The organism is Hydrogenophaga flava NBRC 102514 (genome assembly GCF_001571145.1).
In the GTDB taxonomy this organism is placed as follows: Bacteria; Pseudomonadota; Gammaproteobacteria; order Burkholderiales; family Burkholderiaceae_C; genus Hydrogenophaga; species Hydrogenophaga flava.
Genome location: NZ_BCTF01000009.1, coordinates 55,044 through 160,340, shown reverse-complemented (window position 1 = coordinate 160,340; position 105,297 = coordinate 55,044). Strand labels below are relative to the sequence as shown.

The following is a 105,297-nucleotide window of genomic DNA, read 5'->3' as shown; positions in this document are numbered from 1 at the left end:
CCCGGCAAGGGCTTTCACTTCTACACGGCCAGCGAGGTGGAGAAGAACAGCATCCTCGCCAACCTCGCGGCGACCTACAGCTTTGAAGGCATTGGCTACTACGTGCTGGACACCGACTGGCGGGCCGAAAAACTACCCAACAGCGGGGTGACCGATACACAGTGCCTTCAGTCCGGCAGCAACACACTGGTCGCTTGTTCCAACATTGCCGCCACCAGTCTGAATCCTCAGCAGGACGGGCACCGCTCCGGGATCAACCCCATGCGGTTTTTGCTGCTGACCGGGTTCACCAGCGACCAGTGCATGGCCGACGAAATCACCGGTCTGATCTGGGAGGGGAAAACCGGTTCAGGCACCCGCGCAGGCACCAACACCTACACCCGCCTGGGCAACAACGCCGCCACCGACGCCAGTGGCTATGTGGCAGCGGTCAACGCACTGGCGCTGTGCGGCTTCAGCGACTGGCGCCTGCCCACGGCGCTGGAGCTGCAGACCATGGTCCGCTATGGCGACACGTCGCCCCCAATGGCATTGAGCAAGGGGCCGTCGGGTACGCAGGCGGGCAAGTACTGGTCGTCCGACACTTCGTCGACGTCGATCGGGTTCACCACGTCCTTTGACGACGGCATGGTCGTCACCGACTCCACCAGCAATGCCAATTTCGTCCGGCTGGTGCGCGGCAGCATGCTCAATGGTCCGCGCTTCAGCTTCAGCAGCGTGGCCTATGCCGGCGATGCCGCCAACAACCTGGTCAACGACGCGCTCACCGGACTGCAGTGGCGCCGCTGCCTGGAAGGCATGGCCTGGAACGGCAGCACCTGCACCGGCACGGCCAGCACATTCACGCAGGAGCAGGCCCTGACCCATGCGCGGGATCTGAGTGGCTGGCGCCTGCCCAACATCAAGGAGCTGGGAAGCCTGGTGGACCGCACGCGGACCGCCTCACTAAGGATCGATTCCGCTGCGTTCCCGGCGTTGGGTGAGCCGGCCGCCTGGTCGTCGACGCCCCTGGTGGCGAACACGGCGGGCGCCTGGGCGGTTGGGTTCACCACCGGTGCGGTGGGCTACACCAACCGCACCGATATCACAGGGGTGCGCCTGGTCCGGATCAATCCCTGATTCGGTGCGGGCTGTGGCCGGGCGTCAGGCGTTGGACACGCCCGAAGCCACGTGCCCGGCGGGCACATGCAGGGCGGCCGACTCGATGTGGCCGGTCTGGTCGTCGAAGAAAAAGTCGGGTTCGAACTCGCGCAGAAACTCGCCCTTGGGCAGACCGCCCAGGAACATGGCCTCGTCGACCTGGATGTCCCATTCCATCAGCGTGCGGATCGCGCGCTCGTGCGCGGGCGCCGAGCGCGCGGTGACCAGCGCGGTGCGGATGTGCATGGCGCTTGTGCCCTCGGTCTGCAGGCGGTGCAGGGCTTCGAGCAGGGGCTTGAAAGGGCCGCCCTGCAGCGGTTGCCCGGCCTTGGCCTGTTCGTGCTGCTGGAACGCGTTCAGGCCCTGGGCCTGGTAGACCCGTTCGGCCTCGTCGGAGAACAGCACCGCGTCGCCGTCGAACGCGATGCGCACCTCGTGCGGATGGGCGTCGCTGGCGTGCACCGACTGCGGATAGACCTGGGCGGCGGGCACGCCGGCACCCAGCGCGGCGCGCACGTCGGCCAGGTGCGTGGAGAGGAACAGGTTGGCGCGCAGCGGCCTCAGGTAGCGCCAGGGCGGCTGGCCGCGTGTGAAGCTGCCGCGCTGGATCGGCAGGCCGTAGTGCTGGGCCGAGCGGAACACCCGCATGCCCGAGACCGGGTCGTTGCGCGAGAGGATCACCACCTCGACCCGCTGGGCCTGGGGGTCGTTGAAGGCCAGCAGCTTCTTCACCAGCGAGAAGGCCACGCCGGGCTGGGCGGGCTGCTCCAGCCGGTCCAGCTGCAGCTTCATGTAGGCCCGGTCGTCGCCGGTTTCGAAGACGCGGTTCTCCTCTTCAAAGTCGAACAGGGCGCGCGAGGAAATGGCGACGACGAGCTGTCCGTCCAGGGTGACCGGCATGTTTACTTGACGAGTTGGTTGAGCTGGATGATGGGCATCAGCACCGCCAGCACGATCAGCATCACGACCACGCCCATGGCCACGATGAGCAGCGGCTCCAGGATGGTCGCCAGGTGCATGGCGCGGCGCTGCACCTCGGCGCCGAGCTGAACCGCGGCGCGCTGCAGCATCACCGGCAGCTGGCCGGTCTGCTCGCCCAGCCGCGCGAACATGGCCACCAGCGGCGGAAAGCGCTTCTTGCTGGCCAGCGCCGACGCCAGCGGTGCACCTTCTCGAACCAGCACCAGCGCGTCCAGCGCGTCGGCGCGCATCGAGCGGTTGGACAGGGTTTCGGCCGCGGTCTGCAGTGCCCGCAGGATCGGCACGCCCGCCGCCGCCAGCATGGCCAGCGTGGCGGCGAAGCGGGCCGCGTTGTAGCCGCGCGCCAGGCGCCCCACCAGAGGCAGGCGCAGCCAGGCCGCGTCCATGCGCAGCCGCAGCGCGTCGTTGCGGCGGGCCAGGGCCAGGCCCACGCCGGCCAGCACCAGCAGGCCGAGCATGAGCCAGCCGTAGCTGCGCACGAAGTCGCTGATGGCCAGCATCACCACGGTCAGGAAGGGCAGGGCGCGCTTGCTGCCCGCGAACACACCCGCCACCTGCGGCACCACGTAGCTGACCAGGAACACCACGATCACGATCGCCACCACGGTGACGATGGCCGGGTAGGGCGAGGCGCCGATCAGCTTGTTCTTGAGGGCCTCGCGGGTTTCGAGGTCGTCGGCCAGACTCTCCAGCACCGTGCCCAGTTGCCCGCTCTGCTCGCCGGCCGCGATGACGCCGGTGTAGATGGGCGAGAACTCGCGCGGGTGCTGACCCAGCGCGGTGGCGAAGGCCGCACCGGCATTGACCTCTGCGCGCAGACTGGCGACTAGGCGGCGCTGTTCGTCTTTTTCGGCTTCCTCGGCCAGTGCCGAAAGCGCGCGTTCCAGCGGCAGGCCCGAGGACACCAGTCCGGCGAGCTGCCGCGTCCAGACCGCCAGCGTGGTGGCGTTGAAGACACGGCCGCCCCAGAGCGTCATGTTCAGCCCGCTGCCACGGCCGCCGCTGTTGGACGACACCGCCGGCTCGACCGCCAGCGGCACCAGGCCGCGGCCCCGCAGCATGCTGCGCGCCGCCTTGGCGGTGTCGGCGTCGATCAGGCCTTTTTGCGTCGCGCCCTGCGCGTTCAGCGCTTCGAAGGAGTAGGCGGGCATGAGAACGCTCAGTCTCTCGTCACGCTGAGAACTTCGGCTTCCGAGGTGATGCCTTCGTCGATCAGCCGCTGACCGTCTGCGCGCATGGTGCGCAGGCCCGCGGCTTCGGCGGCCACAAAAATCTTGCTTTCGGCGGCGCGGTTGTGGATGAGCGAGCGGATCTTGTCGCCCGTCACCAGCAGCTCGTAGATGCCCGTGCGGCCCTTGTAGCCGGACTGGTTGCAGTGCGCGCAACCCACCGGGTGCCAGCGGCCGTTGGCGTCCTGGCGCTTGCACTTCGGGCAGAGCTTGCGCACCAGGCGCTGCGCCAGCACGCCCAGCAGCGAGCTGCTCAGCAGGAAGGGCTCGACGCCCATGTCGATCAGGCGCGTGACGGCACTGACCGAATCGTTGGTGTGCAGCGTGGCCAGCACCAGGTGGCCGGTGAGCGAGGCCTGGATGGCGATCTGCGCGGTCTCGAAGTCGCGGATCTCGCCGATCATGACCACGTCCGGGTCCTGGCGCAGGATGGCGCGCAGGGCGCGGGCGAAGTCGAGGTCGATCTTGGCGTTGACCTGGGTCTGGCCGATGCCGGGCAGCTCGTACTCGATCGGGTCCTCGACCGTCATGATGTTCTGCTGCGTCGCGTCCAGCCGCTGCAGCGAGGCGTACAGCGTGGTGGTCTTGCCCGAGCCGGTCGGCCCGGTCACGAGGATGATGCCGTGCGGCTGGTGGATCAGCTTCTCGAAGCGTTCCAGCACATCGCCCTGCATGCCGACCGCCTCCAGGTTGAGGCGGCTCTCGCTCTTGTCCAGCAGGCGCAGCACCGCGCGTTCGCCGTGGGCGCTGGGCAGGGTGGAGACGCGCACGTCGACCGCGCGCGTGCCGATGCGCAGCGAGATGCGGCCGTCCTGCGGCAGGCGCTTCTCGGAGATGTCGAGCTCGGCCATGATCTTCAGGCGCGAAATGAGTGCCGCGTGCAGCGCGCGGTTGGGCTGAACCACCTCGCGCAGCGTGCCGTCGACGCGGAAGCGCACGCTCGAATGGCGCTCGAAGGGTTCGATATGGATGTCGCTGGCGCCGTCGCGCGCGGCCTGGGTCAGCAGCGCGTTGAGCATGCGGATGATGGGCGCGTCGTCGGCGGTCTCCAGCAAGTCCTCAATGGCCGGCAGCTCCTGCATCATGCGGCTGAGGTCGGCGTCGCTCTGCACCTCGCTGACCACCGCCGCGGCGCTGGACTCACCCTGCGCATAGGCGGCGCTGATGCGCTGGGTCAGCAGTTCACCGGGCTCCCACTGCAGCTCCTCCACGTCGTGGCAGCGGAGGATTTCCGACAGCGCCGAGAGCCGGCGCGTCTGCGCCTCTTCGTCTGCGGCGGCGCTGGAGCTGCCCCGCAGGGTCAGCCGCCCGTCCTCCTCCTCCAGCAGCCAGAGGTTTTCGCGCGCGAATGCGTAGGGCAGCGGGTGTTTCATCGGGGCTCTGTCAGTTCGACGGCGCGGCCGGCGGCGCAGGCGTGGCTGCAGGGGCGGCCGCAGGCGTGCTCTCAGGGGCGCGCTGCGGCGGCATGACCGGGCCGACGTTCACGGGAACTGTGGCGCTGCTGGTGGGCTGCGCGTCCTTCTGCGTCGACCGCATCAGCTCATAGCGGTCGAGCGAGAAGCTGTTGGTGGATCGCGCGTCGCGCAACACCACCGGCCGCAGGAACACCATCAGGTTGGTCTTCTTGCGGTTGCGGCTCTCGCTCTTGAAAAGGTTGCCCAGCAGCGGGATGTCGCCCAGACCGGGCACCTTCTCCTGGTTGCCGGAGTACTCGTCCTGCAGCAGGCCGCCCAGCACCACGATGCCGCCGTCGTCGACCAGCACGGTCGACTCGATGGTGCGCTTGTTGGTGATGAGGCCGGTGGTCGAGTTGACCGACGACGCCTGCACGCTGCTGACCTCCTGGGAGATGGTCATCTTGATGGTGCCGTTCTCGCTGATCTGCGGCTTGACGCGCAGTGTCAGACCCACGTCCTTGCGCTCGATGGTCTGGAACGGATTGACCGAGCCGTTGTTGCCGTTGCCGGCGCCGGTGTTGGTGAACTGCCCGGTCACGAAGGGCACGTTCTGGCCGATCACGATCTTGGCTTCCTCGTTGTCCAGCGTCAGCAGGTTGGGTGTGGACAGGATGTTGCCGTCGCCGTTCTGCTGCAGGAAGCGCGCCAGGAAACCCAGCAGGTAGATGCCGTTGCGGCGCGAGGCCATGCCGAAGTTCAGGCCGGTTCCAGGTGCCTGGATGTTGGCCGTGTCGGCCTGGGCGATGGGCAGCAGGTTGGTCAGGATGTTGTTGCCGCCGGTGCCGAAGTTGGTGCCCAGCAGCCCCACGGTGTTCTCGCCGAGGTTGCCCAGGGGGCCTTGCCACTGGATGCCGAACTCGGCCGCCTTGTCGGCGTTGACCTCGGCGATCAGGCTTTCCACATAGACCTGGGCACGGCGCGAATCCAGCTGGTCGATCACCGCGCGCAGCTGGCGGTACTGCGGCTCGGGCGCCGTGATGATCAGTGCGTTGGTCGCCGGGTCGGCCTGGATCTGGCCGCCGGTGGACGGGCCGGCGCTGGCCGTCACCGGCGTGGTGGCGGGGTTGGCGGCGGTGCTGGGCGTCTGGGACATGCCGCCGGTGCTGCTTCGCACCGTCGTGACGCCGGCCGATCCGGCCGCTCCGCCGCTGCCTTCGCCGGCCATGGCCGCCCGCAGCGTGGCTGCGAGGTTGACCGCATCGGCGTTCTTCAGATAGACCACGTGGATGTTGCCGGCCGCATCGATGCTGCTCGGGCGGTCCAGCTGGGCCACCAGGGATCTGGCCAGGGCCAGGCGCGCGGGGTTGGCGGCCCGCAACACGAGGCTGTTGCTGCGGGGCTCGGCGATCAGGGTGGTCTTGTACGAGGTGTCGCCCGCCTGTCCGGCGGCGGCCACCCCCGTGCTGCCCGGCTCGATCAGCTTGAGCACCATGGGGGCCAGGTCGGCGGCCAGGGCGTGCTGCAGCGGAATCACTTCCACATCGGTGGCGCCGGAGACGTCCAGCGACGCGATGATGCGCCCGATGCGCTGCAGGTTGTCGGCGTAGTCGGTGATGACCAGCGAGTTGTTGCCCGGGTTGACGTTGATGGTGTTGTTGGGCCCGATCAGCGGGCGCAGCACGGGCACCAGGTTGTTGGCCGATTCGTGGTTGAGCCGGAAGATCTGGGTGACGATCTGGTTGCTGGCGGGCAGCTGGCTGACCGGGCCGGCACTGACGGTGTTGCTCTGGAGCTTGGCGTCGGCCTCGGGCACGATCTTGTACAGGCCGCCTGTTTCAATCAGCGAGAAACCTTGCAGGCGCAGCGCGGCGGCAAACTGGTTGAGCGCCACGATGGGGGCCACCGGCCTGTCGGTCGACAGGTTGACGGTGCCCTTGACCCGCGGGTCCACCACGACATTGCGTCCGGTGATGGTGGCCATGGTGCGGGCCACGGCTTCAATTTCGGCGCCGACGAAGTTGAGCACGACCGGCTCGGCAGCGTTCTTGGACTGGGCCCATGCGGTGGGGGCGCCCAGGGTGCCGGTCAGCACGGCGAGTGCCAGTGCCAGCACGGCAGGGGAGTGGGTCGATTTCATCTGTTGATCCTATCGCGAAGTCTCGCTCTGGCTGTTAACCAAACGTCAACAGGGTACGGGCGCCATCGCGGCGGCCAATGATGCTCAGCAGGTTGGCGAGCGCCGACTCCTGGCCGGGTGCGGCCGATGCCACGCCCCGGAAACGCAGGCGCCCGCCCGACCACTGACCATCGCCATCGAGCAGCAAGCCGCCTTTGAGCGTGGCCAGCTTGAGTGCCGCGTTGTCGCCGTCCCCTGCCGAGCGGAACTCGACGCGGTAGCTGCCCAGAGGGCGCAGGGTGGACACGCGCGTGGCGAGGTCGTGGGCCTCCACCACCAGCTGTCCGTCCAGGCGGGGGCGCCCGCCATTCAGGTTCAGTGAGAAACCGGGCGACTGCACCAGCAGTTGCCCGTCCATGCGCAAGGTGTTCCACGGCGTGCCCAGGCCCACCAGCATGGCGGCTGGCCAGCGGCTGCTGAAGGCGTCGACACGCGCCTGCGCTCCACCGAAGCCAGGGCGCAAGGCGATGGACAGCGGTTGTTCGGTGCAGCAGGGCGAGGACAGGCTCATGCGCAGCACCGGGCCCTGGGACCAGCCGGGACGCAGCTTCCAGCGAAGTCCCTGTGGCAGCGCCGTCTGGCCGCGACTGCCCTCGCCGCCGCTCAGAAGCACATCGCCACGTCCGCTCCAAACCGTGCCCCCGGTGTTGAGCAATTGCACCTTGCCGCTGGTGTAGTGCGAGAGCAGGGCGCCCACCCACAAGGCGGGCGCAAACGCGATCAGTGCGAGCAGCGTGCCGAAGATGGCCCCCAGCCAGGCCCAGCGTGCGGGTTTGCGGTGTTCCGTCATTGGCCCCCCAGTCCCGGACCGGCCAGCACCACCTGTCCTGTCCATGAGGGGTTGTTGCCGCTGCGCTGGAGCTGCACCTGCACCGGCACCACGCGGGCGTTCACACGCACCTGTTGCAGCCACTGCGCCAGGGTCGCGGCCGGAATCTCCCGCAGGGTGACGGTGACGCGGTTGCCCTGCTGCGCGAGCTGAGCGCCGGCGCCCAGTCCGCTGGTGGCCTGTTCCAGCGCCTGCCTGGCCACTTCGGGTGCGGGCACGGGGGCGGCGTTCTGGGTGCGGATGATTTCTGCACTGGCCGCCAGCTCCTGCATGCGCCCCAAGGCCTTGTCCAGCTCGTTGTGCTGTGTGCGTGCCTGCCGCAGGGTGGACACGGCCGGTGCCAGCGCCACCCACCACAGGAGCGCCAGCCCCACCACCCAGGCCGCAAGGCGCAGCGCCTTCTGCTGGCGGGCGGGCATGCCTTCCAGAGAGGCACCGAGGCGCTGGCCCACCCGGGCGAAGGCCGAAGAAACGGGGATAGATCGTTTGGCAGACATCAGGGGGCCTTTGCCTGAACATTCAACATGCCCGAGTCCGAGCTGACCTGCCAGCCCCGCGAGGCCATAGCCTGTTGCAGTGCCATCAGACGGTCTTCGGGCAGACCTCCGATGCCCAGTCTTGCTTCACCGCTCAGGAAGTCGATGCTGCTCAGAGACGCGCTTGGTTCGGTCGTCGCAATGAATGCGAGCATGCCTTCGAGATCCTGTGCCGACAGGGTGCCGCTGGCCTGCTGCAGCCGGGTGAGTTCGCGCTGCATCTGCACCGGAGCGTCCAGCACGAGACCGACTTCGGGGAAGGTGCTCTGCAAGGTCTGCCGGATGGCCTGTTGCTTGGCCTGAAGGGCCGAACGTTCTTTCCAGGCCATCGCGTTCACGCCGCCAAGGACGGTCAGCACAAGCGCCACCAGGGCCCAGCGCGCCGGCTTCCATGGTGCGGCGCTGGCAAAGTGGCGCCATCCCTGCCGCATGCGCTGCGTGCGCCGCGCTCCGCTGGACAGCCGGAGATCGAACTGGGCGAGGTTCCAGTCGGACTGCGCGCAGCGCAGCAGCCAGTCGGCTGTCGGCATGAGCTCGAAGCGCTGGTTGCACACCTGTTCGGCCAGTCCGGTGATCGACGGGTCCGCGAACCAGCTCGTGGTGGCCGGGTCGGACGCTGCGGTCAGGGTGTACTCGGGGCCTCGGCCGGTGGAAGATCCGAGGCTGCCGAAGCTGGAGTCACCGAACGTGCTGGCCGGCCCAAAGCTGCTGTCGGGGCCAAACCTGCTGTCGGTGCCGAACCGGCTGCTGGTGCCGTAGGTGCTCGAACCATTCTCGCGCAGGGGAATGCTGCGCACCCCCAGCGGGCTGGCGGTGGACAGCCAGACGCGGTTGCCTTCGTCGTGCGCCCAGTGCACGGTTTCACCGTATTCCGAACCGCCTGCCGACGTGGGCCAGAGGGCCGGCACGATGCGGGTGGCGGGCCTTCCTGCAGCTTCGAGGGCCTGCAGCCAGGCCTGGAGCCATGCCTTGTTGCAGGCCGCCACCCAGAGCGTCTGCCCTGGACGGCCGCCCGGTTCGAGGGCCATGTGAAGCTCCGCCGGATCGTTGAGCAGCCGGTCCTCCAGCATCCCGTCCAGGGCGGCCCTCGCACGGGCACTCGCCACCTTGGGCAGGGCGACCCGGTGCCAGGACACGAGGCGGGGCGGCAGCACCAGCACGACATCGTCGTCGGCGGGCAGCAGCGACAGCGCGCAGCCCCCGTGGTCCGACACGACCCGTCCGTTGGAAGAAAGCGCCCAGTCCAGCACCGAAGTCGATGTGGGCATGGCGGCGCTGAAGTTGGTCGGAGTGAGGATCAGCACGTGATAGAGAGGCTGCAATGCCCCGTGGGTACTGGGCGGAGGGCTATTTTAGGGACGAGCCGGGGCCAGCGGATGAAGCCGGCGCTCATGATGGCGCCACCCGTTCGCGCCAGTGCACCCGGGTTCTCAAGCCATCACGCTGGACCAGCGAGCGTTCTTCGATCACGGTGTCGTCCAGTCGAAGACGGATGTACACCTCAAAAAACCGGCTGCGCACATCATGGCGCTGGCTGCCGACCGATTGCTGGCTGGCGCCCGGGATGCGCTGGATGGCATCCTCCAGTTTGGTGAAAGGCGCGGTGTCCCGGGCAGCCACCACCTGCTGGGCCAGCGCCAGGTCCAGGCCTGGCACGCTGGCGCTGAGCACCTCGGGCGTGACCGTGTTCAGGTTGAGCAGGGTGCGTTCGGGCAGAACCGTCACATGGGGCCGCAGGGCCTGCAGGGTGGTCGGGCTCAGGCCCAGCCAGGCCAGCTGGGCAAAGCGCTGGGGCGTCAGCGGCGAGGTGGACGGTTCCGGGTCGTTGAGGGCCCGCTCGGTGGTTTTGAGCAGGTTGGCCGACGCCGCTGCCAGTTCGGGCTTGGGCAGGTTCAGCAGGGTGAACAGCCGCTCGAACATGGCAAGGTCGGTGGTCGACAGCTCCACCTTTGATTGCGAACCCGTCTGGCTGACCCTGACGAGGTTGCCGAAGTTCAGCCGGGACTGGGCGTCCTTGATTTCGCCGGACAGAAACGCGGGCAGCAGATCGTCCGCGCTGTTGTTCTTGTCGGCGGCCAGGAAGGAGGACAGCCGGGCTTCTTCCAGGGGCGTCGCCCAGGGTTCGCCCAGGTGGTCGGCGGCGCCGCTGGTGCGGTTGCTGCGACCGTCTTCGCGCAGGATGAGCCGCGCCCAGTCCAGGGCGCCCACCAGGATCCAGCCGGCCTGAAGACGTTGTCGTTCGGCGGCCTCGACTTCGGAGGAGCGCCATTGCTGCCAGAGTGCTGCCGAGGCCAGCGTCGCCACCAGTGTGACCGTCAGCATGGCCAGCAGCAGGGCGGCCCCGCGTTCCCTGGATGAAGCGTGCATCTTCTTCATCAGCGTGCGGCCAGTAGGGATGGGCGCACCCAGTCGCTGGTCAGCTTCCCGGAGAGGCCCCGTCCCGCCGACAGGGTCAGCACCAGACGAACGCCGTTGGGGATCGCGTCGTCGCTTCCCAGGGTGATGCCGGCGTTCTCGTTGCCGACAGACGACTGCGGGTTCCCCCAGGTTTCCCCGCGGTGATAGAAAAGTTGCCACTGGTCGATCGCGGCCAGCGCGACCTGGGTGTCGCGACCGTCGATTTCACCGGGCGATTCAATCCATGCTGCGGCCCTGGCCCAGGCATCGGCGAGCTCGTCCCGGCGTTTGATCGGGCCGGACTGCCAGCGCATCCACTGGGCACCCGCGTTGCCGGACTGCATGCGAGTCCAGGCGACTACGCGAATGCCGTCGCTGCGCAGCGCGCTTTCCGCGGCGTCCCGCCGGGTCAGGCGCAACATCCGGCCATCGAACGCCAGCGGGCTGAGCTCCTTGGTGTCCACCAGCGCGTCCAGGTCGGCGGCCCACTGTCCCAGCGCCGCCTGCAACCGCAGCAGCTCGTCGGCCCGTTCCTGGGTCAGGGTCTGCGTCCGGTGCATGGCATCGATGGAACGCCAGCTCAGCATGGCCAGCATGGACATCACCGCCAGCGCCACCAGCAGTTCGACCAGGGTGAAGCCCCGTTCGCGTGGTCGTGGAGTCGGGTCACCCGTGCGCATCAGTACCGTCCCATCACGGTCGACAGGCTCAGCAGCCGGACTTCGTTGCCATCAACCGCGCCCTCCACGATCGCATCGACGCGCTGGAAGTTCGGGTTGGGGGTGGGCTGCACGGATAGCCTCACTTTGAGTGTGCGGCCTGCCTGCTGGCACTCGGCGGTGCTTTCACCGGTGCCCGGCAACTGCCGCAGCAGGCGCAGCCGGATGAGCTCGTTTTCGGCGCACAGCTGCGCCAGCCACTGGTCGCTCTGGCGCGCGGCCGCCCGTGTGAGCGCGGAGGTCGCCTGGGAGCCGGCGGCCAGCGCCACAGCAACCACGGCCAGGGCCACCAGGATCTCGATCAGCGTGAAGCCGCGGCTGTGCCGGTTCATGGCGTGGATGGATCAGCGATCACGGCAAAGGGTGCGAGGCCGTCTGTGCCCAGCACCAGGCGCTGCTCGCCTCGGGCCAGTTCGATGCGCTGGGCGGCGATCAGCGGTTCCGGCCCGAGCAGCAGCTCCGAGGTGCCTGGCGGCTGGACCACGCGCACCCGTGTTTCCGGGTGGAGCCAGCTGCGGGGTCTGGTCAGTGAGTCCGCCGACTTGGAACGCGATGTGATGCCCTGGAACTCGAAACCCTCTCCATTGGGTTTCCAGCGCACCGGCGCGCCGCTGGCTCGCGACTGCGCTCGCGCCGACTCGAGCAGTGCGGCCAGCCGGAGAGACTCGTTCTCAAGCGCCGTGGAATCGCTGTCCCGCAAGGAAAGACTCACACCGGCGGTGGCCAGCGCAATGATGGACACCACCACCAGCAGCTCCAGCAGTGTGAAGCCGCGTGTGCGGGTGTTCACTGCCAGCTGCCGATGTCGGCGTCCTTGCCCTCTCCGCCAGGTTGACCATCGGCGCCCAGCGACAGCACGTCCACCTCGCCGTGCACACCGGGGTTCACGTACTGGTAGGGCTGGTTCCAGGGGTCGGCCGGCAGCTTGTCGAGGTAGGGACGCCAGTTGGGTGGTACCGGCGCAGCAGTGGGCCGGGCCACCAGTGCGGTCAGGCCTTGCGCACCGGAGGGGAAGCGCTGGTTGTCCAGCTTGTACAGCTTGAGCGCCTGCATCAGGTTGTTGACGTCCGTCCTGGCCGCGGTCACGCGTGCATCGTCGGCGCGGTTCAGGACGTTGGGCACGATGAGGGCCGCCAGCACACCGATGATGACCAGCACCACCATCAGCTCGATCAGCGTGAAGCCTCGCTGGCGCCGACCGTGCGCAGGAGAAGAACCAGAGGTGGAGATCGAAGTGACAGAGGCGAATTTCAAGACAGGCTCCCGGAAGCACGTGGCGCGGTGCGCCAGAGAAGGTGGATGATAATGTGTTCATGCTCAAGACACCTTCCCTTGCAAGCCTCACGGCCGGCCTGCTCTGGCTGGTGGTGGCGCTGCTTTCGGGTTACTGGATGTTGCAGCTGTGGGGCCGTGAACCACTGGTGCCTGTAGGTGCCCTTGGCTCACCGCCGATCCAGTCGGATGCAACGGGTGTTGCCCGCGTGCTCGGAGCCGTGCCCGAGGCGCAGGCGGCCGCTCCGGTGGCGCCTCCCCTGTCGTCCCGTTTCAAGCTTCTGGGACTGGCCAGTCAGCCAGGCCAGAGCGGTGCCGCGCTGATCGCCATCGATGGACAGCCGCCCCGCCCCGTGGTGGTCGGTGGCGTGGTCGACGGTGAATTGCGCCTTCTTTCGGTCGGGCCCAAAGTGGCCCGCTTGGGCACGACTGCCGAAGACCCGGCTGCACTGGAGCTCAATCTTCCGGAGCCCGTGGAGTCCCGGTGAGCCCGGCACCATCTGCCCCCAGCCCGTCCGCCTCGCTGCTGGACCAGCTGGCGGCGGAACTGGGCCGCTTTCCCCCTTTCGACGAAATGGATGCGGGCCATGTCCGGGCCTTTGTGGAGGCGACGCGGCAGGCGTACTTCGCTCCTGGCGAGGCGCTGGTCCGGCCAGAGGATGGACCCGCCAGCGAACTGTTTTTCATCCGTCGCGGCGCGGTGGTGGGCAAGCGGGGGCTTTCCGATGTCGCTGGCGGGGCGTTCGAATACGAGGCCGGTGACCTGTTCCCGATCAGCGCGGTGCTCGCACAGCGCGCCACCAGCACCGCCTATCTGGCGACCGAAGACACCTTTGTGCTGCGCCTGCCGGCCGAGCGGATGCAGGCGCTGGCGCAGCTCAGTCCGGTGTTCGGGGACTTCCTGAACCGGCGTGTGCTGCGGTTTCTGGAGCTTTCGCGCTCGGCGCTGCAGGCGGCCTACGCATCGAGGGTCCTGGCCGAGCAGTCGATGGAAACGCCGCTGGAGCGGCTGTGCCGCCACGCGCCGGTCAGCTGTGCGCCCGGCACGCCGTTGCGCCAGGCGCTGGAGGACATGCACCGCTTGCGCATCGGGTCGATGCTGGTGGTGGACGAAGGGCAGCGCCCCGTCGGCATCCTCACCCGCTACGACGTGCTCGACCGCGTCGCCCTGGCCGGCGTGTCGCTGGATGTGCCGATGTCGGCGGTCATGGTGGGGCCGGTGCACATGCTGGAGTCCGACCGCAGCGCCCAGGAGGCGGCGCTGCTGATGTCTGCCAAAGGCATTCGCCACGTGCCCGTGACGCAGCAGGGGCGGCTGGTGGGCATCGTGTCCGAGCGCGACCTTTATGCCCTTCAGCGCATGAGCCTCAACCAGGTGAGCGAGCGCATCCGCCATGCGACGGGCATTCCCGCCCTGCAGGCCGCCGCTCATGACATCCGCGAGTTTGCGCGGCACCTGCTGGGCCAGGGTGTGCAGGCGCTGCAGCTGACTCAGCTGATCAGCCACCTCAACGACCTGCTGACGGCGCGGCTGGTGGCACTGAAGGCCGCCGAACACGGTCTTGACCTGCAGCGTTTTTGCTGGATCGCCCTGGGTTCCGAGGGGCGGGGTGAGCAGACCATTGCCACCGACCAGGACAATGCGCTGATCCTTGCCGACGACGTGAATCCCTGCGAGCGGGACGCCCTGCTGCACATGGCACAGGACATCAACCAGTCCCTGGACGCCTGTGGCTACCCGCTGTGCAGGGGCAACATCATGGCGGGCAACCCCGATTGCTGCCTGACGCTGTCCCAGTGGCAGCAGCGTTTCGTGCAGTGGATCGAGCAGGGCTCACCCAAGGACCTGCTCAACGCCAGCATCTACTTCGACTTTCGCGCCCTGACCGGGCAGGCCGGTCTGGCCACCAGTCTGCGCGGTGTCGTGACCCAGCGGGCGTCGGCCAATCCGCGGTTTGTCCGCCAGCTGGCGGTCAATGGCCTGGTGCAGGCCCCGCCGCTGAACTGGCGCGGCCAGATCGACACCACGCCGGTGGATGGTCTCGACACGCTGGACCTCAAGCTGCAGGGCACGGCCATCCTGATCGATGTGGCCCGGCTGTATGCGCTGGCCCATGGCATCGCGGCCACCTCGACCCGGGAGCGGTTCGAAAACGCGGGTCCGAAGCTTGGCGTCCCGTCCCACGAACACCAGGCCTGGGTGGCCGGGTTCGAGTTTCTGCAGATGCTCCGTCTGCGTGCCCAGCTCGATGGCACCTCGGTGGGCGACAACCCCAACCGCATCGCGGTGGGTGCACTCAACGACATCGATCGCCGCATCCTGCGGGAGACGCTGCGGGTGGTGCGCAGCCTTCAGCAGCGCGTGCAGCTCGACTACCAGCGATGAGTGCAACCCTGCTGGCGTCGGTGCGGTCGTGGTGGGGACTCCAGGAGACGGGGCTTTCTTCCGACGCCGACCGCTGGGTGGTCGTCGACGTGGAAACCAGTGGACTGGACGCAAAGAATGACCGGCTCCTGGCCATTGCGGCCATCGGTCTCAGGGTGGGGTCTGGGCCGGCATCGCGACCGGAGATCGTGCTGGGTGACAGCTTCGAGGTGGTGCTGCGTCAAGTGGCGGTGTCCGATCGCGACAACATCCTCCTGCATGGCATCGGTGAGCAGCGCCAGCGCGACGGCGTGGATCCTGCGACGGCGCTGCAGTCCTTTGTCGACTTCATCGGCCAAGCGCCGCTGCTGGCCTTTCACAGTGCCTTCGACGAAACACTGATCGACCGGCATTGCCGGCGGCATCTTGGACACCGGCTGCTCAACCCGTGGCTGGACCTGGCCGATCTCTGTGCCGTGACCTACGAAGAGGTGCGGGCCCGGTCGCTGGACGACTGGATGGCTCATTTCGGTATCCGGTGCCCTGCCCGGCACCAGGCGTCTGCCGACACGCTGGCCACGGCCGAGCTGTTGCTTCGGTTGTGGCCTCGCATCGCGCCGGAGGGAGGTCGCTGGCGCGATCTCGTACGGCTGGCCGGACGCCGGCGCTGGCTGGCTGAGCGCTGAGTGCGGGCCTTGGCCGCGGGTCAGCGCTGTAGCAGTTGCTGTGCCGCTTGCAGCAGCGGCCAGGCCAGCAGGGCTCCGACGCCTTCTGCGCTGCGAAGCTCCATGTCCAGCAGCGGACTGGCCTGGAGGTGGATCAGCAGGAGTCGGTGCCCAGGCTCGGCCGCGCGGTGGGCGTACACCAGATAGTCGGCCACTGCCGGGACCATGGCGCGGGCCACCAGCGCAGCAGTTCCGGCCACGAAGCCATCAACCAGCACCACCCGGCGCTCACTGGCCGCCTGGATCATCGCGCCGCACAGCATGGCAATCTCGAAGCCACCCATGGCGGCCAGAGCCGCCTGCGCCGAGGTGGCGCGGCGGTGCCTGCTGGCGGCAACGAACAGCCTTTCCAGCTTGCGCTGCCCGAACACCTCGTCTGTTTCCTGGTCCTTGCCGCAGGCATCAGACAGCGGAACCCCGCAGAGGCGGGACAACAGCAACGCCGCCGAGGACTCACCCGCAACGCCGATGCTGCCCAGCGCCACGACATTGCCAGGCAGGTGCCGCACCACGTCCATACCCGCCTGTATGGCGGAGTGCGCCTGTGCCGGCGACATGGCTGGCGCCATTGCAGCGTTGCGTGTGCCGTAGCCGATCTTGCGCAGAAGAAGAGTGGCGGCAGGCTCGGTGCCCTCGGGCAGCTGAAGGTGGTGGGCGACACCGGCATCCACCAAGGTCACATCGAAGCCATGGTGCCTGGCCAGCGCGCAGACAGGACTCTTGCCCGCGAGCAGCTCGCAGGCACTTTGGTAGCTCAGGTCCTGCGGCGATCTGGACACACCCTCGTCCGCGAGGCCGTGGTCGGAAGCAAACACCACCAGCTGGGGAGACGCGAACCGAAGCTCCTCCAGCCCGTGCCCTGAGAGGTGCTGGATACGGGCCAGCTGCATGGCCAGTCCCTCAAGACGCCCTAGAGATGGCTCCTGCCCATGGTTGCCCCTCAGGCGGTTCTGCACCATCAGGTCGAGTTGGGTGTTTGCCGTCGGCGACACCTCGGGCCATGGCGGCAATGCCCGGTCGTCCCTGTCCGTTGACAGGTCGGGAATGGGCCCGGGCCGTTGGTTCATGGGCTTGCTCAGCTTTTGAGGAACAGTCGATACACCGGATTGTGGGTTTCTTCCACGCAGGGGTAGCCCAGGGTCCCCAGAAACTTCGCAAACGCCTTGTCGTCCTTGGGCGGCACCTGCAGCCCGACCAGGATCCGGCCATAGTCGGCACCCTGGTTGCGATAGTGGAACAGACTGATGTTCCAGCCAGGACGCATCAGGCTCAGGAACTTCAGCAGCGCGCCGGGTCGCTCTGGAAACACAAAGCGCAGCAGGCGTTCATCCTGGGCCAGGGGCGAGTGGCCGCCCACCATGTGCCGGATGTGTTCCTTGGCCAGGTCGTCGTGTGTGAGGTCCAGCGACTCGAACCCCTGCTTGCGGAAGTTGCTGGCGATCTTGGTCGACTCGCCAGGCCCCTGCGTGGTGAGACCAACAAACACATGGGCCACTTTCGCATCACCAATGCGGTAGTTGAACTCGGTGATGTTGCGCGGACCTCCGGGCAGTGAGTCGAACGACTCCAGGAAACGCTTGAAGCTGCCCCGCTCCTCGGGAATGGTGACCGCGAACAGCGCCTCGCGCTCTTCGCCGACTTCCGCCCGTTCGGCGACAAAACGCAGGCGGTCGAAGTTCATGTTGGCACCGCACAGGATGGCGGCGTAGGTCTCGCCCTTGGTCTTGTGCTTGGCCACGTACTGCTTCATGGCCGCCACGGCCATGGCGCCCGACGGCTCGACGATGCTGCGGGTGTCCACGAAGACATCCTTGATGGCCGCGCAGACCGCGTCGGTGTCCACCACCACGAACTCGTCGACCAGACCGCTGGCGATGCGGAAGGTCTCTTCCCCCACCAGCTTGACCGCGGTGCCGTCAGCGAAGAGACCAACGTCTCCGAGGGTGACCCGCTCTCCCGCCTGAACGGACTTCAGCATGGCGTCCGAGTCGACCGTCTGAACGCCGACCACCTTGATCTCGGGGCGTACGGCCTTGATGTAGTTGGCCACGCCGGAGATCAGGCCTCCCCCGCCAATGGCGACGAACACCGCGTCCAGATGGTCTGACCCAAGGCTTTGCAGCTGGCGCAGGATCTCCATGGCGATCGTGCCCTGTCCCGCGATCACGTCCGGGTCGTCAAACGGATGGACAAAAGTCAGTCCTTCCTTCTTTTGAAGGTGAACTGCATGTTCATAGGCATCGGAATAGCTGTCTCCGTGGAGCACCACCTCGCCACCAAAGGAGCGCACAGCATCCACCTTCACCTGGGGCGTGGTGGTGGGCATGACGATCACGGCCCGCGTGCCCAGCTTGTGGGCGCCCAGTGCGACGCCTTGTGCGTGGTTGCCGGCCGAAGCGCAGATCACCCCCTTGCGAAGTTGCTCGGGGGTCAGGTGCGCCATCTTGTTGTAGGCACCTCTGAGCTTGAAACTGAATACTGGCTGCTGGTCCTCGCGCTTGAGGAGCACCTTGTTGTGGAGGCGGCGGCTGAGGTTGCGGGCCGGTTCCAGTGCAGACTCCACGGCGACGTCGTAGACGCGCGCATTCAGGATTCTGGTGAGGTAGTCCGACGGACTGAGCGGGGCACTGGTGTGAGGCGCCGGTGCCGCGGCCCTCTTCTTGTTGGATCGTGTGGTCATTGTTTGTCCTGTCCAACGATGATAGCGAGCCGAAGTCGCGAAAAAAAACCCGGACTGGTGGAACCAGTCCGGGTTTGAATCCACCCGTAGAGGGCAGAGGAGACAACCTTCAATACAATGCCGCCATTGTATCGAGAAATGCTGCGGCGCAACACGGCATGATGCGTTTTTGCTACCTTTTAGGGAGCTGACTCTCGATCTGTCAGATTTTTCACAACCGACACAGCTATGGAATGCACCGTGACCTGGACCGGCGCCGCCGGTACCCGCTCCCACATGGGATTTGTTGCTGAAACGGGCAGTGGCCATCTTTTGGCCATGGACGGTGCCCCGGATGCGGCCAAACCTGAAAACGGGGGCGCGAATCTGGCACCCAGGCCCATGGAGACCGTGCTGGCCGGGACGGGTGGATGCACGGCCTACGATGTGGTCCTGATTCTCAAGCGCGGCCGCCATGACGTGCGGGGCTGCAGTGTGAAGCTCACGTCCGAGCGCGCGCTGACCGATCCGAAGGTGTTCACTCGGATCCACATGCATTTCACTGTGACAGGTCGGGCAATTCCCTCGGCAGCCGTGGAGCGGGCCATCGCGATGAGCCACGAAAAGTACTGCTCTGCCAGCATCATGCTGGGCAAGACGGCAGAGATCAGCACCAGCTTCGATTTGCTGGAGGCCTGAGCGGCCCCTCCTTTTCGGCTCAGATCCGGTGGGCCACGGTGGTCATCACCTTCGCTGCCGTTTTCATGAGCAGTTTGACCGGCAAAGGAAGTTCCGCGGCGCCCGCATGCTGTGCTTCCCGGGCATGCCTAGCTTCATCGGCCTTCATCTGAGCCACGATAGCCCGTGAGGCGAGGTCCGAGGTGGGCAGCCGGTCCATATGAGAGGCCAAGTGCTCCTCGACCTGGCGCTCGGTTTCCACCACAAACCCCAGGCTGACGCCAGGCCCCATCCGTCCGGCGAGCAGGCCGATTCCGAACGCCCCTGCATACCACAGCGGGTTGAGGAGGGACGGGTGGGTGCCCAGTTCGTCCAGGCGCTCCCGTGTCCAGGCAAGATGGTCGGTCTCTTCCCGTCCGGCCGCTTCCAGTTGTTGCGCCAGCCGTTCTCGTTGTGGATGGGTGCTGTTGCGCGCAGCCATGGCCTGAGCGGTGTAGAGCGCTTGTGCGCAGACCTCGCCGACGTGGTTCACGCGCATCAGCGCACCAGATATCGCCTTGTCCTTCGCACTCAGATGAGTGTTCTGGGTTTCAGCCACTGTGTTGCAAGGCCGAGTCGCGCGCGGCTGTGCAAAGAGGGTTCGCAAGGCCGAGTCGGCAGCAACCAGAAGAGAGTCCATGGGTTTTCGGTCATGAAAGTTGGCAAATGGATTGTCGCTCGATGATCTGCATAAAGATGATTACTAATGTTCTAGGTAGTCGCCCGAATAAGGGCTTTTCCTTGTTGTCCATGAACGACAAACACGGCCGAAAGCTTTGCGCCCCCAAAGTCCTTCTGGTGCAATGAAGACACTTCCAGTAACGGAGGTTGGCTCGGGGGCTCAGACCACCGGCCCATTCATCAACCTTGGAGATACCCTCAATGAAAAAGACCCTGATTGCTCTGGCCGCTGTGGCTGCCACTGGTGTTGCGTTCGCCCAGTCCTCCGTGACGATCTACGGCAAGGTCAACGTGAGCCTGGAGAAGTCGAGCATCGGCACCAAGAACGACAAAGCAGCGCTGGATGACATCCACGGCAGCCGCCTGGGTTTCCGCGGTGAAGAGGATCTCGGCGGTGGTTTGAAGGCCAAGTTCCAGATCGAGCACCGTTTCCGCCCCGACACCGGCGCTGATGCAACTTTCGTGGCCGGTTCCACCAACCCGACGACCGGTGTGGTCACTCCGTCGAGTTCTACGATGTGGAACGGTATGTCCACCGTGGGTCTGGCAGGTGGTTTCGGTGAAATCCGTCTGGGTCGCTACTACAGCGCTCTCTTCCTGGGTGCCAACAACAAGCCTGATCCTTTCGGCGGCGACGGTGCTGGTGCCCTGCGTGGTGTCGGTATGCAGACCACCACGCTGCCTGGCTTCATCCGTACGGCCAACGTGATTCACTACAGCGGCAGCTTCAGCGGTGTGAACGTTGCTGTCTCTACAGGCCTGAAGGAAGGTGCCGCCAAGGCACAAAACAGCATCGCCATCGGCTACGCGAATGGTCCTCTGGACGTTGGTTTCGGTACCGAGAAGGGTGTTCCTGGCACGCTGACCAACGCCTACGCAACCTACGACCTGGGTGTGGCGAAGCTTGCCTTCGGCCTTGGCAATACCAAGAGCGCCGCTGGTGTGAAGACCGAAGGTGTGCTGCTGGGTGCCACCATTCCCGCAGGTCCTGGTCGTGTGCAAGTTGGTCTGGCCACCGCCAAGAACAAGACCACTGGCGTGAAGACCAACCAGAAGCTGGGCCTGGGCTACATCTACCCGCTGAGCAAGCGCACCGCTCTGGAGACCACCTACGGTCGTGACAGCAAGGCTGTCAGCTCGGTCACCGGCAAGAAGCAGTCTGGCTTCGACGTGTCCCTGCACCACAACTTCTGATCATTCGCCGGCGGATGCCGGTTGATGTAAGAAATTCAGGCCTGTCTTGGGAACAAGACAGGCCTTTTTGATTCCTATGCCTGACCTCCGGTATCTGTGACTTCGGCATGTCGCCAAAATCCCACAGCTTGCTATCTTTTTACGGGTTTTCCCTCGAAGTGCGAGATGGCTCGCGCTACCATGAAGAGTCAGTTTCTCAACCGGGCTGCAAAGCCCAGCATTAAAGGATGTTGATATGAAGAAATCTCTGATTGCTCTTGCCGTTCTGGGTTCGGTGGCCGGCGTGGCCCAAGCCCAATCCTCCGTCAGCGTCTACGGCGTTGCCGACGCTGTGCTGCACAAGGACAAGGGCGTGTCCGCTGCTCTGACCTCGGGTGGTGTGAGCGGTAGCCGTCTGGGCTTCAAGGGCACGGAAGACCTGGGTGGTGGCCTGAAGGCCAACTTCCTGCTGGAGCACGGTTTCAAGATTGACACCGGCAAGCAAGGCGAAGAAGGCTCTTCGTTCAACCGCCAAGCCTATGTTGGCCTGTCCGGTGGCTTCGGTGAGTTCAAGCTGGGTCGCATCTGGACCGCCTATGACGACATCTCTGGCGCCACCAACCCGGTGTTCGACTCTGTTCTGTCGCCGAACAACTCGGTCTGGGCCAGCACCGGCTACGCAGCCAACCCGTCCAACGGCATCTACTACGCTTCGCCTGCTATGGGCGGTGTCAGCGGTGCTTTCAGCACCAACCTGAAGGAAGGTTCGGGCAACCAGTCCAACGCTTTCCACGTCAAGTACGAAGGTGGCCCGGTCTACGCTGGCGTCGCTTACCAAGTGGACAAGACCGCCACTGGCGACACCAAGTTCACCCGCCTGAACGGTTCGTATGATCTGGGCGCCGCCAAGCTGCTGGCTGGCTACGGCAACGTGAAGGCCGGTAGCGTCAAGACCACCGACCTGTCCTTCGGTGCCGACGTGCCGCTGGGTGCCAACCTGGTGCTGTCCGCTGGTTATGCCTCCTCCAAGACCGACGGTGCTGAGCGCCTGTCCGGCCTGGGTCTGGGCGTTGCTTACTCGCTGTCCAAGCGCACCACCGTTTACGGCGGTTTCCTGGACACGAAGAACACCGGTCCCGACACCCGCTACGGCTTTGGCCTGAAGCACACCTTCTGATGACAGCGGCTTCGGCCGCTTGAGTCTGAAAGTAAAAAGCCACTTGGCACTGCCAAGTGGCTTTTTTATTGCTGGTTGTTTACTGTTTGGTGGCTGGAGCGGCACCTGTCTTGACGGCCTTGTCGGTGGATGGTGACTTGGTGGTTGCAACGGGTTTGAAGGCCTCACCGTTGACCGTGAGACCTTCTGCAGACAGCTTGGCTGCCCGCTTCTCGCCAATGCCGGGCATGCGTTCAATCAGGTCTGCCCAGTCCTTGAACTTACCGTTCTGGCGGACTTCAAGGATCTTGGTCGAGGTGCCCGGGCCGATGCCTTTGATGCTGTCCAGATCGGCCGGATTGGCGGTGTTGACATCCACGGCCGCAAATGACGTGGCTGCGAACGCCGCGATGAACAGGGACAACAGTTTCTTGTACATAAATTCCTCCTGAAAAGTGAAAGTGACAGCGTTTGACGTGGGTGCGTTGGCATACCCACGGCAAAAAATATATCGAATGACCTAGTTTTTGACTTCCCCAGAGCGGGGTACGCGCGGCCCAGAGGCGATAGACTGGAGTGCAGTTACCTTTTGTCGCAGAAACAATGTTCGTGGGGTATGAATGCGCGGCGCAACGAAAAACCGGTTGATCAGGGCGTTGCCGGTCGTGGCGGCGACCTTGCTGCTTGTGGCCTGTGCGACGCACGCCCCTCAGTTTGAAGAACGAGGGGCAGCCCTGCCCGAATCACCGGGTCGTGATGTGGGCTTGCATCAGCAGGCGGAGTGGCGGACGGCTGTCGATGAGTTGCTGAAAACACCGCCTGGTGGAGATGCCTGGCAACCCTTTCTTTTGCCAGGGAAGCGTTTCGCCGCTTTCGAGTTGGCCAAGCAACCAGCGGGTGCGGCGCTGTCGGTGATCGCCGATGGCTCGGTCAGCATCCTGCGCAAGCGGTTCGACAAAGCCCTTCCAGATGTCGACCGGATTGCGTTCTCGTGGAAGGTCGATGGTCTTCCCGGCGATGCGCGTCTGGGGGAGGCGGGTAAGGACGATGCGCCTGTCCGGATTCTGCTGTCGTTCGACGGCGACCGCAGCAAGTGGACGGGGCGCAACCACCGCATGTCCGAAATGAGTCGTCTGCTTACGGGGGAAGAGTTGCCCTATGCCACGCTGATGTACGTCTGGGCGAACCACGATGCCCCGGAGACGGTCATCGTCAACGCACGAACCGACCGCATCCGCAAGGTGGTGGTGGAGAGCGGCGCGAAGCAGGTGGGCCACTGGCGGGACTACCAAAGAAACATCCGCGCAGATTTTGTCCGGGCCTTTGGGGAGGAGCCTGGACCTTTGCGGGCAGTCGCCATCATGACCGACACCGACAATACCCAGTCCAGCTTGCGTGCCTGGTATGGCCGCATGACCCTCACCGCTCGCTGAGTCTTGTGGCATCCTGCTCGAGCGCCCCATAGGGTTAGCACGCTTGGGTGGCTGGAACAGTTGTTGCAAAGTCTTCGTGCGTTCTGCGGCTGCCCTTTGTGGGTGCGGCCAATGTCCCAGCCAAGCGTCTCAGATCGTCATTCATGCTTGCATTTGTTTTACGACGCATGGCCCAGGCGGTGCTCGTCATGGTCAGCGTGGCGTTCATCGCCTTCATGCTGTTCCAGTATGTGGGTGATCCGGTGGTGTTTCTGCTGGGCCAGGACGCCACGCCGGAGCAGATCAGAAACCTCCGCGCCGATCTTGGGCTGGACCAGCCCGTGGTGGTGCAGTTCTGGCACTTCCTGGTCAATGCGGTGCAGGGCGAGTTCGGCATCAGCCTGCGCCAGGGGGCCAAGGTCTCGCGTCTGATCGCCGAGCGCCTGCCCGCTACCGTGGAACTGGCGCTGGTGGCTGCCTTGCTCTCGCTGTTGCTGGGCATTCCGATGGGTGTGTATGCAGCCCTCAAGCGCGGCACCTTTGTAAGCCAGCTCTTCATGACCGTCTCGCTGCTCGGGGTGTCCCTGCCGACATTCCTGATCGGCATCCTGCTGATCCTGGTGTTTGCTGTGAACCTGGGCTGGTTCCCGAGCTTCGGTCGCGGTGACGTGGTGCAGCTGGGGTGGTGGAGCAGCGGGCTGCTCACCGCCAAGGGATGGCACCACATCGTCCTGCCGGCGCTGACCCTGGCGATTTTCCAGCTCACGCTGATCATGCGGCTGGTCCGGGCGGAGATGCTGGAGGTGCTGCGCACCGACTACATCAAGTTCGCCCGCGCCCGTGGGCTGACCAACCGGGCGGTGCACTTCGGCCATGCGCTGAAGAACACTCTGGTGCCCGTGATGACCATCACTGGTCTGCAGCTTGGCGGCCTGATCGCCTTTGCCATCATCACCGAGACGGTGTTCCAGTGGCCGGGCATGGGGCTGTTGTTCATCCAGGCCGTGACCTTCGCCGACGTCCCGGTGATGGCGGCCTATCTCTGTCTGATCGCATTGATCTTTGTCGTGATCAACCTGGTGGTCGACCTGCTCTATTTCGCTGTCGATCCCCGTTTGCGCATTGAAAGGGCCGGAGCCCACTGATGATGCCCCACACCTCCCGCATCCGTGCCCATGGCCGCGCGTTCGCCCACATCGCGGCCATGCACCCTGAACTGACGGCGCTGCGCCGCGAGCTGCACGCCCACCCGGAACTCGGTTTCGAGGAGCACTACACCGCCCGGCGGGTGGTCGAGTCCCTCAAGGTCTGCGGTGTGGACGAGATCCACACACAGATCGGCAAGACCGGCGTGGTGGCGCTGATCCACGGGCGCCGCCGGGACAGCGGGCGGATGATCGGCCTGCGCGCCGACATGGACGCGCTGCCAATGACCGAGCTCAACGACTTCGCCTGGAAGTCGACGCGGCTGGGCCTGATGCACGGCTGCGGACACGACGGGCACACCGCCATGCTGATCGGCGCAGCGCGCTACCTGGCCGAGACCCGGCGCTTCGACGGCACGGCCGTTCTGATTTTCCAGCCGGGTGAGGAAGGCTTTGCCGGCGCCAAAGCGATGATCGAAGACGGCCTGTTCGAGCGCTTTCCGGTGCAGTCGGTCTACGCCATGCACAACTGGCCGCAGATGCGGCCCGGCACGGTGGGCGTGAATCCGGGGCCGATGATGGCCGCGGCCGACCGCATCACCATCGAGGTCACCGGCAAGGGTGGCCACGGTGCGCACCCCTACCTCACGGTGGACCCGGTGCTGGTGTCGGCCCACATCATCACGGCCGTGCAGAGCATCGTCTCGCGCAATGTGCGGGCCATCGACAACGCGGTCATCAGCCTGTGCTCGATGCAGGCAGGCGATCCAGGGGCCTTCAGCGTGGTGCCCGGCAAGGCGACGATGGTGGGGACTGTGCGCACCTTCAGTCCCGAGATCCAGTCGCTGGTCGAGCGGCGGCTGAACGAGGTGTGTTCCGGGGTGGCGCTGGGCCTGGGGGCTTCGGCGCATGTCCGCTACGAGCGCATCTACCCCGCCACCATCAACACGCCCGACGAGGCCCGGTTCGCCACCCGCGTGGCGCGCGAACTGGTGGGCGACGAGCATGTGGACGCGGAGATGGATCCGAGCATGGGGGCCGAAGATTTTTCCTTCATGCTGCAGGTCAAGCCCGGCGCCTACCTGCGGCTGGGGCAGGGCGGGGAAGGCAGCTGCTTCCTGCACAACAGCCGCTACGATTTCAACGACGAGGTGCTGCCGCTGGGCGCGGCCCTGCACGCCAGCCTGATCGAACAGGGCATGCCCCTGTCCGAAGAAACCCCCTGAGCTTTCATCCAACCGACCAGGAGAAACCATGAACTTCAAGCATTCGCTGATCGCCTCCATCGCGCTGGCCGCCATCGCGGGCACGGCGGTGGCGCAGACGGTGCGCATCGGCAACCAGGGCGACGCCTTGTCGATGGACCCGCACTCGCTCAACGAATCCCTGCAGCTGAGCGTCACGGGCAACGTCTACGAAGGGCTCGTGGGCCGGGACAAGGACCTCAAGCTCGTGCCGGCACTGGCCACCAGCTGGAAGCAGACCTCGCCGACGGTGTGGCGCTTCGAACTGCGCAAGGGAGTGAAGTTCCACGACGGCAAGCCGTTCACGGCCGATGACGTGCTGTTCTCCTTTGCCCGAGCGGCGGGCGAAGGGTCCGACATGAAGAGCTACACCAACGACTTCAAGGCCGTCCGCAAGGTGGGTGAGTCCACGATCGAGATCGAGACGACAACGCCGTTCCCCATCCTGCCCGACCTGCTGGCGCTGGTCTACATCATGAGCAAGCCATGGGCAGAGGAGAACCAGGCCACCCGGCCAGTGGACCGCCGCAAGGGCATCGAGAACGCGGCCTCCTTCCGCTCCAACGGCACCGGCCCGTACCGCCTGCGCGAGCGCCAGCCCAACGTGAAGACCAGCTTTGTTCGCAACGGCAGCTACTGGGGCAAGATCGAAGGCAACGTGGTGAACGTGGAGTACACGCCGATCGGCAACGACGCCACCCGCGTGGCCGCCCTGCTGTCCGGCCAGGTGGATGTGATCGAACCGGTGCCGCTGCAGGACGTGGCGCGCATCAACGCCAGCGGCAAATCCAAGGTGCTGCAGGGGCCGGAGCTGCGCACCATCTTCCTGGGCATGGACCAGAAGCGCGACGAGCTGCTGTACTCCAGCGTGAAGGGCAAGAACCCGTTCAAGGACAAGCGCGTGCGCCAGGCCTTCTACCAGGCCATCGACATCAACACCATCCAGCGCGTGGTGATGCGGGGCGCCTCCAAGCCCACGGCGCTGATGGTCGGCCCCGGCATCAACGGCTTTGATGCTGCGATGAACACCCGCCTGCCCTACGACCCCGAGGCCGCCAAGAAGCTGCTGGCCGACGCCGGCTACCCCAGCGGTTTCGAGGTGGCGATGAACTGTCCCAACGACCGCTATGTGAACGACGGCGACATCTGCCAGGCTGTGGCCGCGAACCTCGCGAAGATCGGCGTGAAGGTCAACCTGCAGGCCGAGACCAAGGGCACCTATTTCCCCAAGATCCTCAAGCGCGACACCAGCTTCTACCTGCTGGGCTGGACGCCGGGCACCTACGACTCGCACAACGCGCTGAACGCGCTGATGCGCTGCGTCGACGACAAGGGCAGTGGCCAGTTCAACCTCGGCGCCTACTGCAACCCGAAGGTCGACGAGCTGACCAACAAGATCCAGTCGGAGACCGACAAGCCCAAGCGCGACGCGATGATCAAGGAGGCGTTCAAGCTGCATGCCGACGATGTCGGGCATCTGCCGCTGCACCAGCAGGCCCTGGCCTGGGGCGTGGCCAGCAACGTGCAGCTGGTCCAGCTGGCGGACAACTTCATGCCGTTCCGCTTCATCTCGGTGAAGTGATCGGCTGAGCCTTGATCGCCGCCATTCGACGCTGGCTAGACGGCGACGTCGGCCACAGCTTCCGCTCGTCGCCCACCGCCATGGTGGCGGCGCTGATCGCCTTCGTCTGCGTGTTCTGCTCGGTGTTCGCCCCCTGGGTGGCGCCGCACAACCCCTTCGACCTGGCGACGCTGGAGCTGAGCAATGCGCGCCTGCCGCCGGCCTGGATGGAGGGCGGCAACCCCGCCTTCCTGCTGGGCACGGAGGACCAGGGGCGCGACATCCTGTCGGCGCTGATGTACGGCGCCCGCATCTCGCTGGCGGTGGGCCTGACCTCGGTCGTGCTGTCGGTGCTGATCGGGGTGCTGCTGGGCCTGCTCGCCGGTTTCCTCGACGGTTGGGTGGACGCCTTCCTCATGCGCCTGTGCGACGTGATGCTCTCGTTCCCGCCGATCCTGGTGGCCCTGCTCATCGCGGGCGTGGGCCGGGCGCTGTTTCCCAACTCGCAGGACGAGCTCGCGTTCGGCGTGCTGGTGCTGGCCATCACGTTGACGGGCTGGGTGCAGTACGCACGCACGGTGCGCGGTTCCACCCTGGTCGAGCGCAACAAGGAGTATGTGCAGGCCGCGCGGGTCACGGGCGTGCCGCCGCTGCGCATCATGCGCCGGCACGTGCTGCCCAACGTGATGGGGCCGGTGCTGGTGCTGGCCACCATCCAGGTGGCGACCGCCATCATCATCGAAGCCACGCTGTCCTTCCTCGGCGTCGGCGCGCCGATCACTGCGCCCTCGCTGGGCACGCTGATCCGGGTCGGCAACGACTACCTGTTCTCCGGCGAGTGGTGGATCACGGTATTCCCCGGCGCCATGCTGGTGCTGATCGCGCTCTCGGTGAACCTGCTGGGCGACTGGCTGCGCGACGCCCTCAACCCCAAACTTCGATGAGCCTGCTGCAAGTCAAGAACCTGGTCGTCGAGTTCCCGCACCGCCGCGGCACGCTGCGCGCGCTGGACGATGTGTCCTTCGACATCGCGCCCGGAGAGATCCTGGGCGTGGTGGGCGAGTCGGGCGCGGGCAAGTCGCTCACGGGCGCGTCCATCATCGGCCTGCTGGAGCCGCCGGGGCGCATCGCGGGCGGCGAGGTGTTGCTTGAGGGGCGCCGCATCGACAACCTGCCGTTTGCCGAGTTGCGCAAGGTGCGCGGGCGGCGGATCGGCGCGATCTTCCAGGACCCACTGACCTCGCTGAACCCGCTGTACACGGTGGGTCGCCAGCTGACCGAAACCATTCGCACCCACTTGCCGGTGAGCCAGGCCGAGGCGCGCGAGCGGGCGATCCAGCTGCTGCGCGACACCGGCATCCCGGCCGCCGAGCAGCGCATCGACCACCACCCGCACCAGTTTTCCGGTGGCATGCGCCAGCGGGTGGTGATCGCGCTCGCGCTGGCGGCCGAGCCCAAGCTGATCGTGGCCGACGAGCCGACGACCGCATTGGACGTGTCGATCCAGGCGCAGATCATCACCTTGCTCAAGACCATCTGCCGCGAGCGCGGCGCGGCGGTGATGCTGATCACGCACGACATGGGCGTGATCGCCGAGACCTGCGACCGTGTGGCCGTGATGTACGCCGGCCGCGTGGTCGAGATCGGGCCGGTGCACGACGTGATCCACCGGCCGTCGCACCCCTACACCGCAGGCCTGATGGCCTGCATTCCCGACATGACCCAGGACCGCGAGCGCCTGCACCAGATCGACGGCGCCATGCCGCGGCTCAATGCCATTCCGGCGGGCTGCGCCTTCCATCCGCGCTGCGACCGCGCGTTCGACCGCTGCCATGCGCAGCGGCCCGACCTGATGGCGGCCGGGACGACGCGGGCGGCGTGCTGGTTGCATGCCGATGCCACAGGAGGCTCGTCGTGAGCGATGCCACCGCTGCGCAGCCGCTGGTGCGCGCCACCGACCTGGCCAAGACTTTCGACGTCTCGGCGCCCTGGCTCAACCGCGTGCTGGAGCGGCGCCCGCGCCAGCTGCTGCGCGCGGTGGACGGGGTGAGCTTTGACATTCAGCGCGGCCAGACGCTGGCGCTGGTGGGCGAATCAGGCTGCGGCAAGAGCACCGTGGCCCGCCTGCTGGTGGGCCTGTACGCGCCGACGCGCGGCGGCTTCCAGTTCGACGGGCAGGACGCGCACGCCGCGTTCAGGACGCCGCAGGGGCGGCAGCTGCGGCGCCGCATCCAGATGATCTTCCAGGACCCGTACGCCAGCCTGAACCCGCGCTGGCGGGTGCAGGACATCGTGGCCGAGCCGCTGGTCGAGCATGGCCTGCTCTCGGGGGCCGGCGAGCTGCGCGAGCGGGTGGGCGAGCTGCTGCAGTCGGTGGGGCTGTCACCGCTGGACGCGTCCAGGTTCCCCCACCAGTTCTCGGGCGGGCAGCGCCAGCGCATTTCCATCGCGCGCGCCCTGGCCACACACCCGGAGTTCCTGGTCTGCGACGAGCCGACTTCGGCGCTGGACGTGAGCGTGCAGGCGCAGGTGCTCAACATCATGAAGGACCTGCAGCGCCGGCAGGGCCTGACCTACCTGTTCATCAGCCACAACCTGGCGGTGGTGCGGCATGTGAGCGACCAGGTGGGGGTGATGTACCTCGGGCGCTTGGTGGAACTGGCCGACAAGCACACGCTGTTCGACAGCCCGCGGCACCCGTACACGCGCATGCTGCTGGACGCGATTCCGAAGATCCACGACACCGGCCGGGCGCGCACGCCGGTGCAGGGCGAGGTGCCGAACCCGCTGGACCCGCCGGCCGGGTGTGCGTTCAATCCGCGCTGTCCGCATGCGAACGAACGCTGCCGGGTTGAGAGGCCGGTGTTGCATGCCATTGGCGGTGTGCGGGTGGCCTGCCACGCGGTTGAAGAGGGGCGGATCTGATCGGAGGCGGGTGGGCGTTGGCGCGGACGACGGGCGTTCCCCTCCGCGAATGTCCCCCGGCCCGCTGCGCGGGCCTCCTCCTTTATTTCGCTGCGGGGAGCACCCGCCGTCCTCCTGTGCTTCCTGCCCGCACGGTCATGCGTACCTTTTGCTCCGGAGGTTGTTCTTCATTTCCTTCAGCAGCGGCTGCAGTTTGTTGCCGCCGATGCGCAGGGCCAGGCAGGTCGCCACCACGTCGATCACCATCAGGTGCATCAGGCGCGAGGTCATGGGGCTGTAGCGGTCGTAGCCTTCGGGGTGGTCGGCGGCCAGGTGGATGTGGCCGGCTGTGGCCAGGGGCGACCCGCTGGCGGTGACGGTGATGACGGTTGCGCCGTGCTTGCGCGCGATGTCGGCGGCGTCCATCAGGTCGCGCGTGCGGCCCGAGTTGGAGACGGTCACCAGGCAGTCGCCCGGACCCAGCAGCGAGGCGCTCATCACCTGCATGTGGCCGTCGCTGTAGGCGATGGCGTTGATGCCCAGGCGGAAGAACTTGTGCTGCGCGTCCTGCGCCACGATGCCCGAGTTGCCGGCGCCGTAGAACTCGATGCGGCCCTTGTTCTTGTAGGTGGTCAGCAGCGCGTCGACGGCCTTCTCTATGGAGTGCGTCGAGGCGTCGTTGCGGTACTTGAGGAAGGCCGCCACCGTGTTGTCGATCACCTTGACCAGCACGTCGCTGACCTTGTCGTCCACGTCCACGCTGCGGTGGATGAAGGGCACGCCTTCGCTGACGGTGCCGGCCAGCTTGAGCTTGAAGTCGGACAGGCCGTCGTAGCCCATGCTGCGGCAGAAGCGCACCACGGTCGGTTTGCTCACGTGCGCGCGGTCGGCCAGTTCGGAGACCGGCAGGCTGGCGAAGCTGCGCGGGTCGAGCAGCACGAGTTTGCCCACGCGTTGTTCCGCGGGCGCCAGTGAGGGCATGGAGGCTCTGATTCGGTCAAGCATGCGAAAATGGTAACCCAGTTACATCTTTCTGTGAAACCTCGACAACCCTGAGAGAGACCGATGAACCAGCTCGATGCCCTCAAGCAGCTCACCACCGTGGTCGCCGACACCGGCGATTTCAACCAGATCGCCGCCTATTCACCGCGCGACGCGACGACCAACCCGTCGCTGATCCTCAAGGCGGTGCAGAAACCCGAATACGCGCACCTGCTGCAGGACGCGGTGTCGAAATACGGCAGCCAGGGGAGCGATGAGGTGATGAACCGCCTGCTGGTGGCGTTTGGCATCGAGATCCTCAAGCACGTGCCCGGCCGGGTGTCCACCGAAGTGGATGCCCGCCTGAGCTTCGACACCGAGGCCACCGTGACGCGCGCGCGCCGCATCATCGACCTCTACCAGGGCGAGGGTGTGCATGTGGACCGCATCCTTATCAAGATCGCCTCGACCTGGGAGGGCATCCAGGCGGCGGCACGGCTGGAGCGCGACGGCATCCACACCAACCTGACGCTGCTGTTCTCGTTCTGTCAGGCCGTGGCCTGCGGCCAGGCCAAGGTGCAGCTGATCTCGCCCTTCGTCGGCCGCATCTACGACTGGTACAAGAAGCAGGCCGGCGCGAAGTGGGACGAGGCCGCTATGGCCGGCGCCAACGACCCGGGCGTGCAGTCGGTGCGCGCGATCTATAACTTCTACAAGAAGCACGGCATCGCCACCGAGGTGATGGGCGCGAGCTTCCGCAACGTGGGCCAGATCACTGCACTCGCCGGTTGCGACCTGCTCACCATCAGCCCCGACCTGCTGGCGCAGCTGCAGGCCAGCGAGGCCCCGCTGGCCAGGGCCCTGGACGCCGGCGCGGCCCATGCCATGGACATCCCGTTCGTGCAGTACGACGAGGCCGCCTTCCGCTTCGCGCTGAACGAGGACGCGATGGCCACCGAGAAGCTGTCCGAAGGCATCCGCGCCTTCGTGGCCGACACGATCAAGCTCGAAGCGATGATGCGCTGAGGGGCGGGGCCGCCGATCCACACCGGGCTCGGCCCGCTTCCCCATGGACTCCCTGCTCACCGCCGCCGCCCGCGCGCTGGCCGCGGGTGATGCACTGTCGGCACTCAAACGCGTGGCCTTGCGCCACGATGCGCCGGCCCTGGCCTTGCGCGGCATTGCGATGGCGCAGCTGGGCGACTACCCGCGTTCGCGCGAGCTGTTGCGGTTGGCCGTGCGGGGCTTCGGCGCGCGCGAGGCGCTGTCGCGGGCGCGCTGTGTCGTGGCCGAGGCCGAGGTGGCGCTGGCGATGCGCGAGCTGGCCGCGACGCCGCGCATGCTGCATGCGCTGGAGCAGGCGGCGGCCACGCTGTCAGCGCGCGGAGATGAGACCAACGCCTCGCAGGCGCAACTGGTGGCGGTGCGAGGCTGCCTGTTGATGGGGCGGCTGGACGAGGCCGCGGCCTGGCTGGCGCGGGTGGACGTGCCGAGCCTGCCGCCGTTGCTGGCGGCGGTGGCGGGCCTGGCCGGCGCGGAGTTGTCGTTGCGCTCACTGCGCACGGGCCCGGCGCGCGAGGCGCTGTTGCGCGCGCAGCGGGCGGCGCAGCGCGCGCAGGTGCCCGCGCTGCAGGCCGAGGTGGACGAAGCGCTGGCAGCGCTGGACCAGCCCGCAGCGCGGCGCCTGGGTGCGCAGGGCGAGGCGTTGCTGCGCCTGTCCGATGTGGAGACCCTGCTGGCGTCGCCCTCGCTGGTGATCGACGCCTGCCGCCGCGGCCTGAGCCTGGACGGGCGCTGGGTGCCGCTGGCCAGCCGGCCGGTGCTGTTCACGCTGGCGCAGGCCTTGGCCGAAGCCTGGCCCGCCGACGTGCCCCGCGAGGCATTGATTGCCCGTGCCTTTCGCACGCGCCGACCCGACGACACGCACCGTGCGCGCCTGCGGGTGGAGATCGGCCGCCTGCGGGCCTTGGCCGCAGGCATGGCGACCATCGATGCCACCGCGCGCGGCTTTCAGCTGCGGCCCGCGCACGGGCGGCCCGTGGTGGTGTTGGCCCCGCCCATCGACGGTGCACAGGCCTCGCTGCTGGCCCTGCTGGCCGATGGCGCGGCCTGGTCCACCTCGGCGCTGGCGCTGGCGCTGGGTGCGAGCCAGCGCACCGTGCAGCGCGCGCTGGCCGAGCTGCTGGTCGGGCAGCGCGTGCGCTGTGTGGGGCAGGGGCGGGCGCGGCGCTGGCTGGTGCCACCGATTGCTGCTTCCGCAGGATTCACGACGATCTTGTTACTCCCCACTGCGCTGCCGCTTCACTAGAGTGCTCCTCATGGCGCCGCTCCTGGCGCCTTCAACCAAGGAGCATCGATGAGCCGCAATCCTCCCCTCCTGGCCGCCGAGATCGTGCGTGAGTACGGTCCGTTCGACGGCTCTCCCACCGTTCACGGCGTCACACACGATGGTCAGCGCGTGTGGGCCGCCATCGGCCCGCGCATGGTGGCGTTCGATCCTGCAAGTGGCGAGACCGTGCAGCGCATCGAACAGGCCTGCGACGCAGGCACTGCGTTCGATGGCCAGCACCTCTACCAGATCGCCGAAGCGCGCATCGACAAGATCGACCCCGCCACCGGCCAGGTGCTGGCCTCCATCCCAGCGCCAGGTGGAGGCATGGACTCGGGCCTGACCTGGGCCGAGGGCAGCCTGTGGGTGGGCCAGTACCGGGACCGCAAGATCTTCCAGATCGACCCCGGCACCGGCCAAGTGCTGCGCACCATCGAGTCGAACCGCTTCGTCACCGGGGTCACCTGGGTGGACGGCGAGCTCTGGCACGGCACCTGGGAGGCCGAAGAGAGCGAGCTGCGCCGCATCGATCCGGTCGACGGCACGGTGCTGCAGCGCCTGCAGATGCCGGCGGGTACCGGGGTCAGCGGGCTCGAATCCGACGGCGGCGACCTCTTCTATTGCGGCGGCGGTGGCAGCGGCAAGGTGCGCGCGGTGCGCCGTCCCACGACCCGCCAGACCGCCTGATGCAGGGGCCCAGACAGACCGCGCCGGTCAGGGCCTGGCTGCCGCATCGGCATGGAGTCGGGCAAACCGCCACCGCAGGCGCTGGGTCATCGACCCGCCCGGCCCGAGCTGGCGCAGCCCGGGCTGGCCCGACAGGTGCACCGCGTCGATCGGGTGGCTGACCGGTTCCACGCAGAAGCTCGGCCCGGCCTCGGGCCGGAACAGCAGCAGGCAGCCATCGCTCGTCGGCGTGGTGTCTTCCACGGTCAGGGCCCAGCCGCTTTCCGGCCATTCGATGCGCGCCGTGCCGTCCCAGCCGGTGAAGGCGTTGTCGATCAGCGGCCCGTGGGCCTCGATGCCAGCGCTCAGGTCCCAGTCCGGTGGCACGGCCGTGTGGGCGCGGGGCAGGCGGTCGGGGTGGCTGAGCCAGACGCCGCTGACCCGGGCCTGCACCCGGGTGCCCGGTGTGCGCAGCAACCAGGGGTGCTGCCCGAGGCCGTAGGGCAGGGGCGCAACGCCCCGGTGGGTCACCGACAGGGTTTGTTCGATGCCGTCGGGCAGCAGCTGGTAGCGCTGCGTGGCGATGTAGTCGTAGGGGCTGCCCATGAAGTGGCGCGAGGACAGCCGCAGTTCGATCTGTCGCTCGTCGTGGGCGACCACATCCCAGGCCTGCAGCCAGCCCTCACCGTGGATGGGGCAGGCCTCACCGGCGCGGTTGGGCGCCAGCGGGTGGAACACGCCGTCCTGCTCGAAGCCGCCGCCGCTGATGCGGTTGGACCAGGGCACCAGGGGCAGCGAGGCCACGCTGAACGGATCGGGGTCGCCGAACCAGGGGCGCCAGAGGTGGAAGGGCACCTCGGGCTGGCGCGGCGCCGCGCCGGCCTGCGGGTGCAGCAGCCAGGCGGCGACACTGCCACCAAAGCCCGGCACCAGGCCCAGGCGCTGGCGCCCGTCGTCTAGCCAGTGCACGGTGTGGTCGCCGCAGCGGCTGGTGGGCACGGTCGATGTGCTGGCCGTCATCGCGCCCCCATCGACAGGCCGATGACGCGCTCGGCAACGCAGCGGCCCTGGACCTTGCCGCCTTCGATGCCGCTGCGGAAATGGATGCCGGCGTACATGCGGGAGATGGCCGCTTCGTCGGCCGCGGCCCGGAAGCTGGCGAAGCTGCGCGGGCCCCAGCCGCGGTCGTTGTGGGTGTTGTCGGTGAAGCGGGTGCTGGCGCCGAACTCGCGTTCGAGCACGCCGGCCGCGGCCGAGGACAGCACCGAGTGGCCGGACGGGTACTCGGGAAACGGCGGCGTGTGCATCAGCGTCGGGACCCACTGGCTGTCGATGGTCAGCTGCACCGCCGTCACCGGCCGCAACAGGTTGACCGTGTACTTGGTTTTCCAGGTGGCGATGAAGGCGTCGGCCATGGCCAGGTGCAGGCGCGCGTACACCTGGGCCGCGCGCGCCAGGCTGGCCTTGCCGGTCTTGAGCTGGTCGGTGGCGATGAAGGACCAGTGACCCGCAGGCGTGGGCGTTTTCAGCGGGTCGTCGGCCCAGTAGAGCGAGACCTGCCGCTGCTCCTGCGTGGCGGCCTGGCTGATGCGGTGGACCTCGGCGGTCTCGCGCTGGAAGACCGAGCCGGCCTCTTCGGAATAGGCGGGCGGTGGCGGCGCCGGGCAGGCGTCGGCGGCGGGCAGCGCGAACGGGCGCACCGTGCCCCACCAGGGCAGCAGCGCCGGGGCGTAGGCCGGCGGCGTGGGCGACCACTGGCCGGCGCCGCTGGGCGGCACGTAGTTGGCCTGGTGGCGGCGCAGCGGCCCCCAGGCCTCGTGGCCGCCGTCGGTGCGGGCCCAGGTCATCAGGGCCATCGCCATCAGCTTGCCGAAGGTCTCGGACCGCGTGCGCACCTCGGCGTTCACCCGCTGCGGGTCGAAGTCGCGCGCCAGCTTCTGCGGCAGGCTGCGTTCGAGCAGGTCGATGCGGTTTTTGTTCTCGGCGCTGGCGTGCGGAAACATCATGCGCGTCATGCTGGCCATCGCCGTGTGGGCCACGGTCGGCCAGTGCAGCGGCTCATCGGGCTGCGCCCAGGGCAGCGACTGCAGCTCGTTGAGCTGGCCGGCCAGGCTGCGCTGGCCCGGCAGGCCGGGCGCCACCGACTCGTACAGCGCCAGGCTGAGGTAGGCCAGCGCGCGCGAGGCCACCGGCGGGCTCATGCCCGGGGTCTGCTGGGTCAGCAGCAGGGCCAGGCCGAACCACTCGGTGGCGACCTCGGCGCTGTAGGCGTCGGCGGAGGGCATCGCCGCGGCGGAAGCTGCGGTGGGCGACTGGGCCCGGGCGGCAGGAACCGAGGCGCACAGCGCGGCCAGGCACAGCAGTCCGCGCGACAGGGGACGGCGGATCATGGCGCTCTCCATAGGTTCAGACCCGCAGGGGTGACGGTGTAGAAGCGGTCGGCCTCCACCGGCTGCCAGGCGCTCCAGCCGCCCTGCGGCCATTGCACCCGCAGCTGGGCGCGCTCGGCGCCGCCCAGGCCGAAGTGCATCCAGCCCAGGTGGCCGCTGGCGTGGCCGCCGCCCACGGTCAGCTCCTGCCGCTGCACCGGGGCGTTCTCGTCCGCGCCTTGCCGCACCTCCACCCAGGCGCCGATGGCGTCGCGGTTGCCGCCCTCCTGCTGCAGCCGCAGCTGCAGCCAGTGCGCGGGTGGCGTCGCGCTCGGTGGCAACTGGCGCCAGAGCTGCGCCCGGTCGCCGCGGTTGACCACCACCACGTCCAGCAGACCGTCGGCGTTGAGGTCGGCCACCATGCCGCCGCGGCCGCGCAGCACGCTGGCCAGCCCGGCGGTGTGGCCGGCCTCGACGAACTGGCCGTCGGCGCTCTGCAGCAGCAGGTTGTTCGGGTCCAGCGCCGCGAAGTCGGGCATGGACGAGACGTTGCCCTTGGCCACGAACAGGTCGGCACGGCCGTCGTTGTTGAGGTCGGCGAACTGCGCGTGCCAGGCGGTGGAGGGGCGCACGTCGCCGCCCACGTAGGGCCGGTGCGCGGTGGCGCCGCGCTTGAACGCGATGTCCATGTAGCGCGGCTGGGCCGCGCCGGCTTCCAGCGTCTGCAGCTTGTTGTCGGACATGCTGGTGAGGTAGAGCTCGGGGTAGCCGTCGCCGGTGATGTCCTGGCTGGCGATGCCCATGCCCCAGATCTGCAGGGGCTTCCAGCCGTCGGCCGGGCCCAAGCGCACCGGTTCGGCCCCGGGGGCGACGCGCCAGAGCTGTTCCTCGCCGCCCTTGTAGTACTCGCGGTCGTTGCTCACGCGCAGCGCGGCGCTGCCCGAGCGGTTCCAGTCGGAGAACAGCATCGACAGCGCGCAGTGGCCCGGTGTGAGCGGCTGCACGGGACCGAAGCCGCCGCCACCTGCCTTGGGCCGGATGAACAGCGTCGGCGTGCAGCTGCCCCAGGGAAAGTCGGGCTTGGCGCGGTCGACGTAGGTGCCGATGGCCAGCGTGGGCCAGGTCTGCCCGGCCTCCCAGGTGGCCGAGAAGGCGGTGTGCCAGCCGTTGCCGGTGTGCAGGTTCCAGGCCTCGTTGGCGCGCTCGAAGCGGCACTGGCCCTGGCCCCGGTACACCTGCACCTCCCCCACGCGCAGCACCACCAGGTCCGTCTGGCGGTCGCCGTCGATGTCCAGCGGGTAGGCGCCAATGGCATTGGTGGTCTCCAAGCCCGAGCGGAATTCCTGCAGCTTCAGCGCCCCGCCGCGCGCGCTGCGGTTGCGGTAGAGCCGGGCCTTGCCGACGCCGGCCGTCACGTAGAGCTCGGGCAGTCCGTCGTCGTCGCAGTCGAAGGTGGCGACGCCGCCGCCCACCATGTACTCGTCCTCGCCCTCGAAGCGGCTGAACAGGCCGGCGCTTTCGGTCTCTTCGACGAAGCGTGGCACCGCCGGGCTGGCGGCCTGCGCCCGCAGGGCGCCGGGCAACACCAGGAACAGGACCGCACAGAGGGCGGACAGCAGCGGGGAGAGGGGGGACACGGACAACCTTTTCGGGAGGAACCGGCACCGATCTTATTAAGTTCAATCATCAAACTATGTCGGGTTTGTCCCAATAGGAGCCGGCACCCGGGGCGGCGAATAATTAGTTTGTCGTTCGTACTAAATGGCTGCCGGTGAGGGGGCCAGCGCACGATGTGTCCAACCAATCCGTTCAATAACCGCGGCCCGCAAGCAGGCCGTTCACTGGAGACAAGGATGAAACTGAAGACAACGTTGACCGCTTTGGCGCTCGGTCTGGCCAGCGCCGGCGCGTTCGCCCAGGTGGTGGGGGTGAGCTGGTCCAACTTCCAGGAAGAGCGCTGGAAAACCGACGAGAAGGCGATCAAGGACCAGCTGGCCAAGCTGGGCGCCAGCTACATCAGCGCCGACGCCGGCGGTTCGCCCGAGAAGCAGCTCTCCGACGTGGATTCGCTGATCGCCAAGGGCGCCAAGGTGCTGATCGTGCTGGCGATGGACAAGGACGCCATCCTGCCCGCGGTCAACAAGGCCAACCAGCAGAAGATTCCGGTGGTGGCCTACGACCGCCTGATCGAAGCGCCCGGTGTCTTCTACATCACCTTCGACAACGTCGAGGTCGGCCGCATGCAGGCCCGCGCCGTGCTCGAAGCCCAGCCCAAGGGCAACTACGTGATGATCAAGGGCTCGCCCACCGACCCGAACGCCAACTTCCTGCGCGGTGGTCAGCAGGAGGTGCTGGACGCAGCGATCAAGAAGGGCGACATCAAGATCGTGGGCGAGGAATACACCGACGGCTGGAAGCCGGAAGTGGCGCAGAAGAACATGGAGCAGATCATCACCAAGACCGGCGGCAAGATCGATGCCGTGGTGGCCTCCAACGACGGCACGGCCGGCGGTGTGGTCGCAGCGCTGACCGCCAAGGGCATCAAGGGCATTCCGGTCTCGGGCCAGGACGGCGACCACGCCGCCCTCAACCGCGTGGCCCAGGGCTCGCAGACGGTGTCGGTGTGGAAGGACGCGCGCGACCTCGGCCGCGACGCTGCCACCGCCGCCGTCTCCCTGGCCAAGGGCCAGAAGGTCGCGGGTGCCGCGGCCTGGGCCGGTGGCGAGAAGAAGGTGTCGCTGCAGGCGCAGTTCCTCAAGCCGGTGCCGATCACGGCCAAGAACCTGGACCTGGTGGTCAAGGCCGGCTGGATCAAGAAGGAAGACCTGTGCAAGGGCGTGGACGCTGCCAAGGGCCCGGCCGCCTGCAAATGACCGGGCATCTGAATCTGAGTTCGTTTTTCTCCTGATGGATGGAGGCCCTCGGACCGCGGGCTGGGTTCAGCCCGCGGTCCTTTTTTTCGGCGGAGTGCGTCTGTGAGTCCTGTTCCCAATGTCCTCAGGCAACTGGCCATCGACTGGCGGCTGGTGCTGATGGGGGCGGTCCTGGTGGCCACCGCCATTGTGTTCAACATCCTCTCGGGCGGCCTGTTCCTCTCGCCCGAGAACCTCTACAACATCGCCCAGCAGACGGCGGTCGTCGGCATCGTCGCCACGGTCGTGGTGCTGGTGATCGTGGCGCGCCACATTGATCTGTCGGTGGGTTCGGTGATGGGTTTTGTCGGCGTGCTGATCGCGACGCTGATGTACACCGCCGGCTGGCACTGGGTCGAGGCCTCGCTCGCCGGGCTGGCGGTGGCGATTGCCGTCTCGCTCTACCAGGGCGCGCTGACCGCCATGCTCGGCGTGCCGTCCTTCGTGGTCACGCTGGGCGGGCTGATGTCCTTCCGCGGCGCGGCCTTCCTGGTGGCCGACGGCAAGACGCAGCCGGTCAACGACGCCTTCTTCCAGCGCCTGGGCGGCGGCTTCGACGGCGCCATCGGCGTGCAGGCCAGCTGGGTGCTGGCGGCCGTGCTGGTGGCGGCGCTGGTGCTGCAGACGGTGATGCGCCGCCGCGCCAAGGCGGCCTACGACGTGCCCAACCCGCCGCTGTGGCTGGACGCCCTGGTGGCCGCCGTGCCGGCGCTGATCGTGGTGGGCTTCGTCGCCACCATGAACGCCTACCAGATCCCGACCAAGGACGCGCCGCAGGGCGTGCCGATCCCCGTGCTGATCTGGGGCAGCGTGGCGCTGGTGCTGTCCTTCATCGTGCACCGCACCCGCTTCGGGCGTTATGTGTTCGCCATGGGCGGCAACCCCGAGGCCGCGGCGCTGGTGGGCATTCCGGTTCGCCGCGTCACGCTGATGCTGTTCGCCCTGATGGGCGTGCTGATCACCATCGCCGCCATGGTCTCCATCGCGCGGCTGAACGCCGGCACCAGCTCGCTGGGCACCGGCATGGAGCTGTACGTGATCGCCGCCGCGGTCATCGGCGGCACCGCGCTGGCCGGTGGCAGCGGCTCCATCCTCGGCTCGGTGCTGGGCGCGCTGATCATGCAGAGCATCGACAGCGGCCTGCTGCTGCTGGACATCTCCATCGGCCTGCGCTACGTGATCATCGGTCAGGTGCTGATCGCCGCGGTGGTTTTTGATGTCGTCTACCGACGCCTGACGGGAGACGTGTCATGAGCGCACCGCTGGTCGAAATGCGCCAGATCGGCAAGTCGTTTGGCGGCGTGCGGGCGGTCGATGATGTGTCGATCAATCTGTATCCCGGCGAGGTTGTGGCCCTGCTGGGCCACAACGGCGCCGGCAAGTCGACGCTGATGAAGATGCTGGCCGGAGCCTACCCGATCGACAGCGGCGAAGTGCTGATCAACGGCGAGCGGGCCCACATCCGCACCCCGGTCGATGCGCAGCGCTGCGGCATCGAATCCATTTACCAGACGCTGGCCCTGGCCGACAACCTGGACGCGGTGGCCAACCTGTTCCTGGGCCGCGAACTGCTCACGCGCTGGAACACGCTGGACGATCACCGCATGGACGCCGAGGCACGCAAGGTCTTCCACCGCCTGAACAAGAACTTCAGGAACGTGCGCACGCCGGTGCGTCGCCTGTCCGGCGGGCAACGCCAAGTGGTGGCGATCTCGCGCGCCATCTACTTCAACGCACGCATCCTGATCATGGACGAGCCGACCGCCGCGCTTGGCCCGGAAGAGACGGCGATGGTCGGCAACCTGGTGCGCCAGCTCAAGGCCGAAGGCGTGGGCATCTTTCTCATCACGCACGACATGCCCGACGTGTTCGGCCTGAGCGACCGGCTGGCCGTGATGAAGAACGGGCGCATGGTGGGCACCTACCAGACGTCCGACGTCACCGAGGACGAGGTCCTGGGCATGATCATCGCGGGCAAACAACCTGAAGGCAAGGCGCAGACCCACAGCCTCTGAGGCCTGCGTGTTCCCGCACACCGCATGAAAACCACCGGCGACCAGCAACTTGTCAAACGCATCAACCGCAGCGTGCTGCTGCGGCTGCTGCGGCGGCGCAGCGGGCTCTCCCGCGCGCAGCTCGCGCAGGAGAGCGGCCTGACCAAATCCACCGTCAGCCTGCTGGTGCGCGAACTGATCGACGAAGGCTGGGTCACCGAGACCGGCCTGGCCACCGCGCAGGGCCTGGGCCGGCCGTCGACGCCACTGCAGCTGGACGGCAGCCGCCGCGCCATGGTCGGCGTGGAAATCGCGGTCGAGACGCTGCGTGTGGTGGGCGTGTCGCTCACCGGCGAGGTGCTGTGGTCGGCCGAAGAGCCGCTGACGAACCGCGAACCGGCGGCCGTGTGCCACCAGGTGGCGCAGCTGGTGGTGCGCGCGCACGCCGCGCTGGCAGAGCGGCCGGTGCTGGTTTCGGGCGTGGGCATCGGCCTGCCGGGCGCCTTCGACGAGGCCAGCGGCACCGTGCGCTTCGCGCCCAACCTGGGCTGGCGCAACGTGTCCTTCCTGCCGCTGATCACGCGCGCCCTGGCCGAAGCGGGCTGCCCGCCGGTGGCGGTGCATGTGCAGAACGAGGCCGACACCGCGGCGCTCAGCGAATACGAGTTCAGCGACGGCGACGCCATGGACTCGCTGATCTTCGTCACCTGCGGCGTCGGCGTCGGCGCCGGCATCGTGCTCAATGACCGCCTGTTCACCGGCCTGCAGGGCATGGCCGGCGAAATCGGCCACAGCATCCTGCAGATCGATGGCCCCGCCTGTTCCTGCGGCCGCCGGGGCTGCGCCGAGACCTTCTTCGGCGCGAGGGCCCTGGGCCAGCTGCCCGACCCGGCGCGCGGTGGCGTGTACCTGGGCGTGGTGCTGCAGAACCTCTGGACCACCTTCAACCCCGGCGCCCTGGTGGTGGGCGGCTCGTCGTGCGCCCAGTACCCGGACATCGTGCGCACGGCGCGCGACACGCTCGACGCCTATGCCACCAGCGCGGGCGTGGCGCCGCCGCCGGTGCGGCCGGCGCGCTACGGACTGCTGGCATCCGCCGTGGGCGCCGCCGCCCTGGTGCTGCACCACGAGCTGCGGCCCATGCACGCGCCCGCCGCCACCCACCTGCCGGACGCCGACCCGGCGCCCGAACCCGCCGCACAACCCCTCGTCCACTGACACACGACCCCATGTACATCGGCATCGACATCGGCACCTCCGAGGTGAAGGCCCTGCTGCTGGGCCCCGACCAGCGCGTCATCGGCTCGGCCGGTGCTGCGCTCAGCGTCTCGCGCCCGCATCCTGGCCACAGCGAACAGGACCCCGCCGACTGGTGGACCGCCACCCAGGCCGCGCTGGCCGCGCTGCGCGCCGCCCACCCCACCGAATACGCTGCGACCGAGGCCATTGGCCTGTCGGGCCAGATGCACGGCGCAGTGCTGCTGGACGCGCAGGACCGCGTGCTGCGCCCGGCCATCCTCTGGAACGACACGCGCTGCGCGGCCGAATGCGCCGAGATGATGGCCGAGCTGCCCGCACTCAGCGACCTGGGCGGCAGCCTGGCCATGCCCGGCTTCACCGCGCCCAAGCTGCGCTGGGTGGCGCGCCACGAACCCGAGGTGTTCCGCCAGGTCGCCAAGGTGCTGCTGCCCAAGGACCATGTGCGCCTGATGCTGACCGGCGAACACGTGAGCGACCTCTCGGACGCCAGCGGCACGCTCTGGCTGGACGTGCGCCGCCGCGACTGGTCCGACGAGCTGCTGGCCCTCACTGGCCTGACGCGCGCCCACATGCCGCGCGTGGTCGAGGGCAGCGAGGCCAGCGGCCGGCTCAAGGCCGATGTGGCGCAGGCGCTGGGCCTGCGGCCGGGCACGGTGGTGGCCGGCGGCGCGGGCGACAACGCGGCCAGTGCCGTGGGCATGGGCGCGGTCGAGGCCGGCCAGGGCTTTCTCTCGCTGGGCACCAGCGGCGTGCTGTTCGTGGTGACGCCCGACTACCAGCCCAACGCGGCCAGTGCCACCCACGCCTTCTGCCACGCGGTGCCAGGCCGCTGGCACCAGATGAGCGTGATGCTCTCGGCCGCGAGCGCGCTGCTGTGGGTCTCCGACCTGCTGGGCGCCGCCAGCGCGGGCGAGGTGGCCACGCGCGCCGCGTCCCTGAGCGCCAGCGATCGCGCCGCATCCCCGCTGTTCCTGCCCTACCTGAGCGGTGAGCGCACACCGCACAACGATGCCAAGGTGCGCGGCAGCTTCCACGGCCTGGACTTCGACACCAACGCCGCGCGCCTGGGCTACGCGGTGATGGAAGGCGTGAGCTTCGGCCTGCTCGACGGCCTGGCCGCGCTGCATGCCGCCGGCAGCACCGTCTCGCGCCTGTCGCTGGTGGGCGGCGGTGCGCGCAGCGGCTTCTGGGCCCAGATGCTGGCCAGCGCGCTGGACGTCGAGATCGTCACCCACGGCGGCTCGGCCGTCGGCGGTGCGCTGGGGGCCGCCCGCCTGGGCGCGCTCAGCGTGGGCGTGCCGATGTCTGAGGTCTGCCTGCCGCCACCGGTCGACACCGTCTACCGGCCCGACCCCGCCGAGCGCGCGCTGCTGGCGCCGCGCCACGAGCTTTTCCGCAGCCTGTACCGCAGGCCCTGACCCCTTCCAACGAACGACTTCACCCGAGACCGAGACACCCATGAGCACCTACTTCTCCGACATTCCCGCCATCGCCTACGAAGGCCCGCAATCGACCAACCCGCTGGCCTTCAAGTGGTACGACAAGGACCGCCTGGTGCTGGGCAAGCGCATGGAAGACCACCTGCGTTTCGCCGTCTGCTACTGGCACAGCTTCTGCTGGAACGGCTTCGACCCCTTCGGCTACGACGGCACCTTCGAGCGACCCTGGCAGCGCGTGGCCGACCCGATGGCGGCAGCGCGCATGAAGGCCGACGCCGCGTTCGATTTCTTCTCGCGCCTGGGCGCGCCGTATTACTGCTTCCACGACCGCGACGTGGCGCCCGAGGGCAGCACGCCGCGCGAGAGCGTGAACCACCTGCACGAAATGGTCGAGGTGCTGCAGGCCAAGCAGGCGCAGACCGGCATGAAACTGCTCTGGGGCACGGCCAACCTGTTCAGCCACCGCCGCTTCATGTCGGGCGCGTCCACCAACCCCGACCCCGAGATCTTCGCGCTGGCCGCGCTGCAGGTGAAGGAGGCGATGGACGCCACGCTGAAACTCGGCGGCGAGAACTACGTGCTCTGGGGCGGCCGCGAAGGCTACGAAACCCTGCTCAACACGCGCGTCGGCCAGGAGCTGGACCAGATGGGCCGCTTCCTGAACATGGTGGTGGACTACAAGCACAAGATCGGTTTCAAGGGCACGATCCTGATCGAACCCAAGCCGCGCGAGCCGTCCAAGCACCAGTACGACTTCGACACCGCCACGGTCTACGGCTTCCTGCAGCGCCACGGGCTGGAGAAGGAGATCAAGGTCAACATCGAGGCCAACCACGCCACGCTCTCGGGCCACAGCTTCGAGCACGAGATCGCCACCGCCATCGATCTCGGCATCTTCGGCTCCATCGACATGAACCGCGGCGACATGCAGTGCGGCTGGGACACCGACCAGTTCCCCAACAACATCCCCGAGACCGCGCTGGCGCTCTACCTGATCCTGCAGGCCGGCGGCTTCACCACCGGTGGCCTGAACTTCGACGCCAAGGTGCGGCGCCAGTCGATCGACGCCGAGGACATGTTCCACGGCCACATCGGCGGCATGGACGTGTCGGCGCGCGCGCTGCTGATCGCCGAGCAGATGATCACCGACGGCCAGCTCGCCCGCCACGTCGAGGCCCGCTACGCCGGCTGGAACACCCCCTTCGGCCAGGACCTGATGGCGGGCCGCTTCGGGCTGGACCAGGTGGCCGCACGCGCGCTGGAGCGCAACCAGGACACGCGGCCGGTCTCCGGGCGGCAGGAGCTGCTGGAGAACCTGCTCAACCGCTATCTCTGATCACCGGCTGTCCGGATGTGGTTCACGACTTTTGTCTGCCGGAGTTCCCATTGATTTCACGTCGCCAGTGTCTTCTGTCCGCCCTGGCCGCCGGCTGTGCCGGCTCCCGCCCGCTGCTGGCCCAGACCAAGATCGATGTGGGCCTGGCCATGCCCACCCTGGCGCTGCAGCGGTGGGTCATCGACGGGCTCGCGCTGGCGCGTTCGTTCAATGGCATGCGCCTGGTTTCCGACCTGCAGTTCGCGAACAACGACGTGCAGACCCAGATCGCTCAGATCGACGGCATGCTGGGCAAGGGCGTGAGGGCGCTGATCGTGACGCCCATCGACGGGCCTGCCCTGGCACCCGTGCTGAAGAAGGCGGCGGACCAGAAAGTGGCGGTGATTTCCTACGACCGCCTGATCCGCAACTCGCCGCACGTCGACTACTACGCGACCTTCGACAACTTCGGCGTGGGCGTACTGCAAGGGACGGAAATCGTCCGGCGGCTCAAGCTGGGCGAGACCGCCGGCCCTTTCTACATCGAGTTGTTCGGCGGATCCCCCGACGACAACAACGCCTTCTTCTTCTACAACGGCGCGATGTCGGTCCTCAAGCCCTATCTGGACAGCGGGCAGCTGATCGTCGGGTCGGGGCAGACGGGGATGGACGTGGTCTCCACCCAGGCCTGGAACGGCGTGACAGCGCGATTCCGGTTCGAGAAGATCCTGGAGAAGACCTACGTCAAGCAAAGGCTGCACGCGGTGCTGGCCCCCAACGACGGCATCGCGATTGAGCTGCTGCAGGCGCTGAAGCTCAAGGGCTATGGCACGGAAGGCAAACCCTGGCCGGTGGTCAGCGGCCAGGACGCCGACGTGCAATCGGTGCGCTCGATCATCCGCAACGAACAGTCGTTCACGGTGTTCAAGGACACCCGCCAGCTGGCGCTGGCTGCGGCCTCCATGGCGGAGGCGCTGCTCACCAGCAAGAAGCCCCAGGTCAACGACGAAAAGACCTACGACAACGGCGTCAAGACCATGCGATCCCTTCTGTTGAAGCCGGTCGTGGTGGACGTCGCCAACTGGCGCGAAGCCCTCGTGACTTCCGGTTACTACAAGGACTACCTGTTCCGCTGAGCGGCCGGATCATCTGTGATGCAAGCGCAAACCGTTACCGTGAGGACCGTATGAAACCAGTGGTGTGGGGCGTGCTGAGCACGGCGAAGATCGGCACCGAGAAGGTGATTCCCGAGATGCTCGCCAGCCCGCTGGTCGAGCTGCGCGCGATCGCTTCGCGCAGCCTGCCGTCCGCACAGGCGGCGGCGCAGACGCTGGGCATTCCGCAGGCCTGCGGCAGCTATGAGGAGCTGCTGGCCGACCCGGCCATCGAGGCCATCTACAACCCGCTGCCCAACCACCTGCACGTGCCGCTGACCTTGCAGGCGGCCGCGGCCGGCAAACACGTGCTGTGCGAGAAGCCGTTCGCGCTCAGCGCCGACGAGGCGCTGACGGTGCAGGCCGCCGCCACCCGCGTGCACATCGAAGAAGCCTTCATGGTGCGCCACCACCCGCAGTGGCTGCGTGCCCGCGAGCTGGTGCGCGAAGGGCGCATCGGCACGCCGCGCGCGGTGCAGGTGTTCTTCTCCTACTTCAACGACGACGGCGCCAACATCCGCAACCAGGCGGCCATCGGTGGCGGCGCGCTGTACGACATCGGCTGCTACGCGGTGCTGGCCGGGCGCTACCTGTTCGAGGCCGAGCCGCTGCGCGCGGTGTCGCTGGTCGACCGCGACCCGGTAATGGGCGTCGACCGGCTGACCAGCGCGCTGCTGGACTTCGGCGCCGGGCGGCAGGTCAGCTTCACCGTGTCGACCCAGAGCGTGCCGTTCCAGCGGGTGCAGGTGGTGGGCACGCGCGGTCGCATCGAACTCTTCATTCCGTTCAATGCCGCGCGCGGCGGCCAGATGCGGCTCGCGCTCGACGAAGGCGGTGCGCTGGACGGCAGCGGTGTGACGGTCGAGACCCTGCCCGCGGCCGAGCAGTACCGGCTGGAGGTGGAGGCGTTTTCACGCCGCGTGCGCGCCGGCACACCGCCCGACGCGTCCGGTCTCGGCGAGGCGCTCGCCCAGGCCCGGGTGATCGACGCGCTGTGGCAGTCCGAGCGCAGCGGGCGCTGGGAGCCGGTGGTCCACGACTGAGCCCGCGGTCCCGGGTGCCGCCCTGGGGCGCGTGCTAGCCTGCGGCCCATGTCCGACCTGCTCTCCCACCCGTCCTTCGTCCGCTTCTGGTGTGCCCGTGTGGCGGCGGTCGCCGGGACCCAGATGCTGATGCTGACCATCGGCTGGCACATGTACGAGCTGACCGCCAGCGCCTGGGACCTCGGGCTGGTGGGGCTGTTCCAGTTCGCGCCCGCGCTGGCCATGACGCTGCCCGCCGGTCACGCCGCCGACCGCCACCACCGCGCCCGCATCGTGGCGCTGTGCCTGTCCGCACAGGCCGTGGTGGCGCTGCTGCTGGTGGCCGGCACGCTGGCGCACGCGGTCTCGCGCGAAGGGCTGCTGGCGCTCTCGGCCCTGCTCGGGGCCATCCGCCCGTTCCAGATGTCGGCCCAGCAGGCGCTGCTGCCATCCCTGGTGCCGGCCGCGCTGCTGGCCCGCGCCACGGCGGTCACCTCCACCGGCACGCAGGCGGCCGTCATCGGCGGGCCGGCCCTGGGCGGGCTGATCTTCGCGGTGAACCTGAACGCGGTCTACGTCGTCTGCACCGCGCTGTTCTTGGGCGCCGCGCTGGCCTGCCTGTGGGTGCGCTACGAGCGCCAGCCGGTGGCGCGCGAGCCGGTCAGTGCGCAGACCCTGCTGGCCGGGGTGCGCTATGTGTGGGGCCACCCGGTGCTGCTCGGGGCGGTGTCGCTGGACCTGTTCGCGGTGCTGCTGGGCGGGGCGACCGCGCTGCTGCCGATCTTCGCCAAGGAGATCCTGCACGTCGGCCCCGAAGGCCTGGGCCTGCTGCGTTCGGCACCGGCGGTGGGCGCGCTGGCGGCCGGGCTGGTGCTCTCGCGCTATGCGCTGGAGCGCCGCGTCGGCCGCAAGCTGCTGGTGTCGGTGGCCGTGTTCGGCCTGTGCATGGTGGTGTTCGGGCTGTCCACCTCGTTCTGGCTGTCGCTGCTGGCGCTGGCGGTGTCCGGCGCGGCCGACATGGTCAGCGTGGTGGTGCGCCAGACCCTGGTGCAGCTGGAAACGCCGGACCAGATGCGGGGCCGCGTGGCGGCGGTCAACACGCTCTTCATCGGCGCCAGCAACCAGCTCGGCGAGTTCGAGTCGGGTGTGACGGCCGCCGCCTTCGGGCCGGTGGGCTCGGTGGTGCTGGGCGGGCTGGGCACCATCGGCATCAGCCTGGCCTGGTGGCGCCTGTTCCGCCCGCTGGCGCTGCGCGATGCGCTGGCCGGTCCGCAGCGGGTGTCCTGAGCGCTGCCGACCCCACGGCGGGGGCCCAACAAAAAAAGCCCCGCAAGTCGCCTTGCGGGGCTTTTTGTCTGGCAGGGGGCCGAAGCCCCCGGGCCGGGTCAGGGCATTACATGCCCATGCCCATGCCGCCCATGTCGCCCATGCCGCCGCCGGGCATGGCGGGAGCGTCGTCCTTGGGGGACTCGGCGACCATGCACTCGGTCGTCAGCATCAGGGACGCCACGGAAGCGGCGTTCTGCAGGGCGGTGCGGGTCACCTTGGTCGGGTCCAGAATACCCATTTCGATCATGTCGCCGTAGGTGTCGTTGGCGGCGTTGAAGCCGTAGTTGCCCTTGCCTTCCAGCACCTTGTTGATCACGACCGAAGGCTCGCCACCGGCGTTGGCCACGATTTCGCGCAGGGGGGCTTCGATGGCCTTGAGGACCAGCTTGATGCCGGCGTCCTGGTCGGCGTTGTCACCCTTGATGGCGCCAGCGGATTGCTTGGCGCGCAGCAGGGCCACGCCACCACCGGCGACGATGCCTTCTTCCACAGCAGCGCGGGTGGCGTGCAGGGCGTCTTCCACGCGGGCCTTCTTTTCCTTCATCTCGACTTCGGTGGCGGCACCGACCTTGATGACGGCCACACCGCCGGCCAGCTTGGCCACGCGCTCTTGCAGCTTCTCGCGGTCGTAGTCGCTGGTGGCTTCTTCGATCTGCACGCGCACTTGCTTGACGCGGGCTTCGATGTCAGCGGCAGCGCCGGCACCGTCGATGATGGTGGTGTTTTCCTTGCCCACTTCGATGCGCTTGGCCTGGCCCAGGTCGGCCAGGGTCACCTTTTCCAGGGTCAGGCCGACTTCTTCGGCGATGACCTTGCCGCCCGTCAGGATGGCGATGTCTTCCAGCATGGCCTTGCGGCGGTCGCCGAAGCCAGGGGCCTTGACAGCGACAACCTTCAGGATGCCGCGGATGGTGTTGACCACCAGGGTCGCCAGGGCTTCGCCTTCGACGTCTTCGGCAATGATCAGCAGCGGACGGCCGGCCTTGGCCACGGCTTCCAGCGTGGGCAGCAGGTCACGGATGTTGCTGATCTTCTTGTCGAACAGCAGGACAAACGGGTTGTCCAGCAGAGCGGCCTGCTTCTCGGGGTTGTTGATGAAGTAGGGCGACAGGTAGCCGCGATCGAACTGCATGCCTTCCACGACATCCAGCTCGTTCTGCAGGGACTTGCCGTCTTCCACGGTGATCACGCCTTCCTTGCCGACCTTGTCCATCGCGTTGGCGATGATCTCGCCGATGGAGGTGTCGCTGTTGGCGGAAATGGAGCCGACCTGGGCGATTTCCTTGCTGGTGGTGGTGGGCTTGGAGGCCTTCTTCAGCTCGGCGATCAGGGACTCGACGGCACGGTCGATGCCGCGCTTCAGGTCCATGGGGTTCATGCCGGCGGCCACGTACTTCATGCCTTCGCGCACGATGGCCTGGGCCAGCACGGTGGCGGTGGTGGTGCCGTCACCGGCGTTGTCCGAGGTCTTGGAAGCGACTTCCTTGACCATCTGGGCGCCCATGTTCTGCAGCTTGTCCTTGAGTTCGATTTCCTTGGCCACGGACACACCGTCCTTGGTCACGGTGGGGGCGCCGAAGGAGCGCTCGAGCACCACGTTGCGACCCTTGGGGCCCAGGGTGGTCTTGACCGCGTTGGCCAGGACGTTCACGCCCTCAACCATGCGGGCGCGGGCTTCGCCGCCGAAAATGACGTCTTTTGCTGCCATGTTGATTTCTCCGATTCAGTAAATGGGGATGGATGAGGGGCGAATTACTTCTCGACGACCGCGAACAGGTCGTCTTCCTTCATGACCAGCAGTTCGTTGCCGTCGACCTTGACGGTCTGGCCGCTGTACTTGCCGAACAGAACGCGGTCGCCGACCTTGACGTTCATGGCGGACAGTTCGCCCTTGTCGTTTTTCTTGCCGGGACCGACGGCCAGGACTTCGCCCTGGTCGGGCTTCTCGGCGGCGGCGTCGGGGATGACGATGCCGGAGGCGGTCTTGGTTTCGCTGTCAATGCGCTTGACGATCACGCGATCGGCGAGAGGACGAAGGTTCATTGCATCTCCTGAAATGGATCAAATGTTGGGGGGTCAGATGGGCGGGGCCACTGGCCATGGGGCTGGGCCCCGCGGATCGACTGGGAATCGGGTGTTAGCACTCAACTCCAGCGAGTGCTAATGATAAGGGCCGGCCCTGCCCATTTCAAGTGCATCCCTGGAAATTCCAGGCCATCGGGCGAACTGCCATGTTGGCAGTCATTGGCAGGATGGCAGTGCTTCAAGGGGGCTTGGCCGATGGCAAGTGCCTGAATTCAAAGGCCTTTTTGTCTGGCACGGTTCTTGGACAGTGGCTGGTATCGGCAGACTTCCCACCACCCTCACCATGTCCACCACGACCGCAGCCACCGCCGCATCAACGGCCAGTCCCGAGCCGGACGCCGTTGAAATCTCTCTGTACGAGTCGCGCAAGAAGATCCAGACGCGTTCGGTCAGTGGCACCTTCACCCGCCTGCGCTGGGCCGCGGTCTGGTTCACCCAGATCCTGTTCTACGCGCTGCCCTGGTTCCAGTGGAACGGGCGCCAGGCGGTGCTGTTCGACCTGCTCTCGCGCCGCTTCTACCTGGGCGGCCTGGTGCTGTACCCGCAGGACTTCATCTACCTGACCGGCCTGCTGGTGATGTCGGCGCTGTCGCTGTTCCTGTTCACCGCGGTGGCCGGGCGCCTGTGGTGCGGCTACGCCTGCCCGCAGACGGTCTACACCGAGATCTTCATGTGGATCGAGAAGAAGATCGAAGGCGACCGCGCGGCCCGCATCCGGCTGGACGGCGCGCCCCTGTCCGGCGCCAAGGTCGCCCTCCGAGGCGCCAAGCACCTGGCCTGGGTGCTGTTCGCGCTGTGGACCGGTTTCACCTTCGTCGGTTACTTCACGCCGATCCGCGCCCAGACCGCCGAGGTGCTGGCGGGCACCATGGGCGCCTGGCAGACCTTCTGGATCTTCTTCTACGGCTTCGCCACCTACGGCAACGCCGGCTTCATGCGCGAGCAGGTCTGCAAGTACATGTGCCCGTATGCCCGCTTCCAGAGCGCGATGTTCGACAAGGACACGTTGATCGTGACCTACGACGCCGCCCGCGGTGAACCGCGTGGCTCGCGTGGCAAGAAGGTCGATCCGAAGGAAAAGGGCCTGGGTTCGTGTGTGGACTGCACGCTGTGTGTGCAGGTCTGCCCCACCGGCATCGACATCCGCAAGGGCCTGCAGTACGAGTGCATCGGCTGTGGCGCCTGCGCCGACGTGTGCGACGAGGTGATGGACAAGTTCGGCTACGCGCGCGGCCTGGTCAAGTACTCGACGCAGAACGCCATGACCGGCGGCTGGGACAAGGCACAGACCATCCGCCGCGCGCTGCGCCCGCGTGTGCTGGTGTATTCGGCCATCCTGGGGACAATTGCGGTGGCGGTGGGCGTGAGCCTGTTCCTGCGGGTGCCGATGAAGGTGGACGTGATCCGCGACCGCGGCGCGCTCGCCCGCATGGTCGACCAGGGGCGGATCGAGAACGTCTACCGCCTGCAGATCATGAACGCCACCGAAGACCGGCAGCTGATCCGGCTGGCGGTGGAGGGCATGGAGGGCATCACATTGGCCTCGGAGCCCGTGGTGGATGTGCTGCCGACCGAGGTGCGCACACTGGCCGTGCGGGTGCAGGTGCCTCCGGGTGCCGACAGCGGCTCGCATCCCATCGTGTTTCGCCTGCAATCAAGCACCCACCAGGCGATCCGGCTGGACGAGAAGACCACCTTCCTCGTGCCACGCTGACGCCTTCGCGCGCGATTTGCGCGCGGAGGAAACCCGCGCGGGTATCGCGCCGTGCTTGCGGTCACAATGCCCGCCCAAGGGAGTTGACCAAGCACTGAAAGCCGTTGGCTGTGGCCCCTTCTTTTGCCCTCACTTCCTCCACCCCATCTGTTTTTGACCGCGCGGTATTCCAGGCGGCGGCTGCCGGCACGGCGCTGCTGCTGATCTGGACCGCCTGGCACTACCCCGGCCTCACCCTGGCTCTGGTGGGCTCGTGTGCGGTGATGTTCTGGGTCTGCGCCTGGTCGGCCACCCGGCTGCTGGGTTACCGGCGGACGCGCGCCCTGATGCTGCTGGCCCTGGGCCTGGGCTGGTTCGCCGAGCAGATGGGTTCCTCGCGCGGCTGGTTCTTCGGCCGCTACACCTACACCGAGGTGCTCGGCCCGCGCCTGGGGGATGTGCCGCTGGCGATTCCGCTCATGTGGTTCGCGCTGGCGCTGATCGGCTACGTGATGGCCTCGCTGATGCTCTGGCGCCAGCCGGTCCACGCGAATCCCGGTTTCCGCAGCGGCCTGCTGACGGCCTGGCTGGCGGCGATGGTGATCACCTCCTTCGACCTGGGCGCCGACCCGTACTTCGTGTTCGTGCTCAAGGCTTGGATCATGCAGAAGACCGACGGCGGCTGGTTCGGCGAGACCCTGCAGGGTTTTGCCGGCTGGATGACCGTGTCGCTGATCATCGTCGGCAGCTTCCAGGCGCTGGCCGCGCCGCGCCGCTCGCCACCGCCCGAGGATGGCCTGCCGCTGGCGGTGCTGGTGCCCATCCTCATCTACGCCAGCGGGCTGGTGTTCCAGGTGCTGCTGGGCCACCCCATCGAGGTGCGGGCCATCGCTTTCTTTGCGATGGGCCTGCCGGTGGTGGTGGCCTGGGCCGCCTGGCGCCAGTGGTCCCACCCGCACCAGCGCGCCGCCCATGCGAGTCCGTTGGCCGGGCTCGATGTGGCCTCTATGTCGATGCAGGCCGACCCGACAGCGGACGACACCATCACCGCCCTGATCGGCCGGCGCACGGGCGACAGCGCGGTCACGGGGGAGGGGGCGACCCGCCTGGCGCAGGCCAACCAGCTGATGTCGGCCTGGACCCACAACGCGGCGCTGGCGCCGGGCTGGACGGCGGGCAGCAAGGCCGATCCCGAGGTGACCGCCGCGCTGGAGGCTTATGTGGCCCAGGCCAGGGCGCTGCCCGACTGGGCCGACGCGGGCAAGATCGCGCGGGCCGAGGCCCTCTTCATGGAGCACGGCCCGCTGTCCTGCACCCTGCTGTTCTGCTCCAGCCTGCCCGAGTGCTATGTGATGCCGCAGCTGGCCGAGGTGCTGCACATCGCCGGCCAGCTGGAACAGCACACCGAGCACCGCATCCGCCAGACCGCCGCCATGGTGTTCCCGGTGATGATGAAGGGCGGCCTGACCGACCCCGAAGGCTCGGGCGTGGCCCAGGTGCTCAAGGTGCGGCTGATCCACGCCACGATCCGCCACCTGATCCTGCGCGGCGACCCGCAGAAGGTGCGCGGGCGCGTGCTGCCGCAGGTGCTGGCGGATGCCGACCGCCGCATGCACAGCGCGCTCGCCGCGCATGGTTGGGACGTCGACGCCCAGGGCCTGCCCTGCAACCAGATCGAACTGGCCTACACCCTGCTGACCTTCAGCTACTCCTTCCTCAAGGGCATGCGCACCCTCGGGCTGGGCCTGCCGCGCGAGGACGAGGAGGCCTACCTGCACGCCTGGAACGTGATGGGCCATGTGCTGGGCGTGCGCCGGGAGCTGATGGCCTGGACCATGGACGAGGCGGCGGCGCTGTTCGACGTGCTGCAGGCGCAGGCTCCGCTGCTGCAAGGCCAGGCCGATCCCCGGCCGCCGCTGGGCCGGGCGCTGGTGGCGGCCATGGCGCAATCGATCCGCGTGCCGGTGCTGCGTGGCCTGCCGGTGCCGCTGACGCGCTGGCTGATCGGCCCCGACACGGCGGCCCGCATCGGCATCGACGAGCATGTCTCCTGGGCCACGCGGCTGGTGTTCCAGGTCGGGCGCCTGCTGGTGGGCGTGACCGATGGCGTCGTCGGCCTGGTGGTGCCCGGGTTCTCGCTGTCCCGGCTGTTCACCCGCGCCGTCGGCTACCACCTGCTCACCCGCTTCCTGATGAACCAGACCCGGCCCCTGGCGCTGCCAGACCGGGTGCTCAACCCCATGGGCGAGCTGATTGCTGGCTGGAGCGACGACCCGTTGGCACCGGACTGGGTGAACCGTCTTGAAGACCGGCTGACCACCACCGGTGACTGGCACCGGCGGCCGATCCGCGGCGTTCACGCGACAGATGGCGCCACGACCGGATGAGTGGTGTGATCTTTGTTACATCTGCGCGGCGCAGCCGCTACGATCCGGCCATGCCGTCTTGCGCCATCGCCCGCCTCCGCATCTGTGCCCCTGCCTGCTGGCACATGGTGTTGCTGGGCCTGCTGGTGCTGGCCGCGCTGCTGCCCCTCGCGGCCCGGGCCGATGAGGTGCCGGGCGAGGGCGACATCACCCTGTCCACGCGGTTCTGGATCGACACCTTGGGCAGCGCCACGGTGGACCAGGTCGCTGCCGAACCCCCGGGCACCTGGGAGTCGATGGACCACTACCGCTCGTTCGAGCTCGGTTCGTCGGCGCTGTGGGTGCGCATCGAGCCCGGCCATCTGGACCCCGAGCGGCGCTGGTACCTGCTGCTGACCGCCGCCGCCTTCACCAACGACGCCCGCCTCTACACCCGCGGGGCGGACGGGGGATGGACCGAACAGCGCGCCGGCGACCACCTGCCGGTGGCCGAGTGGAGCCACCCCGACCAGACGCCTGTGTTTGCGGTCACCCCCGGGCTCACCGAACCGCTGTGGCTGCGGCTGACCAACTCGCCGACGCCCACCAGCCCGCGGCTGCAGTTGCTGACCGAGGAGAACCTGCAGTCCAAGCGCTACGCCACCTTCCTGTTCATCGGCGGCTACCTCGGTTTCGGGCTGCTGGTGCTGTTCCTGGGCTGGGTTCACGTCCGGCTGTATGGTGACCGTGCCTTTGTCGCCTACTGTTTCTACGTGGCGTCCATGCTGGGCTTCCAGGCCTCGTTCACCGGTATCGGGGGGCTGTTCTTCTGGCCCCATTGGGCGACCTGGAACGACCTGGCGCCGTCGTTCTTCATGCTCTGGCTCACCGGTTCGGGCATCTGGTTCGTGCGCGAGGCCTGCGCGGTGCCGCGCCATTCCCAGGGGGTCGACCGCTTCGTGGTGGCCTGGTCGCTGTTCGGCATGGTCTATTCCCTGGTCTACGCGGCCCTGCTGTCGCCGCTGGCCTTCAAGCTGCTCAACCTTTATGGCCTGCTGTCGGTGGTGCTGAGCATCGCGCTCTGTATCTGGACCTGGCGCCGGGGGGAGACCTACGCCGGCTGGCTCTTCCTGGGCTTCCTGCCGGTCCACCTGGGCTACCCGTTCCCGGCGCTGCGCAGCGCCGGCGTGCTGCCCGACAGCATTGCCACGCAGTACGGCGTGCTGATCGGCTCGGCGATCGAGATTCCGCTGCTGCTCTACATCCTGCACCGGCGGGCCAAGGACTTCAGCGAGAACCGGGCGCGGCTGCGCGCGATGGAAAGCACCGACCCGCTGACGGGCCTGACGATCACGCCGGTGCTGCTTCTGCGCCTGCGCGACGCGCTCAAACGGGCGCGCCGCTCAGGACACCGCTGCGGCGTGATGCTGGTGGAGCTGTCCAACCACGCGGACATCGTGGCGCGCGAAGGGCGCGAGGCCGGTGACCGGGCGCTGGTGGTGGCAGCGTCCCGCCTGAGCAGTGTGGTGCGCGACGTGGACACGGTGTGCCGCATCTCGGACACCCGCTTTGCCATGTTGATTGAAGGTCCGCAGAAGCCCGAACTGCTCAAGCTGCTGGGCCAGCACGTGGTGGCAAAGGGGCTGGAGAAGGTGCCCAACCTGCCCGTCGAACTGCCTCTGCGCTTCCGCCTGGTGTCCAGCACCCCGCCGGACGACAAGGACTCGCTGGAAGATGCGCTCGACGACGAGCGCCTGCTGGCGCGCCTGAACCGGGCGCTGGACCGCCTCTCCGACGATCCGCGCAAGGTGGTGCTGCACCTCTCGCAGCCGCCGCTTCAGATCTGAGCCCGGCGGCGGGCCGGGTGCTCAGACCGTCAGGTCGGCCATCGACGACTTCGGAAAGTCCATCTCGGGCTCGGGCCCATCGAACGGCAGCGTGAAGTAGAAAGTGCAGCCCTCGCCGGGCGCGCTTTCGGCCCAGATGCGGCCGCCGTGGCGCTCGATGATGCGCTGCGACAGCGCCAGGCCGGTGCCCGTGCCCTCGAAGTCCATCGAGTGGTGCTGGCGCTGGAACATCACGAACAGGTTGTGCGCCTTCTCCAGGTCGAAGCCGACGCCGTTGTCGTGAACGAAGAAAGTGCGGCCGCCCACGGGATTGATCTTCCAGCCGACCTCGATGTGCGCCTTCTCGCGCGGCCGCGTGTACTTGACCGAGTTGTTCAGCAGGTTGCCGAAGGCCTGGGCCAGCAGCATCGCGTCGCCACGCACCACCGGCAGGTCGTCCTCGACCACCCATTCGATATTGCGGCCCTGGCTTTCCTGTTTCAGGTGCGCGATCAGCCCCTCCAGCAGCGGTGCCATCGGCACCGGCTGGGCCTCGATGGCCACGCGGCCGAGGCGGGCGTATTCCAGCAGGCCTTCGATCATGTGGCTCATGCGCTTGCTGGCCTTGTTGATCGAGTTCAGGTACTGCTGCGCGATCGGGTCCTTGACCTCGCCCAGCTGCTCTTGCAGCAGGGTGACGAAGCTGCTGATGTGGCGCAGTGGCGCGCGCAGGTCGTGCGAGACCATGTGCGAGAACACGTCCAGGTCCTTGTTGGCCGCCACCAGCTGCTGGGTGCGTTCGGCCACGCGCTTTTCCAGTTCCTTGTTGAGGTCGTTCATCACGTCCTCCAGGCTCTTGGCGGCGGTCATGTCGCGCGTGATGCAGGACAGGCCCTGCAGCTCGCCGGCCTCGTTGCGCAGCGCGGTCAGCACCGTGTGCGCCCAGAAGCGCGAGCCGTCGTCGCGCAGGCGCCAGCCGCGGGTTTCCCACTGGCCGTGCGCCGTGGCCAGGCGCAGCACCTGCGCCGGGTCGACCTCGTCTTCTCCGGCGTTGTCCACCGCCAGCAGCCGCAGGTAGGGCTTGCCGATCATCTGGGTGCGCGTGAAGCCGTGCAGGCGCTGGGCGCTTTCGGTCCATTCGGTGACGGCACCGGACTCGTCGACGAAGTAGATGCAGTGGTCCTGGATGGCGTCGACCATCAGGCGGTAGCGCTGCTCGCTCTGGAACAGCTCGGCGGTGCGTTCGCGCACGCGCTCTTCGAGGTCGCGGTTGGCCTCCAGCACGAACTCTTCGGTGCGGCGGCGCTCGGTGATGTCGTGCAGCTCGATGAAGATGCCTTCGACGATGCCCAGCTGGAAGTCGGGGATGTAATGGATCTCGTAGAAGCTGCGCGAGCCGTCGGCTTCGGTGCGCTCGGCCTCGAAGGTCTGCTTCTGGCCGTTCAGGGCATCGGCCACGTGCGGCAGGATGTCCGGCAACTGCTCGGGGTCCACCAGCTGGCTGAGGTGGGCCCCCACCATCTCGCTGACCAGACGGCCGCTGCGCGCCGCGTGGGCGGTGTTGGCAAACCGGCAGATCAGGTCCTTGTCGTAGTAGGCCAGGTGCGTCGGGATGCGGTCGGTGATGCTGCGCAGGAAGGCGTCGTGCGCGGCCAGCCGCTGCTCTGTCGCCTTGCGCTCGCTGATGTCGGTGACCGTGGTGTTGCTGTAGAGGAAGCGGCCTTGCGCATCGACCACCGAGGTCGAGGAACACAGTGCGTGGAAGCGGGAGCCGTCCTTGCGGCGAACCTCCAGTTCCAGCGGGTCGGTGCGGCCCGTGTCGATCAGGTGCTGCATGCGCACGCGCATGAGCGCCGTCCACTCCGGCTCCAGCAGCGACGCCAGGTCGCGATGCTGGTCGATCAGTTCCTCGCGCTCGTAGCCGAGCCAGTCCAGCAGTGTGCGGTTGAGGTTGACAAATCGCAGGTCGGCGTCCAGCGACAAATACCCGCAGGGGGCCTGGTCATACAGCGACTGTGCACGCTCCAGGGCGATCTTGAGCTCCTGCGTGCGCAAAGCCACCAGGCGTTCAAGTTCGGGACTGGCGGTGTCGGTCCGATCCGGGCAGACAGGGGTTTCCATGGTTCCAGGCTCCAGGTCGTGGCGTTGCAAAAGGCATGAGTTGCCGTTCCATCCGTATCGGCGACCGGACGGAAAACTTCAGGCATTGTGGACCTGTGGCCCGCCGCTTGGAACCATAAAAAAGCCCCGCGATGCGGGGCTTTTGTCGAGAGGAAGGCAAAGGACTTACAGGCCGGCGGCAGCGCGCAGCGCCTCCACCTTGTCGGTGCGTTCCCAGCTGAACTCCGGCTCCTCGCGGCCGAAGTGGCCGTAGGCAGCGGTCTTCTCGTAGATCGGGCGCAGCAGGTCCAGCATCTGGATGATGCCCTTCGGACGCAGGTCGAACACCTCGGCCACGATGGCGCTGAGCTTCTCGTCGCTGATCTTGCCGGTGCCTTCGGTGTACACCGTGATGTTCATCGGCTTGGCCACACCAATGGCGTAGGCCACCTGCACCTGGCACTGGCGCGCCAGGCCGGCGGCAACCACGTTCTTGGCCACGTAGCGCGCGGCGTAGGCGGCGGAACGGTCGACCTTGGAGGGATCCTTGCCCGAGAAGGCACCGCCACCATGGGGGCAGGCACCGCCATAGGTGTCCACAATGATCTTGCGTCCGGTCAGTCCGCAGTCGCCCTGCGGGCCACCAACGACGAAACGGCCGGTCGGGTTGATCAGGTAGCGGGTGTTCTGCAGCCATTCCTTGGGCAGCACCGGCTTGATGATCTCTTCGATGATGGCCTCGTTGAACTCGGGCTTCATCTTGTCGCCCAGGCTCCACTCGGGCGCGTGCTGGCTTGACAGCACCACGGTGTCGATGCTGTGCGGCTTGCCGTCGACGTAGCGCATGGTGACCTGGCTCTTGGCATCGGGCCGCAGGAAGGGCAGGCGTCCGTCCTTGCGCAGCTGGGCCTGGCGCTCGACCAGGCGGTGCGCGTAGTAGATCGGCGCGGGCATCAGCTCGGGCGTTTCGTCGCAGGCGTAGCCGAACATCAGGCCCTGGTCGCCGGCACCGGTGTTCAGGTGGTCGTCGCTGGCGTGGTCCACGCCCTGGGCGATGTCGTTGGACTGCTTGTCGTAGCAGACCATGACCGCGCAGCCCTTGTAGTCGATGCCGTACTCGGTGTTGTCGTAGCCGATGCGCTTGATGGTGTCGCGCGCCACCTGGATGTAATCGACGTGGGCGTTGGTGGTGATTTCACCCGCCAGCACCACGAGGCCCGTGTTGCACAGCGTCTCGGCGGCCACGCGCGAGCGCGGGTCCTGCTTGAAGATCGCGTCGAGGATGGCGTCCGAGATCTGGTCGGCGACCTTGTCGGGGTGGCCTTCGGAGACGGATTCGGACGTGAAGAGAAAGTCGTTCGCCATATAAACTCCAGAATGTTTGAACCGGCGTTGCCGGTCTTTCTGGGTTCGGCGAACGCTTTAGCGGTATTTGTGAATCGCCCCGCAATTAGTTCAATAACTCGGCGATGGGCGGATTTTACGCCCATCCGCATGGCGGCCGCGTGTTGAAGACGCCCGGAGATGCACTCAAAAGCGGTGGCGAGACCCGCCTTCTTGTTGGTTTGACGGCTTTGTATCCACTCCTGTTCCGGTTTCTTTCGCGCCTGCCGCTGCCACTGCTGCATGGCCTTGGCTGGCTGTTGGGCTGGCTGAGTTTTGCCCTGTCCGGTCGCTACCGGCGCACCCTGTTCAGCCACGCAGCGCAGGCCGGTTTCCCCCGGTCGGTTGCGCTCGCCTCGGTGGCGGAGGCGGGCAAGATGGTCACCGAGCTGCCGCGCCTGTGGCTGGGGGCACCCGTGCATCTGGAGTGGGAAGGCCGGGAGCTCATCGAACAGGCCATTGCCGAGGGCAATGGCGTCCTGTTCCTGACCCCGCACCTCGGGTGTTTCGAAGTCACCGCGCAGCTGTTTGCCCAGCATTTCGGCGACCGCATGCCGGTGACCGTGCTGTACCGCCCGGCGCGCCAGCCCTGGCTGCGCGAAATCATGGAGCAGGCCCGCAGCCGACCCGGCCTATTGACCGCACCGACCACGCTCGCGGGCGTCAAGCAGCTGATCAAGGCCCTTAAGCAGCACCAGGGGGTAGGGCTGTTGCCCGACCAGGTGCCGCCCGAAGGGCAGGGGGTCTGGGCGCCTTTCTTCGGCCGTGACGCCTACACCATGACCCTCTCGGCCCGGCTGGCGCTGACAGCGGGGGCCCGCGTGTTGCTCATCTGGGGCGAACGCCTGTCCTGGGGGCGCGGCTACCGGGTGCGCCTGCGGCCTTTCCGCCCTGAAGCGGGTGGTCAGCTGTCGGCGGACCCGCAGGATGCGGCGCACCAGATCAATCTCGCCATGGAGTCCCTGGTGCGGGAGTGTCCAGCCCAGTACCTCTGGTCCTACGACCGCTACAAGTCGCCGTCCGGCGTCAGCCATTCGGCACGGCTGGAGGCCGAGCGCTCCACATGACCGCTTCTTCGCCTTCGCGCGGCCCGATCCTGAAAACCTTGCTGAGCCTGGCGGTGCTGGGCATGTTGCGCATCACCCGCCACCTGCCGCTGTCCTGGCTGCGAGGGTTGGGCGCGGTGCTCGGATGGCTGCTGTACGCCCTGGTGGGGCGCCGCCGCCGCATCGCCGAGATCAACCTCGGGCTCTGTTTTCCCCAGCAGGACGCCGCGCAGCGCCGGCGCATGGTGCGCCAGCATTTCGTGCTGTTTGCCCAGGCCTGGCTGGACCGGGGCTGGCTGTGGGAGGGACACCCGGAGCAGGTCCGCAGCCGCCTGCGCCTGCGGGGTGCGGTGCACGAACTGCAGAGCACGGCCCCGACACTGCTGTTCGCGCCGCATTTTGTCGGCATGGACGCGGGCTGGATCGGGCTGACGGCCCATGTGGAGCGCCGCTTCTGTGGCCTGTACGCCCGCCAGCGCAACCCGGTGATGGACCAGTGGATGGCCGAAGGCCGGCGCCGCTTCGGCGAGCCGCACATCGTGGCCAAGAGCGCCGGGCTCAAGGCGCTGGTGAACGCACTGCGGGCCGGGGAGCCGCTGTACATGCTGCCTGACATGGACTATGGGCCCCGCGATTCGGTGTTTGTGCCGTTTTATGGGGTGACGGCGGCGACGATTCCCTCGCTCTCGCGCTTTGCGCGCATGGGAGGTGCTCGCGTGCTGCCCATCCTGAGCCGCCTGACGCCGGAGGGCTACGACATCACGGTGCTGCCGCCCTGGCAGGACTTTCCGACCGAGGACGTGGTGGCCGACACCGCGCGCATGAACCGGCAGTTGCAGGAGTGGATCGATGAAACACCCGAGCAGTACTACTGGGTGCACAAGCGCTTCAAGACCCGACCGGCGGGTGAACCCTCGTTCTATCGCTGAGCGTCGTCGGCGCCTTCGTCCGCAGCCGGGGGCGTGGCGGGCGCTTCATGGGCCCAGTCCCAGAGCAGCAGCGCCACCTCGTCCAGGCCCTGCTTCTTGAGCGCCGAGAACAGCCGGACCTCGCCGCCGCCGGCCTGCAGCTTCGCGATAGACAATGCCTTGTTGGCCTCTGCACGGTTAAGCTTGTCGGCCTTGGTCAGCAGCACCAGAAACTTCAGACCTTCTTCGACGCGAGGGCGAATGATCTCCAGCAGGGCCTCGTCCAGCTCGGTCAGCCCCAAACGCGGGTCGCACAGCAGCACCACCGCACGCAGGTTTTCACGCGTGACCAGGTAGTTGGCCATCACGCGCTGCCAGCGCAGCTTGGCTTCCTTGGGCACCGCTGCGTAGCCATAGCCCGGGAGATCGGCCAGCACCGCATCGGTGACGCCCTGCTTGCCCAGTGCGAACAGGTTGATGCTCTGCGTGCGACCCGGTGTCTTGGATGCGAAGGCCAGGCGCTTCTGCTGGGTCAGCGTGTTGATCGAGGTCGACTTGCCAGCGTTGGAGCGCCCGACGAAAGCGATTTCCGGCAGATCCAGGGCAGGCAGGTGCTCCAGCTGTGGCGCGGTGGTCAGGAATCGCGCCGTGTGCAGCCAGCCATGGGCGATCTTGGGGTCCGGGCGTGTGGGGCGCGGGGCGGTGGAGGAGGAGGTGGGGGCGTGGGTCATCAGGGGTATTACCAATGGGCCATTGTAAAATCCCCCGGTTGTCTTCTGTTTCCCTGCGAATTCCAATCAACCCGACGCCGTCCCTGTGACGACAGCCCCAGACATGAAATTGCCTGCATCACTTCTTTGCGCCGCCGCAGCGGCCGTCCTGTCGTTCAGCGCTCATGCTCAGACCGCCAAGCCCGATCTTGCCAAGGGTGCTGCCCTGTACGGCCAGGTGTGCGTGGCCTGTCACGCGGCCGATGGCAATTCGACCACGCCCGCCAATCCCAAGCTCGCCCGCCAGCACCCGGAGTACCTGGTCAAGCAGCTGCAGGAGTTCAAGTCGGGCAAGCGCGACAACGCGGTGATGAAGGGGTTTGCTTCCGCCCTGTCCGACGAGGACATGCGCAACATCGCCTACTGGCTGGCCGACCAGAATGCCACCACCGGTTTTGCCACCGAAAAGGACTTGGTCCGCGTCGGTGAGCGCATCTACCGGGGTGGCATCCAGGATCGCCAGATCGCCGCCTGCGCTGGCTGCCACGGCCCCACCGGGTCTGGCATTCCGGCCCAGTACCCGCGTCTGTCGGGCCAACATGCCGAGTACACCCGCACCCAGCTCAACGCGTTCCGCGCTGGTGCCCGCAACAACAACGCCCAGATGACCGGCGTGGCCGCCAAGATGAACGACATGGAAATCAAGGCCGTGTCCGATTACATCGCCGGCCTGCGCTGACCATAAGACCCCCGCGGACCCGGGGGATATAAGCAACCAATAATGTTTGGCGGGAAAATGCGGGTGCGATTGCATACCGGTTGAACTGCCAGACCACTGGCGACTCACAACAGGGTGTGTTCTGGCTGTACCGGAACCGCCCTGTTTCTGTTTTCAACGCTTTCATGACCGCTTCCACCCAAGGTTTCCAGCTCCGATCCGGTTCCCGTGTGCTTGGCAACATGGTGGAGCTGCTGTCGTCGATGCGGTTCGCGATCTCGCTGCTGACGGTCATCTGCATCGCTTCGGTGATCGGCACCGTCGTCAAGCAGCACGAGCCGCTGAACAACTACGTCAACCAGTTCGGACCGTTCTGGGCCGAGGTGTTCGGCAAGGCCGGCCTGTTCACGGTCTACAGCGTCTGGTGGTTCCTGCTGATCCTGGCGTTTCTGGTGATCAGCACCTCCCTGTGCATCGTCCGCAACACCCCCAAGATCTTTGCCGACTTCAAGGCCTTCAAGGAAAACATCCGCGAGCAGAGCCTGAAGTCCTTTCCTCACCGGGGGGAAAGCACGCTGGCCGAAGCGCCCGAGGCGGCTGCGCACCGGGTTGGTCAGACGCTGCTGGCTTCCGGGTGGCGGGTGAAGTTGCAGTCGCGAGCGGTGTCGGAAGGGCAGGGCTGGATGGTCGCCGCCAAGAAGGGCACGGCCAACAAGATCGGCTATCTGGCCGCGCACAGCGCCATCGTCCTGGTGTGCATCGGTGGCCTGCTGGATGGCGACCTGATCGTCCGTGCCCAGATGTGGTTCAACGGCAAGAGCTCGTTCAGCGGCGGCGGCATGATCGCCGACGTGCCCGCACAGCACCGTCTCTCGCCTTCCAACCCGACCTTCCGTGGCAACCTGCTGGTGACCGAAGGCACCAGTTCGTCCACCGCCATCCTCAGCCAGTCCGACGGCGTGATGCTGCAGGATCTTCCGTTCTCGGTCGAGCTCAAGAAGTTCATTGTCGAGTACTACGACACCGGCATGCCCAAGCTGTTCGCCAGCGACATCGTGATCCACGACCACGAGACCGGCGAAAAGAAACCCGCGCGCGTCGAGGTCAACCACCCGGCCAACCACCGCGGCATCAACATTTACCAGAGCAGCTTCGACGACGGTGGTTCGAAGGTGAGCCTGCAGGCCTACCCGATGGGTGCCGTGGTCGCTCCGTTCGAGATTTCGGGTGTGATCGGCGGCTCGTCCTCGCTCACCAATGGCGACAGCAAGCTGACCCTCGAATACACCGGGCTCCGGGTCATCAACGTCGAGAACTTCAGCCAGGACGACAGCGCTGCCACCGATGTGCGAAAGGTCGACCTGCGCGAGTCGATCGAGAGCCGGCTGGGCTCGGGTCACAAGACGGTCACCGAAAAGAAGCTGCGCAATGTCGGCCCCAGCATCACCTACAAGTTGCGCGACGCTGCCGGGCAGGCGGTCGAATTCCACAACTACATGCTGCCGATGGAGCTGGACGGCGCACGGGTCTATCTGATGGGCGCCCGCGAAACCCCGTCCGAACCGATGCGCTACCTGCGCGTGCCTGTGGACGACAAGGACAGCATCGAGGGCTTTGTGCGCCTGCGCTCGGCGTTGGCCGATCCGGCGATGCGGGCCCAGGCGGTCAAGCGCTATGCCGCGCTGGCCGTGGAACCCGACAAGCCGGAGCTCAGCCAGGCGCTGGAGGCTTCGGCGCAGCGGGCCATCAGCCTGTTTTCCGGCGCCGAAAAGCTGCCGCCAGCCAAGGATGTGCCTCCCGGGATGGACGCCGAGATCCGTGGCGGCCTTCCCGCTGTGTCGGCGTTCCTTGAATCCAATGTGCCCGAGGCCGAGCGTGAGCGTGCCAGCGAGGTGCTGGTGCGCATCCTCAATGGCACGCTGTTCGAACTGGCCCAGTTGGGCCGTGAGAAGGCGGGCCTGGCGCCACTGCCTCGGGACGACGCCACCCAGCGGTTCATGTCGCGCGCGGTGCTGAGCCTGAGCGACAGCTTCTACTACCCGGCGCCGATGACCTTCCAGCTCAAGGACTTCCAGCACGTGCAGGCCAGCGTCTTCCAGGTGGCCCGCGCGCCCGGCCAGACCATCGTCTACCTGGGCTGCGTGTTGCTGATCCTCGGTGTGTTTGCGATGCTGTATGTGCGTGAACGGCGCGTCTGGATCTGGCTGGCGCCGGGTGCGGATGGCCACAGCCAGGCGTCCATGGCCCTGTCTTCCAATCGCAAGACGATGGAGTCGGATCAGGAGTTCGACCAGTTGAAGACCCAATTGCTGAAGGTGAATACATGAACACAGCGACCCAGACCTTTGAACTGAAGAACAACCGGCAGGGCGTGGGCCTGGGCCCGGGTTTTCTCGCCAGCCGCACGGCGTGGGACTGGCTGTTCGCCGCCCTGGTGATCGGCGGGGCCGCCTGGGCGTTTGTGCGTTACGACGCCGCGATGGACATCTACGAAAAGTGGATCCTGGTGGGTACCGCCCCGGTGCTGATCTGGCTCGGCTGGTTCTGGCGCCCGATGAGCCGGCTGATGGCGGTGGTCGCGGCCTTGCCCTTGCTGGCGATCTGGCTGTACCTGCCCCCGGACGGCGGGGCTGCTGTGCTGGCGCGCGCCGACACGGTGTTCCTGCTGAAGTACTTCATCTCCAGCCAGTCCGCGATCCTGTGGATGAGCATGCTGTTCTTCATGAGCACGGCGTTTTACTGGGTGGGCATGTTCTCGCGCGATGGCAACACCTTCGAAGCGCTGGGTTCGCGCATGGCCTGGGTGGCGGTGACGCTGGCGCTGGTCGGCACCATGGTGCGCTGGTTCGAGAGCCACCAGATTGGCCCGGACATCGGCCACATCCCGGTCAGCAACCTCTACGAGGTGTTCGTGCTGTTCTGCTGGATGACGGCCGCTTTCTATCTGTACTACGAAGACCAGTACAAGACGCGCTCGATGGGTGCCTTCGTGATGCTGGTGGTCAGCGCTGCGGTCGGGTTCCTGCTCTGGTACACGGTGGTGCGTGAAGCTCACCAGATCCAGCCGCTCGTGCCGGCGCTCAAGAGCTGGTGGATGAAACTGCACGTGCCGGCCAACTTCATTGGCTACGGCACCTTCGCGATTTCGGCCATGCTGGCCTTTGCCTACCTGATCAAGCAGAGCGCCAGCGAAACCCGCTGGTACAAGCTGGCACCGCTGTTCATCCTCGGTGTGGTGCTGTGTTTTGAACCCATCGTGTTCCGCCAGGGAGCGACCGAGAAGGGCGGCAGCTACTGGTTCATCTATTTCGGCATTTCAGCCCTGATCGTCGGTGGCATTCTGGCAGTGCGTGGTCGCATTGCCGCGCGCCTGCCCAGCTTCGAGGTGCTGGACGACGTGATGTACAAGGCGATCGCAGTCGGCTTCGCCTTCTTCACCATCGCCACTGTGCTCGGCGCCTTCTGGGCCGCCGAGGCATGGGGTGGTTACTGGAGCTGGGACCCCAAGGAAACCTGGGCCCTGATCGTCTGGCTGAACTACGCGGCGTGGCTGCACATGCGCCTGATGAAGGGCCTGCGCGGCACGGTCGCGGCCTGGTGGGCCCTGGTCGGCCTGGCCGTGACGACGTTCGCGTTCCTGGGTGTGAACATGTTCCTGTCGGGGCTTCACAGCTACGGCGAACTCTGATTCCCGAACTTGTAAGAAACTGGCGGCTCCCACGACGGATGTCCATCCTCAGGAGCACGCCATGATCATCCGGTCCACCGACAACGGTTTCCAGCACCCCCTTTCCAGCGAGATCACGCCACGCGACGCATACCTTGGGCGCCGTGAATGGATGCAGCGCATGGCGCTCGGTGCCGGCGGCGCAGCCCTCGCTGCGTGGGCATCGCGCGATGCGCTCGCGCAGGCGGCGGTGACTCGGCCTGGCAAGCTGCTGCCTCTGCCGTCGGTGCGGTCCACGGTGGCGGGTGCCCAAGCCCCCGACAAGCTAACCAGCTACGAGCACGCGAGCACCTACAACAACTTTTACGAGTTCGGCACAGACAAATCCGACCCGGCGGCGTATGCAAAGACGCTGAAACCACGGCCCTGGACGGTGTCGGTCGAGGGGCTGGTCAACAAACCGCGGACGTTCGGTATCGACGATCTGATGAAGCTGTCGCCGATGGAGGAGCGCATTTACCGCCTGCGCTGCGTCGAGGGCTGGTCGATGGTGATTCCCTGGGTGGGCTTTTCGCTGGCCGAGCTGATCCGCCAAGTGGAGCCCCAAGGCAGCGCCAAGTACGTCGAGTTCGTGACCTTGGCCGATCGCAACACGATGCCCGGTGTCACCTCCAATGTGCTGCTCTGGCCCTATGTGGAGGGCCTGCGCATGGACGAGGCCCGTCACCCGCTGACCCTGCTGGCTTTTGGCATGTATGGCGAGGTGTTGCCGAACCAGAACGGCGCACCTGTGCGGCTGGTCGTGCCGTGGAAATACGGCTTCAAGAGCGGCAAGTCGCTGGTGAAGATCCGGTTTGTGGAAAAAGAGCCGAAGACGGCGTGGAACATCGCTGCGCCGCAGGAGTACGGCTTCTATTCGAACGTGAACCCCGATGTGCCGCACCCCCGCTGGAGCCAGGCCACCGAGCGCCGCATCGGCGATGAGGGTGGTCTCCTGGCCAAACGACGGAAGACCGAGCGTTTCAACGGCTATGAAGCGCAGGTCGGCTCGATGTACGCGGGCATGGACCTCAAGAAGTTCTACTGATGCGCTGGCTGGGCCATCCGGCGGTCAAGCCGGTGGTGTTTGTGTTGTGGCTATTGCCATTGGCGTGGCTGGTATGGGCGGCATTCAATGACCGGCTGGGTGCCAATCCGGCTGAAGCGCTGATCCGTTCGCTGGGCGACTGGAGTCTGCGAGCGCTGGTGCTGGTGCTGCTTGTCACTCCCCTGCGCGTGTGGATGGGCTGGCCACAGCTGGCACGGTTGCGCCGCATGCTCGGTCTGTTCGTGTTCTTCTACGCCAGCCTGCACTGGCTGGCCTATGCCTGGTTCGACATGGGCTTCGTGTGGCAGGACATCGTGGCCGACGTGCCCAAGCGCCCGTTCATCCTGGTCGGCACACTGGGCTGGCTGCTGCTGCTGGTGCTGGCGGCCACGTCGTTCAACCGGGCCATCCGCTGGCTCGGGGCGGCCCGCTGGCAAGCACTGCACCGATCCGTCTATGCGATCGCCGCGCTGGCAGTGCTGCATTTCTTCTGGATGCGCGCTGGCAAGCAGGACTTCGCTGAGGTGGCGGTGTACGCCGCCATTCTTGGCGGCCTGCTGGGATGGCGTCTGTGGCGCCGGCTCAAGCGCCCCATGCGAAACGGCGCTGTGGGAATGGTCAGCGCGCGGGATCGGTAGCGGGTTCAGCTGGCGGGGCCGGGACCGTACTGTTGGCGGGATTCGTGGGGGCTGGTTTCGCCGGAGTCGATGCCGATGCCTTAGGGGCTGGCATGTAGAGCGGGCCCTTTTGGCCGCAGCCCGTGATCGCCGTCGACACGACCAGCAAGGCCACCGCAGACCAGGCACTGCAACGGAACATACGGCCACCTACAATGGTTTTGTTCGACATAGTGGTGGCATTGTAATGACCGATTCCGAGTACATGGACCTGGCCGAAGCGCTCCTCAAGGCTGTGGAGCGCGGCTGTGACCGCATCAATGATGAGAGCGATGCCGACCTGGACAACCAGCGGGTGGGTGGCATGGTCACACTGACGTTTTCCAACCGCAGCCAGATCATCATCAACCTGCAGAAGCCGCTGCATGAAGTCTGGATGGCGGCGCGCGCGGGCGGCTTTCATTACCGTTGGGATGGGTCCCAGTGGATGGACACCAAAGGACATGGTGAGTTCTTTGACCACCTGTCGCGCTGCGCCAGTGAGCAGGCGGGGCAACCGCTGAGTTTCAGTTTCTGAACAGGTCCAGGATGCTGCGCCGGTCCTCCCCTTCGGCGGGAGCCTTGCCGGTGTCTCCGGCGTCCTGATCGCTGGACGCCGGGTCCCCGGTCGGCGTTGAGCCTGGCCAGGGGTCGTTCAGCCCCAATCCGCGCACACCGCGGCCCGGGCCGTACTCTTCGTAGTACCACTCGTTGCCAACATGGATCACCCCGGCCGGGGCCTCGATCTCAGCCACTGGCACACCCTTGAGTGCCTCTGTCATGTAGGAAATCCAGATCGGCAGGCTGAGGCCGCCGCCGGTTTCGCGGCTGCCCAGATTGCGTGGCGTGTCGTAGCCGACCCAGGCGGCCGCCACCACGGTGGGCTGGTAGCCGACGAACCAGGCATCCATCGAATCGTTGGTTGTGCCAGTCTTGCCATACAGGTCGGGGCGCTTGAGCACCGCCTGGGCACGTGCCGCCGTGCCCGAGCGCGTGATCTCCTGTAGCAGGTTGCTCATGACAAATGCGTTGCGCGGCTCAATGGCTCGCTGCGATTCGGTTGGGGCCTCGGGCTGGCTTTCGTACAGCACCCGTCCCTTGTGCTCGACCACCTTGGTGACCAGCGAAGGCGTCACCCGATAGCCGCCATTGGCGAACACGGCGTATCCGGCTGCCATCTGCATGGGGGTGACGGCTCCGGCGCCCAGGGCCATGGTGAGATACGGCGGGTGCTTGTCGGCCTCGAAGCCAAAACGGGTCACCCATTCCTGGGCGCTTTGTGTACCCACGAGCTGCAGCACTCGGATGGACACCATGTTCTTGGAGCGCGCCAACGCACGGCGGACCGACATCGGTCCTTCGAACTGGCCGTCGTAGTTCTTGGGTTCCCAGGGCTTGCCGCCGGTTTCGGCGGCGGAGTAGAACAGCGGTGCGTCGTTCACCACGGTCGTCGGCGTCACCCCCTTCTCAAGGGCCGCCGAATACACGAATGGCTTGAAGCTGGAACCCGGTTGGCGCCAGGCCTGTGTCACGTGGTTGAACTTGTTTTTCTGAAAATCGAAACCACCCACCAGGGCCCGAATCGCTCCGTTGCGAGGGTCCAGCGCCACAAACGCAGACTCGACCTCCGGCAACTGGGAAATCCGCCAGGAGTTGTTCTGCCCCTTGACCACCCGAATGACCGCCCCAGGTCGGATGCGGATATTCGGCGCGGCGCGCTCGCTCAAGCCCGATGCGGCGGGGCGCAAGCCCTCTCCCGTGATCTCAAAGGGGTCCCCGTCCTGCCGGATGGCCACCACCTTGCGGGGGCTGGCAGACAGCACCACGGCCGACATCAGGTCATCGCTGTCAGGGCGTTCGTTAAGGGCCTCGTCGATCGCATCCGCCTGCGCAGCTTTGTCTTCGGGCAGGGTGATGAACTGTTCGGGGCCGCGGTACGCCTGGCGACGCTCGTAATCCAGGATGCCCTGGCGCAACGCCCGATAGGCCGCTTCCTGTTCGTTGGCCTTCAGGCTGGTGGTGACCACCAGACCTCGGGTGTAGGCTTCTTCCCCGTATTGCTGCACCATCGCCTGGCGGACCATCTCGGCCACATATTCGGCATGCACCTTGAGCTGTACATTCATCGGGCGAAGCTTGAGCTCCTCAGCCTTGGCCTGCTGCGCCTCGTCGGCCGTGATGAATCCGTTTTCCAGCATGCGGTCAATGATGTAAAGCTGCCGGGTGCGGGCCCGCTTCGGATTGCTGATCGGGTTGTAGGCCGATGGTGCCTTGGGCAGGCCGGCCAGCATCGCCGCCTCGGCAATGGTGACGTCCTTGAGCTGCTTGCCGAAATAGGTTTGCGCGGCGGTGGAGAACCCATACGCGCGCTGACCCAGGAAGATCTGGTTCATGTAGATCTCGAGGATCTGTTCCTTGGTCAGCAGATGCTCCAGCTTGAACGTGAGCAACACCTCGTAGATCTTGCGGGTGTAGCTCTTTTCCGCGGAGAGATAGACATTCCGCGCCACCTGCATCGTGATGGTGGACGCACCCTGGCTTTTGGCCTGTCCCAGATTGGCCAGAGCCGCTCGCAGCATTCCGCGGTAGTCAACCCCGCTGTGCTCGAAGAACCGGGAGTCTTCGATGGCCAGCACCGCATTCTTCATGACATCCGGAATGTCCTTGATGGACAGCAGATTGCGCCGTTCCTCTCCGAACTCCCCGATCAGTTGGCCATCGGCGGTGAGCACACGCAGCGGTAACTTCGGTCGGTAGTCGGCCAGATCGGCCACGTCAGGGAGATTGGGATAGGCCACCGCCAACGCCAACCCCACGCCCATCAGCAATGCAAGCGTCGACGCGACCGCAAGCCCGGCGAGGGTGGCCAGCCCCTTGCCAATCCATCGAAGCACGAGGGGCGCACCGGTCGGGTGGTCGGGTCGTGATGCGTCGGTTTCTTGGGCCATGCGTTGGGTGGAAAGCTGTGTTGGAACATCAAAACTCAGGCCCCTGAGTGACGACCCGGAACACTGGCTCCATATTGTCGACGGTCAGGGCTGGTCACGGCCTTGGGGGTGGTGTTCCACGGTCTACCCCCGACTTTTTGCGTATGCTTTTGACAACGTTTCTGTTTGTGCCAAACATGTAAATTCTTTGCTGCACAAAGGGCTTGCTGCTAGCATTGAAGTGATTTCTTAAGTCCGGCGCCCTCTGGCGCCACCATTTCTGGGGGCCACCTTGATCTCATTGGGGTCGTTTTTTAGCCGGGATCCGGCGCCGCTGCTGGGCATCGATGTGAGCTCGTCGAGTGTCAAGCTGGTTGAACTGGGCCGCAACCGATCCGGAGATCTGGTTCTTGAGCGATGCGCCATTGAGCCCTTGGAGCGGGGCTGGATCACCGATGGCAACATCGAAAAATTCGACGAGGTGGCGGAGGCGGTTCGCCGGGTGGTACGCAAGAGCGGCAGCAAGACAAAAAACGTCGCCATGGCTCTGCCGGCGTCGGCTGTGATCACCAAGAAAATCGTTCTGCCTGGCGGCCTGTCAGACAAGGAGCTGGAGGCACAAGTCGAGTCAGAAGCCAATCAGTACATTCCATTTTCACTTGACGAAGTGAGCCTGGACTTCTGTGTGATTGGTCCTAGCGCCAATTCTGTTGGGGATGCCGAGGTGCTGATTGCAGCATCTCGCAAGGAAAAGGTGTCTGATCGCCAGGGTCTCGCTGAAGCAGCTGGGCTGAAGCCGGTGATCATGGACGTGGAGCCCTTCGCCTCTCGTATGGCTGCGGGCCGTGTGATCGAGACGCTGCCCAACCAAGGTGTCGACTCACTGGTGGCACTGTTTGAAGTAGGCGCGATGACCACGAGCATGCAGGTGATGCGCAACGACGATGTGTTGTACGAGCGTGACCAGGCATTTGGCGGTGCACAGCTTACTCAACTGATTGTTCGACAGTACGGGTTTTCTGCCGATGAGGCGGAGGCGAAAAAGCGCTCGGGTGATTTGCCAGACGACTATCGGTCTGCCGTCTTGGAGCCATTCATCGAGAGCATGGCTCAAGAGGTTGGCAGGGCACTCCAGTTTTTCTTTACCAGTACGCCGCACAACAAGGTGGATCACATTTTGCTGGCTGGTGGAAGTGCTGCTCTGCCAGGGTTGACCGAAGCGGTGACCCATCAAACCTCCTTCGCGTGCATGGTGATCAATCCGTTTGACGGCATGGAAATGGCCTCTTCCGTTCAAGCGAGAAAGATCGCCAGGGAGGCCCCGTCCTATCTCACCTCCACCGGTCTTGCCTTGCGGAGGTTTCACCAATGATTCTCATCAACCTGCTGCCGCATCGCGAAGCAACGCGAAAGCGGCGGAAAGAGCAGTTCTTCACCCAGCTGGGTTTGTCTGCTTTGCTCGGCGGCATCATCTGTGGCGCGGTGTACACGTGGTACCAAGGCCGTATCGCCGATCAGCAAGCGCGCAATGCATTTTTGAAGCAGGAAACGGCGCGGTTGGACGCCGAGATCAAGGATATTGCGACTTTGCAGGCACAGATTGCATCTCTGCGTGCTCGTCAGACAGCAGTTGAAGATCTTCAAGCAGATCGCAACATGCCGGTCCATCTGCTGGAGGAGTTGGTGGGCGAGTTGCCTGACGGCATTTATCTGCGAAGCATGAAGCAGGAAAATCAAAGCGTCTTGCTGACAGGTACGGCTCAATCGCAGGAGCGGGTTTCCGACTTTTTGCGCAGTCTTTCAACCAAGACCAAATGGCTGATCAAGCCGGAACTGGTCGAAATTGTTGCAGCCAATGCCTCCGTATCCAGCAAAGAGCAGCGCAGAGTGTCCAACTTCACAATCCGCGCCATGCTGAATCGTCCGTCCAGTAGCTCTAAGGCACCTGAAACGGCCGTGGTGAAGCCGTCTAAGCCCGCGGCGCGCGCTGCTGTGGCAAACAAGGTCTGAAGGGTTCTCCAAAATGGCAAAACCCCCCAAAGTATCGGTCGACCTGAAATCGGTTCAGGAAAAGCTGCGTATCCAGTTTTCTGGGCTTGATCCCAACGATCCATCCCAATGGCCCGCTCTGCCGAGGAATCTGCTTTTTATCGTGGTATGTGCTGCGGTTATTGCGGCACTGTGGTTTACATGGTTGAAGACTGTTGATGAAGAGCTCTTGACCGAACAGGCCCGCGAACAGACGCTTCGTGATGACTACCGAAAAAAGCTGGTGCAAGCAGTCAACTTGGATGCATTGAAGAAGCAGTTGGAGCAGGTGCAGCAATACGTTGCACAACTTGAGAAGCAGCTTCCAAGTAAAGCCGAAATGGATGCGCTCCTTTCCGATATCAACCAAGCTGGATTGGGAAGAAGTCTTCAGTTTGAGTTATTCCGCCCTGGTCAGGTCTCGGTCAAGGAGTATTACGCAGAGCTTCCAATCACGGTCAGGGTCACTGGCGGGTATCACGACATTGGCCTATTTGCTGCGGATATCGCCAATTTATCCCGAATCGTGACATTGAACAATTTGGCGATCGTTCCTGTAAAAGACAGGGATGGCTTTTTGACTCTTGATTGCGTTGCCAAGACATTTCGGTATCTTGATCAGGATGAAGTTGCAGTGCAGCAGAAAGCGACCACGGGAAAGAAGCCTTCAGGTAAAAAGTTGACTGAGGCGGTCAAATGAACTACAGATGCTTTGTCGGCGGGGGGGTGATTTTGGCATTGGCTTTGAGCGTTGCTGGCTGCGCGGACTCCGATCAGGAGGAGTTGAGTGCATGGATGCAGCGTGAACGGAACTCCATCAAGCCGGATGTTAAGCCCATCCCTGAGCCAACCAAATTTGAGCCTTACGCTTATGGCGGCGAGCGCTTCGTTGAACCGTTCAGCAATGAAAAGCTTGCCAGTATTCTGAAGAGCGGGCAGACATTGCCTTCCGGACAGTCTGCGCTTATTGAGCCCGAACTTAATCGGAGGAAGCAGCCCCTTGAGGCGTTTCCTCTGGATACCATGAAGATGGTTGGCAGCTTGAATCGAGGCGGTCAGCTTGTTGGGCTTCTGAAGGTTGGTGCTTTGTTGTATCAGGTATCCCCTGGGAGTTATTTGGGTCAAAACTACGGGCGCATCCTGAAAATTGAAGAAAACCAGATTGTCTTGCGCGAAATTGTGCAGGACGCAGCCGGTGAGTGGATTGAGCGACCTGCGGCACTGCAGTTACAAGAGGAATCGACCAAATGAAAAAGATGCATCAGGTGGCGTTGCTTGGTGGGCGTCATACCGCTCTGCGTGGGCTGTCATTATTCGCGGGCTCTTTGCTGGCCTGTACTTTTGCTTTTGCGCAAAACTCCATTCAGTCATTGACAGGCAGTATTCAGTCGGGCGCTGAAGTGATTCGCATTGAGACTGCTGAACCGCTGAGCGCAGTTCCCTCTGGGTTCACGATTCAGTCTCCAGCGCGCATTGCTCTGGACTTCCCAGGCGTCGTCAATGGGATTGGTCGCAGCGCCCTGGATATCGGTCAGGGCAATATCCGCTCCGCCAATGTTGTGCAGGCGGGAGATCGGACCAGGGTGGTCATCAATCTCAAGCAGCCATCCACATACCAGGCCAAGCTGGATGGCAAAACTTTGTTGTTGGTTCTGGACGGCTCAGCCTCGGCTTCGGCGGCCCCAGTGGTACAGACCGCTCCTGCGGCATTTGCTCCTTCGGGGAATGCAGATCCCGCAGCGCTCAAGGACATCGACTTTCGTCGCGGGGTGGGCAACTCGGGACGGGTGGTTGTCGAGCTTGCAAACAACCAAACTGGTGTTGACATCCGACAGCAAGGTAAGGATCTGGTGGTGGACTTTCTCAAGACCACACTTCCGGAAGGCCTGCGGAGAAAGCTGGACGTTACCGATTTCGGTACTCCAGTTCAGTCTGTCGTGACGAGCCAGGTTGGAGACCGGGTGCGCATGTTGGTGACCCCTACAGGTCTGTGGGAGCATTCCGCGTATCAAAGTGATAACCAGTTTGTGCTGGAAATTCGGGAACAGAAGCTGGACCCGTCCAAGCTGACTCAGGGGCCTGGTTACAACGGTGAAAAACTGTCTCTTAACTTTCAGAACATTGAGGTTCGCTCACTGCTGCAGGTGATAGCTGATTTCACCAACTTCAACGTGGTGACTTCAGACTCAGTTTCCGGTGCAGTGACCTTGCGTCTCAAAGATGTGCCTTGGGATCAGGCCTTGGACATCATCCTCCAAGCCAAGGGTCTTGGGATGCGCAAAAGCGGCAACGTGCTCTGGATTGCACCGAAAGACGAAATTGCTGCACGTGAGAAGCAGGAGCTTGAGTCCAAGGCATCTGTCGAAAGTTTGGAGACCCTGCGTACGCAAGGCTTCCAGATGAACTACGCCAAGGCCAGCGACATTGCCGGGCAGATTTCCGGTGCTGGCGGGTCATCCGGTGCTGGTGGAGCCAGCGCGCGCATTCTTTCAGCCCGCGGTAGCGTCATTGCAGAGCCCCGTACCAACCAACTGTTCGTGACAGACGTTCCTTCCAAGCTTGAGCAGGTTCAGCAGCTGATCGCCAAACTGGATATACCGGTTCGCCAGGTGCTGATCGAGGCACGCATTGTGGAGGCCGACGATCGTTTTGGCCGGTCGCTGGGAGTTCGGTTGGGCGGCAGTGACTTGCGTGGGGTCCGCGGAGGCGAGGCGGGATACCCTGTCAGTGGACCCAACCGGGTGGCCATTGGTGGCAGTTACAACGCGGTGTCCAGCACCACTGTTGAGTCTGAAAACACGCTGGATACCATCAACACCAGCTTTGTTAACCTGCCGTCGACTGGTGCAGGTGGCTTCCTGCCCGCTGCTTTCGCCGTGTCGCTGTTCAGTTCGGCGGCCAATCGGTTCCTTAACCTCGAAATTTCGGCACTTGAGGCGGATGGTCGCGGCAAGATTGTTTCCAGCCCCCGCGTTGTGACTGCCGATCAGGTGAAGGCGCTGATTGAGCAGGGAACCGAATTCCCCTACCAAACAGCGACATCCAGCGGAGCCACTGCGGTGGCTTTCCGTAAGGCCAACCTCAAGCTGGAAGTGACACCCCAGATCACGCCGGAAGGCAACATCATTCTGGATGTGGATATCAACAAAGACAGCCGTGGCGAGACGACTGCTGCTGGCATTGCCATCAATACCAAGCATGTACAGACACAGGTGCTGGTGGAAAATGGTGGCACTGTGGTAATCGGTGGTATTTTTACTGAAGAGGAAACCGAAGACGTTGCCAAGGTGCCTTTGTTTGGGGATCTGCCGATTGTCGGGAATCTGTTCAAGAACAAGAACAAGTCGTCGCGTAAGCAGGAGTTGCTGGTCTTTATTACGCCGCGCTCGATCACTGAAGGCGCCATGGCGCGTCGTTGAAATTACTGGAATTAGGAGTTACGCATGCTGAAAAAAACGGCGCAAGTTGCGGGAAGTCTGGCGGTGGCGTTGGCGTTGGTGTCTTGCGGAGGGGGGGGTGACATTGCAGGGGATTCGACTGAATTTTCGGTCAGTCCAGATGAGGCCACGCTGACGGTGATTTCTGCTACCGGCAGCTGTGCCAGTGCTGCCAACGCCGATCCAACCGTTTTTACGATCATTGGTGGGCAGGCACCTTTTCGCATCGTCAATGCAAACCCTGGAGGCTTGATCGTTGACAAGACCGAGGCCACAGGGAAAGACCCGAAATTCACGGTCCGACCGACTGGGCAATGTGGCGATCCATTTGTGATTACTGTTCTGGATTACCACTCTAGGACCGCGACAGTCGAGTTCACTGTAGAGGCAGAGAAGCCTGATGAGGAAACCACTCCAGCCGAGTGATCGTCTGGGCAGCGGGTCTGCCTGAATATCGAGCGGCGCTTGCTGTCCTTGGTGATGGCAGGCGCCAATGTCCTTAATGAGTTGATCATTTGTCCTCCATCGCACTGATCGGTTTGCCGGGCTCTGGCAAGTCGACCATCGGCCGGCAGCTTGCGCGTCGGCTCTCCCTCTCCTTTGCGGATTCCGATCACGTGATCGAGCATCGCCTGGGATGCTCGATCCGTGAGTTTTTTGAGCGTGAGGGGGAAGATCGGTTCAGGGACATCGAAGAGTCGGTGATCGATGAGTTGTCCCAAGGGCAGGGCAGTGTGCTTTCCACAGGTGGGGGGGCTGTGTTGCGCACGGTCAATCGGCAGCGGCTTCACGACCGCTGTCAGGTGGTTTACCTTCGGTCTTCTCCAGAAGAGGTGTTCCGGCGTTTGCGCCATGACCGAAACCGGCCGTTGCTGCAGGTGGCCGATCCCCTGCAGCGGCTCAAGGACCTGTATTCGGCGCGCGATCCTCTGTACCGGGAGGCTGCGCACTATGTCATCGATACGGGCCGGCCTTCGGTGGCCACGCTGGTGAACATGATCGTCATGCAGCTGGAACTGGCGCCGGAAGCTTCCGCGCGAGGTGGGCCCAGCCTAGTTTGACTTCGCCGGTCTTTTCGGGCGGTCAATTCCTGGCCCTACACTTGGGCTATGCACAGAGATCTTTCCCCCGTGGGCGGCGAGCAGGTGGTCATCAACCTGGGCGACCGCAGCTATTGCATCGACATCGCGGCAGGCTTGCTCGACCGGGCCGAAGCCTTTTCGGGACTGCCGTCGGCCTCGACCGCCATGATCGTGACGAACGACACCGTGGCGCCCATCTATCTGGAACGCCTCCGGGGTTCTCTGGCACCGCACTACCGCTCCGTGTTGCATGTGGTGTTACCGGATGGAGAAGCCTTCAAGACATGGGAGACGCTGAACAGGATCTTCGATGCCTTGCTGGGTGCAGCGTGTGACCGGAAGACGGTGCTGTTTGCTCTCGGGGGCGGCGTGGTGGGTGACATGACTGGTTTTGCCGCCGCTGCGTTCATGAGAGGCGTGCCATTTGTTCAGGTACCCACCACGCTGCTGGCGCAGGTGGACTCCTCGGTGGGGGGTAAGACGGCGATCAACCACCCGCTGGGCAAGAACATGATTGGCGCCTTCTACCAGCCTCAGCGGGTGCTGTGCGATCTTGCGACGCTCGAAACCTTGCCGGAGCGCGAGCTGAGTGCGGGGCTTGCCGAGGTGATCAAGTACGGGCCCATCGCCGACATGGCGTTTCTGGAATGGATCGAACGCAACATGGCGGCGCTGCGCGTGCGGGATCCGCAGGCCATGGCGCATGCAGTCAAGCGCAGCTGCCAGATCAAGGCGGAGGTGGTGGGCCAGGATGAACGCGAGTCGGGCTTGAGGGCGATCCTCAACTTTGGCCATACCTTCGGCCATGCAATTGAGGCGGGCATGGGGTATGGCGCCTGGTTGCACGGTGAGGCGGTGGGGTGTGGCATGGTGATGGCCACTAGGCTGTCCGAGCGCATGGGGCTTGTCGACAAAGCGTTTGTCGAGCGCATCAAGGCGTTGGTTGAGGCGGCTGGGTTGCCGGTTCGCGCGCCTGTGCTGGATGTGGGCGACAACGTGGGGCGCTACCTTTCCTTGATGCGGCTGGACAAGAAGTCCGAGGCCGGCGAGATCCGGTTCGTGCTGGTGGACGGGCGCGGGAACGCCCTGATGCAGGGGGCACCCGATGCGGTGGTGGGTGAGGTGATCGTTGAAAGCTGCGTCACGTGAGACACCGGTCTTCGTGTTGACGCCCAGGATGGTCATTCCCCCCCCAATGCCCGCACGGACGCTGCTGGCGTCCTACGCAGCCGATCCGGCGAGCAGCCGTGGGCGCCGTTTTGCCGAACCCGACGCGCCCACCCGTTCTGTGTTCCAGCGTGATCGCGACCGGATCATCCACTCCACCGCTTTCCGGCGCCTCGTCTACAAGACGCAGGTCTTCCTGAATCACGAAGGCGATCTGTTCCGCACCCGTCTGACGCACTCCCTAGAGGTGGCGCAGCTGGGGCGCAGCATCGCCCGCACGCTGGGCCTGAATGAAGACCTGGTCGAGGCGATTGCCTTGGCCCACGATCTGGGTCACACGCCCTTCGGACATGCCGGCCAGGATGCACTCAATGCGTCGATGAAGGCTGCGCGCCCGGATACATACACGACCGACGAGGCGGACTGGGGTTTCGAGCACAACCTGCAGAGCCTGCGGGTGGTCGATGCGCTGGAGGAGCGCTACCCGGCGTTTGATGGCCTGAACCTGACCTTCGAGACCCGGGAGGGCATTCTCAAGCACTGCTCAAGAATCCATGCGGAACGCTTGCTGAAGGCCGAACCCGGCGGTGTGGCCCAGCGCTTCGTGTCGGGCGGCTGCCCGTCGCTGGAGGCGCAGCTGTGCAACCTGGCCGACGAAATTGCCTACAACGCCCACGACATCGATGATGGCGTGCGTTCCGGGCTGCTGACGCTGGAACAGATCTCCGAAGTGCCCCTGTTTGACCGCTACCGCCGCCAGGCCCTGGGCGCACATCCCGGTCTGGGGGGGCGCCGGCTGCTGTTCGAGACGATCCGGCTCATGCTCAGCGACCAGGTCTACGACGTGATCGATACGACACGGGCCCGCATCGTGGCCTCGGGGGTGGAAACCATCGATCAGGTGCGTGCGCAGGCGCGTCCGCTGGTGGGCTTCTCCGAAGCCATGAAGGCCGAATCGCAGATGCTCAAGCACTTCCTGTTGCGCAACCTCTACCGCCATCCCCAGGTGATGGACACCACGGAGCGGGCGGCCCAGGTGGTGACCGAGCTGTTTTCGATGTACCTCGAACGACCGGACGAATGGCCTCATTCCCCGCTTAAAGTTCGCCAGCCCGCGCGGGCTGTGGCCGACTACATCGCCGGCATGACGGACCGCTTTGCGATCCGGGAGCATCAGCGCCTCAGCGGCCGCGTGCTGTTTCCCTGAGTGTCCATGAGCCATCTGTCAGCCCCCGTGCGCTCCACCGCCACCGATGGCCAGGGCCTGGCTTTGGTGGTGGTCGGGGTGGGCGTGTGCTCCGCGCTGCATGTGGGCAAACTGCCGGTGGCGATTCCGCATCTGCAGGCCGAGCTCGCGCTGAACCTGGTGCAGGCAGGTTTTCTGCTGTCGCTGGTGCAGTTGGCGGGCCTGTCGCTGGGGTTGGTCGTCGGCCTGCTGGCCGATCGGCTGGGCCCGCGCCGTGTGATGCTCGTTGGTCTGTGTGTACTGGCCGCGGGCAGTGCAGGGGGCGCACTGGCGCCAGATGTGAACCGGTTGCTGATGTTCCGGGTGGTGGAGGGGGCGGGTTTTCTTCTGACGGTGCTGCCGGCGCCTGGCCTGCTGAGGCTGCACCTGCATGATCCGGTGCGCCTCTCCAGGGCGTTGGGCTGGTGGGGCACCTACATGCCGATGGGCACCGCGCTCGCGCTGTTGCTGGGCGTACCGCTGATGGCCTGGTCGGGCTGGCGCGCCACCTGGTGGCTGCTGGCGCTGTGCAGTCTGGCGGCGGCAGCCTGGCTGGCGCTGCGGGTGCCTGCAACCGTTGCCGGAGATGCCGAACCGGCCAACCCTTCGTCCCTCTGGCCGCGACTGAAGCGAACCTTGCGTGCGCCAGGGCCCTGGCTGGTGGCGTTGGGTTTTCTTCTCTATTCGGGTCAGTGGCTGGCGGTCATTGGCTTTCTGCCCACGATCTACATGCAGGCAGGCCTCCGGGCTGCCGAAGTGGCGGTGCTGAGCGCGCTGGCCGCGGCGGTGAACATGGTGGGCAATGTGGCCGCGGGGCGGTGGCTGGCCCGGGGGGCGCGGCCCGGGATGTTGGTGGCGCTGGGCTACGGCGTGATGGCGGCGGGAGCGGTGGTTGCGTTTGGCGCCGTTGGTTATCCGGTGCTCCAGTACCTGGCGGTGCTGCTGTTCTCATCCGTCGGTGGACTCATTCCCGGTACGCTGTTTGGCATGGCCGTGGTGCTGGCTCCTGGCCGGGACACGGTGTCCACCACCGTTGGCTGGATGCAGCAGTTCTCCGCCCTGGGCCAGTTCATCGGTCCGCCCGCGGTGGCCTGGTGGGTGACTCGCGTCGGAGGCTGGCACTGGACCTGGGTGCTGACGGGGGCGTGCTCCCTGCTGGGCTTGCTGCTGGCCGTGCGGCTGCAGCGGGAGTGGACTGCACAGCCCAGGGGCGCGGCCCACTGAGGGGCGATACACTGCCGCCGATGAGGGCGACCACTCGGCGGCCCAGGGCAGGACAGAGAGGACGAACCGATCCCATGAGCTATCTCCAGCAGCTCAAACGACAGGCGCAGGCCCGGCAGGCGGAGCAGGGCGAGCAGCAGCACGGGCTGGAAGCCCGCACGGCGGCCACGGAAGCGGCCTGTCAGGTGGTCTGGAACTACCTGTCCGAACTCGCCCGCCAGTTGAGCGTGATTCAGCCGCCGGCGCAGCGGCTGGGGCTCGACCACAAGCGCCTCTGGCCCGGTATGCGGCAGCACGACTTCCGGTTCGATGCCCGGAAGAAGCGCCTGCGCGACCGCGAGGTGTTCGACTACCTGGCGCTGGGCTGGAAGCTGGGCCCCCGCGAAGGCGAGGTGCGGCGGGGCCGGGTGAGTGTGAACTTCCCGCCGGACCTGGAGCGGGTGCAGAAGCGCCTGGCCGCGGGCCATGTGGTGCATGAGCGCATCGAGCAACGGCACCCCGAGTCCAATGCGCTTCTGGCCATCGTCTTCGAGTTCGAGATGGCGGCGCGGGCGAGTGTGATGGTGACGGCCGACCACGATGCGGCACTGCTGAAGTTCCGGCTGGCCTGCGTTGGCGGTATGGAGGTCGTGACGACCGAGCTGCCGGTGGGCCAGGTCAGCCCGGCCCGGCTGGACGAGCTGGCGCGCCTGATCGTGGGTGAGCCCAGCCAGTTTCTGTAGGGCGGTTGAACACCTCGGGAACATAATCGGGGTCGGATTCCAACGGAGACTGTTTTGGCTCGACTGGCCCGCCTGACCCTGCCCGGGCAGGTCCATCACGTGATGCACCGCGGCAACAACCGGCAGGCCATCGTGCTGGACGACACCGACCGCGAGACCCTGCTGGAACTGCTCTGGGCTCGGGCCGAACAGTTGAAAGTGGCGGTGCACGCCTATGTGCTGATGCCGGACCACTTCCAGCTGCTGTGCACGCCTTCGACTGCCGACGGCGTGCCCCGCCTGATGCAGAGTGTGGGCAGGGACTATGTGCGCGGCTTCAACCGGCGCCACGGTCGCAGCGGCACGCTGTGGGAAGGGCGCTACCGGTCCACACTGATCCAGGCGGTGCGCCACCTGCTGTCCTGCATGGTCTTCATCGATCTGGATCCGGTGCGGGAAGGTCTGTGCGCCGATGCGCAGTCCTATCCCTGGTCAAGCCACCGTCACCACGCGGGTCAGGCGCAGGACCGCCACATCACGCCCCATGCGATGTACTGGGCGCTGGGCAACACGCCGTTTGCGCGCGAGGCTGCATACGCCGATTTGGTGCGTGCGGGGCTGAATGCGCAACAGATGGGCGCCATCGCCGACGCACTCTGGCATGGCTGGGCGTTGGGCGACCCGGATTACCTTGCCTCTCTCGCCAAAGACACCGATCGTCGGCTGACTCCTGCGCGTGCCGGGCGACCCAAAAAATCACCGTCCTAACGGTACTTCGAAAAAATCCTTTTTGAATCAAAGATCTTTTTCTTTATTTAATCTGACCCTTATTTATTATTTGCGTGTTCTTGTTTGAATTTATAAGAATCTGACCCTAATTATTTTTCTTGGCATCGATGTTGCAGTGCATTAAGCTTCGCGTCCCGCGCATTTTTGCCAAGCCCTTGTCCAGAAAAGGAAGCGCCATGACCACGGCAGCCGAACAACAGCAGTTCCAGCAACAGGGTCTGTACGACCCGGCCAACGAACACGATGCCTGCGGCGTCGGTTTCGTGGCCCACATCAAGGGCGAAAAGCGCCACGACATCGTGACCCAGGCGCTCAAGATCCTGGAGAACATCGATCACCGCGGCGCGGTGGGGGCTGATGCCCTGATGGGCGACGGCGCCGGCATCCTGATCCAGCTGCCCGACGCGCTGTACCGCGAAGAAATGGCCAAGCAGGGCGTGACCCTGCCGCCCGCCGGCGAGTACGGCGTGGGCATGATCTTCCTGCCCAAGGAGCATGCCAGCCGCCTGGCCTGCGAGCAGGAGATGGAGCGCGCCATCAAGGCCGAAGGCCAGGTGCTGCTGGGCTGGCGCGATGTGCCCGTCAACAAGGACATGCCCATGTCCCCGACGGTGCGCGAGAAAGAGCCGATCATGCGACAGGTCTTCATCGGCCGCGGCAACGACGTGATCGTGCAGGACGCGCTGGAGCGCAAGCTGTACGTGATCCGCAAGACCGCCAGCGCCCACATCCAGGCGCTCAAGCTCAAGCACAGCAAAGAGTATTACGTGCCCAGCATGAGCAGCCGCACCGTGGTCTACAAGGGCCTGCTGCTGGCCGACCAGGTGGGCACCTACTTCCTGGATCTGCAGGACCCGCGCTGTGTGTCAGCCCTGGGTCTGGTGCACCAGCGCTTCTCCACCAACACCTTCCCTGAGTGGCCACTGGCCCACCCGTACCGTTACGTGGCGCACAACGGTGAAATCAACACCGTCAAGGGCAACTACAACTGGATGAAGGCGCGCGAAGGCGTGATGTCTTCGCCGGTGCTGGGCGCCGACCTGCAGAAGCTCTACCCGATCAGCTTCGCCAGCCAGTCCGACACCGCCACGTTCGACAACTGCCTCGAACTGCTGACCATGGCTGGCTACCCCATCAGCCAGGCCGTGATGATGATGATTCCCGAGCCCTGGGAACAGCACACCATGATGGACCCGCGCCGCCGCGCGTTCTACGAATACCACGCGGCGATGCTGGAGCCCTGGGACGGCCCGGCCTCCATCGTGTTCACCGACGGCCGCCAGATCGGTGCCACGCTGGACCGCAACGGCCTGCGCCCCTCGCGCTACTGCATCACCGACGACGACCTGGTCATCATGGGTTCCGAGTCGGGCGTGCTGCCAATCCCGGAAAACAAGATCGTGCGCAAGTGGCGCCTGCAGCCCGGCAAGATGTTCCTGATCGACCTGGAGCAGGGCCGCATGATCGACGACGAGGAGCTCAAGGCCAACCTCGCCAACAGCAAGCCCTACAAGCAGTGGATCGAGAACCTGCGCATCCGCCTGGACGACGTGGAGCACCCGGTCGCCGGTGAAGACGCGGTCGAGCTGCCCATCGCCAAGACCGAGCCGCAGTCCACCGGCACCGAGCGCGTCTCGCCCGAGTTGCTGGACCAGCAGCAGGCCTTCGGCTTCACGCAGGAAGACATCAAGTTCCTGCTCAGTCCCATGGCCGCGAACGGCGAAGAGGGCATCGGCTCCATGGGCAACGACAGCCCGCTGGCCGTGCTCTCGGGCAAGAACAAGCCGCTGTACAACTACTTCAAGCAGCTGTTCGCCCAGGTGACGAACCCGCCCATCGACCCGATCCGCGAAGCGATCGTGATGTCGCTGGTGTCCTTCGTCGGCCCCAAGCCCAACCTGCTGGACATCAACCAGGTCAACCCGCCGATGCGCCTGGAAGTCAGCCAGCCGGTGCTGGACGCGGCCGACATGGCCAAGCTGCGCAACATCGAATCGGTGACGCAGGGCAAGTTCAAGAGCGCGACGCTGGACATCACCTACCCGGTCAGCTGGGGCAAGGAAGGCGTGGAGGCCAAGCTGGCCTCGCTGTGCGCCGAAGCCGTGGACGCGATCAAGAGTGGCAAGAACATCCTGATCATCAGCGACCGTGGCGTGAGCCGCACCCAGGTGGCCGTGCCGGCGCTGCTGGCGCTGTCGGCCGTGCACCAGCACCTGGTGCGTGAAGGCCTGCGCACGACCGCCGGTCTGGTGGTCGAAACCGGTACCGCGCGCGAGGTGCACCACTTCGCCGTGCTGGCCGGCTACGGTGCCGAAGCCGTGCACCCCTACTTGGCCATGGAAACCCTGCAGGCGATCGCAGCGGACCTGCCGGGCGAGCTGAGCGCCGAGAAGGCGATCTACAACTACACCAAGGCGATCGGCAAGGGCCTGTCCAAGATCATGTCCAAGATGGGCGTGTCGACCTACATGTCCTATTGTGGCGCCCAGCTGTTCGAAGCCATCGGCCTGAACAGTGAGACGGTGTCCAAGTACTTCACCGGCACCGCCAGCCGTGTGGAAGGCATCGGCGTGTTCGAGATCGCTGAAGAAGCCATCCGCATGCACAAGGCCGCCTACGGCGACGACCCGGTGCTGGCCAACATGCTGGAAACCGGCGGCGAGTACGCCTGGCGTGCGCGTGGCGAAGAACACATGTGGACGCCGGACGCGATTGCCAAGCTGCAGCACAGCACGCGCGCCAACAACTGGAACACGTACAAGGAGTACGCCCAGATCATCAACGACCAGAGCCGTCGTCACATGACGCTGCGCGGCCTGTTCGAGTTCAAGATCGACCCGTCCAAGGCCATCTCCATCGACGAGGTGGAACCGGCCAAGGAGATCGTCAAGCGCTTCGCCACCGGCGCCATGTCGCTGGGCTCCATCTCCACCGAGGCTCACGCCACGCTGGCCGTGGCGATGAACCGCATTGGCGGCAAGAGCAACACCGGCGAGGGCGGCGAAGACGCGCTGCGCTACCGCAACGAGCTCAAGGGCATCCCGATCAAGCAGGGCCAGACCATGTCCGACCTGCTGGGCAATATCTTCGAGGTGGACTACCCGCTGCAAGCCGGCGACTCGCTGCGTTCCAAGATCAAGCAGGTCGCTTCCGGCCGCTTCGGTGTCACCGCCGAGTACCTGTCCAGCGCCGACCAGATCCAGATCAAGATGGCCCAGGGCGCCAAGCCCGGCGAGGGTGGCCAGCTGCCCGGCGGCAAAGTGTCGGAATACATCGGCAAGCTGCGCCACAGCGTGCCGGGCGTGGGCCTGATCTCGCCCCCGCCGCACCACGACATCTACTCGATCGAAGACCTGGCCCAGCTGATCCACGACCTGAAGAACGTGGCGCCGCACAGCGACATCAGCGTCAAGCTGGTGTCCGAGGTGGGCGTGGGCACCATCGCCGCGGGCGTGGCCAAGTGCAAGGCCGACCACGTGGTGATCGCAGGTCACGACGGTGGCACGGGCGCTTCGCCCTGGTCGTCCATCAAGCACGCCGGTTCGCCCTGGGAAATCGGCCTGGCCGAAACCCAACAGACCCTGGTGCTCAACCGCCTGCGCAGCCGCATCCGCGTGCAGGCCGACGGCCAGATGAAGACCGGCCGCGACGTGGTCATCGGTGCGCTGCTGGGCGCCGACGAGTTCGGCTTCGCCACTGCACCGCTGGTGGTCGAGGGCTGCATCATGATGCGCAAGTGCCACCTCAACACCTGCCCGGTGGGTGTGGCCACGCAGGACCCTGAGCTGCGCAAGAAGTTCTCGGGCAAACCCGAGCACGTCGTCAACTACTTCTTCTTCATCGCCGAAGAGGCGCGCCAGATCATGGCGCAGCTGGGCATTCGCAAGTTTGACGAGCTAATCGGTCGCGCCGACCTGCTGGACATGAAGAAGGGCATCGAGCACTGGAAGGCCCGCGGTCTGGACTTCAGCCGGCTGCTGGCCACGCCGGTGGTGCCGGCCGACGTGCCGCGCCTGCACGTCGAAAAGCAGGACCACGGTCTGGAAAAATCGCTCGACAACGTGCTGATCGCCAAGAGCAAGGCCGCCATCGAGAAGGGCGAGAAGGTCCAGTTCATCGAGGTGGCCCGCAACGTGAACCGCTCCGTGGGCGCCATGCTCTCGGGCGCTGTTACCAAGGTGCACCCCGAGGGGCTCCCGGACGACACCATCCGCATCCAGCTCGAAGGCACGGGTGGCCAATCGTTCGGCGCGTTCCTGACCAACGGCATCACGCTGTACCTGATTGGCGACGCCAACGACTACACCGGCAAGGGCTTGTCGGGCGGCCGTGTGGTGGTGCGTCCGAGCATCGACTTTCGTGGCGAATCGACCCGCAACATCATCGTGGGCAACACCGTGATGTATGGCGCCACCAGCGGTGAGGCCTTCTTCAGCGGCGTGGCCGGCGAGCGTTTCGCCGTGCGCCTCTCGGGCGCCACCGCGGTGGTCGAGGGCACGGGCGACCACGGTTGCGAGTACATGACCGGTGGAACCGTGGTCGTGCTGGGCAAGACCGGCCGCAACTTTGCCGCCGGCATGAGCGGCGGTGTGGCATACGTCTACGACGAGGATGGCCTGTTCGCCCAGCGCTGCAACACCGCGCAGGTCACTCTCGACAAGGTGCTGCCCGCTGCCGAGCAGGAGGCCAGCACCGACAAGGCCATCTGGCACCGCGACCAGACCGACGAAGCCCAGCTCAAAAAGTTGCTGCAGGAGCACAACCGTTGGACCGGCAGCAAGCGCGCCCGCGAGTTGCTGGACAACTGGGCCGAAGCCCGTGCCAAGTTCGTGAAGGTGTTCCCGACGGAATACAAGCGCGCCCTGGCTGAGATCAACGCCAAGAAGGCGGCTGTGGCCGCCACCGGCAAGGCCCAGACCAGCGCCAAGAAACAAGCGGCTCCCGCCAAGTAAGAAGCAATCACCCCACGCAGGACCAACATCATGGGAAAAGTCACCGGCTTCATGGAATATGAGCGTCTGGAAGAGGGCTACAAGCCCGTGGCCGAGCGCCTGAAGCATTACAAGGAATTTGTGCTGGCGCTCGACGACGGCCAGGCCAAGATCCAGGGCGCGCGCTGCATGGACTGCGGCACGCCGTTCTGCAACAACGGCTGCCCGGTCAACAACATCATTCCGGACTTCAACGACCTCGTGTACCAGGGCGACTGGCAGAACGCCATCACCGTGCTGCACAGCACCAACAACTTCCCCGAGTTCACCGGCCGCATCTGCCCCGCGCCTTGCGAGGCGGCCTGCACCATCAATGTGAACGGCGACGCGGTGGGCATCAAGTCCATCGAACACGCCATCATCGACAAGGCCTGGGAAAACGGCTGGGTCCAGCCGCAGCCAGCCAAACACAAGACCGGCAAGAAAGTGGCGGTGGTGGGTTCCGGCCCTGCCGGCCTGGCCGCGGCCCAGCAGCTGGCGCGCGCGGGTCACGACGTGACCGTGTTCGAGAAAAACAGCCGCATCGGCGGCCTGCTGCGCTACGGCATCCCCGACTTCAAGATGGAGAAGTCGCACATCGACCGCCGCGTGGTGCAGATGGAAGCCGAGGGTGTGGTGTTCAAGACCAGCACGCTGATCGGTGCCATGCCCGAGGGCAGCAAGGTCACCAACGACGCCAAGACGGTGATCAGCGCCGTCGAACTGAAGGCGCAGTTCGACGCCGTGCTGCTGACCGGTGGTTCCGAACAGAGCCGCGACCTGCCAGTGCCTGGCCGCGACCTGGACGGCGTGCATTTCGCCATGGAATTCCTGCCGCAGCAGAACAAGGTCAACGCAGGTGACAAGCTGAAGAACCAGCTGCGCGCCGATGGCAAGCACGTCATCGTCATCGGCGGTGGCGACACCGGTTCCGACTGCGTGGGCACCAGCACCCGCCATGGCGCTGTGAGCGTGACCCAGTTCGAGGTCATGCCCCAACCGCCCGAGCAGGAGAACAAGCCCTTGGTGTGGCCCTACTGGCCGCTGAAGCTGCGCACCAGCTCCAGCCACGACGAGAGCGCCGAAAAAGGCATCCTGGCGCGCGAGTTCGCCATCTCCACCAAGGAGTTCGTCGGCAAGAACGGCAAGCTCACCGGCCTGAAGACTGTGAACGTGGAGTTCAAGGACGGGAAGATGGTCGAGGTGGCCGGCTCCGAAAAGGAATACAAGGCCGACATGGTGCTGCTGGCCATGGGCTTCGTGAACCCGGTGACCACCGTGCTGGACGCCTTCGGTGTCGACAAGGACGCCCGTGGCAACGCCAGGGCATCGACGGACTTTACCGGCGGTTACATCACCAATGTTCCCAAGGTGTTCGCGGCCGGCGACATGCGCCGCGGCCAGTCCCTGGTGGTGTGGGCCATCCGGGAAGGACGCCAGGCGGCACGGGCGGTGGACGAGTTCCTGATGGGGCAGTCCGACCTGCCGCGATGATCCCTGGGGGATTGCCGGAGGCGGGCCGGGCGTTTTCGACGCGCATGCGACAATGCCCGGTCACACATCTGGCCTCATGAGCGATACCCCTTTTATCGACATCGACCATGTCACCTTCGGCTACGACAGCCGAAGGACCATCCTCAACGACATCTCTCTCCAGTTCGCCCGCGGCAAGATCACGGCCGTTCTGGGCGGTTCCGGCTGCGGAAAAACCACCCTGCTGCGCCTGATTGGCGGCGTGCATGCGCCGAACAGCGGCCGGGTGGTGTTTGACGGTGAGGTGGTGAACACCGCCGACAAGGCGCAGCTGTTCCGGCTGCGCCGCCGCCTGGGCATGCTGTTCCAGTTCGGTGCCCTGTTCACCGACCTGAACGTGTTCGACAACGTCGCGTTTCCCCTGCGCGAAATGAGCGACCTGCCCGAGCCGCTGATTCGCCACATCGTGCTGATGAAGCTTGATGCGGTCGGCTTGCGGGGCGCGGCCCATCTCAAGATCAGCGAAGTCTCCGGTGGCATGGCGCGCCGCGTGGCGCTCGCCCGGGCCATCGCACTTGATCCGGAGCTGATCATGTACGACGAGCCCTTCGCGGGGCTCGATCTGGTGTCCATGGGCGTGGCCGCCAAGCTCATCCGAACCCTGACCGACGTGACTGGTGCCACCTCGCTGCTGATTTCCCACGACATCCCGCAGTGCATGGCGATCAGCGACCATGTGGTGCTGCTCGCACCAGGTGGCCGTGTGGTGGCCCAGGGAACGCCCGCCGAACTCATGGCCAGCAACGATCCGGAGGTGCGCCAGTTCGTGCGTGGTGAGCCGGACGGGCCGGTCAAGTTCCACTATCCGGCCCGCTCTGTGGCCGAAGACTTTGGTCCGAGGGCCTCGGCATGAACCTTCTGCAGACGATTGGCCAGGTGGTCCTGGCCCTGCTGGCACGCTGGGGCCACGGCGCTCTGTTCTTCCTGGATTTGCTGCGTGCGGCGCCATCGGCGCTGCGCCGCTTCGGCCTGGTTGTCGGGCAGATCCATGCGATCGGCAACCGCTCCCTGGTGATCATCGTCGCCTCGGGCCTGTCCGTTGGCTTTGTGCTGGCGCTGCAGATGTACTACGCGCTGACCACCTATGGTGCCGCCGAGTCGCTGGGCCTGATCGTCAATCTGGCGCTGGTGCGGGAGCTGGGGCCAGTGGTCACGGCGCTGCTGTTTGCCGGTCGTGCCGGCACTTCGCTGACGGCCGAGATCGGCCTGATGAAGGCCGGCGAACAGATCGCGGCGATGGAGTTGATGGCCATCGACCCCAAGGCCCGGGTGCTGGCACCGCGCTTCCTGGGTGGCATCCTGTCGATGCCCTTGCTCGCCGCCCTGTTTTCCACCGTCGGTATTCTGGGCGCCTATGTGGTCGCCGTGCTGCTGATCGGCATCGACTCTGGCAACTTCTGGTCGATCCAGCAGAACGGCGTCGATGTCTGGCGGGACGTTGGCAACGGCGTCGTCAAGAGCGCGGTGTTTGGTGTCATCTGCACCGCCGTAGCGCTCTACCAGGGTTATGAAACCGAAGCCACCCCGGAAGGTGTGGCCTATGCAACCACAAGAACGGTGGTCACCGCCTCGCTGGGTGTGCTGGCGATGGACTTCATCCTGACCGCCCTGATGTTCTCGACCCCCTGATTCGGGAGAACCCATGAACAAGAAAAGCATTGAAATCTTCGTTGGCCTGTTTGTCGCTCTCGGCGCTCTGTCGCTGCTGTTCCTTGCACTCAAGGCGGCCAACCTGGCCAGCTTCACCAATGGCGGCGACACCTACACGCTGCAGGCGCGCTTTGACAACATCGGTGGTCTCAAGGCGCGGGCGCCTGTGCGCTCGGCGGGTGTCCATGTCGGGCGGGTGACCAGCGTGACCCTGGATGCCCAGACCTACCTCGGTGTGGTGACCATGGAAGTCAACAAAGGGGTGACCTTTCCCAAGGATTCGTCCGCCAAGATCCTGACCTCGGGCCTGCTGGGTGACCAGTACATCGGCATCGAGCCCGGTGGAGACGAGAAGAATCTGCAAGCGGGTGACGTGATCACACAGACCCAGTCGGCGGTCGTGCTGGAAAACCTGATCGGCCAGTTCCTGTTCAACAAGGCCGCCGATGGCGGTGAACAGAAACCGCAGTGAGTGCGCCATGGTGCGTGCCCAGGAGATTGAAATGAGATTCGATGGCAGCCGTGTCTTGCGCTGGCTTGCATCGCTGTTGCTTGTCGGTGTGCTGACGGGTTGTGCCAGCGGTCCGAACGCAAGCCCGCGTGACCCGCTGGAACCCATGAACCGCCAGGTGACGGCGTTCAACGACGCGGTGGATGGTGCGGTGCTCAAGCCCGTCGCCACCGTGTACCGCGACGTCACGCCCGACCCGGTCCGCACCGGTGTCAACAACTTCTTCGAGAACCTGCGCGACGTCTGGTCGTTTATCAACGCCTCGCTGCAGCTGCGACCCCGCGAGGCCGCCGAGAACTTCCTCCGCTTCAACGTCAATACCTTCTTTGGCGTCGCTGGCCTCTTCGATGTGGCCTCTGAAATGGGGATCGAGCGCACCCGCCTTGACTTCGGTCAGACGCTGGGACGATGGGGCGTGCCCTCGGGGCCGTACCTCGTACTGCCGATCTTCGGCCCTTCCACCGTGCGCGACGCGGCGGGCTTCAGCATCGAATCCAGTGGCGATCTGGTGCAAGGTGTTTCCGACATCCCGACCCGCAACTCCCGGTATGTGTTGCGAGCGGTGGAAACCAGGGCCAACCTGTTGCGCGCAACGACCTTGCTGGAGGGCGCTGCGCTGGACAAGTACAGCTTTACCCGCGACCTGTATCTGCAGCGCCGGGAAAGCCAGATCGAGGACCTGAAAGACAAGGGCATCGGGCTCAAGGACGGGTCCGACTGACCCACAAACCGATACCTCTGAATTACAGTTCCGACACATTCACCGGGAACCGGTGCCGTACAGTCCCTGTCCCATGCGGACTGAAGATCCGGCGCCGCGCCTGGACTCATACCGCTTCTGAAAGGACATCGCACATGCAACGCCGCCACTGGATATTCAGCCTCATTACCGCCGCCGCTGTTTTCGCAAGCCCGCTGGCCATGGCAGAGGTGGAAGCGCCAGATGCGCTCGTCAAGCGCATTTCCAGCGATGTGCTCGCCTCGGTGAAGGCCGATCCGGCGATCCAGAAGGGTGACATCAGCCGCATCGTCGCACTGGTGGACGCCAAGATCATGCCGAACGTCAACTTCTCCCGCATGACGTCCATGGCCGTCGGCCGCGCCTGGCGCCAGGCAACGCCCGAACAGCAGAAACAGCTCCAGGACGAGTTCAAGACCCTGCTGGTCCGGACCTATGCCGGTGCCCTGGGTGAAGTTCGCGACCAGACCCTGAGCTTCAAGCCGATGCGCGCCAAACCGGAAGACACCGAGGTGGTGGTGCGCACCGAAGTGCGTGGCAAGGGCGAGCCTATCCAGCTCGACTACCGTCTCGAAAAGGCGGATGACGGCTGGAAGATCTACGACCTGAACGTGCTGGGCGTCTGGCTGGTGGAAACCTACAAGTCCCAGTTCGCCCAGGAAATCAACACCAAGGGCATCGACGGGCTGATTGCCAACCTGGTCCAGCGCAACAAGAGCGCCGCCGGTAAAACCAGCTGAGGGTGGATGAGTGTGTCTGAAACCGCCGCCATTCCCATGCCGGAACAGCTGACCCTGTCCGGTGCCGCCCAGACGCTTGAAAGGCTTCGGGATGCGCTGGTCCGCCAGGCGGGCCCGACCGTGGTGCTGAACGCCGAACCGCTGAAGGTGTTTGACACCTCGGCGGTGGCGGTGTTGCTGGAGCTGCGCAACGCGCTGCTGTCCCAGGGCAAGACCTTGCAGGTGGCCCGCATGCCACAGCGCCTGCAGGCGCTGGTCATGCTCTACGGCGTGGCGGAGTTGCTGCCCGCTTGAGCCGGTCGCCAGCGGCATTGCGCGCCGCGACATAAAATCAGCGGCTCACCCGCGGTCAGCAGATGTCCTGCCAGCGTCCGGTGACCTGGCCCGCCTCCGCAATGCCCGCAGTTTCCTTCCAGAACGTTTCCAAGACCTACGCTTCGGCCCGCGGCGAGCTGCAGGCGCTCAAAGGCGTCTCCTTTGACATCCAGCCCGGGGAGTTCTTCGGCCTGCTGGGCCCCAATGGCGCTGGCAAGACCACGCTGATCAGCGTGCTGGCCGGGCTGGTGCGGGCCAGCGGTGGCCGTGTGCTGGTGCAGGGGCACGATGTCCAGTCCGACTACGCGGCCGCTCGGCGGGCGCTCGGTGTGGTGCCCCAGGAGTTGGTGTTCGACCCGTTTTTCAACGTCCGGGAGGCGCTCCGCTTTCAGTCCGGCTACTTCGGCATCCACCACAACGACGACTGGATCGATGAACTGTTGCAGGGGTTGGGTCTGGCCGACAAGGCTGGAGCCAACATGCGCCAGCTATCAGGAGGCATGAAGCGCCGGGTGCTGGTGGCGCAGGCGCTGGTGCACAAGCCGCCGGTGATCGTGCTCGACGAGCCCACGGCGGGAGTGGACGTGGAGCTGCGCCAGACCCTCTGGCAGTTCATCAGCCAGCTCAACAAGCAAGGCAGCACGGTGCTGCTGACGACCCACTACCTGGAGGAAGCGGAGGCCCTGTGCGGCCGCATCGCCATGCTGCAGCAAGGCCGTGTGGTGGCGCTGGAGAAGACGTCCGATCTGCTGCGCCAGGCCTCATCCAACGTGCTGCGGTTCAAGACCGACCAGAAATTGCCGCCCGGGCTGGCGGCGCAGGCGCGCGTCACGGGCCGCGTGGTGCAGCTGCCGGCGCACAACGCCATCGAGGTCGAACAGTGGCTGGCCCGCGCCCGCGAGGCCGGCGTGGTCGCCGAGGATGTGGAAATCCGCAAGGCCGATCTTGAGGACGTGTTCATCGAGGTGATGGAGCGGGCCTCTGGTCAGGCACAGGAGGCCACCTCATGAGCGGCTGGCAGACTTTGTTCTACAAGGAAGTGCTGCGCTTCTGGAAGGTCGGTTTCCAGACCGTGGCGGCGCCGGTCATCACAGCCATCCTGTACATGATGATCTTCGGGCACGTGCTCGAAGGCGGTGCCAAGGTCTATGGCCAGGTGAATTACACCGCCTTCCTGCTGCCCGGCCTGGTGATGATGAGCGTGCTGCAGAACGCGTTTGCCAACAGCAGCTCTTCGCTGATCCAGAGCAAGATCATGGGCAATCTGGTGTTCCTGCTGCTCACGCCGCTGTCCCACCGTGCCTGGTTCTTTGCCTACGTCGGTTCCTCGGTGGTGCGCGGCCTAGCGGTGGGCGCAGGTGTGATGGCAGTGACCTGGTGGTATGCCCAGCCCAGTCTGGTGGCGCCGCTGTGGATTCTGGTGTTCGGATTCATGGGCGCCGCCTTGCTGGGGGCGCTGGGTCTGATCGCAGGGCTCTGGGCCGAGAAGTTCGATCAGATGGCCGCGTTCCAGAACTTCATCATCATGCCCATGACCTTTCTCTCGGGCGTGTTCTATTCCATCCATTCCCTGCCCGACTTCTGGCAGACGGTGAGCCATCTCAATCCGTTCTTCTACATGATCGACGGCTTCCGCTACGGCTTCTTCGGGGTGAGCGATGTGTCGCCCTGGATGAGTCTGGGTCTGGTGGGAGGTGCGCTGGTGGCCGTCAGTGCCCTGGCCCTGCACCTGCTGCGCACCGGCTACAAAATCCGCCACTGAGCGATTCCTTCCATGACTGCTGAACAGCTGCAACAACTCATCGCCGCGGGCCTGTCCTGCGAGCACATCGAAGTCACCGGTGATGGCCGCCACTGGGCTGCGGTGATCGTCTCGCCCGAGTTCGAGGGCAAGCGGCCGATCGCGCGCCACCAGCGCGTCTACGCCACCTTGGGCGAACGCATCAAGACGGACGAGGTGCACGCCCTGTCCATGAAGACCTTCACCCCCGCCGAATGGGCGGCCCAGAACTGAGCGACCCGACACCATGGATAAACTGCGAATCACCGGTGGACGCCCCCTCAACGGCGAGGTCACCATTTCGGGTGCCAAGAACGCGGCGCTGCCCGAGATCTGTGCGGCCCTGCTCACCGCCGACCCGGTGCACCTGAACAATGTGCCGCGTCTGCGCGACGTCGCCACCATGCGCCTGCTGCTCGACAACATGGGGGTTCAGACCGAGACGCATGGCGAGCGCGGTGGCATGAGTTTCGTGGCGCCCGACAGCCTCAACCCCGAAGCGCCCTACGAACTGGTCAAGACCATGCGCGCCTCGGTGCTGGTGCTGGGCCCGCTGCTGGCGCGGTTCGGTCGCGCCAAGGTGTCGCTGCCGGGCGGCTGCGCCATCGGCTCGCGCCCGGTGGACCAGCACATCAAGGGCTTGCAGGCCATGGGTGCGGAGATCGTGGTTGAACACGGTTACATGGTGGCCCAGCTGCCGCAGGGCCGCAGCCGCCTCAAGGGCGCACGCATCGCCACCGACATGGTGACCGTGACCGGCACCGAGAACTTCCTGATGGCTGCGGCGCTGGCCGAAGGCGAGACGGTGCTGGAGAACGCCGCACAGGAGCCGGAGATTCCCGACCTGGCCGAGATGCTGATCGGCATGGGCGCGAAGATCGAAGGCCATGGCACCAGCCGCATCCACATCCAGGGGGTAGACCGGTTGCACGGCTGCACCCACCAGGTGGTGGCCGACCGCATCGAGGCAGGCACCTTCCTGTGCGCGGTGGCCGCCACCGGGGGCGATGTGGTGCTGCGCCACGGCCGTGCCGACCACCTCGATGCGGTCATCGACAAGCTGCGCGACGCGGGCGCTGAAATCGAGGTGGGTGACGGCTTCATCCGTGTGCGCGCTTCCGGGCGCCTGAAGGCGCAGAGCTTCCGCACCACCGAGTACCCCGGTTTCCCGACCGACATGCAGGCGCAGTTCATGGCGCTCAACTGCATCGCCACGGGCACAAGCAAGGTGACCGAGACGATCTTTGAGAACCGTTTCATGCACGTCAACGAGCTGGTCCGTCTGGGCGCCAAGATCCAGACCGACGGCAAGGTGGCCGTGATCGAGGGCATCGACCGCCTGCAGGGCGCCACCGTGATGGCCACCGACCTGCGCGCGTCGGCCAGCCTCGTGATCGCCGGTCTGGTGGCCGAGGGCGAAACCATCGTCGACCGCATTTACCACCTGGACCGGGGCTACGACCAGATGGAAGCCAAGCTGCGCGGCATTGGCGCCGACATCGAAAGAATCAAATGATCACCCTGGCGCTGTCCAAAGGCCGCATCTTCGATGAAACCCTGCCGCTGCTCGCGGCCGCGGGCATCGAGGTGCTGGAAGACCCGGAAACCTCCCGCAAGCTGATCCTGACGACGAACAAGCCCGATGTCCGCGTCGTGCTGGTGCGTGCGACCGATGTGCCGACCTATGTGGAATACGGTGGTGCCGACCTCGGCGTGACGGGCAAGGACACCCTGATCGAGCACGGCGGTCAGGGCCTGTACCAACCGCTGGACCTGCAGATCGCCAAGTGCCGTGTGAGCGTGGCGGTGCGGTCCGATTTCGACTATGCCTCAGCCGTGCGCCAGGGCTCGCGCCTGAAAGTCGCCACCAAGTACACCTCCATCGCGCGCGAGTTCTTCGCCAGCAAGGGTGTGCACGTGGACCTGATCAAGCTCTACGGCAGCATGGAACTGGCGCCACTGACCGGTCTGGCCGACGCCATCGTCGACCTGGTGTCCACCGGCAAGACGCTCAAGGCCAACAACCTGGTCGAGGTCGAGCAGATCATGGACATCAGTTCGCGCCTGGTTGTCAACCAGGCGGCGCTCAAGCTCAAGCAGGCCACCATCCGTCCCATTCTCGACGCCTTCTCACAAGCCATTTCCAAACAGTCCGTTCCATCATGAGCCTGTCCGCCCAGCCTGCCCGCCTGAACACCACCGCGCCCGATTTCGAGGCGCAGTTTGCAGCCCGGCTGCACTGGTCGGCGGACACGGACCATGCGATCGAACAGCGCGTGGCGGACATCCTGGTCGATGTGAAGCAGCGCGGTGATGCCGCGGTGCTGGACTACACGGCGCGTTTCGACGGCCTGCAAGCCTCCTCGATGGCCGAGCTGGAGCTGACGCAGGCCGACTTCAAGGCCGCGTTCGACGGACTGCCTGCCGCCCAACGCGAGGCGCTGCAGAGCGCTGCACGCCGCGTGCGCAGCTACCACGAGGCACAGAAGAAAGCCTCCGGCGAGAGCTGGACCTACCGCGACGATGACGGCACGCTGCTGGGCCAGAAGGTCACGCCGCTGGACCGCGTGGGCATCTACGTGCCGGGAGGCAAGGCGGCCTACCCGTCGAGCCTGATCATGAACGCGGTGCCAGCGCACGTGGCCGGTGTGGGCGAGATCATCATGGTGGTGCCGACCCCGGTGCGCGGCAGTGTCGCCACTGGCGGCACGGGCGCGGCCACCGCCGCGCGTGGCGAGCGCAACGAACTGGTGCTGGCTGCCGCCTATGTGGCCGGCGTCACCCGCGCCTTCACCATTGGCGGCGCCCAGGCGGTGGCTGCACTGGCCTACGGCACCGCCACCGTGCCCAAGGTCGACAAGATCACCGGCCCCGGTAACGCCTACGTGGCCAGCGCCAAGCGCCGCGTGTTCGGCACTGTGGGCATCGACATGATCGCGGGCCCGAGCGAAATTCTGGTGCTGGCCGACGGCAGCACGCCGGCCGAGTGGGTGGCGATGGACCTGTTCAGCCAGGCCGAGCACGACGAGCTGGCGCAGTCCATCCTGCTGTGCCCCGACGCCGCCTACCTCGACGCAGTGCAACGCGAAATTGACCGCCTGCTGCCCACCATGCCGCGCGCGGCCATCATCGCCAAGAGCCTGAACGACCGCGGCGCGCTGATCCTCACGCGCGACATGGAAGAGGCCTGTGCCATCAGTAACCGCATCGCGCCCGAGCACCTTGAAGTGAGCAGCAGCGAACCGCACCGCTGGGAGCCGTTGCTCAAGCACGCGGGCGCCATCTTCCTCGGCGCCTACACCAGCGAGAGCCTGGGTGACTACTGCGCCGGCCCCAACCACGTGCTGCCCACCAGCGGTACGGCCCGCTTCTCGTCGCCGCTGGGTGTGTACGACTTCCAGAAGCGCAGCAGCCTGATCGAGGTCAGCCAGGCCGGCGCTCAGCCGCTGGGTGCCATCGCCGCCGAACTGGCCTACGGCGAAGGCCTGCAGGCCCACGCCCGGGCCGCCGAGCTGCGCCTGTCCACCGTGCCGCCGATGCGGGACACGAAGTGAACGCGATGAACATGCCGAACCCGCTGCGTAACATCCGGCAGGACATCCAGTCCATGCACGCCTACGCCATCCAGGACTCGACCGGCATGGTCAAGCTGGATGCGATGGAGAACCCGTTTGTGCTGCCGCCCGAACTGCAGGCCGCCCTGGGCGAGCGCCTGGGGGCCGTGGCCATCAACCGCTACCCTGGCGCGCGCATCGAGGACCTGAAGCAGGCGCTGGCGCGCTACGTGGATCTGCCCGAGGGCTGCGCCCTGATGCTGGGCAACGGCTCGGACGAGCTGATCTCGCTGCTGGCCATGGGCTGCGACGTGCCCGGTGCGTCCACCCTCGCGCCGCTGCCCGGCTTCGTGATGTACGCCATGAGCGCCCAGCTGCAGGGTCTGGCCTTCCACGGCGTCCAGCTCTCGGCCGATTTCGAGCTCGACGAAGACGCCATGCTGGCCGCGCAGCGCCAGCACAAGCCCACCATCACCTACATCGCCTACCCGAACAATCCCACCGCCAACCTGTGGGATGCGGGCGTGATCCGGCGCCTGATCGCCGAGGCCGGCAGTTTCGGCGGCCTGGTGGTGATGGACGAGGCCTACCAGCCGTTTTCCAGCCGCAGCTGGCTGGACGAAATCCGGGCGAACCCGGCGGCCAACGCCAACGTACTGCTGATGCGCACCATGTCCAAGTTTGGGCTGGCCGGCGTGCGGCTGGGCTACATGGTCGGCCCGCGGGCGCTGGTGCACGAGATTGACAAGCTGCGGCCGCCCTATAACGTGAGCGTGCTCAACGCCGAATGCGCGCTGTTCGCGCTGGAACACGCCGACGTGTTCGCGCAGCAGGCCGCCACCATCCGCGCCGAGCGCGAGAGCCTGATCGCCGCGCTGGCGGCCATGCCGGGCGTGCAGCACTTCCCAAGCCAGGCCAACATGGTGCTAGTGCGGGTACCTGATGCGCAGAAAGCCTTCGAAGGCCTGAAGGCGCGCGGCGTTCTGGTCAAGAATGTTTCTAAAATGCATCCACTGCTGGGCCACTGCCTGCGCCTGACCGTCGGCACCCCCGACGAGAACGCGCAGCTGATCGCCGCCCTGCAATCCAGTCTATGACCACCCCTTCTTCCGCCCCGGCCCGCGTGGCCGACGTCCAGCGCAACACGTCCGAGACGCAGATCCGTGTGCACGTCAACCTCGACGGTTCGGGCAGGGCCCAGCTCTCCACCGGCATCGGCTTTTTCGACCACATGCTCGACCAGATCGCCCGCCATGGGCTGATCGACCTGGAGATCGAGGCCAAGGGCGATCTGCACATCGATGGCCACCACACGGTTGAAGACGTGGGCATCACCCTGGGTCAGGCCTTCTCCAAAGCGGTGGGCAACAAGAAGGGCATCCGCCGCTACGGCCACGCCTACGTGCCGCTGGACGAAGCGCTTTCGCGCGTGGTGATCGACTTTTCCGGCCGCCCCGGCCTGCACATGCGCGTGCCTTTCAAGGCCGGCATGGTCGGCGCCTTCGACACCCAGCTGGCCTTCGAGTTCTTCCAGGGCTTTGTCAACCATGCGGGTGTGACGCTGCACATCGACAACCTGCACGGCGAGAATGCCCATCACCAGGCTGAAACCGTGTTCAAGGCCTTTGCCCGTGCGCTGCGCATGGCGCTGGAACGCGATGAACGCCTGGGCGATGTGATTCCCTCGACCAAGGGTTCGCTCTGAGTCTTTCCTCTTCAGGGTCCTGATGAAATCCAAGACAGTCGCCGTGGTGGACTACGGCAGCGGCAACCTGCGTTCCGTCTCGCAGGCGGTGATGCACGCCGCCATCGGCTCCGGAATCGACGTGATCGTCACCTCCGACGCACAGGCCGTGTTCGATGCCGACCGTGTGGTGCTGCCCGGGCAGGGTCACATGGCCGATTGCATGAACGAACTGGCCTCTTCGGGGTTGAAGGAAGCGGTGTTGCACGCGGCCGCCCACAAGCCGCTGTTTGGTGTCTGCGTCGGCATGCAGATGCTGCTTGAGCGCAGTGAGGAAGGTCCGACCGACGGGCTGGCCCTGATGCCCGGCGAGGTGGTGCGTTTCCGCCTGGGCGACCGTCTGCAAGAGGACGGTAGCCGGTTCAAGGTGCCCCAGATGGGCTGGAACCAGGTATTCCACCGCCTGGATGGCCGTCCCGAACACCCCATGTGGTCCGACATCGCCGAGGGCGCCTACTACTACTTCGTGCACAGCTACTACGCACGCCCCGCCGATCCGGCGCATGTGGTGGGCGAGACCGATTTCGGCGGCCGCTTTGCGTCGGCGATTGCGCGCGATAACATTTTTGCGACCCAGTTTCACCCGGAAAAAAGCGCCGATCAGGGCCTGGCGCTGTACCGGAACTTCCTGTCCTGGAAACCCTGAGTGCCCTCACTTTTTCAACCATCATGCTGCTGATTCCCGCCATTGACATGAAAGACGGCCAGTGCGTTCGCCTCAAGCAGGGGGACATGGACCAGACCACGGTGTTCGGCGAGGACCCGGCGGCCATGGCCCGCAGCTGGGTCGACAAGGGTGCGCGTCGCATCCACCTGGTCGACCTCAACGGCGCCTTTGCGGGCAAGCCCAAGAATGAGCAGGCCATCCGCGCCGTGCTCAAGGAGGTGGGGGCCGAGGTCGATGTGCAGCTGGGCGGTGGCATCCGCGATCTGGACACCATCGAGCGTTACCTGGATGCCGGCCTGCGCTACGTGATCATCGGCACCGCCGCGGTCAAGAACCCTGGCTTCCTGCAGGACGCCTGCACCGCGTTCGGCGGTCACATCATCGTCGGCCTGGACGCCAAGGACGGCAAGGTCGCCACCGACGGCTGGAGCAAGCTCACCGGTCACGAGGTGGTGGACCTGGGCAAGAAGTTCGAGGACTACGGGGTCGAGTCCATCATCTACACCGACATCGGCCGCGACGGCATGCTCAGTGGCATCAACATCGAGGCGACGGTCAAGCTGGCGCAGTCGCTGTCGATTCCGGTGATCGCCTCCGGCGGCCTGTCCAACCTCGAAGACATCCGCAAGCTGTGTGCGGTGGAGGAGGAGGGCGTCGAGGGCGTGATCTGCGGCCGCTCGATCTACAGCGGCGATCTGGATTTCCAGGCGGCGCAGGCGCTGGCCGACGAGTTGAACGGATGAAACCCGATGCTGGCTAAACGCATCATCCCCTGCCTGGACGTGACCGGTGGCCGCGTGGTCAAGGGCGTCAACTTCGTGGAACTGCGCGACGCCGGTGACCCGGTGGAAATTGCCGCCCGCTACAACGAGCAGGGCGCCGATGAACTGACCTTTCTCGACATCACCGCCACCAGCGATGGACGTGATCTGATCCTGCACATCATCGAGGCGGTGGCTTCGCAGGTGTTCATCCCGCTCACGGTTGGTGGCGGCGTGCGCACGGTCGAAGACGTTCGCCGACTGCTCAATGCCGGTGCTGACAAAACCAGCTTCAATTCGGCGGCCATCGCCAACCCGCAGGTGATCCGTGACGCGTCCGACAAGTACGGCGCGCAGTGCATCGTGGTCGCCATCGACGCCAAGCGCCGTCATGGCGATGATCTCGCCGCGCGCGGCGCAGGCTGGGATGTGTACAGCCACGGCGGCCGCAAGAACACCGGGCTGGACGCGGTGGCCTGGGCGCGGCAGATGGCCGAATACGGCGCCGGCGAGATCCTGCTGACCAGCATGGACCGCGACGGTACCAAGAGCGGCTTCGACCTGGAACTCACCCGTGCTGTGGCCGACGCGGTCAGCGTGCCCGTCATTGCCTCGGGCGGAGTGGGCAATCTCGACCACCTGGCCGACGGCGTGCAGCAGGGCGGCGCCGATGCGGTGTTGGCCGCCAGCATCTTCCACTACGGCGAATACACCGTGGCCCAGGCCAAGCAGCGCATGGCCGAGCGCGGTATTCCGGTGAGGTTGTGATGGACTGGCTCGACGCCATCAAGTGGGATGCTCAGGGGCTGGTGCCTGTTATTGCGCAGGAAGCCGCTTCCGGCGACGTGTTGATGTTCGCCTGGATGAACCGGGATGCACTGCAGAAGACGGCGGAGCTGGGGCGTGCGGTGTACTTCAGCCGTTCGCGCAACAGGCTCTGGTTCAAGGGCGAAGAGTCGGGTCACGTGCAGACGGTGCACGACATCCGCCTGGACTGCGACAACGACGTGGTGCTGCTCAAGGTGACGCAGTTGGGCCACGAGCCTGGCATCGCCTGCCACACCGGGCGCCACAGCTGCTTCTTCCAGAGCCACCAGAATGGGCAGTGGGTGCCGGTCGATCCGGTGCTCAAGGACCCTGAATCGATTTACAAGTGAGAGCCATGTCCGACACCGATTCGCTCGCGCGCCTGGCCGCAGTCATTGAAAGCCGCAAGCCAGCCAACGGCGGCGATCCCGAGAAGAGCTACGTCGCGCGACTGCTGTACAAGGGCCCGGACGCTTTCCTCAAGAAGATCGGTGAAGAAGCCACCGAGGCGGTGATGGCCGCCAAGGACTGTGACCATGGTGGCGACGTGCAGAAGCTGGTCAACGAGGTCGCCGATCTGTGGTTTCACAGCATGATCGCGCTCGCCCACTATGGCCGGGCGCCTTCCGATGTGGTCGCCGAGCTGGCGCGCCGCGAAGGGCTGAGTGGCCTGGAAGAAAAAGCCCTGCGCAAGGCGGTGGCGCGCGAGGCGGAACCCAAATCCTGAAAGGAGCCGACATGAGCGACATCATCGACGTCAAGGCGGTGGACAGCGAAAAAGCCGAGTCCCTCAAGACGGTCGGCTGGATCAGCTACCTGCTGCACCTGATCGTGGCGGTGGCGGCGGTGTTGCCAGGAGCGCAGGTGGGCGTCGGCATCCTGTTGGTGGCACTGATCATTGATCTGGTGAAAAAGGGCGACGCCGAAGGTACCTGGCAGGCCAGTCATTTTTCTTGGCGCATCCGCTCCGTGATCTGGGCCGGCATCCTGTATGTCGTCACCTGGCCGCTGTGGCTGCTGTTGCTGGTGCCCGGGATGATCGCCTGGGCCATCATCTCCATCTGGTTCCTCTACCGCATTGTCCGGGGCATGGTGCGCATGAACGCCGGCCAGGCAATGCCTTCCTGAAGCCGCACGAAACTCCATGAGTGATCAAGACCCCAACTGCATTTTCTGCAAGATCGTTGCCGGCCAGATCCCGTCCCGGAAGGTGTACGAGGACGAGGAGCTGTACGCGTTTCACGACATCCATCCTTGGGCGCCGGTGCATTTCCTGCTGATTCCCAAGCGGCACATCGCCTCAATGGCGCATTTGGCGCCCGCTGATGAGGCCTGGATGGGGCGTCTGATGGTGCTGGCGCCGAAGCTGGCTCTGGAGCAGGGCTGCAATCCGTATCCTGAGGGTGGCTTTCGCATGGTGTGCAACACCGGCATCGAAGGTGGCCAGGAGGTTCAGCATCTGCACTGGCATGTGATGGGCGGTCCTCGTCCCTGGGCGCGCGGCTGAACCAAACCCGGGGTCGTAGAATCCCAG

At 65.8% G+C, this 105,297-nt stretch carries 99 protein-coding genes; 72 read left to right on the top strand and 27 right to left on the bottom strand.

Translation table 11 applies throughout. From position 1 onward, the window contains the following. A partial coding sequence (locus tag HFL01S_RS10180) for a DUF1566 domain-containing protein (RefSeq protein ID WP_157538824.1) occupies positions 1–1,119 on the top strand: 1,119 nt, incomplete at its 5' end. A 24-nt stretch (positions 1,120–1,143) separates the two neighbouring features. On the opposite strand, the gene HFL01S_RS10175 is transcribed toward HFL01S_RS10180, so the two are convergent. From HFL01S_RS10175 to gspG, 12 genes are all read right to left on the bottom strand, one after another. Continuing rightward, positions 1,144–2,040, bottom strand: coding sequence for a 5'-nucleotidase (locus HFL01S_RS10175; RefSeq protein ID WP_066257983.1), 897 nt, complete (start codon positions 2,038–2,040; stop codon positions 1,144–1,146). A 2-nt stretch (positions 2,041–2,042) separates the two neighbouring features. Then, the gene (gene gspF, locus HFL01S_RS10170; RefSeq protein WP_066257981.1) at positions 2,043–3,272 is read right to left on the bottom strand and encodes a type II secretion system inner membrane protein GspF; all 1,230 of its coding nucleotides are present in this window, start codon (positions 3,270–3,272) and stop codon (positions 2,043–2,045) included. Positions 3,273–3,280: 8 nt separating this feature from the next. Next, positions 3,281–4,723, bottom strand: coding sequence for a type II secretion system ATPase GspE (gene gspE / locus HFL01S_RS10165; RefSeq protein WP_066257977.1), 1,443 nt, complete (start codon positions 4,721–4,723; stop codon positions 3,281–3,283). Positions 4,724–4,733: 10 nt separating this feature from the next. Continuing rightward, on the bottom strand, positions 4,734–6,884 hold the full coding sequence (gene gspD, locus HFL01S_RS10160; RefSeq protein WP_066257975.1) for a type II secretion system secretin GspD: 2,151 nt from the start codon (positions 6,882–6,884) through the stop codon (positions 4,734–4,736). A 34-nt stretch (positions 6,885–6,918) separates the two neighbouring features. After that, entirely contained in the window at positions 6,919–7,713 is a 795-nt protein-coding gene (gene gspN, locus HFL01S_RS10155; protein WP_066257973.1) for a type II secretion system protein N, read from the bottom strand. Continuing rightward, positions 7,710–8,249 carry a type II secretion system protein M gene (locus tag HFL01S_RS10150; protein WP_066257970.1) on the bottom strand — a complete coding sequence of 180 codons (540 nt, stop codon included), beginning with the start codon at positions 8,247–8,249 and terminating at the stop codon, positions 7,710–7,712. Before HFL01S_RS10150 ends, gspN begins: the two co-directional genes overlap by 4 nt. Beyond that, positions 8,249–9,592 carry a type II secretion system protein GspL gene (gspL, locus tag HFL01S_RS10145; RefSeq protein WP_066257969.1) on the bottom strand — a complete coding sequence of 448 codons (1,344 nt, stop codon included), beginning with the start codon at positions 9,590–9,592 and terminating at the stop codon, positions 8,249–8,251. Before gspL ends, HFL01S_RS10150 begins: the two co-directional genes overlap by 1 nt. Before the next feature lie 85 nt (positions 9,593–9,677). Next, entirely contained in the window at positions 9,678–10,664 is a 987-nt protein-coding gene (gene gspK, locus HFL01S_RS10140) for a type II secretion system minor pseudopilin GspK (protein WP_245644776.1), read from the bottom strand. Beyond that, entirely contained in the window at positions 10,664–11,365 is a 702-nt protein-coding gene (locus HFL01S_RS10135) for a PulJ/GspJ family protein (RefSeq protein ID WP_084383198.1), read from the bottom strand. Before HFL01S_RS10135 ends, gspK begins: the two co-directional genes overlap by 1 nt. Further along, positions 11,365–11,736 carry a type II secretion system minor pseudopilin GspI gene (gene gspI / locus HFL01S_RS10130; protein WP_066257968.1) on the bottom strand — a complete coding sequence of 124 codons (372 nt, stop codon included), beginning with the start codon at positions 11,734–11,736 and terminating at the stop codon, positions 11,365–11,367. The genes HFL01S_RS10135 and gspI overlap by 1 nt, the downstream gene beginning before the upstream one ends. Then, positions 11,733–12,194: a prepilin-type N-terminal cleavage/methylation domain-containing protein gene (locus HFL01S_RS10125; RefSeq protein WP_245644775.1), complete on the bottom strand. Its 462-nt coding sequence runs from the start codon at positions 12,192–12,194 to the stop codon at positions 11,733–11,735. The genes gspI and HFL01S_RS10125 overlap by 4 nt, the downstream gene beginning before the upstream one ends. After that, positions 12,191–12,634, bottom strand: coding sequence for a type II secretion system major pseudopilin GspG (gspG, locus tag HFL01S_RS10120; RefSeq protein ID WP_066258008.1), 444 nt, complete (start codon positions 12,632–12,634; stop codon positions 12,191–12,193). The genes HFL01S_RS10125 and gspG overlap by 4 nt, the downstream gene beginning before the upstream one ends. 83 nt (positions 12,635–12,717) lie before the next feature. Here gspG and HFL01S_RS10115 point away from each other — a divergent pair, with 83 nt between their 5' ends. From HFL01S_RS10115 to HFL01S_RS10105, 3 genes are read left to right on the top strand one after another with little or no spacing between them, the layout of a single operon-like run. Then, a complete protein-coding gene (locus HFL01S_RS10115; RefSeq protein ID WP_066257966.1) occupies positions 12,718–13,164 on the top strand; it encodes a hypothetical protein in 447 nt (148 codons plus the stop codon). Beyond that, positions 13,161–15,062: a DUF294 nucleotidyltransferase-like domain-containing protein gene (locus HFL01S_RS10110; protein ID WP_066257964.1), complete on the top strand. Its 1,902-nt coding sequence runs from the start codon at positions 13,161–13,163 to the stop codon at positions 15,060–15,062. Before HFL01S_RS10115 ends, HFL01S_RS10110 begins: the two co-directional genes overlap by 4 nt. Next, positions 15,059–15,727 carry a 3'-5' exonuclease gene (locus HFL01S_RS10105; protein ID WP_066257961.1) on the top strand — a complete coding sequence of 223 codons (669 nt, stop codon included), beginning with the start codon at positions 15,059–15,061 and terminating at the stop codon, positions 15,725–15,727. Before HFL01S_RS10110 ends, HFL01S_RS10105 begins: the two co-directional genes overlap by 4 nt. Before the next feature lie 20 nt (positions 15,728–15,747). Here the strand turns inward: HFL01S_RS10105 and HFL01S_RS10100 are convergent, their stop codons facing one another. Both HFL01S_RS10100 and ilvA read right to left on the bottom strand, forming a co-directional pair. Beyond that, entirely contained in the window at positions 15,748–16,833 is a 1,086-nt protein-coding gene (locus tag HFL01S_RS10100; protein WP_084383196.1) for a nicotinate-nucleotide--dimethylbenzimidazole phosphoribosyltransferase, read from the bottom strand. A gap of 8 nt (positions 16,834–16,841) precedes the next feature. Next, entirely contained in the window at positions 16,842–18,446 is a 1,605-nt protein-coding gene (gene ilvA / locus HFL01S_RS10095) for a threonine ammonia-lyase, biosynthetic (protein ID WP_066257959.1), read from the bottom strand. Positions 18,447–18,674: 228 nt separating this feature from the next. On the opposite strand from ilvA, the gene HFL01S_RS10090 reads away from it, so the two are divergent. Next, positions 18,675–19,124: an OsmC family protein gene (locus tag HFL01S_RS10090; protein ID WP_066257957.1), complete on the top strand. Its 450-nt coding sequence runs from the start codon at positions 18,675–18,677 to the stop codon at positions 19,122–19,124. Positions 19,125–19,143: 19 nt separating this feature from the next. Here HFL01S_RS10090 and coq7 read toward each other — a convergent pair whose 3' ends face one another. Then, complete coding sequence (gene coq7, locus HFL01S_RS10085) at positions 19,144–19,782, bottom strand: 2-polyprenyl-3-methyl-6-methoxy-1,4-benzoquinone monooxygenase (RefSeq protein WP_066257954.1); 639 nt, start codon at positions 19,780–19,782, stop codon at positions 19,144–19,146. A 242-nt stretch (positions 19,783–20,024) separates the two neighbouring features. Here coq7 and HFL01S_RS10080 point away from each other — a divergent pair, with 242 nt between their 5' ends. Then, positions 20,025–21,017 (top strand): porin, encoded by a 993-nt coding sequence (locus tag HFL01S_RS10080; protein WP_066257953.1) that lies wholly within the window; start codon positions 20,025–20,027, stop codon positions 21,015–21,017. Positions 21,018–21,252: 235 nt separating this feature from the next. Continuing rightward, entirely contained in the window at positions 21,253–22,173 is a 921-nt protein-coding gene (locus tag HFL01S_RS10075; RefSeq protein WP_066257952.1) for a porin, read from the top strand. Positions 22,174–22,252: 79 nt separating this feature from the next. On the opposite strand, the gene HFL01S_RS10070 is transcribed toward HFL01S_RS10075, so the two are convergent. After that, the gene (locus HFL01S_RS10070) at positions 22,253–22,591 is read right to left on the bottom strand and encodes a ComEA family DNA-binding protein (RefSeq protein WP_066257948.1); all 339 of its coding nucleotides are present in this window, start codon (positions 22,589–22,591) and stop codon (positions 22,253–22,255) included. 181 nt (positions 22,592–22,772) lie between these two features. Between HFL01S_RS10070 and HFL01S_RS10065 the strand changes: the two genes are divergently transcribed. From HFL01S_RS10065 to HFL01S_RS10035, 7 genes are all read left to right on the top strand, one after another. After that, positions 22,773–23,585 carry a DUF3047 domain-containing protein gene (locus tag HFL01S_RS10065; RefSeq protein ID WP_084383195.1) on the top strand — a complete coding sequence of 271 codons (813 nt, stop codon included), beginning with the start codon at positions 22,773–22,775 and terminating at the stop codon, positions 23,583–23,585. 143 nt (positions 23,586–23,728) lie between these two features. Then, entirely contained in the window at positions 23,729–24,709 is a 981-nt protein-coding gene (locus HFL01S_RS10060; RefSeq protein ID WP_066257946.1) for an ABC transporter permease, read from the top strand. Next, positions 24,709–25,935 carry a M20 aminoacylase family protein gene (locus HFL01S_RS10055; protein ID WP_066257944.1) on the top strand — a complete coding sequence of 409 codons (1,227 nt, stop codon included), beginning with the start codon at positions 24,709–24,711 and terminating at the stop codon, positions 25,933–25,935. Before HFL01S_RS10060 ends, HFL01S_RS10055 begins: the two co-directional genes overlap by 1 nt. 28 nt (positions 25,936–25,963) lie before the next feature. Next, entirely contained in the window at positions 25,964–27,535 is a 1,572-nt protein-coding gene (locus HFL01S_RS10050; protein ID WP_066257943.1) for an ABC transporter substrate-binding protein, read from the top strand. A 14-nt stretch (positions 27,536–27,549) separates the two neighbouring features. Next, the gene (locus tag HFL01S_RS10045) at positions 27,550–28,458 is read left to right on the top strand and encodes an ABC transporter permease (protein ID WP_084383202.1); all 909 of its coding nucleotides are present in this window, start codon (positions 27,550–27,552) and stop codon (positions 28,456–28,458) included. Continuing rightward, positions 28,455–29,432 (top strand): ABC transporter ATP-binding protein, encoded by a 978-nt coding sequence (locus HFL01S_RS10040; RefSeq protein ID WP_066257939.1) that lies wholly within the window; start codon positions 28,455–28,457, stop codon positions 29,430–29,432. Before HFL01S_RS10045 ends, HFL01S_RS10040 begins: the two co-directional genes overlap by 4 nt. After that, positions 29,429–30,439, top strand: coding sequence for an ABC transporter ATP-binding protein (locus tag HFL01S_RS10035; RefSeq protein ID WP_066257937.1), 1,011 nt, complete (start codon positions 29,429–29,431; stop codon positions 30,437–30,439). The genes HFL01S_RS10040 and HFL01S_RS10035 overlap by 4 nt, the downstream gene beginning before the upstream one ends. A gap of 135 nt (positions 30,440–30,574) precedes the next feature. Here the strand turns inward: HFL01S_RS10035 and HFL01S_RS10030 are convergent, their stop codons facing one another. Continuing rightward, positions 30,575–31,423: a MurR/RpiR family transcriptional regulator gene (locus HFL01S_RS10030; RefSeq protein ID WP_066257936.1), complete on the bottom strand. Its 849-nt coding sequence runs from the start codon at positions 31,421–31,423 to the stop codon at positions 30,575–30,577. A 60-nt stretch (positions 31,424–31,483) separates the two neighbouring features. Here HFL01S_RS10030 and tal point away from each other — a divergent pair, with 60 nt between their 5' ends. From tal to HFL01S_RS10015, 3 genes are read left to right on the top strand one after another with little or no spacing between them, the layout of a single operon-like run. Continuing rightward, on the top strand, positions 31,484–32,425 hold the full coding sequence (gene tal, locus HFL01S_RS10025; protein WP_066257935.1) for a transaldolase: 942 nt from the start codon (positions 31,484–31,486) through the stop codon (positions 32,423–32,425). A gap of 43 nt (positions 32,426–32,468) precedes the next feature. After that, the gene (locus tag HFL01S_RS10020; protein ID WP_066257933.1) at positions 32,469–33,707 is read left to right on the top strand and encodes a DNA-binding protein; all 1,239 of its coding nucleotides are present in this window, start codon (positions 32,469–32,471) and stop codon (positions 33,705–33,707) included. 48 nt (positions 33,708–33,755) lie between these two features. Beyond that, positions 33,756–34,415, top strand: coding sequence for a Vgb family protein (locus HFL01S_RS10015; protein WP_066257931.1), 660 nt, complete (start codon positions 33,756–33,758; stop codon positions 34,413–34,415). A 27-nt stretch (positions 34,416–34,442) separates the two neighbouring features. Here the strand turns inward: HFL01S_RS10015 and HFL01S_RS10010 are convergent, their stop codons facing one another. The 3 genes from HFL01S_RS10010 to HFL01S_RS10000 are packed head-to-tail and all read right to left on the bottom strand — an operon-like array spanning position 34,443 to position 38,400. Beyond that, a complete protein-coding gene (locus HFL01S_RS10010; protein WP_066257927.1) occupies positions 34,443–35,414 on the bottom strand; it encodes an aldose 1-epimerase in 972 nt (323 codons plus the stop codon). After that, positions 35,411–36,784 carry a vanadium-dependent haloperoxidase gene (locus tag HFL01S_RS10005; protein ID WP_066257925.1) on the bottom strand — a complete coding sequence of 458 codons (1,374 nt, stop codon included), beginning with the start codon at positions 36,782–36,784 and terminating at the stop codon, positions 35,411–35,413. Before HFL01S_RS10005 ends, HFL01S_RS10010 begins: the two co-directional genes overlap by 4 nt. Next, positions 36,781–38,400, bottom strand: a complete 1,620-nt coding sequence (locus HFL01S_RS10000) for a CRTAC1 family protein (RefSeq protein WP_245644774.1) — start codon at positions 38,398–38,400, stop codon at positions 36,781–36,783. Before HFL01S_RS10000 ends, HFL01S_RS10005 begins: the two co-directional genes overlap by 4 nt. Positions 38,401–38,616: 216 nt before the next feature. Between HFL01S_RS10000 and xylF the strand changes: the two genes are divergently transcribed. The 9 genes from xylF (at position 38,617) to HFL01S_RS09955 (ending at position 49,146) form a co-directional block, all read left to right on the top strand. Beyond that, entirely contained in the window at positions 38,617–39,636 is a 1,020-nt protein-coding gene (gene xylF, locus HFL01S_RS09995; RefSeq protein WP_066257921.1) for a D-xylose ABC transporter substrate-binding protein, read from the top strand. A 159-nt stretch (positions 39,637–39,795) separates the two neighbouring features. After that, the gene (locus tag HFL01S_RS09990; protein ID WP_066258004.1) at positions 39,796–40,929 is read left to right on the top strand and encodes a sugar ABC transporter permease; all 1,134 of its coding nucleotides are present in this window, start codon (positions 39,796–39,798) and stop codon (positions 40,927–40,929) included. Then, the gene (locus HFL01S_RS09985; protein WP_066257920.1) at positions 40,926–41,690 is read left to right on the top strand and encodes an ATP-binding cassette domain-containing protein; all 765 of its coding nucleotides are present in this window, start codon (positions 40,926–40,928) and stop codon (positions 41,688–41,690) included. The genes HFL01S_RS09990 and HFL01S_RS09985 overlap by 4 nt, the downstream gene beginning before the upstream one ends. Positions 41,691–41,714: 24 nt before the next feature. Then, positions 41,715–42,887 (top strand): ROK family transcriptional regulator, encoded by a 1,173-nt coding sequence (locus HFL01S_RS09980; RefSeq protein WP_066257919.1) that lies wholly within the window; start codon positions 41,715–41,717, stop codon positions 42,885–42,887. 11 nt (positions 42,888–42,898) lie between these two features. Next, a complete protein-coding gene (gene xylB / locus HFL01S_RS09975; RefSeq protein ID WP_066257918.1) occupies positions 42,899–44,347 on the top strand; it encodes a xylulokinase in 1,449 nt (482 codons plus the stop codon). A gap of 40 nt (positions 44,348–44,387) precedes the next feature. Next, positions 44,388–45,704, top strand: coding sequence for a xylose isomerase (xylA, locus tag HFL01S_RS09970; protein WP_066257917.1), 1,317 nt, complete (start codon positions 44,388–44,390; stop codon positions 45,702–45,704). Positions 45,705–45,754: 50 nt separating this feature from the next. Then, a complete protein-coding gene (locus tag HFL01S_RS09965; protein ID WP_245644772.1) occupies positions 45,755–46,819 on the top strand; it encodes a substrate-binding domain-containing protein in 1,065 nt (354 codons plus the stop codon). 50 nt (positions 46,820–46,869) lie between these two features. After that, entirely contained in the window at positions 46,870–47,880 is a 1,011-nt protein-coding gene (locus tag HFL01S_RS09960; RefSeq protein ID WP_066257916.1) for a Gfo/Idh/MocA family protein, read from the top strand. 48 nt (positions 47,881–47,928) lie between these two features. Beyond that, complete coding sequence (locus HFL01S_RS09955; protein ID WP_066257914.1) at positions 47,929–49,146, top strand: MFS transporter; 1,218 nt, start codon at positions 47,929–47,931, stop codon at positions 49,144–49,146. A 106-nt stretch (positions 49,147–49,252) separates the two neighbouring features. On the opposite strand, the gene groL is transcribed toward HFL01S_RS09955, so the two are convergent. Beyond that, positions 49,253–50,896, bottom strand: coding sequence for a chaperonin GroEL (groL, locus tag HFL01S_RS09950; RefSeq protein WP_066257912.1), 1,644 nt, complete (start codon positions 50,894–50,896; stop codon positions 49,253–49,255). A 44-nt stretch (positions 50,897–50,940) separates the two neighbouring features. Next, positions 50,941–51,231, bottom strand: coding sequence for a co-chaperone GroES (gene groES, locus HFL01S_RS09945; RefSeq protein WP_066152738.1), 291 nt, complete (start codon positions 51,229–51,231; stop codon positions 50,941–50,943). Between the two features lie 325 nt (positions 51,232–51,556). On the opposite strand from groES, the gene ccoG reads away from it, so the two are divergent. From ccoG to HFL01S_RS09930, 3 genes are all read left to right on the top strand, one after another. Next, positions 51,557–52,987 (top strand): cytochrome c oxidase accessory protein CcoG, encoded by a 1,431-nt coding sequence (gene ccoG / locus HFL01S_RS09940; protein ID WP_066257911.1) that lies wholly within the window; start codon positions 51,557–51,559, stop codon positions 52,985–52,987. 110 nt (positions 52,988–53,097) lie between these two features. After that, positions 53,098–55,353, top strand: coding sequence for a carotenoid biosynthesis protein (locus HFL01S_RS24660; protein WP_157538823.1), 2,256 nt, complete (start codon positions 53,098–53,100; stop codon positions 55,351–55,353). A 50-nt stretch (positions 55,354–55,403) separates the two neighbouring features. Continuing rightward, positions 55,404–57,158: a sensor domain-containing diguanylate cyclase gene (locus HFL01S_RS09930; RefSeq protein WP_169802327.1), complete on the top strand. Its 1,755-nt coding sequence runs from the start codon at positions 55,404–55,406 to the stop codon at positions 57,156–57,158. 21 nt (positions 57,159–57,179) lie between these two features. On the opposite strand, the gene HFL01S_RS09925 is transcribed toward HFL01S_RS09930, so the two are convergent. Beyond that, positions 57,180–59,258 carry a PAS domain-containing sensor histidine kinase gene (locus HFL01S_RS09925; RefSeq protein WP_066257907.1) on the bottom strand — a complete coding sequence of 693 codons (2,079 nt, stop codon included), beginning with the start codon at positions 59,256–59,258 and terminating at the stop codon, positions 57,180–57,182. Positions 59,259–59,423: 165 nt separating this feature from the next. Beyond that, positions 59,424–60,602, bottom strand: coding sequence for a methionine adenosyltransferase (gene metK, locus HFL01S_RS09920; RefSeq protein ID WP_066257905.1), 1,179 nt, complete (start codon positions 60,600–60,602; stop codon positions 59,424–59,426). Positions 60,603–60,811: 209 nt separating this feature from the next. Here metK and HFL01S_RS09915 point away from each other — a divergent pair, with 209 nt between their 5' ends. Together HFL01S_RS09915 and HFL01S_RS09910 are read left to right on the top strand one after the other, a co-directional pair. Beyond that, complete coding sequence (locus HFL01S_RS09915; protein ID WP_066257902.1) at positions 60,812–61,687, top strand: lysophospholipid acyltransferase family protein; 876 nt, start codon at positions 60,812–60,814, stop codon at positions 61,685–61,687. Continuing rightward, positions 61,684–62,595 (top strand): lysophospholipid acyltransferase family protein, encoded by a 912-nt coding sequence (locus HFL01S_RS09910; RefSeq protein ID WP_084383191.1) that lies wholly within the window; start codon positions 61,684–61,686, stop codon positions 62,593–62,595. Before HFL01S_RS09915 ends, HFL01S_RS09910 begins: the two co-directional genes overlap by 4 nt. On the opposite strand, the gene yihA is transcribed toward HFL01S_RS09910, so the two are convergent. After that, positions 62,586–63,305 carry a ribosome biogenesis GTP-binding protein YihA/YsxC gene (yihA, locus tag HFL01S_RS09905; RefSeq protein WP_066257900.1) on the bottom strand — a complete coding sequence of 240 codons (720 nt, stop codon included), beginning with the start codon at positions 63,303–63,305 and terminating at the stop codon, positions 62,586–62,588. The two genes, HFL01S_RS09910 and yihA, sit on opposite strands and share 10 nt — an antisense overlap. A gap of 103 nt (positions 63,306–63,408) precedes the next feature. Here yihA and HFL01S_RS09900 point away from each other — a divergent pair, with 103 nt between their 5' ends. The 5 genes from HFL01S_RS09900 (at position 63,409) to msrQ (ending at position 69,394) form a co-directional block, all read left to right on the top strand. Then, positions 63,409–64,023, top strand: a complete 615-nt coding sequence (locus tag HFL01S_RS09900; protein ID WP_066257898.1) for a c-type cytochrome — start codon at positions 63,409–63,411, stop codon at positions 64,021–64,023. 164 nt (positions 64,024–64,187) lie between these two features. Next, on the top strand, positions 64,188–66,329 hold the full coding sequence (locus HFL01S_RS09895) for a cytochrome c biogenesis protein ResB (protein WP_066257999.1): 2,142 nt from the start codon (positions 64,188–64,190) through the stop codon (positions 66,327–66,329). Continuing rightward, positions 66,326–67,690 (top strand): c-type cytochrome biogenesis protein CcsB, encoded by a 1,365-nt coding sequence (gene ccsB, locus HFL01S_RS09890; RefSeq protein WP_066257896.1) that lies wholly within the window; start codon positions 66,326–66,328, stop codon positions 67,688–67,690. Before HFL01S_RS09895 ends, ccsB begins: the two co-directional genes overlap by 4 nt. 61 nt (positions 67,691–67,751) lie before the next feature. Beyond that, the gene (msrP, locus tag HFL01S_RS09885; protein ID WP_066257894.1) at positions 67,752–68,756 is read left to right on the top strand and encodes a protein-methionine-sulfoxide reductase catalytic subunit MsrP; all 1,005 of its coding nucleotides are present in this window, start codon (positions 67,752–67,754) and stop codon (positions 68,754–68,756) included. Further along, a complete protein-coding gene (gene msrQ / locus HFL01S_RS09880) occupies positions 68,756–69,394 on the top strand; it encodes a protein-methionine-sulfoxide reductase heme-binding subunit MsrQ (protein ID WP_066257892.1) in 639 nt (212 codons plus the stop codon). The genes msrP and msrQ overlap by 1 nt, the downstream gene beginning before the upstream one ends. On the opposite strand, the gene lptM is transcribed toward msrQ, so the two are convergent. After that, positions 69,375–69,575: an LPS translocon maturation chaperone LptM gene (gene lptM / locus HFL01S_RS24655; RefSeq protein ID WP_157538827.1), complete on the bottom strand. Its 201-nt coding sequence runs from the start codon at positions 69,573–69,575 to the stop codon at positions 69,375–69,377. The genes msrQ and lptM overlap by 20 nt on opposite strands. 45 nt (positions 69,576–69,620) lie before the next feature. Here lptM and cyaY point away from each other — a divergent pair, with 45 nt between their 5' ends. Continuing rightward, entirely contained in the window at positions 69,621–69,950 is a 330-nt protein-coding gene (gene cyaY, locus HFL01S_RS09875; RefSeq protein ID WP_066257890.1) for an iron donor protein CyaY, read from the top strand. On the opposite strand, the gene HFL01S_RS09870 is transcribed toward cyaY, so the two are convergent. After that, positions 69,940–72,360 (bottom strand): penicillin-binding protein 1A, encoded by a 2,421-nt coding sequence (locus HFL01S_RS09870; protein ID WP_066257889.1) that lies wholly within the window; start codon positions 72,358–72,360, stop codon positions 69,940–69,942. The genes cyaY and HFL01S_RS09870 overlap by 11 nt on opposite strands. Positions 72,361–72,631: 271 nt before the next feature. Between HFL01S_RS09870 and HFL01S_RS09865 the strand changes: the two genes are divergently transcribed. From HFL01S_RS09865 to HFL01S_RS09700, 35 genes are all read left to right on the top strand, one after another. Next, on the top strand, positions 72,632–73,711 hold the full coding sequence (locus HFL01S_RS09865) for a pilus assembly protein PilM (protein ID WP_066152775.1): 1,080 nt from the start codon (positions 72,632–72,634) through the stop codon (positions 73,709–73,711). Beyond that, complete coding sequence (locus HFL01S_RS09860; RefSeq protein ID WP_066257888.1) at positions 73,708–74,349, top strand: PilN domain-containing protein; 642 nt, start codon at positions 73,708–73,710, stop codon at positions 74,347–74,349. Before HFL01S_RS09865 ends, HFL01S_RS09860 begins: the two co-directional genes overlap by 4 nt. Positions 74,350–74,362: 13 nt before the next feature. Next, positions 74,363–75,067, top strand: a complete 705-nt coding sequence (locus HFL01S_RS09855; RefSeq protein WP_066257886.1) for a type IV pilus inner membrane component PilO — start codon at positions 74,363–74,365, stop codon at positions 75,065–75,067. After that, positions 75,064–75,618, top strand: coding sequence for a pilus assembly protein PilP (locus HFL01S_RS09850; RefSeq protein WP_066257884.1), 555 nt, complete (start codon positions 75,064–75,066; stop codon positions 75,616–75,618). Before HFL01S_RS09855 ends, HFL01S_RS09850 begins: the two co-directional genes overlap by 4 nt. Before the next feature lie 5 nt (positions 75,619–75,623). Next, positions 75,624–77,786, top strand: coding sequence for a type IV pilus secretin PilQ (locus tag HFL01S_RS09845; RefSeq protein ID WP_066257997.1), 2,163 nt, complete (start codon positions 75,624–75,626; stop codon positions 77,784–77,786). A 24-nt stretch (positions 77,787–77,810) separates the two neighbouring features. Next, positions 77,811–78,230: a hypothetical protein gene (locus tag HFL01S_RS25055; RefSeq protein WP_157538822.1), complete on the top strand. Its 420-nt coding sequence runs from the start codon at positions 77,811–77,813 to the stop codon at positions 78,228–78,230. An 89-nt stretch (positions 78,231–78,319) separates the two neighbouring features. Further along, positions 78,320–78,865 (top strand): shikimate kinase, encoded by a 546-nt coding sequence (locus HFL01S_RS25665; RefSeq protein ID WP_066257882.1) that lies wholly within the window; start codon positions 78,320–78,322, stop codon positions 78,863–78,865. Positions 78,866–78,913: 48 nt separating this feature from the next. Next, positions 78,914–80,035 (top strand): 3-dehydroquinate synthase, encoded by a 1,122-nt coding sequence (aroB, locus tag HFL01S_RS09835; protein ID WP_066257881.1) that lies wholly within the window; start codon positions 78,914–78,916, stop codon positions 80,033–80,035. A 28-nt stretch (positions 80,036–80,063) separates the two neighbouring features. Then, positions 80,064–81,260, top strand: a complete 1,197-nt coding sequence (locus HFL01S_RS09830) for a deoxyguanosinetriphosphate triphosphohydrolase (RefSeq protein ID WP_245644771.1) — start codon at positions 80,064–80,066, stop codon at positions 81,258–81,260. A 6-nt stretch (positions 81,261–81,266) separates the two neighbouring features. Further along, the gene (locus HFL01S_RS09825) at positions 81,267–82,502 is read left to right on the top strand and encodes an MFS transporter (RefSeq protein WP_066257877.1); all 1,236 of its coding nucleotides are present in this window, start codon (positions 81,267–81,269) and stop codon (positions 82,500–82,502) included. Between the two features lie 74 nt (positions 82,503–82,576). Further along, on the top strand, positions 82,577–83,224 hold the full coding sequence (locus HFL01S_RS09820; protein WP_066257874.1) for a hypothetical protein: 648 nt from the start codon (positions 82,577–82,579) through the stop codon (positions 83,222–83,224). A 54-nt stretch (positions 83,225–83,278) separates the two neighbouring features. Further along, positions 83,279–83,971, top strand: a complete 693-nt coding sequence (locus tag HFL01S_RS09815) for a transposase (RefSeq protein WP_066257872.1) — start codon at positions 83,279–83,281, stop codon at positions 83,969–83,971. Positions 83,972–84,168: 197 nt separating this feature from the next. After that, on the top strand, positions 84,169–88,944 hold the full coding sequence (locus HFL01S_RS09810; RefSeq protein ID WP_066257871.1) for a glutamate synthase-related protein: 4,776 nt from the start codon (positions 84,169–84,171) through the stop codon (positions 88,942–88,944). A 30-nt stretch (positions 88,945–88,974) separates the two neighbouring features. After that, on the top strand, positions 88,975–90,456 hold the full coding sequence (locus HFL01S_RS09805) for a glutamate synthase subunit beta (protein WP_066257869.1): 1,482 nt from the start codon (positions 88,975–88,977) through the stop codon (positions 90,454–90,456). A 76-nt stretch (positions 90,457–90,532) separates the two neighbouring features. Continuing rightward, positions 90,533–91,348: an ABC transporter ATP-binding protein gene (locus HFL01S_RS09800; protein WP_066257867.1), complete on the top strand. Its 816-nt coding sequence runs from the start codon at positions 90,533–90,535 to the stop codon at positions 91,346–91,348. After that, a complete protein-coding gene (mlaE, locus tag HFL01S_RS09795; RefSeq protein ID WP_066257865.1) occupies positions 91,345–92,124 on the top strand; it encodes a lipid asymmetry maintenance ABC transporter permease subunit MlaE in 780 nt (259 codons plus the stop codon). Before HFL01S_RS09800 ends, mlaE begins: the two co-directional genes overlap by 4 nt. 13 nt (positions 92,125–92,137) lie before the next feature. Beyond that, entirely contained in the window at positions 92,138–92,617 is a 480-nt protein-coding gene (gene mlaD, locus HFL01S_RS09790; RefSeq protein WP_066257862.1) for an outer membrane lipid asymmetry maintenance protein MlaD, read from the top strand. A gap of 31 nt (positions 92,618–92,648) precedes the next feature. After that, complete coding sequence (locus HFL01S_RS09785; RefSeq protein ID WP_066257860.1) at positions 92,649–93,377, top strand: MlaA family lipoprotein; 729 nt, start codon at positions 92,649–92,651, stop codon at positions 93,375–93,377. Between the two features lie 134 nt (positions 93,378–93,511). Continuing rightward, complete coding sequence (locus tag HFL01S_RS09780; protein WP_066257858.1) at positions 93,512–94,135, top strand: MlaC/ttg2D family ABC transporter substrate-binding protein; 624 nt, start codon at positions 93,512–93,514, stop codon at positions 94,133–94,135. A gap of 6 nt (positions 94,136–94,141) precedes the next feature. Continuing rightward, on the top strand, positions 94,142–94,429 hold the full coding sequence (locus HFL01S_RS09775; protein ID WP_066257857.1) for an STAS domain-containing protein: 288 nt from the start codon (positions 94,142–94,144) through the stop codon (positions 94,427–94,429). A gap of 101 nt (positions 94,430–94,530) precedes the next feature. Next, entirely contained in the window at positions 94,531–95,460 is a 930-nt protein-coding gene (locus HFL01S_RS09770) for an ABC transporter ATP-binding protein (RefSeq protein WP_066257856.1), read from the top strand. After that, on the top strand, positions 95,457–96,212 hold the full coding sequence (locus HFL01S_RS09765) for an ABC transporter permease (protein ID WP_066257855.1): 756 nt from the start codon (positions 95,457–95,459) through the stop codon (positions 96,210–96,212). The genes HFL01S_RS09770 and HFL01S_RS09765 overlap by 4 nt, the downstream gene beginning before the upstream one ends. A gap of 12 nt (positions 96,213–96,224) precedes the next feature. Next, positions 96,225–96,464, top strand: coding sequence for a BolA family protein (locus tag HFL01S_RS09760; protein ID WP_066257854.1), 240 nt, complete (start codon positions 96,225–96,227; stop codon positions 96,462–96,464). A 13-nt stretch (positions 96,465–96,477) separates the two neighbouring features. Further along, positions 96,478–97,746 carry a UDP-N-acetylglucosamine 1-carboxyvinyltransferase gene (murA, locus tag HFL01S_RS09755; protein WP_066257851.1) on the top strand — a complete coding sequence of 423 codons (1,269 nt, stop codon included), beginning with the start codon at positions 96,478–96,480 and terminating at the stop codon, positions 97,744–97,746. Further along, positions 97,743–98,396, top strand: a complete 654-nt coding sequence (hisG, locus tag HFL01S_RS09750) for an ATP phosphoribosyltransferase (RefSeq protein WP_066257849.1) — start codon at positions 97,743–97,745, stop codon at positions 98,394–98,396. The genes murA and hisG overlap by 4 nt, the downstream gene beginning before the upstream one ends. Continuing rightward, positions 98,393–99,784: a histidinol dehydrogenase gene (hisD, locus tag HFL01S_RS09745; protein ID WP_066257847.1), complete on the top strand. Its 1,392-nt coding sequence runs from the start codon at positions 98,393–98,395 to the stop codon at positions 99,782–99,784. The genes hisG and hisD overlap by 4 nt, the downstream gene beginning before the upstream one ends. A gap of 5 nt (positions 99,785–99,789) precedes the next feature. After that, positions 99,790–100,881: a histidinol-phosphate transaminase gene (gene hisC / locus HFL01S_RS09740; RefSeq protein ID WP_066257845.1), complete on the top strand. Its 1,092-nt coding sequence runs from the start codon at positions 99,790–99,792 to the stop codon at positions 100,879–100,881. After that, a complete protein-coding gene (gene hisB, locus HFL01S_RS09735) occupies positions 100,878–101,489 on the top strand; it encodes an imidazoleglycerol-phosphate dehydratase HisB (RefSeq protein ID WP_066257842.1) in 612 nt (203 codons plus the stop codon). The genes hisC and hisB overlap by 4 nt, the downstream gene beginning before the upstream one ends. Before the next feature lie 22 nt (positions 101,490–101,511). Further along, a complete protein-coding gene (gene hisH, locus HFL01S_RS09730; RefSeq protein ID WP_066257841.1) occupies positions 101,512–102,174 on the top strand; it encodes an imidazole glycerol phosphate synthase subunit HisH in 663 nt (220 codons plus the stop codon). Between the two features lie 23 nt (positions 102,175–102,197). Continuing rightward, a complete protein-coding gene (hisA, locus tag HFL01S_RS09725) occupies positions 102,198–102,938 on the top strand; it encodes a 1-(5-phosphoribosyl)-5-[(5-phosphoribosylamino)methylideneamino]imidazole-4-carboxamide isomerase (RefSeq protein ID WP_066257839.1) in 741 nt (246 codons plus the stop codon). Positions 102,939–102,944: 6 nt separating this feature from the next. Next, positions 102,945–103,724, top strand: a complete 780-nt coding sequence (gene hisF / locus HFL01S_RS09720; protein ID WP_066257837.1) for an imidazole glycerol phosphate synthase subunit HisF — start codon at positions 102,945–102,947, stop codon at positions 103,722–103,724. Continuing rightward, the gene (gene hisI / locus HFL01S_RS09715) at positions 103,724–104,113 is read left to right on the top strand and encodes a phosphoribosyl-AMP cyclohydrolase (RefSeq protein WP_066257835.1); all 390 of its coding nucleotides are present in this window, start codon (positions 103,724–103,726) and stop codon (positions 104,111–104,113) included. The genes hisF and hisI overlap by 1 nt, the downstream gene beginning before the upstream one ends. Before the next feature lie 5 nt (positions 104,114–104,118). After that, a complete protein-coding gene (locus HFL01S_RS09710) occupies positions 104,119–104,490 on the top strand; it encodes a phosphoribosyl-ATP diphosphatase (protein ID WP_066257834.1) in 372 nt (123 codons plus the stop codon). A gap of 11 nt (positions 104,491–104,501) precedes the next feature. Further along, positions 104,502–104,891 (top strand): DUF4870 family protein, encoded by a 390-nt coding sequence (locus tag HFL01S_RS09705; protein ID WP_066257832.1) that lies wholly within the window; start codon positions 104,502–104,504, stop codon positions 104,889–104,891. Between the two features lie 16 nt (positions 104,892–104,907). Continuing rightward, positions 104,908–105,270 (top strand): histidine triad nucleotide-binding protein, encoded by a 363-nt coding sequence (locus HFL01S_RS09700; RefSeq protein WP_066257830.1) that lies wholly within the window; start codon positions 104,908–104,910, stop codon positions 105,268–105,270. The last annotated feature ends 27 nt before the right edge of the window (positions 105,271–105,297 follow it).

Bases quoted from the DNA above. Each gene is read 5' to 3' on its own strand.
- HFL01S_RS10175 (WP_066257983.1), bottom strand. From the start codon at position 2,040: ATGCCGGTCACCCTGGACGGACAGCTCGTCGTCGCCATTTCCTCGCGC.
- gspF (WP_066257981.1), bottom strand. From the start codon at position 3,272: ATGCCCGCCTACTCCTTCGAAGCGCTGAACGCGCAGGGCGCGACGCAA.
- gspE (WP_066257977.1), bottom strand. From the start codon at position 4,723: ATGAAACACCCGCTGCCCTACGCATTCGCGCGCGAAAACCTCTGGCTG.
- gspD (WP_066257975.1), bottom strand. From the start codon at position 6,884: ATGAAATCGACCCACTCCCCTGCCGTGCTGGCACTGGCACTCGCCGTG.
- gspN (WP_066257973.1), bottom strand. From the start codon at position 7,713: ATGACGGAACACCGCAAACCCGCACGCTGGGCCTGGCTGGGGGCCATC.
- HFL01S_RS10150 (WP_066257970.1), bottom strand. From the start codon at position 8,249: ATGTCTGCCAAACGATCTATCCCCGTTTCTTCGGCCTTCGCCCGGGTG.
- gspK (WP_245644776.1), bottom strand. From the start codon at position 10,664: ATGAAGAAGATGCACGCTTCATCCAGGGAACGCGGGGCCGCCCTGCTG.
- HFL01S_RS10135 (WP_084383198.1), bottom strand. From the start codon at position 11,365: ATGCGCACGGGTGACCCGACTCCACGACCACGCGAACGGGGCTTCACC.
- gspI (WP_066257968.1), bottom strand. From the start codon at position 11,736: ATGAACCGGCACAGCCGCGGCTTCACGCTGATCGAGATCCTGGTGGCC.
- HFL01S_RS10115 (WP_066257966.1), top strand. From the start codon at position 12,718: ATGCTCAAGACACCTTCCCTTGCAAGCCTCACGGCCGGCCTGCTCTGG.
- HFL01S_RS10105 (WP_066257961.1), top strand. From the start codon at position 15,059: ATGAGTGCAACCCTGCTGGCGTCGGTGCGGTCGTGGTGGGGACTCCAG.
- HFL01S_RS10100 (WP_084383196.1), bottom strand. From the start codon at position 16,833: ATGAACCAACGGCCCGGGCCCATTCCCGACCTGTCAACGGACAGGGAC.
- ilvA (WP_066257959.1), bottom strand. From the start codon at position 18,446: ATGACCACACGATCCAACAAGAAGAGGGCCGCGGCACCGGCGCCTCAC.
- HFL01S_RS10090 (WP_066257957.1), top strand. From the start codon at position 18,675: ATGGAATGCACCGTGACCTGGACCGGCGCCGCCGGTACCCGCTCCCAC.
- coq7 (WP_066257954.1), bottom strand. From the start codon at position 19,782: ATGGACTCTCTTCTGGTTGCTGCCGACTCGGCCTTGCGAACCCTCTTT.
- HFL01S_RS10080 (WP_066257953.1), top strand. From the start codon at position 20,025: ATGAAAAAGACCCTGATTGCTCTGGCCGCTGTGGCTGCCACTGGTGTT.
- HFL01S_RS10075 (WP_066257952.1), top strand. From the start codon at position 21,253: ATGAAGAAATCTCTGATTGCTCTTGCCGTTCTGGGTTCGGTGGCCGGC.
- HFL01S_RS10070 (WP_066257948.1), bottom strand. From the start codon at position 22,591: ATGTACAAGAAACTGTTGTCCCTGTTCATCGCGGCGTTCGCAGCCACG.
- HFL01S_RS10065 (WP_084383195.1), top strand. From the start codon at position 22,773: ATGCGCGGCGCAACGAAAAACCGGTTGATCAGGGCGTTGCCGGTCGTG.
- HFL01S_RS10060 (WP_066257946.1), top strand. From the start codon at position 23,729: ATGCTTGCATTTGTTTTACGACGCATGGCCCAGGCGGTGCTCGTCATG.
- HFL01S_RS10055 (WP_066257944.1), top strand. From the start codon at position 24,709: ATGATGCCCCACACCTCCCGCATCCGTGCCCATGGCCGCGCGTTCGCC.
- HFL01S_RS10050 (WP_066257943.1), top strand. From the start codon at position 25,964: ATGAACTTCAAGCATTCGCTGATCGCCTCCATCGCGCTGGCCGCCATC.
- HFL01S_RS10040 (WP_066257939.1), top strand. From the start codon at position 28,455: ATGAGCCTGCTGCAAGTCAAGAACCTGGTCGTCGAGTTCCCGCACCGC.
- HFL01S_RS10030 (WP_066257936.1), bottom strand. From the start codon at position 31,423: ATGCTTGACCGAATCAGAGCCTCCATGCCCTCACTGGCGCCCGCGGAA.
- tal (WP_066257935.1), top strand. From the start codon at position 31,484: ATGAACCAGCTCGATGCCCTCAAGCAGCTCACCACCGTGGTCGCCGAC.
- HFL01S_RS10020 (WP_066257933.1), top strand. From the start codon at position 32,469: ATGGACTCCCTGCTCACCGCCGCCGCCCGCGCGCTGGCCGCGGGTGAT.
- HFL01S_RS10015 (WP_066257931.1), top strand. From the start codon at position 33,756: ATGAGCCGCAATCCTCCCCTCCTGGCCGCCGAGATCGTGCGTGAGTAC.
- HFL01S_RS10010 (WP_066257927.1), bottom strand. From the start codon at position 35,414: ATGACGGCCAGCACATCGACCGTGCCCACCAGCCGCTGCGGCGACCAC.
- HFL01S_RS10005 (WP_066257925.1), bottom strand. From the start codon at position 36,784: ATGATCCGCCGTCCCCTGTCGCGCGGACTGCTGTGCCTGGCCGCGCTG.
- xylF (WP_066257921.1), top strand. From the start codon at position 38,617: ATGAAACTGAAGACAACGTTGACCGCTTTGGCGCTCGGTCTGGCCAGC.
- HFL01S_RS09990 (WP_066258004.1), top strand. From the start codon at position 39,796: ATGGGGGCGGTCCTGGTGGCCACCGCCATTGTGTTCAACATCCTCTCG.
- HFL01S_RS09985 (WP_066257920.1), top strand. From the start codon at position 40,926: ATGAGCGCACCGCTGGTCGAAATGCGCCAGATCGGCAAGTCGTTTGGC.
- HFL01S_RS09980 (WP_066257919.1), top strand. From the start codon at position 41,715: ATGAAAACCACCGGCGACCAGCAACTTGTCAAACGCATCAACCGCAGC.
- xylB (WP_066257918.1), top strand. From the start codon at position 42,899: ATGTACATCGGCATCGACATCGGCACCTCCGAGGTGAAGGCCCTGCTG.
- xylA (WP_066257917.1), top strand. From the start codon at position 44,388: ATGAGCACCTACTTCTCCGACATTCCCGCCATCGCCTACGAAGGCCCG.
- HFL01S_RS09960 (WP_066257916.1), top strand. From the start codon at position 46,870: ATGAAACCAGTGGTGTGGGGCGTGCTGAGCACGGCGAAGATCGGCACC.
- HFL01S_RS09955 (WP_066257914.1), top strand. From the start codon at position 47,929: ATGTCCGACCTGCTCTCCCACCCGTCCTTCGTCCGCTTCTGGTGTGCC.
- groL (WP_066257912.1), bottom strand. From the start codon at position 50,896: ATGGCAGCAAAAGACGTCATTTTCGGCGGCGAAGCCCGCGCCCGCATG.
- groES (WP_066152738.1), bottom strand. From the start codon at position 51,231: ATGAACCTTCGTCCTCTCGCCGATCGCGTGATCGTCAAGCGCATTGAC.
- ccoG (WP_066257911.1), top strand. From the start codon at position 51,557: ATGTCCACCACGACCGCAGCCACCGCCGCATCAACGGCCAGTCCCGAG.
- HFL01S_RS09930 (WP_169802327.1), top strand. From the start codon at position 55,404: ATGCCGTCTTGCGCCATCGCCCGCCTCCGCATCTGTGCCCCTGCCTGC.
- HFL01S_RS09925 (WP_066257907.1), bottom strand. From the start codon at position 59,258: ATGGAAACCCCTGTCTGCCCGGATCGGACCGACACCGCCAGTCCCGAA.
- metK (WP_066257905.1), bottom strand. From the start codon at position 60,602: ATGGCGAACGACTTTCTCTTCACGTCCGAATCCGTCTCCGAAGGCCAC.
- HFL01S_RS09910 (WP_084383191.1), top strand. From the start codon at position 61,684: ATGACCGCTTCTTCGCCTTCGCGCGGCCCGATCCTGAAAACCTTGCTG.
- yihA (WP_066257900.1), bottom strand. From the start codon at position 63,305: ATGACCCACGCCCCCACCTCCTCCTCCACCGCCCCGCGCCCCACACGC.
- HFL01S_RS09900 (WP_066257898.1), top strand. From the start codon at position 63,409: ATGAAATTGCCTGCATCACTTCTTTGCGCCGCCGCAGCGGCCGTCCTG.
- HFL01S_RS09895 (WP_066257999.1), top strand. From the start codon at position 64,188: ATGACCGCTTCCACCCAAGGTTTCCAGCTCCGATCCGGTTCCCGTGTG.
- ccsB (WP_066257896.1), top strand. From the start codon at position 66,326: ATGAACACAGCGACCCAGACCTTTGAACTGAAGAACAACCGGCAGGGC.
- msrP (WP_066257894.1), top strand. From the start codon at position 67,752: ATGATCATCCGGTCCACCGACAACGGTTTCCAGCACCCCCTTTCCAGC.
- msrQ (WP_066257892.1), top strand. From the start codon at position 68,756: ATGCGCTGGCTGGGCCATCCGGCGGTCAAGCCGGTGGTGTTTGTGTTG.
- lptM (WP_157538827.1), bottom strand. From the start codon at position 69,575: ATGTTCCGTTGCAGTGCCTGGTCTGCGGTGGCCTTGCTGGTCGTGTCG.
- cyaY (WP_066257890.1), top strand. From the start codon at position 69,621: ATGACCGATTCCGAGTACATGGACCTGGCCGAAGCGCTCCTCAAGGCT.
- HFL01S_RS09870 (WP_066257889.1), bottom strand. From the start codon at position 72,360: ATGGCCCAAGAAACCGACGCATCACGACCCGACCACCCGACCGGTGCG.
- HFL01S_RS09860 (WP_066257888.1), top strand. From the start codon at position 73,708: ATGATTCTCATCAACCTGCTGCCGCATCGCGAAGCAACGCGAAAGCGG.
- HFL01S_RS09855 (WP_066257886.1), top strand. From the start codon at position 74,363: ATGGCAAAACCCCCCAAAGTATCGGTCGACCTGAAATCGGTTCAGGAA.
- HFL01S_RS09850 (WP_066257884.1), top strand. From the start codon at position 75,064: ATGAACTACAGATGCTTTGTCGGCGGGGGGGTGATTTTGGCATTGGCT.
- HFL01S_RS09845 (WP_066257997.1), top strand. From the start codon at position 75,624: ATGCATCAGGTGGCGTTGCTTGGTGGGCGTCATACCGCTCTGCGTGGG.
- HFL01S_RS25055 (WP_157538822.1), top strand. From the start codon at position 77,811: ATGCTGAAAAAAACGGCGCAAGTTGCGGGAAGTCTGGCGGTGGCGTTG.
- aroB (WP_066257881.1), top strand. From the start codon at position 78,914: ATGCACAGAGATCTTTCCCCCGTGGGCGGCGAGCAGGTGGTCATCAAC.
- HFL01S_RS09830 (WP_245644771.1), top strand. From the start codon at position 80,064: ATGGTCATTCCCCCCCCAATGCCCGCACGGACGCTGCTGGCGTCCTAC.
- HFL01S_RS09825 (WP_066257877.1), top strand. From the start codon at position 81,267: ATGAGCCATCTGTCAGCCCCCGTGCGCTCCACCGCCACCGATGGCCAG.
- HFL01S_RS09820 (WP_066257874.1), top strand. From the start codon at position 82,577: ATGAGCTATCTCCAGCAGCTCAAACGACAGGCGCAGGCCCGGCAGGCG.
- HFL01S_RS09810 (WP_066257871.1), top strand. From the start codon at position 84,169: ATGACCACGGCAGCCGAACAACAGCAGTTCCAGCAACAGGGTCTGTAC.
- HFL01S_RS09805 (WP_066257869.1), top strand. From the start codon at position 88,975: ATGGGAAAAGTCACCGGCTTCATGGAATATGAGCGTCTGGAAGAGGGC.
- HFL01S_RS09800 (WP_066257867.1), top strand. From the start codon at position 90,533: ATGAGCGATACCCCTTTTATCGACATCGACCATGTCACCTTCGGCTAC.
- mlaE (WP_066257865.1), top strand. From the start codon at position 91,345: ATGAACCTTCTGCAGACGATTGGCCAGGTGGTCCTGGCCCTGCTGGCA.
- mlaD (WP_066257862.1), top strand. From the start codon at position 92,138: ATGAACAAGAAAAGCATTGAAATCTTCGTTGGCCTGTTTGTCGCTCTC.
- HFL01S_RS09785 (WP_066257860.1), top strand. From the start codon at position 92,649: ATGAGATTCGATGGCAGCCGTGTCTTGCGCTGGCTTGCATCGCTGTTG.
- HFL01S_RS09780 (WP_066257858.1), top strand. From the start codon at position 93,512: ATGCAACGCCGCCACTGGATATTCAGCCTCATTACCGCCGCCGCTGTT.
- HFL01S_RS09775 (WP_066257857.1), top strand. From the start codon at position 94,142: ATGAGTGTGTCTGAAACCGCCGCCATTCCCATGCCGGAACAGCTGACC.
- HFL01S_RS09770 (WP_066257856.1), top strand. From the start codon at position 94,531: ATGCCCGCAGTTTCCTTCCAGAACGTTTCCAAGACCTACGCTTCGGCC.
- HFL01S_RS09765 (WP_066257855.1), top strand. From the start codon at position 95,457: ATGAGCGGCTGGCAGACTTTGTTCTACAAGGAAGTGCTGCGCTTCTGG.
- HFL01S_RS09760 (WP_066257854.1), top strand. From the start codon at position 96,225: ATGACTGCTGAACAGCTGCAACAACTCATCGCCGCGGGCCTGTCCTGC.
- murA (WP_066257851.1), top strand. From the start codon at position 96,478: ATGGATAAACTGCGAATCACCGGTGGACGCCCCCTCAACGGCGAGGTC.
- hisG (WP_066257849.1), top strand. From the start codon at position 97,743: ATGATCACCCTGGCGCTGTCCAAAGGCCGCATCTTCGATGAAACCCTG.
- hisD (WP_066257847.1), top strand. From the start codon at position 98,393: ATGAGCCTGTCCGCCCAGCCTGCCCGCCTGAACACCACCGCGCCCGAT.
- hisC (WP_066257845.1), top strand. From the start codon at position 99,790: ATGAACATGCCGAACCCGCTGCGTAACATCCGGCAGGACATCCAGTCC.
- hisB (WP_066257842.1), top strand. From the start codon at position 100,878: ATGACCACCCCTTCTTCCGCCCCGGCCCGCGTGGCCGACGTCCAGCGC.
- hisH (WP_066257841.1), top strand. From the start codon at position 101,512: ATGAAATCCAAGACAGTCGCCGTGGTGGACTACGGCAGCGGCAACCTG.
- hisA (WP_066257839.1), top strand. From the start codon at position 102,198: ATGCTGCTGATTCCCGCCATTGACATGAAAGACGGCCAGTGCGTTCGC.
- hisF (WP_066257837.1), top strand. From the start codon at position 102,945: ATGCTGGCTAAACGCATCATCCCCTGCCTGGACGTGACCGGTGGCCGC.
- hisI (WP_066257835.1), top strand. From the start codon at position 103,724: ATGGACTGGCTCGACGCCATCAAGTGGGATGCTCAGGGGCTGGTGCCT.
- HFL01S_RS09710 (WP_066257834.1), top strand. From the start codon at position 104,119: ATGTCCGACACCGATTCGCTCGCGCGCCTGGCCGCAGTCATTGAAAGC.
- HFL01S_RS09705 (WP_066257832.1), top strand. From the start codon at position 104,502: ATGAGCGACATCATCGACGTCAAGGCGGTGGACAGCGAAAAAGCCGAG.
- HFL01S_RS09700 (WP_066257830.1), top strand. From the start codon at position 104,908: ATGAGTGATCAAGACCCCAACTGCATTTTCTGCAAGATCGTTGCCGGC.